Raw genomic sequence first — 115,343 nt, 5'->3', positions numbered from 1 at the left:
TCACTCGGGCAACTGTGTCCTCAAGCATCCCACTGTATTTGAATCCAAAGAAAAACCGTGGATTAAAATTGAAGATTCTTCGACAGAAAAAATTATCGATACGGCAAAGAAATGTCCTTCGCGGGCGTCAACGTAGTCCGAGAATAAATAATAAATCTTATTTTGAAAGAAAAGCGTTATGTATATACTTAACGCTTTTCTCGTTTCTCGAAATCCTATAGTTCCTTTTTAGCCCTGATGGAAGCGAAAATCCTCGCAGAGATTGCAGCGTACAGCAGGAGCAATATTGATAAGAACAACAATTGTTGCTGCTCCTAAAAAAAATACTATTTTTGTCCAGACAAATTTAAACCAACAACAATGAAAGCATACGTATTTCCAGGTCAAGGCGCACAATTCACCGGAATGGGCAAAGACTTATATGAGAACTCCCCATTAGCAAAGGAATTATTCGAAAAAGCGAACGAAATATTAGGTTTCCGCATCACAGATATCATGTTTGAAGGTACAGCCGAGGAATTGAAAGAGACCAAAGTTACGCAACCAGCGGTTTTCTTACATTCAATTATTTTGGCTAAAACTTTGCAAGATTTCAAACCAGAAATGGTGGCGGGACATTCATTGGGCGAATTTTCAGCATTGGTAGCAAATGGCACTTTATCCTTTGAAGACGGACTGCAATTGGTTTCCCAACGCGCTTTGGCGATGCAAAAAGCCTGCGAAATAAAACCTTCGACTATGGCTGCCGTCTTAGGATTAGCGGACAACATCGTAGAAGAAGTTTGCGCTTCGATTGACGGAATCGTAGTCGCTGCAAATTATAACTGCCCAGGACAATTAGTAATTTCAGGAGAAACAATTGCAGTAGAAAAAGCCTGTGAAGCGATGAAATCTGCTGGAGCAAAACGTGCTTTATTATTACCTGTTGGAGGTGCTTTTCATTCTCCAATGATGGAGCCGGCAAGAGAAGAACTGGCCGCTGCGATAGAAGCAACGACTTTCTCTACTCCTATTTGCCCCGTTTATCAAAACGTAACGGCAAGCGCGGTTTCAGATCCTAATGAAATCAAGAAAAACCTAATCATACAATTAACAGCTCCAGTAAAATGGACACAATCCGTACAACAAATGATTGCTGATGGTGCTACTTTGTTTACCGAAGTGGGGCCTGGAAAAGTATTAGCCGGATTGATTGGAAAAATTGATCGAGAAGCTGTTACTGCTAACGCATAGTAACAAAATTGACAAATAATTAATCTTCATATCCAATCGTTTATGGGGATTTTTTTTATCTTTATAATAGGAGTTTATCTCAAATTATTAATTTATCAAAATGAAAAAAATGAAAAAAGCACTTTTAGGATTAGCACTTATCGCAACTTTAATGACTTCTTGTAAAAAAGAAACAAAAGACGAAGTAAAAGAGGCCACTGAAGCAGTTGGGAATGAAATGGGAGAAGCAATGGATACAGTTGCTGTAAAAGTTGATGCCGCAGTTGATTCTACTAAGGTTAAAGCAGGAGAAACTCTTGAAAAAGGAGCTAAAAAGATGGATGAAGCAGCTGAAAAATTGAAAGAAGCAGGAAAAAAATAATTCCAAAAAAAAAGCTGTCAATGACAGCTTTTTTTATTTTCTAATTTTTTGTTCCCATTTCCAAGCACTTGCCAAAGCTTGTTCCAAGGTAGATTTTGCTTTCCAGCCTAGAACAGTGTTTGCTTTATCAGTATTGGCGTAAGCCGAGGTAATATCACCTTCTCTACGATCTACAATTTTATATGGTAACTTTTTACCGCTTACTTTTTCGAAAGTATGAATGACTTCTAATACAGAACTTCCTGTGCCTGTCCCCAAATTAAAGGTTTCCACTTTAGCCAGGTTCTTTTTGTTTAATAGCCGTTGTAAAGCAATTACATGCGCTTTTGCCAGATCAACTACGTGTATATAATCCCGTACAGCCGTACCATCTGGAGTAGGATAATCATCCCCATATACAGATAATTCAGTACGCAATCCTAAACCGGTTTGTGTAATAAAAGGCACTAAATTTTGTGGTACGCCAATAGGCAATTCTCCAATTTCAGCAGATGGATGCGCTCCAATAGGATTGAAATAGCGCAATAGAATTGCATTGATATTAGATACTTTGACAACATCGATAATGATTTCTTCTCCTATTTGCTTTGTGTTACCATAAGGCGACATGGCTGTTTGAATTGATGCATCTTCAGTAATTGGCATTTTTTCGGCTTGACCATAAACGGTACAAGAGGAGCTAAAAATAAAACTGGCTTCATTTTTTTTCTCTAATCCCTGCAAAACATATACCAACGCATTGATATTGTTTTCATAATACAACAAAGGATTTTCGACGCTTTCGCCAACTGCTTTTGAAGCTGCAAAATGGATTACCCCAGAAATATCATTATGTCTTTTGAAAAAATCCTGCACTTTATCTTTATCACGTAAATCTAGCTTTTCGAATGCTGGAATTTTTCCGGTAATCACCTCAATTCCCTCTAATACACTCAAAGAAGTATTAGAAAGATTATCTACAACTAGCACCTCAAAACCTTCATTTTGTAATTCAACTACGGTATGGGACCCTATAAAACCTAAACCTCCTGTTACTAGTACTTTCATATTTTATTAATTCAAAAATTCTAAAACACTATCCGTGATAAATTTAATTTGTTCGTTATCCAGTTCTGTATGCATTGGCAACGAAATTACTTCTTTGACCAACCGATTTGTCACAGGAAAATCTTCTTCTTTATATCTTGTGTCTAAATATGCTTTTTGCGAATGTAAAGGAATTGGGTAATAAATGGCACAAGGAATGCCTTTATCCAGCAAATGTTGCATTAATCCATCTCTATCGGCATCAATGATTCTCAATGTATATTGATGAAAAACATGGCAGTCACAAATGTCACATATACTGGGCGCTACAATATTTTTATGGCCTTCAAAAGCTGCGGAATATTTTCTGGCTGCATCTTGTCTTGCTTTACTATATTGATCCAAAAATGGTAATTTTGCGTTTAAAACTGCCGCTTGAATACTATCCAGCCGAGAGTTAACTCCTACTACATCATGATGATAGCGTTCGTACATTCCGTGATTTACAATCCCACGAAGTTTGTGAGCCAGAGTATCATCATTTGTAAAAATGGCTCCGCCATCACCATAACATCCTAAATTTTTAGAAGGAAAAAAAGAGGTAGACCCTACATGACCAATTGTTCCTGCTTTCTTTTTTGTTCCATCAGAAAACTTACAATTGGCTCCAATAGCTTGTGCGTTATCTTCTATAACATATAGATTGTGTGCGGTCGCCAAAGCCATTATCGCTTCCATATTGGCCGCGCGTCCAAATAAATGCACAGGAACAATCGCTTTTGTTTTTGGTGTAATAGCGCGTTTTATTCCCTCAATAGAAATATTCATATTATGCAAATCTACATCAACCAAAACCGGCGTAAGTTGCAACAAAGCAATCACCTCCACAGTTGCGGCAAAGGTAAAATCCGCAGTAATAACTTCATCTCCAGGCTTTAAATCCAATCCCATCATAGCGATTTGCAACGCATCCGTTCCGTTTGCACATGGAATGACATGTTTTATGTCTAAATAATTTTCTAAAGATTTTTGGAACCGATGAACTTGAGGTCCATTAATATAAGTATTAGTATCTAAAACTTCTTGAATAGCCGTATTTACCGTATCTTTTATTTTATCATATTGACTTTTTAAGTCAACCATTTGAATTTTTTTCATTGAGATTTTGTTTAAAATTTATCCTTCAGCTGACCTAAGGACGATACTCGTTTATGGTTTGAAGTCGCTAAACGGCATAAAACATTTTATAAAACGAAAACAAAAATAGTTATTTAATGACTTATTACAATGAAAATTATTTAAAGTGATGTAATTTAGCACACAAATTTTTAACGATGCTTTTCCTTTATAATTTATTTGTGATTTTTGCTTCACAAGCCTTAAAACTAGTCGCTGTTTTTACTCCAAAAATCAAACTTTTTGTAGAAGGCCGCAAAGTTATTTTTCCAACTTTGGAACAAAAAATAAAACCTTCGGACAGAACGATTTGGTTTCATGCTGCTTCTTTAGGCGAATATGAACAAGGACTTCCTGTAATCGAAAAAATTAAAGAGAAATTTCCTTCCCATAAAATTATAGTCACTTTTTTTTCGCCTTCAGGCTATGAAGTCCGCAAAAACAATACAGTTGCGGATGTCACGGTTTATTTGCCTTTGGATACCCAGAAAAACGCTAAACAATTTTTATCACTCATACATCCGGAACTGGTTTTTTTCATTAAATACGAATACTGGTTAAATTATTTAAGCGAACTAAAGGATCTAAAAACGCCAACTTATCTGATTTCAGGTATTTTTCGGGAAAATCAAATGTTCTTTAAATGGTACGGTGGATTTTATAGAAAAGCACTGGATACTTTTACTTATTTTTTTGTGCAAAACGAGAATTCAAAAAAACTTTTAAGACAATTAGGCAAAGCCAATGTTGCAGTTTCAGGAGACACCCGTTTTGACCGAGTTGCAGCAATTTTAGAAAAAGACAATTCTTTGGATTTTATTTCGGAGTTCAAAAACAACACATTAACCATAGTCGCAGGGAGCTCATGGCCAAAAGATGAAAGTTTATTAGTTGATTTTATCAATTCCAACAACTACAATGTCAAGTTTATAATTGCACCGCATAACATCAAAGAAGAACAAATTCAACAACTAAAAAATAGTATTAGCAAAAAAACCGTTTTATTCAGCGAAAGAAATGACAAAAATCTTGCTGATTACGATGTTTTTATAATTGACACGATTGGTATTTTGACAAAAATTTACAGTTATGCTGACATTGCTTATGTGGGTGGTGGTTTTGGAAATCCTGGCGTACATAATATCTTGGAACCCGCTACTTATGGCGTTCCAATAGTGATTGGCCCAAACTATTCTCATTTTACGGAGGCGATTGCTTTAGTAAACCTTGAAGGCTGTATTTCTATTTCCAAAAAAAAGGAACTGGAAAACACTTTAACGAACTTAATCCTTATCGTGGTTGAAAGAGACGAAAAAGGCCATATATGTGAAACATTTGTACAAATGAATAAAGGTGCTACCAGTGTTATAATGAAAACTATTTCGAATTTTGAATTGCTCTAATTTTCTAAAAAAAAATCAGGATATAAAAACAGTCACTGCTATTTAGGTACGATCGCACATTCCTTGTCATTGGATTATAAAAAAAGCGCCACAAAGTTTCTTTTACTAATTTAACGGTTCATATTTCATAAAATTAGCGCTCTGGCATAATAGTTGCTGTAAATGAGAATGTTGGCGAAAAATATTATTTTTTAAAAAAAAAATAAAAAAATATTTTACATATTAAAAAATTTATATCTTTGCCACGAATTAATAATTAACCTTTTATAATAAAGTAAGATGAAAAAAGTATTTTTAAGTTTAGCTGTTGTTGCTGTTTTGACTGTTGTATCATGTAAAAAAGCTGACGCTCCTGCTGAAGACGCTGCTGCTGTAGTTGATTCTGCTGCTGTTGTTGTTGACTCTGCTGCTGCAACTGCTACTGACGCTGCTGCAACTGCTACTAAAGCTGCTGCAACTGCAACTGAAGCTGCAAAAAAATAATTAGAATTCAATTCTAAAAATTTTAAAGCCATCCGCGTAAGCGAGATGGCTTTTTTAATTATTTGTACTGACGCTTTTAGGGCACATATATGGATATAAAAAAGAGAGCAATGGTTAGTTACCCATTGCTCTCTTTTTTATTAACGTACTGCTTCGTAATAAACCTTAATCTTCAAAAATAAAATCATTTGCGGAAAAATCTAAAATTTCGGCTACGGATCCATATTTAACAATTTCATCTATTCCTTTTTGAAGTCTCAAAGAAGTCGTGTATTTCCTACTGGTAGCAAGATACCCACCATTTAGCATCAATTTAAAGTAATACTTGCCATTTGAAGACTTAAACTTTAAAAAATCCACTGATTCGCTATTCTCTTTTAATTTTTCAATATCTTCCTCACACTCAAACTTCAGTTCATAGCTCAAACTAGTAAAAATAATTTTTCCTTTTCTGGAAGTAAAAACAAATTTATACTCCTCATTAAATCTTTTACTAATTACAAAAGCCCCCATAGTTTAGTTTATCTTGAATAAATTAAAATTGATGCAGATACTAAAAGAACTATACTTTCAAGCACTTGCAATTAAAATTGTAAAATCTAAATGGATTTATTATAAAATAAAAAAAGCTCCAAACATAGTTTGAAGCTTTTTTAGTACTCAGAGCGGGACTTGAACCCGCACGAACATTGCTGTTCACTGGATTTTAAGTCCAGCGTGTCTACCAATTTCACCATCCGAGCATTATGTGGTGTGGAGCGAAAAACGGGGCTCGAACCCGCGACCTCGACCTTGGCAAGGTCGCGCTCTACCAACTGAGCTATTTTCGCATTTTCAATTCTTAAAAAGAACTACAATACTTGTTCTGTATTGCGGATGCAAATTTAGGACATTTATTGAATTACACAAGCCTTTTTTATAAAAAATTTATAGATTAAAGTTAACATTCTGATAACGTAAACTTTAAAACCCAATAAATTATTTTCTGGTTAACATTCTTTTTATTTCATTGAGTTTCATCAAAGCTTCCATTGGAGTTATGGTATTTATATCCAAATTTAAGATCTCTTCTTTGATTTCTTCTAATAAAGGGTCATCAAGATTAAAGAAACTCATTTGCATTTCATCTTTCGCCTCTTTAATTCCGTTTAGAGCATCGCTTGAATGGTTCTTCTCCAGTTTTTTTAATAACTTTTGAGCCTTCAAAATCACTATCTGTGGCATTCCTGCCATTTTTGCCACATGTATTCCAAAACTATGTGCGCTACCTCCCTTTACCAACTTTCGAATAAAAAGCACAGTATCTTTTAATTCTTTCACCGAAACATTATAATTCTGGATCCTAGGTAATGACTCACTCATTTCATTCAGCTCATGGTAATGGGTCGCGAACAAGGTCTTAGGCTTTGACGGATGTTCGTGCAAAAACTCCGCAATCGCCCAAGCGATAGAAATCCCATCGTACGTGCTCGTTCCTCTCCCAATTTCGTCTAATAATACCAAACTTCTATCGGAAATATTATTCAAGATGGAAGCCGTTTCGTTCATTTCAACCATAAAAGTAGATTCTCCCATTGAAATATTGTCACTTGCTCCTACTCTGGTGAATATTTTGTCGATAATCCCCATTCTTACGCTATCAGCAGGAACAAAACTTCCCATTTGAGCTAGTAAGACAATCAGAGCTGTTTGACGCAAAATAGCCGACTTACCAGACATATTCGGTCCCGTAATCATAATCAATTGTTGCGTCTCTCTGTCTAAGAAAACATCATTGGCAATATAAGGCATCCCAACTGGCAATTGTTTCTCGATAACAGGATGTCTTCCGTTTTTAATTTCGAGTTCGAATGTTTCGTCTAAATCCGGACAAACATATTTATTTTCAATCGCTAATTGCGTAAAAGAACACAAACAATCCAGTTGCGCGACCAAATTAGCATTCATTTGAACCGGTTTTATGTAAGTTGCAATCCAACTTACTAATTGCTCGAACAATTCCACTTCAATTTTGTAAATTTTCTCTTCGGCACCAAGAATCTTGGTTTCGTATTCTTTTAATTCTTCGGTAATGTAACGTTCTGCATTAACCAACGTTTGTTTACGAATCCATTCAGACGGAACTTTGTCTTTATGTAAATTTCTGACTTCAATATAATATCCAAAAACATTGTTAAAGGAAATCTTCAAAGAAGAAATTCCCGTTGATTGTGATTCTCGCTTTTCAATTCCTTCTAAAAATTCTTTTCCGGAAGTTGAAATCGCTCTCAAATCATCTAACTCGGCACTGATCCCTTTTGCGATAGCATTCCCTTTAGAAACAGCGACAGGTGCATCTTGATTTAAAGTATTTTTTATTTTTTCTCGAAGTAAATCACAGCTGTGCAAACTATCTCCAATCACTTTTACTGCTTCTTGCGGACTTTGCAACGCCAAAGTCTTTATTGGAATAATAGCATCCAAGGATTCTTTCAAATAAACTACTTCGCGAGGTGACACTTTCCCAGTAGCAATTTTGGAAATCAAACGCTCCAAATCTGAAATCTGCTTGATTTGATGTTGAATGTTTTTCAAAACGTCCTGATTTTCTTTTAAATAAGAAACCACTTCATGACGACTTCGTATTTTATTACTGTCTTTCAACGGCAGGGCCAGCCATCGTTTTAATAAACGACCACCCATTGGCGAAAGCGTTTTATCAATAACATCAAGAAGCGTAACGGCATTTGGATTATAACTATGATATAACTCAAGATTGCGTATCGTAAACCGGTCCATCCAAACGTAAGCATCTTCGGCAATACGTTGAATGGCAGTGATATGCTGCACTTTGTTGTGTTGTGTTTCGGACAGATAATATAAAATTGCACCCGAAGCAATAATTCCCTCTTTTAATTCTTCGATTCCAAAACCTTTCAGCGATACTGTTTGAAAATGTTTGGTAAGGACTTCAAAAGCGTAATCTTCTTTGTAAATCCAATCTTCAAGATAAAAACTGTGATAATCATCCCCAAAAATCTCCCTAAAATGATTTTTATTGTTTTTAGGAATCAGTACTTCGCTTGGATTGAAATTCTGCAATAACTTATCAATATATTCTGCATTTCCTTGCGCCGTAAGAAACTCCCCTGTCGAAACGTCTAAAAATGAAATTCCAATTGATTTATTTGCAAAATATATGGATGCTAAAAAATTATTGGTTTTAGACTGTAAAACCTCATCATTCATGGAAACACCTGGTGTCACCAATTCAGTAACTCCCCGTTTTACAATGGTTTTAGTCATTTTTGGATCTTCAAGTTGATCACAAATAGCCACTCTAAGACCGGCTTTTACTAATTTTGGTAAATATGTATTGATAGAATGGTGCGGAAATCCCGCTAAGGCCGTTTCTGTTTCAGAACCTGCACCACGTTTTGTCAAGGTTATACCAAGAATCTTAGATGCACGAACCGCATCTTCACCAAAAGTTTCATAAAAATCTCCTACTCGAAACAATAAACACGCATCAGGATATTTCCTTTTGATCTCGTTATACTGTTTCATTAATGGCGTTTCCTTAACCGTTTTATCTTTAGATGCCAAGTTATTTTATATTTAAAAAAATGAAAAAAAATGATCAGCGAATTTATATATTTTAAAACGAAATATAGTGGACTACAAAAAAATTAATATTTTTAAGAAAAAATTAAACCATTGGCATGATTTTTTCTCTAAATTTGTTTAATTAATTAAAAAAAACAAGACAATGAAAAAAATAGTTACACTAGCGTTATTATTAGTATTAGGAGTTACTGCTTCTAATGCCCAAGAAACATCAAAAGTTACTAAAAAAATAAAGGCTTCAACTGCTAAAATTTCAACTCCAAAAGTTGACGGTGCAGGAATGGTTTTTGTAACTGAGACTATCGATTATGGTACTGTTGCCCATAATGCAGACGGAAAACGTGAATTCGTTTTTACTAATAATGGAAACAAACCACTAATTATAACTAATACTCAAGGTTCATGTGGATGTACAGTGCCTACAACTCCAAAAGAACCAATTGCTCCTGGTGCAAAAGGTATTATTGGTGTAAAATATGCAACTGACAGAGTAGGTCCTTTCACGAAAACAGTGACCGTAACCTCAAATGCAGCTGGACAAGCAACAAAAACGCTGACAATAAAAGGAATAGTTTTAGCCGACGATGCACCAAAAAGCTAATTTCTAATACAATTTACATTAAAAAGCTTCCCTAATTTCGGAAGCTTTTTTCATGAAGACAAACCCTGAAAAATATGAGAAAGCTTGAAAACAGCGAATTGGAAAGGAAATCAATCGAAGCTTTTAAAGAATCTAAAAAGACACCCATTATCTTAGTTTTAGATGATATTCGAAGTTTACATAATATTGGTTCTGTGTTCCGGACTGCTGACGCCTTTTTGATTGAAAAAATATACTTGTGTGGTATTACGGCAACTCCTCCAAATAAGGAAATTCATAAAACTGCGCTTGGAGCAACAGAAACGGTAACTTGGGAACACAATAACGATGTCCTGACAGTACTTAAAAATTTAAAAAAAGACAACATAACCACTCTGGCAATCGAACAAGTGGAAAGTGCTGTTTTTCTTCAGGATTTCAAAATTGAAAAAGACAAAAAATATGCATTAGTTTTTGGGAATGAGGTCTATGGCGTTTCACAAGAAGCAGTCGCTTTATGTGATGGTTCAATTGAGATTCCGCAATTAGGAACCAAACATTCTTTGAACATTTCAGTAAGTGCAGGAATTGTAGTTTGGGAACTTTTCAAGCAATTTAACAATTAGCATCTATTTTGTTTTATTAACTTCTTAACTAGTTTCTTTTTAGTTAAAATTTATAGCCAAACACCGATATATTGATAAAATTTATATTTTTATAAAATGAAAAATAATTTTTTTTTTAAAGTAATTTTGGCAATATTTTTTTTAATCAATAATATAACCTACGCTACTAAAGTTGTTTATCCTTTAAAAAAAAGAAACGTCACCACTCTAAGACAAAACATCAACCCTGCTATTAATAATTCTAAAATAAATTTAGTAGCAAATATTGCTCCTATAATTAAAGCCACAGGCAATCAAATCTATTGCCCTCAAACCAATATAAAAATTGTAACTGATGTTACAATAACTGATCCTGATGACACCAGTACGGATGCCATTTATATTCAAATTTCATCAGGTTATATAAACGGACAAGACCAATTAACACTTAGTGGTTCACATCCTACAATTATCACAAGTTGGGATATTACTGCCGGAAAATTAAAATTATACAGTCCTAATGGAATACCAATATCTTATACGGACTTTATATCAGCAATTAAAGATGTAGAATTTTACAATTCATCGTCTTCACCTTCAGGAATTCGAAATTTTTCCATTACCATAGGTCAAGCCAATTATCTTTCCTCTACACAACATTATTATCAATTTATACCTAATCTAGGAATTACTTGGACAGCAGCAAAAACGGCAGCAGAAACGAGCACATATTATGGAATTCAAGGCTATTTAGCAACAGTAGGCGCTTTAGATGAAGCGCTACTTATTGGGGAACAAGCTTCAGGCACAGGATGGATTGGAGGCAGCGACGCTGCAACTGAAGGGGTTTGGAAATGGGTAACCGGTCCTGAAAACGGCACAATATTTTGGAATGGCCTTGCTAATGGATCATCTCCAAATTTTGCCTTTTGGAACACAAATGAACCCAATCAAACTGGTGATGAAGATTATGCTCATATTACAGAACCAGGTGTCGGAATCAAAGGCTCCTGGAATGATCTATCTGATACGGGTGCTATCAGCGGATCTTATCAACCAAAAGGTTATGTAGTAGAATATGGCGGAATGCCGGGCGATCCAACGCTACAAATAGCAACAAGTACTACAATTACAATCGCAAAAATTACAACGACAACACCAAGCCCTATTTGTGCTTCAGCGACATGTACACTTCAAGCAAGTTCTACAACTGGAACTATAAACTGGTATGATGCTGCAACAAATGGAGTTTCTCTTGGTACTAGCAATAGTTTTACGACTCCTCCCCTTTATACCACCACAACCTATTATATTGATAACGGCTGTACTCTGAGAACTCCACTTATAGTAACTGTAAATCCATTGCCGGTTGCAAATCCGGTAATAATTCCTAGACAATGTGATGACAATCAAGATGGAATATTCACTTTTAATACTGCTGTTCTTGAGACAACTTTATTAGAAAATCAAACAAACATAACCGTCACTTATTTTGACCAAAATAATAATCCGCTAAAAGATTCAAACGGAAATTTGGTAACTAGTCCCTTTCCCGCTAGTTTCACAACAACATCACAAACCATAAAAGCTGTTTTGACAAACAATTATTCTTTACACTGTTCTAACGAAACAACTATTAAATTTATCGCAGACGATTTACCCGAAGCTTTTGCCGTTCCTGCATACTTAACCACAACTTGTGATGACGAACCAAATCCATTAAATCAAGATGGTAAATTTGCTTTTGACACGGCTACATTCGAAGCTTTCATTCTAAAAGGACAAACCGGAATGATAGTTAAATATTTTGATAAAAATGGATATCCATTATCAAGTCCACTCCCAAATCCATTTGTAACTGCAACTCAAAATGTTTTAGTAACAGTAACAAATACAGCAAACACAAACTGCACTGCAACTACAACTTTGAATTTTGTTGTAAATCCTTTGCCAATTGTCTACGATGTAACAATTGTTCAATGCGATACTGATTTGATTTCAGACGGGAAAACTCTTTTTAATTTGACAGTAAATAACAATCTAATTTCCGCAAATTATACCAATGAAAACTTTACCTATTATACTTCACAATCAGGAGCTAATAATGGTCTTACAACCGATTTAATTTCAAATGATTTGGCATTCGAAAACACAACAGCATCGACAATGAATGTTTGGGTGAGAGTTGCCAATAAAATTAGCGGTTGTTATAGTATTGCCAAATTAACATTAAAAGTTCCTGCTACCAATCTTCTTTCAACTTATAAAATCAAAGTTCCTCCTGTTTGCGATGATTTTTTAGACGCTATTAACAATAATAGAGACGGAATCGCAACTTTTGATTTCTCTTGGACAAAAGCCACTATACAAACTCAATTACCAACAAACCAAGCTTATACTATAAACTATTTCAGAAACCAAGCTGATGCCTTAGCCGAACTCAATGTGATTGCGGATATTTCAAATTACAGGAATATTGGTTATCGCGATTCTCAAGATATTTGGGTCCGGGTTGAAAGTAGTCTAGATAACGCTTGCGTTGGTTTAGGGCCTTATATTACTCTAAAAGTCGAGGCTTTACCTATTGCTACTTCAGTTATAATTCCAAGACAATGTGATGACAATCAAGATGGAATATTCATTTTTGACACTAGTACCCTTGAATCGAAATTATTGAATGGACAACTACTTGCCAATGTTACTGTTACATATTTTGACCAAAACAATAAACCGTTACCAAGTCCGTTTCCGAATACTTTCATTACCGCTTCTCAAACCATAAAAGCCGTTTTAACTAATAAAACATCTTTAAAATGTTATGATGAAACAAGCATTCCTTTTATTGTAGATATTTTACCTAAGGCATTTGCAGTCTCCCCCGTCTTAACTACAGTTTGCGATGATGAAGCAGATCCTTTGAATCAAGACGGAAAATTTGCATTCGACACTTCAACATTCGAAGCCATTATTCTAGGCCGACAAACCGGAATGACGGTGACTTATTCTTTACAAAACGGAACTGTACTTTCAAATTTTTCACCCACTTTTATAACAGGGACTCAAAATATTACAGCAACAGTAATAAATCCACTAAACACTTCTTGTACTACCACCACAACTTTAAATTTTGTTGTTAATCCAATACCGAAAATTAACTTGAATGCCAATGGTAGTGAAAATGAATTGGTTTGTTCTAATCTTCCCAGTTTTTTTGTAACACTTGATGCTGGAATCCAGGACGGGTCTCCCACAAGTAATTACACCTACATTTGGTCAAAAGACGAAACTATCTTGATTGGCGAAATAGCTCCAATTCTTTCAGTAAACGCCGAAGGAAATTATGCTGTCGAAGTAACAAATAGTTCAGGTTGCAGTAGAATTCGAGCCATAAAAGTTACCGCTTCTGATTTGGCACATATCAAAAGTATTGATATTGTAGATTTGACCGATATAAATACAGTAACCGTAGAAGTAACAGGAAAAGGAATATATGAATATAGTTTAGACGAACCTAGTGGATTTTGGCAAGACTCTAATTTTTTTGATAAAGTACCCCCAGGAATTCACGAAATTTTTATCAATGACAAAAATGGCTGCGGCGTAATTAGCAAAACTATTGCCGTTATAGGCGCACCCAAATTCTTTACGCCAAACAATGACGGTTATAATGATTATTGGAGTGTAAAAGGAGTGAATGAAACTTTCAACACCAAATCAATAATCTACATTTTTGACCGTTACGGAAAACTCGTCAAACAATGGGTTCCCAATTTAAACGAAGGTTGGGATGGTACTTTTAATGGTAATCCTTTACCCGCAGATGATTATTGGTTTACCTTAAAATTAGAAGATGGAAGAGAAGCGAAAGGTCATTTTTCGTTAAAAAGGTAACTATTTCTAATTTCTCTTAACTGATTTTCTGCTGAATTTGATCTAAAATATAAAGATAATCTTCTTGGTTTTTTACAAAGTCCCGATTAGACACATCAATAATCAAAACATTTAGTTCCGTTTGTGATTTAATATAATCCAGATATCCGTTATTAATTTTATCCAAATATTCTGCTGGAATTTTCTGTTCGTAGCTTCTGCCTCTCTTTTTAATATTTTGTAAAAGGCGCTCTGAATTTTGATACAAATAAATATACAAATCTGGTTTTGGCATTTCTCTGTAAATGATATCAAAAAGGTTCCGATACAAACGGTATTCATCTTCAGCCAGTGTTATTTTGGCAAAAATCAACGATTTAAAAATATGATAATCGGCTACTATGAAATCTTTAAATAGATCAAATTGCGCTAAATCATCTGATAATTGCTGGTACCTGTCGGCGAGAAATGACATTTCAAGCGGAAAAGCGTATCGATTTTGATCTTTGTAAAATTTGGGTAAAAATGGATTATCAGCAAAACGTTCTAATACTGTTTTTGCATTAAAATCCTCGGCAATTTTCATAGCCAATGTTGTCTTTCCTGCTCCAATATTCCCTTCAAAAGCCACATAATTAAATTGTTCCAACGAAATACTTTGCAAAGGGCTTTTTAAATCCTGGATTATTTTGCAAACACTTTGATCTGGCGAGGATTCTAATAGCTCCGAAATTGTTTTTTTGAGAACAGGATGTTTCCAATCCAAATTTAGATCTTGGATAGGCAACAAAACAAATTTCCTGTTTTGCATTAACGGATGTGGAATCTGGAGTTTATCAGAATCAATAATCTCCTCATCAAAAGAGATTAAATCTACATCAATGCTTCGAGATTGATATCCTAGTTTGTTACTTCGAACCCGGCCTAATTTTTTTTCAATTTTTAGAACTTGATTTAAAACTTTCTGCGCAGAGTTCGTCGTATGAATAACTGCAACACAATTATAAAAAGCATCACTCTCAAAACCCCATGCCGGAGACTCATATAATCTGGAAACTTTTATTACTGTTCCCACTTCCTGATGTATAAATTGCAAACAATTCTCGATATTTTCCAATCGATTTCCTTGATTACTTCCTAGAGATAAAACGACTTGATGTTGTGATTTCATATTAAGCGCAAATTAAGTAAAAGAATTTTAGAATAGAAGTATCTTTGCAGAGAGTGTTGATAACTAATTTTAGAATTTCCGGACCCAAAGCTGTAACAAATTGACCTCTTTTGAGACTTATTAAAAAAATATAAATATGAAATTTTTAGGAAATGTACTGGCTACCGTCATAGGTATTTTTGTTTTTTGCATGCTGTTCTTTTTCGGGATACTGCTTATTGGAGCCATTTTTGGAGGAGAATCTGAGGGCGTTAAAGTCAAAAGCAATTCTGTGATCGAACTGAATTTAGAAGACATAAAAAATGATTATGCAGGAAAATATAAAGATCCATGGATGACTATTTTTTCAGAAAACAAAAAAGTAGGTTTGACGGATATTGTAAATGCTGTTGAGGAAGCAAAAACTGATGACGACATCAAAGGGATATCAATTTTAAATAACAATTCTTCTTTAGGCATGGCCCAAAGCAAGGCCTTGAGAGACGCACTGGAAGATTTTAAAAAATCCGGGAAATTTATAATGGCTTATGCCAATTCTTATTCTCAAAAAGAGTACTATTTAAACTCTGTTGCCAATAGCGTTTATTTGAATCCTGTAGGTGATATGGATTTCAAAGGTCTTTCTGCTGAACTTATGTTTTTTAAAGATTTACAAGAAAAATCAGGTTTAAAAATGGAAGTGATACGCCATGGTAAATACAAAAGTGCCGTAGAACCTTTCCTTGAAAATAAAATGAGTGATGCCAACAGGGAACAAGTTACTGCCTTATTAAACTCCGTTTGGACTTCAATCGTAACTGATATTTCCAAAAGCAGAAATATATCGGTGGCCAAATTAAATGAAATTGCAAACGGGCTTTTAGCGAGAACGCCTCAAATGGCAAAAGCAGCGAAATTAGTAGATGTTATTGCTTACGAAGATGTCTATCACAACGCCATTAAAAACATTTTGAAAGTAGACAAAGAAGAAGATTATAACAAAGTTACTATTTTGGATTATGCCAAAAATGTAGCCACAACTTCAAAAATGAGCGATGTAAAGGATCAAATTGCAATTATTTACGCCCAAGGCGAAATCATGAGCGGTGAAGGTGATGTAAATACAATCGGTGAAGGTTCCATGCGTCGTTCGTTACAAGAGGCACGAAAAAACAAAGACGTTAAAGCAATTGTACTTAGAATCAACAGCCCAGGAGGAAGCGCTTTGACTTCTGATTTGATCTGGCGAGAAATTGAACTGACTAAGAAAGTTAAGCCTGTAGTTGTTTCCATGGGGAATTATGCAGCTTCAGGAGGCTATTATATTGCCTGTAATGCCAATACTATTTTTGCAGAAAACAACACTATTACCGGTTCAATTGGCGTTTTTGGAATATTACCAAATTTCACTCAGTTGGCTACAAAAATAGGAATCAATACAGAACAAGTAAAAACCCATGAAAACGCCGCAAATTATAGTCCTTTTTTGCCTTTAGACGAAAAATTCAAAGCCGTTACTCTTGAAGGTGTCGAACGTATTTACAAAACATTTGTAACTCACGTGGCGCAGGGACGAAAAATGACATTTGCCCAAGTGGATGCTATTGCTCAAGGAAGAGTTTGGTCTGGTTCTGAAGCTATAAAAAATGGACTTGTAGATAAAATTGGAGGTTTAGATGATGCAATTCATGAAGCTGCAAGAATATCAAAAACAAAAAATTACAGTACACAAAACTATCCGGAATACGAGAAAAACTTCAATGATCTTTTAGAAAGTTTACCATTTTCTAACTCTAAAGCAGCCTTTATTAAAGAAGAAATAGGAGAAGAAAACTATAAAATTATGGAGCAAATAAAAAGATTGCAAACACAAAAAGGAGTCCAAGCCATGATGCCATTTGAAATCAACATCCAATAGTTTTTTTTCAAATTAAATTAAAAATGATCCGTTTAAGTAATTGCTTAAACGGATTTGTTTTTTTGTAACAAACTATTATTTAGGATAATATTAGAAAGTTCTAAATCTTAAACTATTATTTTTGTAGGAAGTCATGCAGATTTTTTTTGCTAAACTTTGTAATCTAAAGAAAGAACATCATGATAAAGAAAATTCTAAAAATCCTTTTAATTATAATTCTCCTATTTGCAGTTTCGCTGTTTGCTGTACCCTATTTTTTTAAAGACCAAATAAAAGTTAAAATTACCCAAGCTATCAATGACAAAGTAGATGCCAAGATTTCCTTTGCGGATGCGGATTTGAGTTTGTTCAAAAATTTCCCCAATGCTAACGTAACATTATACAAATTAGTCATTATAAACAAAGCTCCTTTTAAAGGAGATACATTAATTTCATTGGGCGAATTGAATTTAAAAATGTCAATCAAAGAACTTTTTAAAGGCAAAAACGAAGCGACAACCATAGACGGAATAACTTCAAAAAACGGGTTAATCAATATCATATTCAATAAAGACGGAATCGCAAATTACGATATCGCTTTAAAGGATAACAAATCCAAAAATGATGGAAAAAGCAATCCTTTGTCATTAAATATTCAGAATTATAAAATCGAAAATTTCAAGTTTAAATATTTTGACGAAAGTTCAAAAATTAAAATGGTAATTGATAGTCTGAACCATGAGGGAACCGGAAATTTTGCGGCTCAAAAATTAGATTTGGTTACTAAATCTACGGCAAAAATCTCGTTAGACATGGACATAGTCAATTATATGAAAAATATTTCCTTGACATTGGATGCCGTTTTAGGAATTGATTTAGACAAAAGTCAGTACACTTTCAAAGAAAACAAAGCGTTAATCAATCAATTGCCACTAGAATTTGATGGATTTATTCAAATGGTCGAAGCTGGTCAGGAATATAATTTAAAACTCAAAACGCCAACTTCCTCCTTCAAAAATTTCTTAGGAGTTATTCCTGCGGCATATGCGGCAAGTTTGAATCATGTAAAAACCACTGGGGATTTTACAGTTGTGGGTTATGCACAAGGATTGTATTCAGGCACCACCGTTCCAAAATTCAAAATTGAAATTGCTTCCAACAATGCTTCATTTCAGTATCCTAATTTACCGAAATCCGTTCAAAACATCGTAATTGACACTAAAATTATTAATGAAACAGGTATTCTGAATGATACGTATATCAACGTTGACAAACTTTCTTTCAAAATAGATCAGGATGTTTTCAATGCCGAAGCAAATATTCGAAACATCACGAAAAATCCTATAGTCGATGCCTCGTTAAAAGGAACCATCAACTTGGCTAACCTTACTAAAGCCTATCCTGTAAAATTAGACAAACCTTTATCCGGTATTTTAAATGCGGATGTGACTACTAAATTTGATATGGAATCCATTAAGAAAAGTCAATATCAAAACATTAACAATGCAGGAACGATGAGTTTGTCTGGTTTCAATTATGTGGATCAAAACGGAAAAACAATGAACATCAGCGATGCCTTAGTGCAGTTTAATCCAAGTCAGGTCGATTTGAAACAATTCAATGCAACAACAGGTAAAAGTGACATTAGCGTCACGGGAATTTTAGAGAATTTTTACGGTTTTATATTTAGAAACCAAGAATTGAAAGGAAATTTCAAAATGAATTCAAAGCAATTAGCAGTAAGTGATTTTATTACAACTGCCGACAAAACAAAAGGTGCCACGAGGGGTCAGGATAAAAAAGCGGAAGCGATGAAAATACCAGCTTTCTTAAATTGTACGCTTACTGCAAAAGCGACTACAGTTCTATATGATAATTTAACCTTGAAAGATGTTTCGGGGAAATTGATTGTGAAAAATGAAAAAGTTACTTTAGAAAATGTAAAAACATCTATTTTTGGGGGAACTATTGCGGTGAATGGAGCTGTTTCCACCAAAGGAAAAACGCCCGTCTTTAACATGGATTTGAATTTAAATCAAGTCGATATTGCACAATCATTCACCCAATTGAATATGCTAAAAAAAATAGCACCAATAGCCGGAATTATTAACGGAAAGTTGAATTCGACCATCAAATTAAATGGAAATCTTGATGCAAAAGAAATGACGCCTGATTTAAAAACATTGACCGGAGATTTATTGGGACAACTGCTTTCGACCACCGTAAATTCAACCAATTCAACGTTGTTGACAGCATTAGGTTCTAATTTGAAATTTATAGATGTAAGTAAGATTAATTTGAATGATCTGAAAGCAGCGATTACATTCAAAGATGGAAAAGTGAATGTAAAGCCATTTAATATCAAGTATAAAGACATTAAAGCGACTATTGGAGGGACTCACGGTTTTGATCAAAGCATGAATTATAATCTAAAATTTGATGTTCCTGCAAAATATCTTGGCTCAGAAGCCAATGCACTCATTGCAAAACTATCAGCGGCCGATGCTGCTAAATTAGAAAGTTTCCCAATAAATGCGGTATTAGCAGGTAATTTTACCAATCCAAAAATTACAACTGACATTAATAGTGCGGTGACTAAATTGACTACTCAATTAGTGAACCAACAAAAAGACAGATTGGTAAAACAAGGAACTTCGGCTTTAACTGATTATATCAATAAAAATAAGAAACCAAGTGACACCACAAAAACGGCTACTCCCGCAACTAAAGAAGAGGTAAAAGCTAAGGCTACAGAGTTACTAAATGGATTGTTTAATAAAAAGAAAAAAGTGGAAGAGCCTAAAGTGGAGCCTAAAGTTCAATAAGATAATTTGATTGAAAATAGTCGTTTTTCATCATTCTAAAAAGCAGGAATTTCAATAATTGTTTGAAATTCCTGCTTTTTTTATAAATTTATTACACGTTAATCGTTACCACATATCCTTCAGAACCACGGATATTGAAAACTGTTCCACCTTCAAAAATAAGATATTGTCCTTTTATGCCTGTGAGTTTTCCTTGAAACTGAGGCGTTTTATCTAAACTTAAACTGTTTACTTTATTTGGATATTCTAAAACGGGGTAGTGCATTTCATATAAATCATTCTTCTGCGAATAAAAATATTCTTGTACTTCCGTAGGGATTAAATGTTCCACTTTCAATCTTTCGGCAATCAAATCAACCTGTTCAAAAGTATTTGTCAGCATTTTACGCCAATTTGTTTTATCGGCATAATGACTCTTCAAGGCAACTTCGGTAATTCCTGCCAAGTATCTATTGGGAACTTCAACAATCGAAATCGCTTGATTTGCACCTTGGTCAATCCAACGGGTCGGCATTTGCGTTTTTCTGGTCACTCCTACTTTGACTTCGCTGGACAAAGCCAGATACACAATATGCGGTTGCAATTGTACTTTTTCTTCATACGCCAAATCCCTATCCTGAATTCCAAGATGCGCAGTACTCAACTCCGGTTTCATAATCCAATCACCAACAGCCGCGCTGGAATAGAAGCAATCATAACAAAATCCTTGTCGGAATATTTTTTTCTTCTTTCCGCAATTCAAACATTGGAATCCTCCAAAATTAATTTCGATTTCTTTATTCAGTAATTGATTTACATTCAAAAAACTATTTTCAAAAACCAAGTAATATTGAATTGGGTTTCCAAATTCAGTCTGCATTTTTGTAAGTACACCTTCGTAAGTCATTGTGATTAAAGTTTCCCGTTTAACGCTACTAGTTAAACAAATTTTGTTATTTTTGGTAAAGTTATAACTCACAATTCATAATTCATAATTTAAAAATGCCTTTAACCATAATCAATTCATTTGCTTCTTGGGTTCTCAAACAACGAATCCATCAGATCGAACTTTTCTTGAAATATCCTAATGAAGTTCAGGAAGAATTGCTTATGAATTTAATTCAGTCTTCAAAAAATACGGTTTTAGGCAAAAAATATGAATATTCGTCGATACATTCCTACGCCACTTTTGCCGAAAGAATTCCAGTTTCTACTTACGAAGAATTACAGCCGCTCATTGAAAGAACCCGCAAAGGAGAACAAAATGTTTTTTGGGAAACACCTATAAAATGGTTTGCCAAATCAAGCGGAACAACCAATGCCAAAAGTAAATTTATTCCGGTAAGCAATGAAGCCTTGGAAGATTGTCATTATAAAGGCAGTAAGGATTTGTTGTGCTTGTATTTAAATAACAACGAAGATTCAGAACTGTTTCTTGGAAAAAGTCTGCGTCTTGGTGGAAGTTCGCAAATCTATGAAGACAACAATACGTTTTTTGGGGATTTATCAGCCATATTGATTGAAAACATGCCCATTTGGGCAGAGTTTAGCAGTACGCCAAGCAACAAGATTTCTCTGATGAGCGAATGGGAAACCAAAATTGCCGCAATTATCAACGAAACAAAAAACGAAAATGTAACCAGTTTTGCCGGAGTTCCTTCCTGGATGTTAGTTTTAATGAATAAAATGCTGGAAGAAACCGGAAAGGGAAATTTATTTGAACTTTGGCCTAACCTGGAAGTCTACTTTCACGGCGGCGTTAATTTTGAACCGTACCGAGACCAATACAAAAAAATACTACCTAAAAAAGAGTTTAAATATTACGAAATATACAATGCCTCCGAAGGATTTTTTGCCATTCAAGACCTCAATAATTCCAGCGATTTATTATTAATGTTGGATTACGGAATTTTTTACGAATTTATTCCGATGGATACTTTTGGGACATCCGATCAAAAAGTGATTCGCTTAGCTGATGTGGAATTGTTCAAAAATTATGCTGTGGTCATTACCACCAATTCCGGTTTGTGGCGTTATTTGATAGGCGATACTGTTCGTTTTACTTCATTAGACCCCTATAGAATTAGGGTCACGGGCAGAACAAAACATCACATTAATGTTTTTGGCGAAGAGTTAATGGTCGAAAATACGGATCAGGCTATCGCCAAAGCGTGCAAAATGACTAAAATGGAAGTTGTTGATTACACGGTTGCACCTATCTTCATGGAAGGCAAAGAAAAAGGCGCCCATGAATGGATGATTGAATTTAAAGAGAATCCAGCTGATGTATCTCAATTCCAGAAAGCATTGGATGAATCAATCCAGTCACTAAATTCAGATTACGAAGCGAAACGCTACAATAACATGACGTTGAATCCGCTAATAATAAATGTAGCGCGAAAAAATTTGTTTTATGATTGGTTAAAGGGAAAAAACAAACTGGGCGGACAACATAAAATTCCAAGATTATCAAATCAAAGAGATTATTTGGAACAATTGAAAAGCATGCAGTTTCAAACCGTATAAAAAGTAAAGATGAAAAATACCTTCTACATCTTGATAACACTGGTTTTTCTTTATTCCTGCGGACCGCACAGAATGCGTTGTGGAGCCAAAGGAATTTGTAAATCTCCCGAAAAAAAAACATTGGAAATACCTGAAAAAACACCTACCATCAAGGCATAAAAAAGGCTGTCAAAAATTACTTTTTGAGATAGCCTCTTTTAGCATTATCATTTGCAGCCTAATCCTCATCCATCATATCAATATGCCTGTCGTGGTAGCCTAACAGGTATAAAACACCGTCGAGACCTAAGCTAGAGATTGAAGTAGCTGCATTTTCTTTAACTGTTGGTTTGGCATGAAAAGCGATTCCTAACCCTGCCAGGTTCAACATCGGTAAATCATTTGCACCGTCACCCACAGCAATGGTTTGATTGATATTTATTCCTTCTTTATCCGCAATAGCTTTCAGATATTCGGCTTTCTTTTGTCCATCAACAATTTCACCCAAATATTTTCCCGTCAATTTACCGTCTATAATCTCCAATTCATTGGCATGAACGTAATCAATTCCTAATTCCTTTTGCAAATAATGTCCAAAGTAGGTGAATCCGCCCGATAAAATTGCGGTTTTATATCCGTAATATTTTAAGGCCTTCATCAAGCGATGCGCTCCTTTTGTTATGGGCAAATTTTCAGCAACTGTTTGTAGCACATCTTCACTTAGGCCTTCTAACAAAGCCATACGTTGTTTAAAACTTTCACTAAAATCAATTTCGCCATTCATAGCCGATTCAGTAATGGCTCTAACTTCTTCGCCAACACCTGCTAATTCTGCTAATTCATCAATTACTTCCGTTTGAATTAAGGTAGAATCCATATCAAAACACACCAAACGTCTGTTTCTTCGATACATATTGTCTTCTTGGAAAGAGATATCCACATCTAGAGTTCTGGAAATTTCCATAAAACTAGCTGTCATTGACGTTTTATCAACAATATTACCCGTTACAGATAATTGTACACAAGAACGAGGATATTCTTCTTTTTCAACTACAGAAATTCTTCCGGTTAATCTTATAATAGAATCAATATTTAAATTTTGGTCTGACATTATTTTGGTCACAGCCGCCAATTGTACAGCTGTTAATGTTTCTCCCAAAACATTGATGATGTAGCGTTGTTTGCGTTGTGCTTTTACCCAAATTTCGTAATCCGGAATAGAAATTGGAATAAAGTTAACCTTGATCCCCAATTCATAGGCTTTGAACAATAAATCTTTCAAAACAGGCGCCGAATTAGACCCTGCTTGTATTTCAAATAAAATACCCAAAGAGAGCGTATCATGGATATCGGCTTGACCAATATCTAAAATAATGGCATCATAAGTCGCTAATATGGATGTTAAACCAGCTGTTACTCCTGGTTTATCCTGACCAGAAACTTTTAACAAAATAATCTCTTTATCTTCTATTGCCATTTTTATTACTATTGATTTACAAGGCGCAAAAATCGACAATCTATTGCTTATAAAAAAGAATATCCCGTATTTTTTCACAAAGAGAAAAAGGAAGTTTGAATTCCTCATCCCAACCCTCTCCAAAGGAGCCGGAGCCGAAACTGGGATAAAGTACTCATTAATGATCTTGCTTTATCAGCAAGACTCTAGATTAGAATAACCATATTGCCCACAAAAAACCTGTTCAAATAAATGAACAGGTTTATATTTATGAGAAAAACACAATTCACGAGTACACCAGAATTTGTTTTTAATGCTAATTATTTTTCGTTTTCATCAAAATTCATCATCCAATTGATTCCAAATTTATCTACAAACATTCCAAAATAAGCACCCCAAAAGGTTTGATTCATTGGCATCGTTACCGTTCCTTCTGTCGAAAGTCCGTTAAACAATTTATCAGCCTCTTCTTTACTCTTAGCATTGATTGAAAGTGAAACGTTTTGTCCAAAAGCAACTTCCCCACTTGCTGAATTACTGTCGCTTCCCATTAATACGGATCCATAACCTATTGGCAATGTAACATGCATGATTTTATTTCCATCAGCTTCAGAAAGCACGGGATTCCCTTCTGCCGGCGGCATATCTTTAAACTTTCCAAGATAAGGGAATTCACCACCAAATACAGATTGATAGAATAGGAATGCTTCTTCGCAATTTCCATTAAAAATTAAATACGGGTTAATTGACGCCATAATAGTATTTTAAGATTAATATATTATTTTACTTCTGAAAGTTTCTTTACCAAATCTAACGCTTTTGGTAAGGTAGTTTTGAAATAATCGACATATTTTTCAACTGAATCCATTTTAGCTTCTAAAACAGTCAGACCATTATTTTCTATCAAACGATAGGTTTCCATAGCACCAGACCATTCTTGAGTCGCATCATCAACAGGCATTTCCTTAAAATTTTTGATTTCACCTAAATGTTTAAAAGCGATGTATTCCTTATCAATTTTCTTGTAAATAATGCTATTCATTCCATCCCCATTTGGAGATAAAAAATGAATTTTACTACCTTCTTTCCAATCGCTTATCGCATAACTCCCTTCACAAAAAACGGATACCCATTGTTTGTATGTTTCTTCATTCCATAAAACGTCCCAAACCTTTTCTTTCGGAGCATTGATCTCGATTTTAAATTCCAATGTTGTCATTTTGTGTCTTTTTAGATTAACTTAAAACTATTATTTTGGTACTTTACTAAAATCCATATATAACATATTCCAGCGATGTCCGTCTCGATCCGCAAAGCCACAACCATACATCCAACCTAGGTTTTCGGCTGGCTTGGCGAAAACAGTCCCTCCGGCTTCTTCCACTTTCTTTGCGAATTCATCAACTTCTTCTTTACTTTCTGCATCAATAGAAATTAGAATCTCTGAGCTTACCGTAGCATCTGTAACCTTATTTTGAATACAGCTTGCAAATTGAGTTTCTTCAAAAAGCATAACCACAAAATTAGTTTCTCCGACTAACAGACATGTTGAGTGCGACGTATCGTACTGCTCATTAAACGAAAAACCAATCTCAAAAAAGAATTTTTTTGAGATTTCAATATTTTTAACGGCTAGATTAAGCCAAACTTTTTTTATCATCTTTCTCTATATTTAGAACTATTTTTTAAAGTTATCCAAAATTGCCTACCAACCTTAATTTGCAATGCTTCAGAATTTTCTATTTCGGAGCCAAAATTTTTAACTATAAATTTACAAATTATTTAAACTTCGTTTTGATTTTATAATCAAAAAAAATAGGACTTTGAAGAAGTAGCAGAAAAAATAATTCATAAAAAAAACCTGCTCAAATGAATGAACAGGTTTAGTATTTATGAGAAAAATAGAATCTTTATGATGCAATCTCCAAACGTTTCAATAAATTTTTATTCAACGTTTCTTTTGCATAATCTACGTCAATTTCTAATATTTTTTCATCAGAACTTGGCAATTCATACATCGCGTCAGTTAAGATAGCTTCGCATAAAGAACGCAATCCACGAGCTCCTAATTTGTATTCTAGTGCTTTATCAACAATAAAATCCAATGCTGCATTTGTAATGGTAAATTCAACATCGTCCATTAAAAACAACTTCTCGTATTGCTTGATTAACGCATTTTTAGGTTGTGTTAATATTGCACGCAAAGTTTCTCTGTCTAAAGGATCCATGTGTGTCAAAACTGGCAAACGACCAATAATCTCCGGAATCAATCCAAAATCTTTGATATCCTTTGGAATAATGTATTGCAACAAATTGTCTTTGTCAATATTGTCCACATTTTTAGAAGTAGAATAACCTACGGCTTGGCGGTTCAATCGTTTCGAAATAATTCGTTCGATTCCATCAAAAGCACCACCGGCGATAAACAAAATGTTTTGTGTATTTACCTCTACAAATTTTTGGTCCGGATGCTTGCGTCCTCCTTTTGGTGGCACATTCACAACGGTTCCTTCCAATAATTTCAATAATGCTTGCTGCACACCTTCCCCAGAAACGTCACGCGTAATAGACGGATTGTCACTTTTACGTGCAATTTTATCTATTTCGTCAATGAATACAATTCCACGTTCGGCTTTGGCTACATCATAATCAGCAGCTTGTAAAAGACGCGTCAAAATACTTTCGACATCTTCCCCAACATAACCTGCTTCTGTTAAAACGGTCGCATCAACAATAGCCAAAGGCACATCCAACATTTTTGCAATGGTTTTAGCAACCAATGTTTTTCCTGTTCCTGTTTGTCCCACCATGATGATGTTACTTTTTTCAATCTCAACCTCATCGTCCAATTGCTGTTGCATCAAACGTTTGTAGTGATTGTAAACCGCAACCGACATTACTTTTTTAGTTTGGTCCTGTCCAATAACATATTGATCCAAGAACGCTCTGATTTCTTTTGGTTTCTTCAAAATCAAATCTCCAACCAGTTTTGAACTTCCGCTGGATTTTATTTCTTCAAGGACAATACCGTGCGCTTGTTCAATACATTTATCACAGATATGTGCATTGATACCAGCAATCAATAATTGGGTTTCTGGCTTCTTTCTTCCACAAAACGAACATTCTAATACTACTTTTGCCATTTTTATCGTCTAATGTCATACAGTCAAAAGTCGTAATGTCTGAGCAATGCTTTTGACTTTCCGACTTTTGACTTTCGACTAATAATTTATCCTCTTACTAAAACTTCATCAATCATTCCGTATGCTTTTGCTTCTTCGGCAATCATCCAATAATCACGCTCGCTATCTGTATGAACCTTATCGAAAGTTTGTCCGGAGTGGTGAGAGATAATTTTGTACAACTCATCTTTCAGTTTCAACATTTCACGTAAGTTGATTTCCATATCGGTAGCAACTCCTTGCGCTCCACCTGATGGTTGGTGAATCATTACTCGTGAATGTGGCAATGCCGAACGTTTTCCTGCAGCACCTGCACACAACAGCACTGCTCCCATAGAAGCTGCCATTCCGGTACAAATTGTCGCTACATCTGGTTTGATGTATTGCATCGTGTCATAAATTCCCAATCCTGCGTAAACGCTTCCTCCTGGAGAATTCAAATAAATTTGAATATCCTTAGAAGCATCAGCACTTTCAAGGAACAATAACTGTGCCTGAACGATGTTTGCGATTTGGTCATCTATTCCTGTTCCCAAGAATATAATTCTGTCCATCATCAATCTGGAAAATACGTCTAATTGTGAAATATTCAATTGACGTTCTTCAATGATATAGGGAGTCATGTTTTTAGGAGTCATTGCACCTACGATTTTATCGTAATACATGGAGTTTACGCCGTGGTCCTTTGTAGCAAACTTTTTAAATTCTTTACCGTAGTTCATATTTTTTTGTTCTAAGTTTTAAGTAATATCTTGTGATTCGGTTTAATGCAAAGGTCATACCTCTTTACAAATGATGTCAATATGTCTTATTTTTTAGCCCAGATAAAAGTAAAAAGCTTTTTGAATTCCGTTTTTTAGTTTTTTTATGCTTGCAAAGCGACTGGAAGAAGCTCTTGTAGCATAAAAAAAACTTAAACGGAAGAAAAAACTTGCAACGGATAGCTGGATTAGCTCCTGAAATTAATTCAAATAAAAGAGCGCCAAAAAAATTATTCTTTTGACGCTCAAATATACTTATTTTTTTAGAAATTATTCTCCGTATGAAGCGGCAATAAATTCGTCGTAAGTTACTTCTTTAGTAGTAGGATTTGCTTTCTCTTTGAACAATTCCAATAATTTCTCAGCAACAACTTGGTCCGAAAGTCTTTTTACTTCGTCTTGATTTGACAAAACTCTTGCAACAATTGCTTGAACTTCTTCGTCAGTAGGATTTGTTTGCCCGAATTGCGCCATTTGTTGTTTGATTGATTTTGTAGTGAATGTTTTCAAGTCTTCAAAAGTTATTTTGATGTCGCTTGAAGCCATTGCTCTACCTTCGATTAACTGAAAACGCAATCCTCTTTCTGATCTTGTATATTCTACTTCAGCTTCTTCAGGAGACAATTTTTTCTCTCCAACCGTTTGCAACCATTTTTTCAAGAATTCAGATGGCAAGTCGAATTTTGTATTTTCGATCAAGAAATCCTGAACATCAGCCAATAATTTTTGGTCAGCTTGTTGTGCAAATTGAGTCTCAGCGTCTTCTTTGATTTTTGCTTTCAATTCTTCAAGTGAAGCAACAGTTCCTGCTCCAAAAAGTTTGTCAAACAATTCTTGGTTCAATTCAGCCAATTCAGCTGTATTGATCGCTTCGATTGTGAAATCTACATTAACTTCTAATCCGTGAACGTCATCATGACTTACTTTCATAACATCCATCAATTGATGATCGTCTTCAAATAAACCTTTAGTATTTACAGTCACTACATCACCTACTTTTTTACCAATGAATAAATCAAAAGTAGCTTTGTCTTTGAAAAGATCAGCAGCAATAGTAGTAGCGTTGTTAATTCCTTTTTCTTCGTTTGTGAAAGTTCCAGTAATATCAGAATCTGCAGCAACAACTTCTTGAGGAATTGCAGTTCCAAATTGTTTTTGGATTCTTTCCACTTGACCGTCAACTAATTTAGCATCAGCTGAAACTACATATTTCACAATGTCGTTTGTAGCTTCTAAATCCAATACGAAGTTTGGCACTAAACCAATTTCATATTCGAAAACCAATTCTTCAGCATCCCAAGAAAAATGCTCATCTACTTTAGGAAGTGGCGTTCCAAGAAGATTTAATCTTTCTGATTGTACGAAACGCTCTAAAGCCAAATCAACCACTTTTTGAACTTCTTCTTGTTTGATTGCTTTACCGTATTGTTTTTCAACAAGATCTTTAGGCACCGCTCCTTTTCTAAATCCCTTAACTGTTGCCAAAGGCATTTTTTCGTTTATTCTTTTTGCTACTTGTCCTTTGTAATCCATGTGAACAACAGTCATTACAATTGTTTCATTCACAGCGTCTATTGCTACTCTTTTGATATCCATCTTCTTCTTTAATTTACATAATAAAATTGGATTGCAAAATTATAAAATTTTTCCAACCCAAACAAGCATTTTACCATTTTGAATTTTAGGCAGTTATTTGACAAAATTACAGGCCAGAAAAGGAAAATAATTTGGGCGTGTCCCTCCGTAAAAACTGCGGGTCAGGCTGAACGTTCCCGCTTTTTATCGCCTGCAAAAAAAAAGGCAGCCTATAAAAGAGCTCCACTGCCATCCTTCACGCGGCTTGAGGTATGCGACAATAAAATCTCTTTGATAATTTGTAATAATTTATTTATATATTTGAAATTAAATAAACATTGACGCTTATCAGACAAAGCAACCCAATTTAGGGTAGATAAGTCGGACGCTATCAGACCAATATACAAGTTGCCATCAATACATAAAACCAAAATGAAACATATGAAACAACTATTTACATTTTTAGCATGTGCAATTTTTACAACTTCTTTCGGACAAACCGCAGACGAATATCTAAAAAGTGGAATTGAGAAACATAACTCAAAAGACTATGAAGGTGCAATTAAAGAATATAGTAAAGCGATCAAAGCGGATAAAGATTTAAAAGTTGGGTATTATAATCGTGGAGTTTGCGAACTTGGATTAAAAGATTTTAAGTCGGCAAAGAAAGACTTTGACAAAACAATTGATCTTGACCCGACTTTTATAAAAGCATTTTATAGTAGAGCGAGCGTTTATGTAAGTCAAGAAAAATATAAAGAAGCCTTGCCTGACCTTGACAAAACAATAGAAATTGACCAAAAATTTCCAAATGCTTTAACTTTACGTGGACAAATTAGAGCCCAAATAGGAAACAAAAATGGTGCTTGTTCAGATTTTAATAAAGCAAAAGAAATTGGAGATAAACAAGCTGATAGATATTTAAGTCAGTTTTGTGGTAATGAACAACAAGATGGTGAATCTTTATCTCTTCATTGGCCAGAAAGCGAAAACTGGAAAATTGGAAGCAACCAAGAAAACGATGAGATGACAATGCTTGAATTAATCCCTTCAAATGAAACCTTTGATAATTGGACAGAAATTGGAACCATGATATCTATAAAAGGCGCAAAAAATATACCGATGGATAAAGCAATGGCAATGCAATTTGAAAGGTTAAAAGAAAGCTCTCCAAAAGCTAAATTAACATTTATTGAAAAAGATGAAAGTGTAGAATATCCTTGGATAATTTTCACAATCGAAAGTCCTAAATCTAAAGACTACAAAAATCCCGAATCTCAACTTTGGTACATAACGCAAGGCAAAACATCATTATACATAAATTTTAGAGCGGTTAAAGAATCTACAGTGCCCGCAAACTTAAAAGACAAATGGATTAATTTTTTTAAGACTACAAAAATCATATATCAATAGTATAAATTATACTGCTGGCTACTACAACGGATTTGATCAATTGGCTTAATTTAGGACTAAACCACTTTAGCATGAGAACGTTGACAGAATATAAAAGCCACTAAACTACTCAAAATAAATTTCATAAAATTGCTATAAACGCTGAATCTGAACTAAAATTATGAAAAAAAATACTTTACTGATTGCACTTTTTTTACTGACGGGAATCACTTACGGACAAACTGCTCAATGGGCGAGGGCAACCGGTGGTCCAGACCAATTAGACATTGGTTCCAATATTCTGGCTGATACAAACGGAAATACCTATGCTTCGGGAATTTTCAGACAAACGACCAATTTCGATTCCGGAAATACAAATATTACTGAGGTAGCGATGCAATATGGTGACGTATATGTTCAAAAATTGAGTCCTACAGGAAGCTTGCTTTGGGTTAAAGTTTTCAAGAACGAAATGCGCATGGAGTCATCGTATTTAACACTTGATGGCAGCAATAATCTGTACCTGACTTCACAATTTACAGGTTCCATTGACCTTAATCCGGGTAACGGAACCGATATCCATACGGTTGTTTCTCCCTATCCAAGTGCCTATGTTGTAAAATTAAGCAGCAGCGGCGAATACATCTGGGGCAAACATTTTCAATTTGGCTCGATAATTAATTCAGGAATAGAAACTACAGGAATAGAGATTGATAACGAAAACAACATCTTGCTCACAGGAGAATTTCAGAACAGTATAGATTTTGATTTTGGAAATACCATGCAAGTCAGTACAGCGACAGGACGCAACAATTTTATCATAAAAATAGATAAAGAAGGTGGCTTCATCTGGAATAAAATTTTCGCCTCAAACTTATACGGGCGATATAGAATTAATGACATTGCTACAGATTCTCAAAACAATATTATTTTGGCCGGTGGCACTTATGGAAATGTTTATCTCAATCCGCCGTCAGGAAATTATATTCAGTCTGATGTGAATTACCCTGATTTAGCTATTGTGAAGCTTGGCAGTAACGGCGATTTTATCTGGGCAAAAACTGCTCAAGGAACAATGGTTGGCAACAATAATTCAGCCGAACAAGCCAATGCAATTGCAATTGATGCGAATAATAATATTTATTTTTCAGGAAACTTCACCAACCATATCAATCTCGAACCTTCTAATACAACTTTTGTTCTGGATAGCGGTAGCAATGACAGCAGTCAATCGACACCATTTTTTGGGAAAATGAATTCAGAAAGTAATCTATTGTGGGCAAAAAAACTCGACGGAGGCATTTCTACCAATTCCAGTGGAAGAACAGCCTCAATTATTGATATCAATGATGACGGTCGTGTGTTCGTTGGTATGAATTATTTAGGAACATTCACTTATACCGTAAATGGCCTTGCAGGCAGTAACACTACTTATAATGACCCATCTCGGGGACAGCAAATGGGAATGTCATTGGCGGAAATCAGTCCATCAAACGGAAATTACCTCAATATGTATCACCTAAAAAACATATGGCATATTTGGTTTCATGGGTTAGATATTAGGAACAACTCGGCTTATATTTCAGGAAGGTTTAGCGCTACTTTGGATTTTGGAAATTCAGTCAGTATTACAACTGCAACTGGTGGTTATACCGGGCAAGATGATGCCTTTGCTGCTCAGATTTCATACAACACGTTAGGCATTGCTGAAAACGTGCAACTTTCTAATACAATTCTATTATTTCCAAATCCAGTACACAATCAATTGAATATTAATACAGATCATCAGAAAATCAAAAAAATAACACTTATTGATTTGACAGGAAAAAAATTAGGAAATATCCTGCCTTCTTTAAATGAAAGTATATATAATATAGATGTTTCACAATTAGCCTCGGGAACTTACTTTCTGACAATCTATACAGAAAAAGAAATCATTTCAAAGAAATTTTTGAAATTATAAGTTTTAAATTATTGGCTAAATTCGTAGTAAATGAAAACTAAAACCTCCCCAACTCCGCAAAGTGTTCATTCAAAGAATAATGTTGTCGTAAATGCTGCGAACGTATCTGACTATTATCTCATCTACAATAAGAACAGCTAAAACCGCTACTAAAAAAGCCTCAAAAAATAATTTTCGAGGCTTTTTAAGATTGTGTTTATGAATTGTAGCCCGTAGCGGAATCGAACCGCTCTTACATGGATGAAAACCATGCGTCCTAACCGATAGACGAACGGGCCTTATTTTTTTTATTCAGGTGCAAAAATAATACTATTTTTGAGACACACAAAGCCAAAACCAAAAACCTTCAAATAAAAACAGTCTCTATTGAACTCATAAATTGTAATCAATTCAGAACTAACAACTACCACAAATAAGTTTTTTTAAACATGTTCATTTTTCATGAAAAAAAGCTAAAGTCTAATGCGAATGTGTCGCTTGTGAAGACAAAGAATAAAAAAATAATCCTTAATTCACAGTTACTTTTATACTTTTGAAATTATAATTCAAACTAAATAGATTGACAGAGTGTTTAAAATATTTAATTTCACTCTTTCTGGCTTTTGGCCTGATGGTAAATGATGGTGCTTTAGATCCTCGAACGTAATTCTCAGAAGAGAATTAAACTATAAGGATTCGAAATCATATGTTTTCAATCAGACAAATTCGGCTGGAGAAACTTCATTCTTATTTCAATTAGCCTTCCACCAACTTCAAGATATTTATAGTCTTCAAATTCCGGTACTTCTAAAATTACAAACGCTGCTTTATCAAAAAGTAAGTTCATTTGCATCTCAATACATTTTTATAAATGAGACAATTACTTCAAGAAATTCCTATAAAAGTTTATACATAGCTTAGAAAATTCTTTCTACGTATTTATGCAATTCCATGCATAAAGAAAATACTAAATGTCTAATCATTTATCATTTGCAAAATGTGTAAACACAAAAATAAAATACGTTTAGAGCGATCTAAACGCACTATTCTTTGGGTTAAAAAAAATTATGCTAATTATTACTGCATTTACGATCGGAATGTCAAACGGAATGAACGTGCGGGATCATATGATTAACGGAAATCAAAATCACACAGAACAACATAAAAAAGATTGATTTAATTGTGTCTTACTGTTGTAGAATAGTAAGACACATTACAAAATTTTAGGATAATTTTTCCAGTTACTACACCCACACTTTCAGCCAAATCATTATGGCTGTTTTTTATTTTTAAGTTGAAAATCTATTTCAAATTAATTAAGAAGTCCCGTTCAAAATCATTTTCTTTTTCTATACTTATGAGCTGCCACTAATAATGCCAGCCCTAAAACGATTATTGAAAACCACCAAAAAATATGCATCCCCATAAACATGTAGGATCCCATGTGCATTTCTCCATTATCGTTATTCAACATAATTTTTTGTTTTAAAGGTTAAATGGAATCTTAATGACTCCACAGGGTGGATTTATAATTTACTCCGAATCAGTGAGGCACGATATAAACGTTTCACACTGTGAATTTAATAATTCACATTCAACCCAAAACCAAATCCCATATCGCTGTCATAATGCGTGGTAATTCCAAAATTTCTTTTAACAATATACCGCAACCCTGCCATGTATTCTCTATCCGTATTCCACATTAAATTCATTCTCAATCTTTTTGAAACCGGAATATCCATGCGTTCGAATTGAAATCTGACTTTTCCATCACTAAAAACTTCTGTTTGAAATTTCACTAGCATAGGCAGTGTGTATTCAACTCCTAAACTTGCAACCGCTCGTTTGTCTTTGGTACTTTCTTGACCAAAAAGATTTTTCTCCATCTCTCCATCTTTCATTTTTCGATACCTCCAATCAAAACCTACGAACGGCATCAGCCATTGCATTTTCCCGATGTATCTTCCAATATGCGTTTCAGTTTCATAACCATGATGGTCATTATACCCCAATCTCCATTCGGTGCCAATACTCCAACGTGTGTTTTGAATCATCAGCATTCCGTCATTTCCATTGGTCGCAAAATCATTTTCGGCCATTATATGAAAGGCTCTGTCATCAGCGAATAATTTACGCTGTGCTAACTTTGGATCTGGAATCAAAGGATTTGGCTCTTGATTTTCATAACTTAAAACCCTTCCCATTCCCGCCATCATGTGATAGAGGATATGGCAATGAAAAAACCAATCGCCTTTCACATTCGCATTAAACTCAATTGTATCGGTTTCCATTGGCATAATATCGATGATGTTTTTCAGTGGTGCGTATTCTTCTTGACCGTTCAGCACTCTGAAATCATGTCCGTGCAAGTGCATGGGATGGCGCATCATTGAGCCGTTGAAGAGCACAATTCGGACATTCTCTCCTTTTTTAATTAAAATTTTATCGGCTTCAGAAACTACTTTATTGTCCAGACTCCAAACATAGCGATTCATGTTTCCGGATAATTCAAATCGCAATTCTTTTACCGGTGCGTCTTTTGGCAAGGTTGTTTTAGTAGGTGATTTCAGCATTGCATAATTCAAGGTCGTAATATCTGAAAGTTCATTGCTGTTATAATCGGCTTCGGTCATTTTCATGTTGTCCTTTTTTACGGAAGAATCATCCATTTTCATTTTTCCCATATCGTGCGAAGAATGATCCATTTGAACTTCTTTTTGAGTTCCTTTTTTATCGTTTAAAGGTCCCGTAATTTCAGGATACATCACCACATTCATATCCATTTGATTCAATGACATTTTCATGCCCATATCGTCTAAATCTCCATTCATCTTCATCATTCCATTCATCATTTTCATTCCTTCAAAATACTTTAATTTAGGCATCGGTGTAATCAATTGCTTGATCCCATTCCCTAAATACAAGGAAGCAGATTTTGTTCGGTCCTCTGATGTCACTAAAAATTCAAACGCCGTTTTTTCAGCAGGAATAGTTACAACAACATCATACGTTTCAGAAACCGCAACAAGCAATCGATCGACTTCAACAGGCTCAACATCATTACCATCACTGGCCACCACCATAATTTTCCCTCCGGCATAGTTCAGCCAAAAATAAGTTGAAGCGCCACCATTGGCAATCCGCAGCCTCACTTTATCACCCGCTTTAAACTGCGAAAGTTGGCTTTCATTTTTGCCGTTGATCAGGAATTTATTGTAATACACGTCACTTACGTCCATGGCGTTCATTCTTTTCCATTCGTTGGTGACTTTTGTTTTGAAATGTCTTGCTTTTAGGGCTTCGGCATAGCTCTGGGTAGTTCCTTTTTGAATTGCGAACCAATCCGTGGCATTGTGCAACATCCGATGTACATTTTCCGGTTTCATATCTGTCCATTCACTCAAAATGATTGGAACTGTCGGTAAATCATCAATTCCTTCCCTAAAGGTTGTGTCTTCGTTTCTTTTGTTCATGATAAACAAACCATACATCCCAATTTGTTCCTGCAAACCGGTATGACTGTGATACCAGTGCGTTCCGTGCTGAATAATTGGAAACGTATATTTATGCGTGGTATGCGGTTTGATTGGCATTTGGGTCAAATTAGGCACGCCGTCTTCCTTATTTGGCAAAAATAATCCATGCCAATGCAACGAAGTTTCTTCATTTAATTCGTTATGCACATAAATTTCGGCAATATCGCCTTCGGTAAACGTAAGTGTCGGCATTGGGATTTGTCCGTTTACGGCAATCGCTCTTTTCGGTTTATCGCCAAAAGTTACCATTGTATCCCGAACGTATAAATCGTAACGAACGGTTCTTGGTGGCGCATTTTTAGCAGATCTTTTAACCGGTTCCGCTTTCATTTTAGTGTCATCTGCGGAAACATTTGTATGATTTTGATGTAAATCATTATTTACTGCTTTTGTTTGAATAGGATTTGCTTCTACAGGAGCTACTTTTGAAGCCTGGTATTTTTTAACGGTTTTTTTTAACGGTTTTGCTTTTTCCTTAATCAAATCCATACCGCATTTGGGGCATTTCCCCGGTTTAGTGGCATGAATTTCAGGATGCATTATACAGGTGTAGGTTTCAGGCTGCGTCTGCAAAATCTCTAGTCTCCTAGAAATATTTCCCTCAACCTTATTTTCTGCCTGCATAAAGGAGTAAAAAGTCAGGATGAAAGCTATCAGTGTTATTTTTTTCATTTTTATGGTTCTAAATTTTGAATTAATTATTTTCTTTTTCTAAATCGGTTCAACAGTACCAACATAAAAAGAAGCAGTACGATTATTAAAATTAACCAAAATGGATGCATTCCCATGAAAGAATATTCCCCCATATGCATTTCTCCGTTACCGTTATTCAACATGATTCTTTAGGATTATGGTTAAATTAAATATTAATGATGTGCTTTATGATCTTCTTTCTTTTCTGGTTTTTTATCCATCCCTTTCATTTTACTATTGTCCATTTTTTCTTTTTTCATTTTGTCCATCATTTTCATCATTTGTTCACTTCCCATCATCTCCTTACACATTCCAGCCATCATAGCATCATCCCCTTTTGATGACTCCATCAACTTTGACATCATACTTTTCATCATTTCGGGGTCATCCTTCATTCCTTTCATCATCTCAGACATCATAGCTTTCATCATTTCCGGATTTTCTTTCATCATTGCCATCATTCTAGCATGATTCTCTTTCATCATTTCTGGATTATTCTTCATCATTTCTGACATCATACTTTTCATCATTTCTGGATTTTCCTTCATCATTGTCATCATTTTTGCATGACTATCCTTCATCATTTCCTTTTCCTTCTCCTGCATCATCATCATACCACTTTTGCTATTCATAAGTATCCCCATCATCTCTTTAGACATACTTTCATTATTAGCAATCTCATTCATAATTTCCATTCTCTTATCTGATTTTGAGAGAACCTGATTAGTTGACTGGCAAGAATATAGAAGACCAATTAACCCAATCGATAATGCAATTTTTTGTGCTGTTTTCATGATATTGAATTTATTTGTTAAACCTACTAACCTTATAAAGATCCGCGCTTTAAAGCGAAATAAACTTGTTAAATTTTGAAAAAAATTATATAATTACTCTCTTTTGTTATTCGATAATAAAAGGCTAGCCAACTAACCGAATTTCATTCTTTCTTTATTTAATAGAAAATCACTTGCACTTTTTCTATTACGTTACGGTTACACCTTCATTTTGTTTTTTTACGAACAATTTCAACAGAACATTTTGCATGAAGTGCAACCGACTGTGAAACCGATCCTAATAAAAGACGCTCAACAAGACCATAACCATGTGACCCAAGAACGATTAAATCAGCACCAAACTTTTCGGCCTCATCAACAATAACAGTTTTAGGAACGCCCTCTATTGCCTGCGTTAAAACGGCAAGTTCAGGATTTTTATTTCTAATTATTTCCGCTGCTTCAGCTACAGACTTCTCTGCAAACTTCAAAGAATTCATATTAGCATTGTCGTAATATTCCGTTAAAACACCCATTGGAGCTACGTTCATGAGCCTATCTGCTTCATAAACGGAGATGATTTTTACTTTTGTATTTATGGGTAAAGGTCTACCGGCAAACTCTTTTACCATTGCCAGACTAAAAGGAGATCCATCTGTTGCTAAAATTATTTTCATTTGAGTATACTATTTATTGATAATCCGTAATTTGAAAAATACAATCCATTAAAATCGTACTATAAATTTAAGACAATTTCTACACATTCAGATGTGATTTTCTATATTTAAAACAACCAAAGCCTAATTTGCAACCAAGTATAATACAAGTTGTAATTCCAAAAAAAAATGCAACAACTTCTTTATTTAAAGCTTTAAACTTCGTAATCTTAATGCATTTGCAATGACAGAAACCGAACTAAAACTCATTGCCAAAGCGGCGATCATTGGCGAAAGTAAAACTCCAAAAAACGGATATAAAGCACCCGCAGCAATTGGAATTCCCAGCACATTATAAAAGAAAGCAAAAAATAAATTTTGCTTAATATTTTTCATCACGGCATGACTAAGTTTTTTGGCTTTTACTATACCTTGCAAATCGCCTTTTACCAACGTAATTTTAGCACTTTCGATGGCAACATCCGTTCCCGTTCCCATTGCAATTCCTATATCGGCTTGCGCCAAAGCCGGAGCATCGTTTATACCATCGCCTGCCATCGCAACAATTTTTCCTTCTCCTTGCAGTCGCTTAATTTCCTTAAGTTTGTCTTCCGGTAAACAGCCCGCTTTATAAGAGCTTAAATGCAACTCTTCAGCAACTGCTTTTGCCGTATTTTCATTGTCGCCGGTCAACATGATTACCTCAACTCCTTGACGTATCAACTCTTTGAGGGCTTCTACACTTGTTGCTTTTATAGCATCACTAATCGACACAAACCCCACTGCAATTCCGTCAACTGATATATAGGAAACAGTTTTACCTAATTTTTGCTCTGCGATAATCTGATTTTCCAGGTCTTCCGAAACCATAGCACTCACCTGTTCCATTAATTTTTTATTCCCAAGAGCTACTTTTTTGTTGGTTACCGTACCTGTAACCCCTTTCCCGGAAACTGCTTCAAAATCCTTTACTTCGATTAAAGCAACTCCTTTTGCTTTCGCAAAATTGACTACCGCTTGCGCCAAAGGATGTTCGCTGTACTGATTTAAAGAAGCGATGCTTTGCAATAAAGAATCATCATCATTATTAGTAGCGAAGATTTTTTCAACAGATGGTTTTCCTTCCGTAATTGTTCCTGTTTTATCCGTAATCAGAACATTTACTTTGTTCATATTTTCCAGTGCTTCCGCGTTTTTTATCAAAACACCAGATTGTGCTCCTTTCCCAACACCAACCATTACTGACATGGGGGTGGCTAATCCCAAAGCACAAGGACACGCAATAATTAATACCGCAATGGCATTGATAAATCCATAAACCATCGCTGGTTCCGGTCCAAATTTTGCCCAAACAAAAAAAGTTACTACAGAAACTACAACTACAATTGGGACAAAATATTTAGCGATACTATCCGCTAGCTTTTGAATGGGAGCTCTGGAACGACTGGCCTCATTTACCATCTTAACGATTTGCGAAAGCAAAGTTTCTGAACCTACTTTTTCGGCAATCATGACAAAGGACTTATTCCCGTTTATGGTTCCCGCTACAACATAATCATCGATTTTTTTATCAACGGGAATGGGTTCTCCAGAAATCATCGATTCATCAATCGTACTTTCTCCATCGGTAATTTTTCCATCAACCGGAATTTTATCTCCTGGTTTTACACGCAACAAATCTCCTTTTTTGATATCGTGAATGGAGATTACTTTATCAGCTCCATCGACTACCAAAGTGGCTTCGGTTGGTGCTAACTTCAATAATTCTTTTATCGCTCCACTGGTTTGACTGTGTGCTATGGCTTCTAAAAGTTGTCCTAACAAAACCAACGTTAAAATTACTGTTGTTGCTTCAAAATACAGCGAAACAGTTCCGTTATGTGTTTTGAATTCATCGGGAAAAACATCGGGAAAAAACATCCCAACTAAACTAAATAAAAATGCCACTCCCGTACCAATTCCGATAAGGGTAAACATATTGAGATTCCATGTAATAATAGATTTATAAGCTCGAATAAAAAACATCCAACACGCATAAAAAACTACCGGAAGCGATAAAATTAGTTGTACCCAATTCCATTTTGAAGCATCCATTATTTTCATTAATGGGTTATTTGGAATCATATCTGACATGGCAACAATAAAAATAGGAACCGTAAAAACTACAGCGATTTTCATTTTACGCACTAAGTCATCATAAACCTTATTTTCTTCAGCATCGGTCGGCTCCATTGGTACTAAATCCATTCCACAAATGGGACAAGAACCAGGACCTTCTTTGACAATTTCAGGATGCATCGGACAAGTGTACATCGTTTTACTACTTACTATCGTTGCTTCTTTAACCAAATCCATTCCGCAAACGGGACAATCTCCCGGTTTATCATAAACTTTCTCCCCCTCACAATGCATCGGGCAATAATATTTGCCTGGCACATTGCTGGGTAACGTTTCTAAAGATTTTTCTTGGGGCTTATTCGAACTGCAACACGATTTTTCTATTGATTTCTCCGTCGTTAAATGAGAATCAACCCCATTATTCATTTCTATTGTATATTTTCCAGCAGCTGTCAATGTCTCTTGTAATTGAGCAGTGGCAATATGTTTTTTCATTGTGATGGTTGCTAAAGGAGGATCTAAAGTAACTGTCGCTTGAACCCGATCAACAGCATTCAATGTTTTTTCAACTTTGGAACGACAACCGTCGCATGACATTCCAGTAACAGTATAAGTATGTATCATAAGATTATTTTGTGCGGGTGAATCAACTATTGTACAATTGTCATCTAATTTTGTGATGAAATACTATCTCTAGTTTGTTCTATCCAATTAATCAACACCTTTTTATTCTCCTGAGTAAGTATGGCATTTTTATGTATCAGTGTGTAAGACGCTAATGGCATTTCATCAGATTTAATTTGCTTAACAATTCGTTCTAATTTGTTTCCCTGCTTGCGTGGAGAATAATCGCCAAACGTACTGAAATTCAAGTTTTCTTTTCCTTCTTTAATATGACTATCCAAAAACATTCTCGCAGGTTGAATGTACGAGTACCACGGATATTCTGTGTTGTTACTGTGACAATCGTAACAAGAAGTTCGCAAAATAGTTTTTACATCAGCCGGAACAGCGTAAATTCTGGTGAAATGGCTGGGCAAAACCTGCCCGTAATCTAAATTGCGAGTAGGTTGATAAAATTGTATCAGCAAAAAAATAATAAAACCTAAAACGAATATTTTTTTGATACTAATTTTCATTTAGAATGTTTTTCTTACTGATCCGCAGGTAAGCATTTGGGAACCATAATATGGATTTTTAATTTCCTTAGTTTCACTTATCCAATACCCGCTTTTCCCTTCGTCATACATTGGACAATAATCCTGATACAATTTTTGGGTAGTCCCAAAAGTCTTTATCAAATCGTTTACGTCCTTGCTCAACATAGCAAAATGTTCTCTTTGATGCTCAATTTTTCCTGCATTGCTACCAATATGTTCCGCATGCTCTTTGGCATCATCGGCAATATCAATGTATTCCTTTTTCAATTTCGCATCCAGTGATTTTGAATCTAAAGTATTTAGCGTCACATATAAAGCTTTGCCGGCGTTTGCCGCTCCTTTCGAATCATCTTTCACAAATGCATTTTTCAGTTTTAGATAATTAGCGACGATTTCATTGATCGAAAAAGAAGATTGGGAAGCAGTTACTGCTGTTGTTTCTAGCTTAGTTTCAACAACCGTATTTGGGATAGTTTTTGTCGCTTGACTAACAGGCTCTGTCAATTCCATTCCACACTTAGAGCATGCCGCTCCTTTTTTTCCTGTAACTTCAGGATGCATGGAACAAGCGTATAAATCTGAGGAATTCGTTGTTTTTTCTATTTTTGTTTCTTCAGAAAGTTTTGTTTTTTGATTGCAAGCCGACATAGTTAATGCTATGATTAGGGATGATAAGAATACTTTTTTCATTTTAATATTTTTAGATTTATTTTTAATAGTAGCTTTATTTTTGTATTCAAAGTTCTTAAAATAATCCTTGTATGTTGTTGTATAATTTTGGATGAAAATTGTAAAATTTATAATTTATCAATTTGAAATCGCATGTTTTCTTTATTTTTTTTGAATTGACTTGGAGTAAAGCCTGTAATTTTTTTGAACTGATTGCTTAAATGTGCCACATCACTATAATTCAATTGAATTGCAATTTCACTTAGTGTTAACTCATTATACATTATTAGCTCCTTTACTTTTTCAATCTTTTGAGCAATAAAATAATGTTCTATAGTCTTACCCTCAACTTCGGAAAACGAGTTACTCAATACGTTATAATCTTGTCCTAATTGTTTCGATAAATAGTACGATAAATTGGTTTTTAGTTCAATGTCTTTACGATGCACCAAATCAACGATCAGATTCTTTATCCGCTCAATGGTGATCCTAATTTTATCTTCTAATAATTCGAAACCAAGTGCGCGTAACCTTTTTATAAGTATCTCTTTTTCATCATCTTTAAAATCGTCCAAAAATTCGACTTCTCCGAGTTGAACCGAAATAGCGTGAAGTCCAATTTTTTCAAGTTCAGACTTCACGACAATATTACAGCGATTGCATACCATATTTTTGATATAAATCTTCATTTTTATTTAATGGTTTCAACTGTCTTACCACAAGACAACATTTGTGAACCATAATATGGATTTTTAATTCCATTGTCTTTGCTCAACCAATTAGCACCTTTTCCTCCATTTGCCATTGGACAAAATTGATAAAAAACCGGCGTTTCATACTTAGCCACTTTGATCAAATCATACATGTTTTTTGATAATGACATAAAAACCATTCTTTGTTTTTTGATATCCTGTGTTTCAGAAACACTTTTAGTATCAGCGGTTAAATCTTTCATCACTTTCATCCAAACCATGTGAACATCCATAGCCAGCTTGTCCATTTTTACCCCATTTAAGGAAGTCAATAAATCTTTTGCCACTGAAGAAGCTACTTTTCCATCCGTTTTAACCAAGGCATCTTTTAATAAAAAGTAATTCTCAAAAACTGGTTTTAATTGATTTTCTGCTACTTGATCCTTTTTAGGTGTTTCTGCATGATTTTCATGATTTTCCATTCCTGCCATTTTTTTGGCCTGTTCGCGATCGCTCTCCTTTGTTTTCGCAAATCCTGTCACCGATACTTTAGCTTCACGCTCGTATTGGCAACAACCGGCAAGGCTGTTATAGGCAGCATCAGGAGCAAGGAATTTCTCGCTATCATAACCTGCCAAGGCAATACGTTTTAAGATTTCGTCCTGATTCGTTTTTGCTGAATCATAAGTCAAAGTAGCCATTTTGGTGTCTTTATCCCAATCTACCTGAGCTACTTTTTTTATATTTCCTGCTTTCTCTATGGTTGTTTCACACATTCCGCAATTCCCGTAAATTTTTACTGTTTCGGTTTTAGCATTTTTTATTTGTGCGTTCGCAATTGTCATTGAAAGCAATAGTGTAATTGCCATCAATATTTTTTTTATTGATTTCATTGTTTTAAATAATTTTGAAGTGAATGAGCCCCAATCAATATTGAAAAACTAGCATATTGCTACAATTCAAATTGAATCAGACTATAAATTTAATGATTTTAAAGGAGTTATGCTTTGAATTAGACCCAATAATGGCTGTCTAAATAGAAATTTAGCTTATTTTAGGTGGAAGCCAAATGGAACGGAAATCTGAAGAAATGAAGATTTCTGAATAATAATAATTTTGTTTCTCGGGTGAGAAACTAAAGAGTTGACTATTAAGTTCAACATAAGAAAGAGAAGACAAGGCCAAATTAACGACAGAACTGGTGCAAGAAACATGTTTGCATCCGCCGTTACAACCTTTATGACTTTTTGAACTTTTTTCCTTAGTACAGCAAGCCGATTTCTCGCTTTGCGAAGCAGCTTCTTTTTTACAACACGCTTTCTCTGGTTTTGTTCCACATGCAAAAGCTACGCTTGGCATCACAAAGAAACCAAGCATAACAAGTAGCATTATGTAAAACTTTTTTGTCATGATCTAACTTTTGCAAAAAACAAAGGTATTAAATAAACGGCTGTTGTTAATTTATTAACTCCTAATTACTTGTTAAAAAACCAATTACTTTCCTTCCCCCAATATCCCATTCATTATCGATTGTAACAACGACAATATAATACTAAAGATTAATGCTGTCCAAAAGGAATCAACATGAAAACCACCAACAATATGAGTGCACAATAATATAATCAATGCATTAATGACCAGCAAAAACAATCCCAGTGTCAGAATCGTCACTGGCAGCGTTAGTATTACCAATATTGGTTTGATAAATATGTTAAGTAAACCAAGAACTATAGCTACAACTAAAGCTGTAGTAAAACTAGCCACATGAACGCCCGGCATAAAGTGAGCAATAAGTAGTACCAAACCTGCTGTAATAAGGATTCTGAATAATAAATTCATACTTTTTGTTTTAAAATTTAAATAAATGTAAGAAAAATTTAAATCTGATTAATTTATTTTAAGAAAGAACTCGATATTTGATAAAAAAGGACTGGATTTTCCGCATGAAGCCAATGCCCTGCATTAGGAATCGTTTCAATAGTAAAATTAGGGAAATGCTGTTTTATGCCTTCAAAATCAGAGTCTAAAACATAATTTGAATTTTCACCACGGATGAATAATGTTGGTTTCTCAAAAACAGCATTTGGTGGCAACGGAACTCCTATTTCGTCCATTTTTTTATTGAAAACTTCCAAATTGAATCGGAAAGCGAGCTGCCCCGGTTCTTGCCAATATAAACTTTTCATTAGGAATTGTCTCGTTCCAAAATCAGGAATATATTGAGACATAATTTCCTCGACTTCGTTTCGAGTTGGTTTTTTGGAGAAATCAACCGCATTCAATCCCGCCAAAATATCCTGATGGTGCTGCGGATAAAATTTTGGTCCAATATCGGCAACAATCAATTTGTTTACTAATTCCGGATGCGTTGTCGCCACAAACATGGCTACTTTTCCACCCATGGAATGCCCGATTATATTTATGTTTTCTAAATTATTGGCATGGCAATACTCGAAAATATCCTGAACCATCATTTCATAACTAAATTCCTCCGAATGCAAGCTTCGGCCATGATTGCGCAAATCGATCATGTGAACTTGAAAACCTTCGGTTCCAAACTGAGTTCCTAGTGTTTTCCAATTATCCGACATTCCCAAAAAGCCGTGGAGAATTAAAAGTGGTTTGCCTGAACCTTCTATTTTTGAGTAGAGCATTTTGATTTTAGATTTTAGATTGCAGAATTACGTGCGTGAGGGATAGCAGTGGAAATCCTTTTTTAACATGAAACGATAGTGGAATGAAAAAAAGATTGCAACGGATAGCCCGACCACGCTGCAACGCTAGTGAAAGCGTGGTCACGCCCCAATTATTTTATTTTAATTTTTGCAAATACATGTTGATCACATTATCCAATCCCAGATAAAGAGCTTCGGAAATTAAAGCGTGACCAATGGAAACTTCCAGCAATCCCGGTATATTTTCCTTGAAAAACTGAATATTGTCTAAACTCAAATCGTGACCTGCATTGATTCCCAAACCGATTTGATTGGCCAGAATTGCTGATTCCATAAACGGCTGTATACCTCTTTTGTTACCCAAACCGTATTCGTGTGCGAATGCCTCGGTATACAATTCGATTCTTTCAGTTCCAATTTTTTTTGCGCCTTCAATCATTTCTAGAACCGGATCCACAAAAATAGAAGTTCGGATTCCGTTGCGTTGAAATTCTTGCACAATTTCGGTTAAATATTCGGCATGTTTTATGGTATTCCAACCTGCATTGGAAGTTATCGCATCGACAGCATCTGGAACTAAAGTAACTTGGGTAGGTTTGATTTCGAGAACAAGATCGATAAATGTTTTCTCTGGATTTCCCTCAATATTATATTCGGTGTAAACAATGGATTTCAAATCTCTGGCATCTTGATAACGGATGTGACGCTCATCTGGACGCGGATGAATGGTGATTCCTTCTGCCCCGAACTTTTGAATATCAGTTGCTACCTTTAATAAATCGGGAACATTTCCTCCACGCGCATTTCGTAAAGTAGCTATTTTATTGATGTTTACGCTTAATTTTGTCATTGGAACACTTTTTGATTATGAAAAATAGTATTTGTTGTGACAAAAATACAAAGTAAAACCTAGGAGTTTTTGCTTATTTTTGATTATTTTGCATGAAATATTGAGATTGATTTATGACAGAAATTACAGAATATATTACTAATGATTTTAAACCGATTGACAGCCAAGATACTATTGCGGATGTTCAAGACTTTTTTAATGATGTGCACTTTTCACATTTTCCTGTAATTGAGGAGGAAGTTTATATTGGCAGTATGGCCGCAGATGATATTGTAACTTTTGAAAACAAGAAAAAAATAGCAGATTACAGATTTACTCTCGAAGGATTTTTCGTTAGAACAAATACAATCTGGCTGGACGTATTAGAAATTTTCGCAAAGAATCATACTAACTTAGTACCTGTTTTGGACGAAAACAATAAATATGTTGGCTATTATGAAATCGAAGACATCATGCGATTTTTTCATGAAACTCCCTTTTTGAAAGAGCCTGGGGGAATTATTATTGTCAAAAAAGGAGTGTTAGATTACTCAATGGGGCAAATTACTCAAATAGTTGAAAGTAATAACGGAAAACTTTTAGGCTTGTTCATCTCTGAAGCAGACGTAGAAAGTGTACAAGTTACGATGAAAATAACGTTGGGAGCCATAAATGAAATCATTCAAACTTTCAGAAGGTATAATTATGAAATCATTTCCGAACATCAAGAAGACAATTACATTAACAGTTTAAAAGAACGTTCTGATTATTTAGATAAATACCTTAATATCTAATAAAAAACAAATTGGAAAATGACAAAATTAGCAGTTTAATTATCTGATTTACACATTATCTAATTATCTAATTTAAATAAATGAAAGTAGCTATATACGGACAATATTATCAGAACAGCACCGAACCGATAATTAAAGACATCTTCGTTTTTTTTAATACCAATAAGGTAGAGATGGTTATTGATTTGGCCTTTTTGAAAATACTTTACGAAAAAAAGATTGTTCAAAAAGAATACAAAACGTTTGAATCTCATACCGAATTAGATGCTAGTTTTGATATGCTGATAAGCATTGGTGGGGACGGAACAATTTTAAGAGCTGCAACCTTAGTGCGAGATTCAGAAGTACCTATATTGGGTATTAATGCGGGCCGTTTAGGTTTTTTAGCAACCGTTCAAAAAGAAAATATTGCCGCGTTTATGCAATTTGTAATTGAAAAAAAATATACCCTTTCAAAAAGAACATTATTAAGTTTATCATGTTCTCCAAACAATGAATCTATTCAGGACATTAACTTTGCCATGAATGAAATCACTGTTAGTAGAAAAGATACTACCTCGATGATTACCATAGACACATATCTTAATGATGAATTTTTAAATTCCTATTGGGCAGATGGATTGATTATTTCCACCCCTACGGGTTCAACGGGATATTCTTTGAGTTGCGGAGGACCCATACTCACCCCCGATGTAAAAAGTTTAGTTATCACACCTATCGCTCCTCATAACCTGAACGCGAGACCACTGGTTGTTCCAGACGAAACCGAAATCCGATTAAAAATTTCTGGCAGAGAGGAAAATTATCTCGTTTCCTTAGATTCCAGAATTACTTCTGTAAAAAACGAATCGATTCTGACGATTAAAAAAACGCCCTTTCAAATAAACATGGTAGAAATTCCTGAAGAAACATTTTTAAAAACGCTTCGCACTAAATTACTTTGGGGAGAAGACAAAAGGAATTAAAGCATTTATAGCGAATACTATACGATTCAACCTCTTTTTTACGTTTTCATAAACAAATACCGAATTATACTTGTTTTTAGAAAAAACATACAATTAACTAAATAGGTGTCGAATTATATCGATAATTATTATATTTGCACGCAATTTTTAAGTAAATGAACCGTATTCTAAACTTTTTTATATTCCTATTCCCTTTCATGGCAATACAAGCTCAAATTCATGAGATTGGAGTTTTTGTTGGTGGTAGTAACTTCATAGGCGATGTAGGTTCAACAACTTACATATCCCCTAATGAACCTGCTATTGGAATACTTTATAAATGGAATAAAAGTCCAAGACATTCCTATCGGTTTTCATATACACAATCGAAAATTACTGCAAACGATCTAAATTCTGAAGAAGCTAGTAGAAATCAAAGAGGATATCGTTTTGAAAACAGCGTTAAAGAATTCTCTGCTGGGCTCGAATTTAATTTTTTTGATTTTAATCTGCACGAATTAAGAACCAAAATTACGCCTTATGTATACTCTGGTTTAAGCTATGTACAATATGAAGGTCTATTTTTTGTAGATGGGAAAACTAGATCAGATTCTAACCACGGAACCATAGCAGTACCAATGATTTTAGGTGTGAAATCAAATATTACACCTAATTTTGTTTTAGGAATAGAAGTTGGAGCCAGATATACCTTTGCCGATGATATTGATGGAAGCAACCCAAAGAATGAAAATCTAAAAATTTTACAATTTGGCAACATAAATAATAACGATTGGTATGTTTTCTGCGGACTAACCTTAACGTATACTTTTGGTAACAAACCTTGCTATTGTGCAGATTAAAGAAATGGAAATATTAAATAGAATTGACGCAACTAACTTACCCAAACATTTAGCCATCATCATGGATGGCAATGGACGTTGGGCAAAACAACAAGGACTTTTGAGATCTTTGGGACATCAAAGCGGAACAAAATCAGTCAAAGTAATAATTGAAGCCAGTGCTAGATTAGGAATTGAATTTCTTACGCTATACGCTTTTTCGTCAGAAAACTGGAACAGACCAAAACTAGAGGTCGAAACATTAATGAAAGTTCTAATTAATTCATTAAAAAAAGAACTTGTAACACTGCAAAAAAATAACATCAAACTGAATGCTATTGGTAATTTGGAAAAATTACCAAAATCGGCTCAAAAGGAACTTCTTGATGTAATAAATAAAACAAAAGACAACACTAAAATGACTCTAACGCTAGCTTTAAGCTACGGTTCTAGGGAAGAATTAGTCAGTGCTGTAAAAAACATTTGTAGTAAAGTTAAAAATAATATAATTTCAATAGACAGTATTGATGATTCAATTATAAATGAGCATCTTTACACGCAAAATTTACCAGATGTAGATTTATTAATACGAACAAGCGGAGAACATAGAATAAGTAATTTTTTGCTATGGCAAATTGCCTATGCAGAATTGTATTTTACTGATATATTGTGGCCAGACTTTAAAGAACAAGATTTATATGAGGCTATTGTTAGTTATCAAAAAAGAGAACGTAGATTTGGAAAAACAAGTGAACAAATTAAATAATTTTTTAGTGTTAAATCAGAAAATAGGAATAGCCCTTACCTTATTAATTTTTGGAAGTTTTACCCAAATTAAAGCTCAAGATCGAGTACCCTTTGACCAAGGAAAGAAATATATTCTAGCAGATGTTACCGTTGTTGGCAAAATAAGTTTTAATAATCAAACAGTAGTAACTTTTGCAGGACTTCAAAAAGGACAAGAAATAACAATTCCAGGCGAAGAAATAAGTGGAGCTATTAAAAAACTTGGAAAATTAGGTCTTTTTGATGAAATTTCGTTTTATGTGAATAAAATACAAAATGATAGTATTTATCTTGATTTAAACCTAGTAGAATTGCCTAAGTTAAACGAGGTGAAATTTGTAGGAATTAAGAAAAATAAAACTGAAGGTCTAATTAAAGACAACGGTCTTACTAGAGGCAAAGTAGTAAATGAAAATTTAATTACTACCACAAAAAACTACATCGAAAGTAAATACAAAAAAGAAGGTTATTACAATACTAAAGTAAATATTACCACCCCAAAAGACACATCAACTGTAAATCAAGTAAATATGCTTGTTACAATTGATAAAGGAGATAAAGTAAAAATACAAAGTATTGATTTTGTTGGGAACGACAAATTATCTGATAAGAATTTGCGAAATGCAATGAAAGATACAAAACAAAAAAACCCGCTACGTATTTTAAAAGCATCCAAATTTATACAGGCAAAATACAAAACAGACTTAGAAAAAGTAATAGCCGCTTATAAAGAAAAAGGATATCGTGATGCAAGAATACTTTCGGATTCGGTTACTTATAATAAGAATAAAAATGCATTAGCGATTAAAATAAATGTTGAAGAGGGAAATAAATACTATTTTGGAAATATTAAATTTCTAGGAAATACGGTATATTCTGATCAGTTGTTAAGTAGAATACTGGGCGTTAAAAAAGGAGAAACCTATAACGGAGTCTTACTTGAGAAACGTATTGCGGATAAATCAAAACCAGACAGTGAAGACATTACCAATTTATATCAAAACAATGGGTATTTGTTTTCTAATATAAATGCAGTAGAGGTAAAAACGGCCAACGACACTATCGATTTTGAAATTAGAGTTACTGAAGGTCCATTAGCTTATTTTAATAAAATTACGGTTGTAGGAAATGACAAAACAAATGACCGTGTCATTTACAGAGAATTAAGAACTAAGCCAGGAGACAAATACAGTAAAGAAGAATTGGTAAGAACCATCCGTGAGATCGGACAATTAGGATTCTTTGACCCGGAAGCAATTGATCCAAAATTCAAAAACGTAGACTCGGGCGCAGGAACAGTTGACATTGAATATAATCTTATAGAAAAGGGATCTAGCCAGATAGAACTTCAAGGAGGTTATGGTGGTGGAGGTTTCATAGGTACCCTAGGGCTGTCATTTAATAACTTCTCCGCACGGAACCTTTTAAATAAAGAAGCATACAAACCATTACCTATGGGTGACGGACAAAAAGTTTCCTTGCGATTACAAGGGAGTACTTATTTCCAGACGTACAGTGTGTCCTTCTCTGAACCTTGGTTCGGACAAAAAAAGCCCGTACAATTCAGCACCTCACTATCTTATAGCAAACAGTTTTTAAATAATTACATTACACGCAGAGTTGATAAAACTAAAAGTTTTAATATTTTAACCTTATCCGTAGGCTTAGCAAAAAGACTGACTGTGCCAGATGATTTCTTTGTTTTATCACAATCTGTAAGCTACCAACAATATGATTTGCATAATTATAATACAGGCTTATTTACTTTTGGTAATGGAACATCCCGAAACTTAGCTTATACAATAGGCTTAACAAGAAGTAATAAAGGAACTAACCCAATTTTCCCTATGTACGGATCGGAATTTAGCATTTCTGCAAAAGTGACGCCTCCATATTCTTTGATGAACGGAATTGATTATGCCAGATTAGGAGATAAAGAAGAATTCAAATTAAAAAACACGGTTGACAGGTCAAATACACCAGATGCAAATGGGCATACCGTTAAAATAGGAGATTACATTGATGCCGCCGGAAATAAAGTTTTCAGCTATGAAGATGCTGCTGCTGACCCTGCATTAGTAGATCAAAAGAAATTTAATTGGTTAGAATATTACAAAATAAAGTTCAAAGCCGATTGGTACACCAAAATTTATGGTAAATTAGTGCTGCGAACATTAACTGAGTTTGGATTTCTTGGAGCATATAACCAAAATAGAGGGGCTATACCATTTGAACGATTCTATGTAGGTGGTGATGGGTTAGCGAATTACTCGATGGATGGTAGAGAAACGATACAGTTAAGAGGTTACCCAAACAACTCGTTGACACCAGTAAATACTAAGGGAGAACAAATTGGAGCAACTGTTTACAATAAATTTTCATTAGAAATGCGGTATCCTATAACATTGAAATCATCTGCATCTATTTATGCATTGACTTTCTTAGAAGCAGGTTCGTCTTATAAGGATTTTAAAACTTACAATCCGTTTGCGTTAAGTCGTTCCGCTGGAGCTGGATTACGTGTATTTATGCCAGCGTTTGGACTATTAGGCATTGATTTTGGATATGGCTTTGATGCTTTACCAGGAACATCAAAACCTAACGGATGGGAAACACACTTTATCATTGGACAACAATTTTAAAAAAATGACATAAAATTTTCTAATACTATACCGTAATGAGAAAACAATTTTTATTTCCATTTTTAGCATTTATCGTACTAGGTACGATGAATGGGCAAACGAGAGGCACTAAAATAGGCTACATTGACATGGAGTACATTTTACAAAATGTTACCAACTATACAGAAGCCAAGAGTCAATTAGATCAAAAAGCCCAAAAATGGAAACAGGATATTGAGGTAAAAAAAATAGAGGTCAATAAACTTAAGGATGCTTTAAAGGCAGAAAAAGCCTTATTGACAAAAGAACTCATTGACGAAAGGGAAATTGAAATCAAGTTTCTTGAAAATGAAATGATAGATTATCAGCAGAAAAGATTTGGGCCAAATGGTGATTTAATTCAACAAAAAATAGTTTTGGCAAAGCCAATACAAGATCAAGTGTTTACTGCCATTCAAGACATTGCAGAAAGATTGAAATATGATTTTATCTTTGATAAATCTTCTGATTTGACAATGCTATTTACGGCCAAAAGGTTTGACATTAGCGAACAGGTTTTACGCGTACTGAATCGTACAGAAAAAAGAGAACAGTTATCAAAGAAACAGCTTAAAGTTGAAGAAGCTAAAGAAAACAAAGAAGATGCAGTAGATGAAAATCCAGTTTTAGCCGATAGGAAAAAAGCTTTAGATGAGAAAAAAGTGGCAAGAGATCAGGTTATAGCGGATAGAAAATTACTTCAAGAACAGAAGAAAAAAGAATTTGACGAAAGAAGAAAACAGCTGTTATCTGAAAGAGAATCTAAAAAAAATGGCACGGTTTCTGCCTCAGCTAAAACAGAGGAAACAAAAACAACAGCAGCCGTAAACGATTCCTCTAAATTAGCTTCAAAAAAAATGGTTGAGGATACCAAAATTAAACAAGCTGAAGAAAGAGCAACGATATTAGAACAGCGAAAAAAAGTAATTGAAGATCGTAAAAAGGCTTTGGAAGAAAAAAAGAAAAAAATACTGGAAGATAGAGAAGCGATAAGAAAAGCAAACGCTGAAAAATTAAAAGAAAATACAAACAAAAATTAATATTAAATATTTTAAAAACGATGAAACAAATTAAAACTTTACTAATTGCTGCTATATTATTATTTGGCGCAAATCAAACAATTAATGCACAAGCAAAAACGGCACATGTTGATGTGAGCGAAATTATGGCAAAAATGCCAGCTATGATAGATGCTCAAAAACAATTGGAAAAATTGAGTGCTACTTATGATGCGAATTACAAAAAAATGGTTGAAGAATACCAAACAAAATTAAAAAAATACGATTCAGAATCAGCAACAGTAACTGAAGTAGTAAATGGAGAACGCTCAAAAGAAGTTCAAGATATGCAAAAAAGAATTGTTGATTTTAGAGACAATGCTCAAAAAGAATTGCAACAAAAAGAATCTGATATTGTTAAACCATTGATGGACAAAGTAAGGACTTCTATCCAAAAAGTAGGCAAAGCAAAAGGATTTCAATACGTATTAGATGGTTCTACACTTTTATTAGCTGACGGTCCAAACTTGACTGCTGATGTAAAAAAAGATTTAGGATTTTAAAAATCACATCATTTAGATTATAAAAACTGCTCACCCTATTTTTGGGATTGAGCAGTTTTTTTTTGAAAATAATTTTTAGGATATTTACATTCTAGCCCTTAACTTTGTTTCTATGCACAACAATCAACCTATAGGAATTTTCGACTCCGGCATTGGCGGAACCTCCATTTGGAAAGAGATACATCAATTACTTCCAAATGAGAAAACAATCTATTTAGCTGATAGCAAGAACGCTCCCTACGGTCAAAAATCGAAGGAAGAGATTGTTTCCCTAAGCGTAAAAAATACGGACCTCCTACTTACTATGAACTGCAAATTGATTGTAGTAGCTTGCAACACCGCAACTACTAATGCAATTCGTGAATTACGCGAAAAGTACAATGTTCCTTTCATAGGCATTGAACCGGCCATAAAACCTGCCGTTACTCATTCCAAGACACAAATAATAGGCATACTCGCTACACAAGGAACACTGAACAGCGAGCTTTTTAATAAAACTACAGAGAAATATCAAGACACTAAAATAATTGAACAAGTAGGTCATGGATTAGTACAGTTGATTGAAAATGGCGATATCAATTCGTCAGAAATGACCCAATTACTTACGTCCTATCTCACACCTATGATTGAGGCTAACATCGATTATCTCGTGTTGGGATGCAGTCATTATCCTTATTTGATTCCTCAAATAAAAAAGATACTTCCAGGACATATTCACATCATTGATTCTGGGGAAGCTGTTGCAAAACAAGCTCAAAAAATATTAAAAGAAAAAATAGGTCTTTCTTCAGCCGAAAAAAGTAAACAAATTTTCTATATCAATAGCAATCCTACGGTTTTAAATGAAATTTTAGAAAACAAATTTACTGTTGAACAATTAGATTTTTGATTCAAAATTTAATTGTTATTTTTTAAAACAAGCTTAAATAAAGATTTTTTTGCGCAGAAATTTTAATAAAAAATCATTCTTCCAAAAGTCAATTAATAATTTGTTAAGAATAATTATTTTATGATATTCAACGTTACCAACATAAGTATAATAAAACGCAAAAAAAGGCTGACAAGAAAAATTATATCCGTTATTTTTTTTAGACGAAATTTTGCATTTTTCATTTGACGCATATAAAAGAAGAATACTGCTTATTATATATATGACGATAGATACCGCAATGAGTTTATCAATTATTGTCATTTCGCTCGAATTGTTTGAGTGTAAAAACGTCAGAACAATTAAACAAAATCCGAGTAAAATTGCCCATGATTTAAATGTATGCTAATCCATATCTTTTCTTTTGCCCATTCTTATAATTATTGAAAAGTGAAATTAACTATTTTTCTTCCTTAAACCAACTGGAATACATCACGTAATTGTTAGAAATACGTTCAATTTCCCCTGAAAAATCAGATTGGTCAATATCTTTTACCTTTTTGGCAGGAACACCAGCCCAAATCGATCCAGAACCCACAACAGTATTTTGGGTAATAACAGCTCCGGCTGCCACAATAGAGTTACTTTCGATAACACAATTATCCATAATGATCGCTCCCATTCCAATCAATACATTGTCATGCACGGTACAACCATGCACAATAGCATTGTGACCAATTGAAACATTATTCCCTATAATTGTAGGATGTTTTTTATAGGTACAATGAATAATCGCACCATCCTGGATATTAACTTTATTGCCTATTTTGATAAAGTTCACGTCGCCTCTTATTACGGCGTTAAACCAAACACTACAAGAAGAACCAAAACTAACTTCCCCTACAATAGTAGCATTTTCGGCTACATAACAATCCTCCGGTATGGAAGGAGATTTTCCGTTTACAGACTTAATTAACATGGATATAAAGTAAAATTAATTTATTGCAGGACAATTGCATTCGTATTTTTCAGGTTTGCAAAACAAATTGATTCCCAAAGTAATTTGGTGATAGCCACCATTATCAAATTTCATAGCTCCTGATACATGCGAATAAGTGTAGGCGAACATGAAATTATTGAAATTGACCCCAACAATTGGAGTGAAATATTGAAGTCTCTGCTTAGAAACTCCAGAACCATTGGTATATTCAGCGCTATCGAAACTTCTACGATATGACAAACCTCCCCATAGTTTTCCAAAATCAAAATCTTTGTATGCTTTCATATTAAGGTCTATTGATTTCTCTTTAGTCTTGTCTACCAGTTGAAATAAAATTGATGGTTCCCACAATATTCTATCCTTATCTCCAAAAACATAACCCGAACTCAACAAGTATTTTCTCAAATTATCACTTTCATATTCCGTGTAAATATCTCTTCTTGTTTCAATAGCATTTTTAACCGTACCATGAACATAAAAATCTAAATAGTTATAGGAAGCGCCAAAATCAATGTTGAAATAAGAATCTTTTTGTACAATTGTGCCATCAATAATGGGATCAAAATCACCAGACTGTCTAAACTCCGTTTCGTCTAATTGGCTTTGGATTAAACCTCCGCTAATCCCAAAAGACAACTGATTCAAATCAATTTCATCTCTAGAAAACATAAGATGATAGGCATATGTAAACTTTACCCCTTTCTGGGAATGGTACCCATTTTTATCATTAAATAGAATAATTCCAGCCCCTGCCTTTTCCCCTACTCTTCCATTAAAACTCAGTGTTTGAAGTTCTGGAGCATCTTCCTGACCAAACCATTGTTTACGTGCAGTAAGTCTAATTTTAGCACAATTTGCAGCACCAGCCATTGAAGGATGAATCAAATAATAATTATCTGATAAATAATCCGAATAAACGGCAACTCCCTCTTGTGCAAAGGAACAGTGAGATATAAAAAAAAGAAAGGCTATGAGTCTAATTTTGTTATACATTGTAATACAATTATATAATATGAGTGTGAAACCAAAAAAATTACAATAACCAGTTAGATAACTAAATTTTTGTTAATTTATTTTATTAATATTCAAATATAGCGATTCGTGGAAAATATCTTTACTAAATTTGTAGAAATTTACAAAGATCATGACAAAAATTAGTATAAAAGAAACACAAAACCCAACCATACTCAAATTTGAATTCCCAGATTTTATAACTCAGAACGAGAGTTTTGAATTCAAAAACATAGATGAAGCTAAAGCTTCTCCCCTTGCACAACAATTATTTTATCTGCCATTTGTAAAAACAATTTACATCTCGGGGAATTTTATGGCAATCGAGAAATACAGCATTGTAGAATGGGACGACGTTAAGGATGCCGTTGCAGAACAAATAGAGACATTTGTAAGCAATGGTGGCACAATCATCAATGTTGACGAAAATAAAACAAAAAAACAACCCGTAACTGTTTACGGAGAAACAACTCCCAATCCGGCAGCTTTAAAATTTGTGGTTAGCAAAATGTTAACAAAAAACGCTATTGAATTTAAGAATATTGATCAAACTGGCCCTTCGCCATTGGCAAAAGAACTATTCAAATTTCCTTACGTGAAAGAAGTTTTTATAGACGAAAACTATATCTCGGTCACAAAATATGAAATCAATGAATGGCAAGAAATAACCTTAGAATTAAGAAGTTTCATCAAACAATATATTGAAAATGGCGGAACTGTTTTAGATGAAAATTTTATTCAAACAGTTACAGCAAAAGAAGATACCAAAGCAAAAGAATTTGATAATCTGGATGTGACTTCACAACAAATTATCAACATATTAGAAGAGTATGTAAAACCTGCCGTACAAGCTGACGGTGGAAATATCGCATTCGATTCCTATAACGAAACCGACAAAACCGTAAAAGTTATTTTACAAGGTGCATGTAGCGGCTGCCCTTCATCCACATTTACCTTAAAAAGTGGAATTGAAAACATGCTAAAAAGCATGCTTAACGACGATAACATAAAGGTTGAAGCAATTAACGCATAAAAACACAATATGCTGATTACGTTAATATTACATTAAAAAATACCTAATTTTAAATTAAAAATTTAAAATTTTTGGTATATTTAGTATCTAATTTAACACCTAGAAATCATGTCAGTATTAAAAGTAATTGAAGTACTTGCCAATTCAGAAATTAGTTGGGAAGACGCAGCTCGAAAAGGAGTTGCCAAAGCGGCCACATCGTTAAAGAATATACGATCCGCTTATATTAAAGATCACAGTGCAACTGTAAAAGATGGCAAGATTACAGAGTATAGAGTAAATTTGAAATTAACATTCGAACTCGAATAAATTAATTTTAATGAAAAATTTAGGCGTTTCATTTGAAACGCTTTTTTTTTAATTTTTTTAGAAGCAGTTTCCGCGTTCGCAATCATTATAACCATGTTTTAGGACTGCAAGAACCCAAACAACACCATGAACTTCGCTTTCATTGCAACATCCCAAAAACGCCATTCATCGGAAAGATCGTCATATTAACTCATTGGCATAAGGTCAAAAAAATATTAAGCAAAAAAAAACAAATAGCTAATATATCAGGGGCTTTGGACACGGGTCCAAAAAAGCAAATGTCTCTTTTTTAGCAGTGCGTAGTAAAGAGGTGTAAACATTATTCTACTTATGTTAAAACAGATTCTCTTTAGCATCAATTACTAATTATCAGCAAATTATTAACTATATATTAAAACAATCTTAGAAATAATTGCTTAATATTGTAAGACTAATCAAATAAATATATCATGGGAGTATTATCATTTTTAAAGAATTTATTTGGCTCAGCCAAAGAATCAGCGGCTGATTTGGTTGACAAAGCCGAAACAACTTTTGAAGAGGCAAAAGAAAAAGTAGCACCTTATCTTGACAAAGCAGAGTCTTTTACTGAAGAGACAATTGAAAAAGCAAAAGAGGCGGCCACCCCTTATTTTGATAAAGCGGAATCGTTTGCTCATGACGCAATAGAGAAAGTAAAAGAGACAGCGGCACCGATAATAGATAATGCTGAAGTATATGCTGAGAAAGCGAAGGAAGTGGTAAGTGAATATTCTGATAAAGCGGCAGATGCTTTTGCAAAAGTTACGGAAAACACAAAAGAAAATGTTACTGTCCCAGCAGATAAAATCGAATCCATAGCCGATGAATCTAAAACAATTACCTCGGACACTACTAACGTTGCAAAAAACAAAGTCGAAGAAATAGTGGATGAAGCTAAAGCTATTGCCTCAGAAACCGCGGAAACTATTTCTGAAAAAACAACCGAATTTGTAAATGATGCGGACTCCGAAGCTACAGAAATAGCCAAAAAAAACATAAATAAAATAGAAGAAGACGCAGATTAGATTTTAAAAAATAATTAATTTGTATTTTCGCCATTCAAACTTAACCTTCTCTTATGAGAAGGTTTTTTATTATTAAAAAAATGAACTTAGACCCTAATCAACTTACTGATTACGCCAGTACTTTCGCCAAAGTATTGATAGATTATTCCCCAAAATTGATATCTGCTTTCCTAATTCTATTTGCAGGACTTTATACCATTAGGCTTATCAACCGATTTATTAGGAGCATGATGATAAAAAGGGATTTAGACCCTACCCTGACTAAGTTTCTTTCAGATATTTTACTTTGGGTTCTAAGGGTATTATTATTTATTACTTTCATCTCAAATCTGGGGATAGAAACCTCTTCTTTTGTAGCTATTCTTGGAGCAATGGGACTTGCCGTAGGACTATCACTTCAGGGCTCCTTATCTAATTTTGCGGGTGGAATGTTGATTATTTTGTTTAAACCATTTAAAGTTGGCCATACAATAGAAGCGCAAGGAGTTGTTGGAACAGTAAGTGAAATCCAAATATTTGTGACCAAATTAATTAATGCCAATAACCAAACTATTTTTGTTCCAAATGGATCTTTATCAAACGGCACTATCATTAATTACTCCTTGCAAGGATTTAGAAGAGCTGATTTGACAATCGCCATTTCCTATGATACGGACATTAAAAAAGCAAAAAATATCATTACCGAAGTTTTAAACAACAATCCAAAGATACTTAAAACACCAATTGCTGAAGTTTCCGTAAAAAACTTAACGGATAATGCAATTCAACTTGCGGTAAGACCTTGGGCAAATAACGAAGATTTTGGTGCTGTTTTTTCTGAGACTTTAGAAAGCTGCAAAGTAGCATTTGATCAAGCTGGGATTGTTATTCAACCTTATGTAAGAGAATCTTCCAAGGCTAATCTTTAATTTAAATATTTATTTCTTTGAAGTGGTAATCATAAAATCTTTTAAATAGTACGGTTCAAAATAGGCGACGTCTACAGTGTCACCTATTTTGTATTTTTCAAAACTCAACATGTCCATTTCTTTTGCAGATGGATATTTTATTTCCTCTAAAAAAACATAGTTTTCTTTAGTAAGAACCGCTTTGCATTTCTCTGAACAATCACCCACAAAGTAAATCGTTTCCTCTATGTCATTAAAGGAATCTTTCGTAATTATTTCCGCCAAAATTGCTCTTTTCTTCTCTAAATTAGGAGTGAATATGGCGCTGTATACTTCCATTCTTCTGGCATCAATCATTGGGATAATTAAACCATTCGAAACACTTACTTGCGAAGCTAAAGTTTTCAGTGTATCAACAGCAATTAATGGAATGTTTAAAGCATAGCTGAGTCCCTTGGCTGCAGAAACGCCTATGCGCAATCCAGTGTAAGAACCTGGACCTTGGCTTACTGCAATAGCCACTAAATCATTGACCGTGATCCCGGCCTCTATCAGGATTTCTTCAATAAAAACATGCAAGCGTTCGGCATGGGAATACCCCTCTTCAGCAATTTCTTTGCATAGAATTGTTTTTCCTTCTATTGCGAGAGCTACAGAACAGTTTTTAGTTGCGGTTTCGATGTTTAGAATATATTCCACTTTTATTTTACATTTAGGATTAGTAAATCATAATTATTTTATTTCTAATTTTCCCAAAAGTTGTCCTTTCGACGAAGGAGAAATCAGATAATGAGATTCCTCCTTCATCGGAAGTACAAAACTTGAGTGACTAATTTATTGATAAAACACAATCACAGTACAAATCTCGTTATAAAACTTGGAATTTTAGATTTGCTTTTGAAATTTTAAAAAAATTATTTCTTCTCTTTTTCTTTACCTGTTTTGAGGGTCACTCTATCTCCAGAATTCAGATCCTTTGACACCGTTGTATAAGGACCCGTTATAACGACATCCCCTTTTTTAAGACCGGTTAAAACTTCAATATTCGTATCGTCTTGAATCCCCGTTTTTATAATTCTGATTTTAGCTTTACCTCCTACTTTTACAAAAACACATTCAAATTTTTTATCACTTTTAGGAGCTGCTTCTTTAACCTCTATTTTAGAATCTGGCATCTTACCAACAACCACAGCCGTAGTATCTGACTTTACAACCACGGAACTAATAGGCACGGACAAAACATTATTTTTTGTTTTGGTAATTATATCAACAGTCGCCGTCATTCCAGGTCTAAAAGGAGAATACGCTGCAGGTCTTTCTTCTAGTAAATCTTGGTATGATTCTTTAAGTATTCTAACTTTTACTTTGAAATTAGTCACTTGATCGGCCGTTAAAGAAGAACTTGCCGAATTAGAAATACTCGTAACAACACCTTTAAACTGTTTTTTTAAATAAGCATCAACTTCAACTTTCGCCTTGTCACCTACTTTTATTTTCACAATATCATTTTCATTCACATCTACTTCAACTTCCATATTGTTCAAGTTGGCAACTCTCATTATTTCAGTTCCGGCCATTTGTTGCGTTCCCAAAACACGTTCTCCTAACTCCACATTAAGCATCGAAATTGTACCATCTGCCGGAGCATAAATAATGGTACGGCCAAGATTGTCTTTGGCTTCATTTACTGAAGCAGACGCACTTTGAACATTATAATAAGCCGTTTGCTTTGTTGCTTTTGCTACTTCAAAAGAAGCGACTGCTTTGTCCCAATCTGATTTAGATATAATTCCCTTTTCAAATAACGTTTTGTTTCTGTCGTAACTTGATTTAGCTTCTTTAAAAGAGGCGTCCGCCTGACTTAATCCAGCTTTTGTACCTGATAAATTGGCAACCGTTCTATTTAAACCGGAGGTATATAAATCTGGATTGATTTTTACTAGTAGATCTCCTTTTTTAACTACTTGTCCTTCTTTTACAGGCAATGCAATAACTTCTCCAGAAACCATTGAAGATATTTTTACTTCTATTTCAGGTTGAATTTTCCCAGTGGCAGAAACAGTTTCTATGATTGTGGATGCATTTACTGTAGTTATCTCTACTTCTTTTCCTTTATCTTTGTTACCAATAACTCCCCTTTTTGAAAGTATTACCAATAAAGCTATAATTGCTACTACGCTACCAATTAAGATATAAATTGTTTTTTTTGACATGTTAAATTAGTTTTTGATAATTGGAATCCCAAAATAGAATTCCAGTATTTTAATTTTAAAAATATAATCGTATTTGGTTCTAATAACTTCAGATTGTGCATTTGACAATAAGGTTTGCGATTGGTTAAAATCAAATGAATTCATCAAACCTACAGCATATTTTTCTTTGGCATAATTATAGGCTTCTTGTCTTGATTCTAATGCTACAATAGAAGATTCATGTGCGTTTAAAGCGCCTTTTGCATCTGTAAATGCAGTAAAAACGTTTCTTTGCAAATCTAAATCCTGTTGTTCTAATGCGATTTTTGATTTTTCTAAACTTACTTTTGAACGTTCTACATTATTTCTTACTGAAAACCCATTAAAAATTGGAACGGACAATTGTGCTCCGAATGACTGTCCTTTATTATTGCCAAATTGAGTCCAGAAAAGTGGAGCAGCACTCGTTATGACAACACCATTTGAAATAGAAATTACATCTGCGTAAGAAACCCTTGTATTAAAATTATAAAACCCTTGAAGAGTCGGCTGAAAACCTCCTTTTGCAATTGCGACATTTTTTTCGGCAATTTGTAAATTAGTTTGGGCAATTTTCAATTCCGTCCTACTTTGCTTTGCCTTATCATATATAGCTGTAGGAGTTTGAGCCAAAATATTATTTTCGTCTTTTATTGAAGTATTATCAATTACATCAAAATTCTCGAAGTCCTTTAATTGCAATAATTGAGCTAAACTTAATTTAGAAATCAACAGCGCATTATCCGCAGCAATGACAGCTTGGTTATTAGACGCGACTGTAGCTTTTATATCCAGTAAGTCTCCACGAGGAATTGATCCTGCTTTTACTAATTCCCCCGAACGGGTGTACTGTTTTTCGTTGAACGCCTTTTGCTCCTGTTGTACTTTTAGGTTTTCTTTATTGAAAAGGATTTGCAAAAAAGCATTCGCAACATTTAACGCAACATCTTCTTTCATTTTCAATAACTGATATTTGGCAGCAACGATGGAGAGATTAGTTTTTCGCAACGTATTTTGGTTTTGCAGTCCCTTATAAATATCAATACCCACACTTACTCCTGCTGAAGTAAACTGTGAAGTTTGATTTCTTAAAAGTCCTGTTGTAATATCCTGATTCAAACCAATATTCCAAGAGTGAGATGCATTAGCATTAACAGAAGGCAAAAAATTTCCAACAGCTCCTTTTTTATCAATCATTGCTGTTTTAGAATCTAATTCGGTTTGCTTGATGGAAATGTTATTTTGCACCGCATAATTTACACATTCTTCCAAGGTCCACTTTTTAGATTGCGCCTGAACTGATAGCCCAAACAGAACAATAAAAACGAAACTTATACAACTCTTTTTTTTCATATTCATTTGATAAAAACACAGCAAAAACACTGTGCAAATTTAACATTTTTAAAAACTATTTGTTTTATCAAGCTCCGATTAATCGATTACTTCGATAGACAATAATTTTTAACTTTTATTTAAAAAAACGATAATTTAATTTTCAAATTTAATACTAATGCTGCTAATTATTCAAAATTAGCAAAATGAATTCTACTACTAAAAATGCTAGTTTTCCTGATAATATACCAATAAGACATAATAGCTATCAAAATGTTACAGTTTAACTTTAAAATATAATTGTTTTCTTAATTTTGTTCCTTCAAACAAAAACAAAATGCTAAAATTCTTTTCGATCTTACTTGTCATTCTATTTATTGTATCTATTTCTGGCTGTTCAACTTCCCAAAAGATAGCGACTCTAAAACCGGAACCTGATGACGCTATTCCTTTGGTTTATGAAAATGTCCCATCTTTTATTAATTTACCCATTAGTGTAAAATTGAAGGATATTGAGAACCAAACTAACGCATTATTAACTGGTTTGATTTACGAAGACAACACTATTGAAGACGATGATATTGAAATGAAAATTTGGAAACTGGCACCGATTACGATCGTCAACGATCATGGGATTTCCGGAGAAAGAATAAAAACAATTTTACCATTAAAAGCTATCGTAAAATATAGAATTGGCACAAAAAAACTTGGCATTTCACTTTATGATACCAGAGAATTCAATCTAAACGGAGTAGTGACTTTGCTGAGCGATGTTAGTTTAACCAATTGGAAACTAAACACTATAACAGAATTAAAATCATTAGAATGGAATGAAAGCCCTACGATGACCGTTTTTGGTAAAAATGCACCAGTAACTTATCTAATTAATCCAGCCGTTAAACTTTTTAAATCAAAAATTGAAAAGAAGATTGATAGTGCGATTGAAAAATCAATGGATTTTAAACCTAATGTCCTGGCAGCTTTGGAAAAAATTTGCACCCCTTTTCAAATGAGTGACGTTTATCAAAGTTGGCTTCGAATTGTTCCACTCGAAATTTACGCTACAAACGCCAAACTGAAAAACGATACTTTCCTGTTGGACATGGGAATGAAATGCAATATGGAAACTTTGATAGGAAGTAAACCTGAATCTAAATTTGATGCAGTAAAAATCATTTTGAAATCAGTAGTTAAAATCCCTCAGGAAATAACCGCTAATATTGTGGCCGTTTCAACCTATCAGGAAGCTTCAAAAATAATGACCAAGAATTTTTCTGGACAGGAATTTGGCTCTGGCAGCAATAAAATAAAAATTCAAAATGTAGCCATTTGGCAAAAAAAAGGTAAAATAATAATTGCTTTAGATGTTACGGGATCTGTAAACGGAACCATTTATTTAGCAGGTTTCCCACAATATAATGAAAAAACCAAAGAAGTATTTTTTGATCAATTGGATTACGCTCTTGACACTAAAAACAAATTAATGCGCACTGCCAACTGGCTCACTCAAGGATTAGTTTTAAGAAAAATTCAACAGACCTGCCGCTATTCTATAAAACCAAATTTAGAAGAAGGCCAACAAAGCATGAAGAATTATCTACAAAATTATTCTCCCATGCAAGGTGTTAATGTAAACGGAAAAATGGAAGACATTCAATTCCAAAAAATCGAATTAACCAACCAAGCTATCATCGCCTTTATAAAAGTAAAAGGAACTGTAAATGTATCCGTAAATGGATTAAAGTAGATGAAGATTACTAATAATTAACTTTAACCCAAAGAAGGTTATTTTTTATTCTTTCTCATTCGATAAACCGCATAACCAATACCGCCAACAAGTAAGTAAGGAATTACCATTAGATAAACAATTCCGTCATTCACAGCAGCCGCTTTCGTTTTATTTCCCTCACTGTTTAATGCAGCACGACACATGGCACATTGAGCTTGTGAATTTATAGGAAAAAGGAAAGAGACAAGAAGAAAGAATAATACAACCTTTTTTCTTATAAAAAAATTTCCTTGTGTCTTGTGCATTGTTTTTGTATTAAGCATAATAAGGGGAAATCATTAAATAGACTACTACACCGGTAACGGCGACATACAACCATATTGGAAACGTAATTTTGGCAATCTTTTTATGCTTGTCAAATTTAGTCGCCAAAGCACGTACATAGGTTACTAAAACTAGCGGAATAATCGCAATTGATAAAATTATATGTGTGATTAAAATTAAAAAATAAACTAATCTTAAGTTTCCCACATTCAATTTTTCAGCTACATCTAATTCGCCATTGTGATTTACATCTCCAAATATAGTGGAGTCGGCTGTCATATGATACGCAACATACAACACTAAAAAAGCAATAGAGCAACCAATTGCTGCTTTCATTAAATTCTCATGAAGCTTTCGTTTTCCATTTTTGATAGCTACCACCGCCGAAACTAATAATACAGCAGTAACACCATTAATAGTAGCATATATGGAAGGTAAAAAATGTAAAGGGGTAACATGAATACCAAAATCTTTAAGTTTCACTTTAAAAAGTATAGCAACTGCTACAGGAATTACTACAGAGAGGATAATGATCCATTTATTATATTTTTGTTCAATCGAATTCTCTTCCATCTTAATCTGTTAATAAAATATTAATGTCTTGTTGAATATCTCTAACTCCTTTTTTATCTAAACCGTCATAATACAAAATTGGATTCCCAAAATCATCTTTTCTACAACGAATATCTCCGTTTTTATCTACTAACGCAAACAAACCAGAATGCTCAAAACCACCATTTACCTTACTGTTCTCACCTGCATAAAGATTAAAACCCTTGTTCGCTAAATTAAAGATATAAGTTCTGTCGCCTGTCAAGAAATTCCAATTAGATGATTTAACCCCAAGTAATTTTGCATGCGCTTTCAAAACTTCTGGAGTGTCATGCGAAGGATCTATAGTAATAGAAACAATTCCGAAATTAGGATTACCGAAAAATTTATTTTCAATAGCCAACATGCTCAGATTCATTTTTGGACAAATTGAAGGGCAAGTTGTAAAGAAAAATTCAAGAACATATACTTTACCTTTGTACGTTTCATTACTGATTTTCTTATTGTCTTGATTCATCAACTCAAATTTTGGAGCCGGACCAATTTTTACCAATTTTTGATCATTCTTGGACACAGAACCAATCTTATCCAAACGATCTCCCTTTACAACATCGTTATTTTGAATTCTGTTGACTATTCTTGGAACAGCATATATTCCAAAAAGTAGGATGATAAATGAAATCCCTATATATGATTTGTTTTTAAGCATCGTTTCTATGAATTAAAGTTCTTTAGCGGCATTATGATTTTTTTTAAGCGCAGCACGATATTCATATAAAATAACTTTAAAATCATCTAACATTTCATTACTCAACTCAGCTAAATGGAATGTATTGTATCCTTCTTTGTAATCTTTCTTTTCTTTCCTCCCTCTAAGATTTCTTTCTTTATCCAATATATACACATTTGGAGTTCCAAAGTTTTTATCCAATTTCCCGACTAATTGCAACTGGTTATAATAAGCAGTAATTTCCTGAGGCGAAGTAAAAAGAAAATGCCATTGCGAAACATCAGTAAAATCATCTAAAGCATCTATGATTTTTCTTGCTTCATTTTCCGTTCCTAAAGGACAAATAACAACAAATTGTAAGTCTGCAAAATCATGATATCTTTGATAAATTTTTTCGTTTAAATTAAAAAAATTACCCCTATTTTTTAAAAGCTCGGTCCCAGAAAATCCTAAAATAGTTATTTTCTTATTCAAGCTGACTTTCTCTCCATTTAGAGATTTCCATTGTCCGAAATCAGCAACTTTAGGAGTAATTACAGGTAACTTCGTAAAACTATTTATTCCTGACGCGAAAAAAAGATAAGCTACAATAGGCAAAATAAAAAGCACAAAAAGAACGATATTTTTTTTCATTTTTTTGAAAATATTTAAAGTACAAAAATAAAAAAAGGCACGCAATGCGTACCCTTTTATTGAATTAATATCTTGTTAAAAATTCCATTTAATAGTAGAATTCTTAAAAACCTCATAAATATAATTCCCTTCAGTCAAAAGAATGAAAAGCAAATATAATACTAGAAAAATTACTGGTAAAACAACCGCGTTTTTTAAGGTACTTTTTTCCCCTTCCATGTGCATAAAGGCCCATACAATAAAATATGCTTTTACAAGTGTTAAGATTATAAACAACCAGTTTAGCAAACTCATTGCCATAAAACTATTCATGTGAAGAAAGTCTGGCTTAATAATTCCAAAAATTACCTCTACAATCGTTATTACAGACAAAAGAGCAAAAACGGTCCAAATTCTTTTTGTATTAGAAACATGTTCGTGTGACATAATGATAAATCTAAAATTAAACTAAGTAGAAAAATGTAAATACAAATACCCAAACTAAATCGACAAAGTGCCAGTATAAACCAACTTTCTCAACCATTTCGTAACTTCTTCTTTTTTCATACGTACCTACAAGTACATTAAAAAATATTATAATATTTATAATAATCCCCGAGAATACGTGAAAACCGTGAAATCCAGTGATAAAGAAAAAGAAGTCAGCAAATAGTTTACTTCCATATTCATTGTGTGTTAAATTAGCCCCTTCAACAACTAAACTGGCTTGAGTTAACCTCAATTCAGAATCTTTTCTGGAAAGAATTGTTTTATGCTTTTCTTTAGTGATTACCTCTGTTCTTATCAAAAGATCAGGGTGTGCTTTAAATCCCGCTTGAACTTCGGCAACAGAATAAGAAGGCAAAGATGATTCTGACATGAACCATTTTCCTTTACTTCTTGTCAACTGCTCTCTTTCCTCAGGCAATGTTGCAGCAAAATCAGCAAGAGCTACTCGATGCCCTTCTTTATCCACAAACTGAAGTAAACTCCCCCCTTTTGTTTCGATTGCACCATATTCCCCTTTTATAAAATTTTTCCATTCCCAGGCTTGAGATCCAACGAAAATCATACCTCCAATAATGGTTAAAAACATATAAATAACAACTTTATCTTTTTTCATTTGATGACCAGCATCAACGGCTAAAACCATTGTTACTGATGAAAAAATCAAAATAAAAGTCATCAATGCCACATAATACATCGGAGCAGATACTCCATGCATAAATGGAAAGTGTGTAAACACTTCATCGGCCAATGGCCAAGTTTCGATAAATTTGAATCTAGAAAATCCGTAAGCCGCTAGAAATCCAGAAAACGTTAAGGCATCTGATACGATAAAAAACCACATCATTAATTTACCATAACTTGCTTTCATTGGCTCATTGCCGCCTCCCCAAGTTTTCTCTTCACTATTTGCAGTAGTAACTGTCGCTTCCATAAAAGTTATTCGTTAAAAAGTTCCCAAATTTACGTTTTTTTCTTATTTAAAGAAATATAAAAACAAAAACAAATAAACCCATAATAAATCAAGAAAGTGCCAGTACATTGCACCCAGTTCAATTCCAAGGGTTTGAGATGAATTATATTTTTGTTTAAAATGATTATAAATTATAATAAGGAGAGAAATTACCCCACCAGCAAGGTGAATCAAGTGTACAACGGTAACAACATATAAAAAAGTTGTCGTTATTGAACTTTCACTTCCGGTAAAATAATACCCGTTTTCCACTATTTGTTCGAAACCTACAAACTGTAAAATAACAAACAATATTCCCAATACTAAAGTAGACAAAAGAAACTTAGTAGTGGCACTTTGGTTGTCTTTTTGAATCGCTTTTTTTGCCAAATGAAAAGTAACACTGCAGCCAATAATTACTAATGTGCTAAAATAAAACGCTGTCGGTAACTGAAAGTCCTTCAGCCAATCGGTTCTTGATTTACTAACTACATAAGCACTTGTAAGCCCTGCAAACATCATTATCATGCTCACCATAGCAAAAAGCAACAGTAACTTGTACGATCTTGCCGTTCTAGATTTGTGGTCTTCTTCGGTTGTCATTGTGATTTCCATAACTATCTTAAAAATTTATCAAATATATAAACTAACTGTAACAACGTAATATACGAAACACTTACCAGCATCAAAGTTCTTGCCGCTTTAGCAGTTCGTTTTTTATACAACTGCACGCCATAATAAAGCATCCAAAGACCCAATAAAAACACCAAACCTGCAGCTAACGGCGTAATAAACAACTGACCAGTGTAACCCAAAGCTGGCAAAAGCGAAGCTATTATAAGCCAAACCGTATATAAAATAATCTGCAAAGCCGTTGATTTATCCTTTTTCCCGGTTGGCAACATAAAGAAACCCGCTTTTTCATAATCCTCATACAAAAACCATCCGATGGCCCAAAAATGCGGGAATTGCCAGAAAAACTGAATCAAAAATAAAGTCCCTGCTTCTATACCAAATTCTCCTGTTGCCGCAACCCATCCCAACATAAAAGGAATTGCTCCGGGAAAAGCTCCTACGAAAACTGACAATGAAGTCATTGTCTTCAGAGGCGTATATACACTTGTGTATAGAAATATGGAAATCGCACCAAACATGGCAGTTTTAGAATTGATAGTATACAACAAAATAATCCCAATAATAGTGAGAAGAGTTGCAATAATCAATGCCGTGTTAGATGACATTCTGCCAGCTGGAACCGGCCGATTTTTTGTTCGATCCATCAAAGCATCTAAATCCTTTTCAATAACCTGATTAAAAGCATTAGAAGCACCTACCATACAATACCCCCCTACGGCAAGTTTCAACAACACCATCCAACTGAAAGAATGAATATCATTGATCCCAAGCATAAATCCTGCAATTGACGAAAACACTACGCTAACAGCGAGACGCGCCTTAGTTATCTCGCGGAAATCAATGTAAACAGACTTTAATAAAAGGGTATTTTGTGTTGCGTTCAATACTAGTGGTTATTTGCTTTATAAAAACTTTTGCAAAAGTAGTTCATCAAAAGGGATTTGACAAAAAACAATTCATAAAAAAGATTTTTTAGAAATAATATTATAGCTAGTAATCAAAATACCAATTAAAAACATCAGAACGTACTCCCAAAGCAAACCAATTAGTGCTTTGATTAAAAGTTGTTGCTGTATTCATATTTGGATCAAAACTTCTGTAAATATAACTTCCAAAAAGCTTCAGGTTAGTAGATGGATTTATCAAATATCCTCCTTGAATATCAGCGATAAAAATAGCAGTTTTATTCCCCTGCCCAACTTTTACACCTGAATCAAAAGGTCTATTTTCATCATAATCCTTATAAATATTTCCTCCATAATTATAACTATCAGTAATCGTATCAAAATCTAACCCTCGAGTTCCTATTGTAAATTTGGCATCACCATAATATCTTCCTTTATGATAACGGGCAATTGCTAAAAATTCTTTAAAATTCCCGCCCCATTGATGCCCTATACTTTGATTATTGTGCGCATAATTTGTAATAGGATTGCTATGAGAATAAACATAAGGACGGACATGATTATACTCTAACTGCAATACTAAATTATCAACTTTAAATGCATTGTAATATTTAACCCCCAATTGGTACCCAAATTTATTTTTCCAGCTGCTGTTTCCTTTTTTAACCTCACCAAGAGAAAATTCATCCAGTAGAAATTGCCCATAGGTGTTAATCTGATTGTTTACTTTATATTTATAAGTCAATCCTAAAAGTGCATTTCCCGTTCTAGCCGAAGAGGCAAATTCAACAGAACGATAAAATATAATTGGATTTACAAAACTCATATCAAAACCTCTATTGTTAGTATTGGTCCACACTACAGACTCAAATAAACCGATGTTAAATTTATTTGACACATTCCAGCTCAAATAATGGTTTGCCATAAATTTCGTTGAATAGGTTCGCTCAATAGTTGCCGCTGGTCTAACATCCTTGAGCCACATATAGGTGTTGGTATATTTTATTTTCCAAAAATTAGTGTTAATTTTCACATACGGATACGGACTTGCACCATCACTTTCTAATAAAGAACGATAGCCATCTCCAATAAAATTTCTGCCATACCCTAATTGTAAATCAATGTATTTATTGGGCGCAAAAGTTAAATTGGCTTCTGCCAAGGGAAAATCATATCCGTCAGTTTTAAATCTTTTGGCAATTCCCATACCCGGTATAATAGCCGGATCACCTCCTGCTGGCTTGATTGATTCCGCGTACCGGTTAAAATAACCAGCAAATCTACCTTGGCTTTCAAAAACAGTTGCAGTAAAATTAATATCTTTCCCCAATCCTCCGCGAAAGTTTAGTCCACGTGTATTTATATAAGTTCTTGAAACCGCACTATGAGTAGCTGTACCCGCCTGTAAATCAAGAATAGGATTTAATGTAAACCAATAACCCTCCCCTTGAATTTCTACCATACTTTCGTTCCATAATTTTCTAGACCACCAGCCAGAAGTATTTTTTTTTAGCTTTTCATTAACTGCCTTAAGATCATAATATTTTGAAACCTCCACATAAGTATACGGCTTAGATGCAGTATGATTATTGCTGCCCACTCGATTTAAAGAAGCATCAAACTGAGAATAATAACTATGAGAAAAAGGAACGTTCAGATGGCTTTCAAACTCAGGGCTTCTAAATTTTTTATAAACGATACTATCTAATTCTGTCAATTGTTTTGTCTCGTTTTTCATAACTTCTGCGCGAACAAGTGCTTCAGAAGCCAACTGTTCCGGACTTTTTAAGGGTACTGCAATTGTAACAGTATATTTAGAGTAAGTAGCCTTACCGTTATATGTTGACGGCTTAATTTTGGGAAACTTCGCAAAAACTCTTTTCGTTTCATTTATTAAACTTTCATCGACAGCATCCGTATAAATTACTTTAAAAGAGCCATTACTGTCTACTTCAAAAAGAACCTTGACATTGCCTTGATAGTTGGCTTGTTTTAAATTTTCCGGGACTTCAAAATTTTGAAAAATAAAATCCAATACTTTATTGTAAAAACAGTTTTTTAATTCCGTGGATTGCAAATTTTCGCAATTTGAAAAAACAGGAAAACGCTCTGCAGAAGGATCTGATTGTAACGAACTATTATTTACTTCTTGTGAATAAATAAAAAACGAGTAAAATAATAAAAATACAGTTGACAAACCTTTTTTCATGTTGACTTTTTTTTTGAATTCAGTATTCCGAGCTAGAATTTTGTCCATTAGCAATTAATTTCGCACCGGAGGTGCCTATTCTTTTTACACCCAGTCGAATCATTTCAACCGCCTCCTCATATGTCCTTACTCCGCCTGCTGCCTTAACAGGTAATGGCGAGGCATTTTCAAGCATCATAATAATAGAAGGAATTGTGGCGCCATTAGGCAAATTGTTTTCTGTTTTATAAAAGCCGGTCGATGATTTTACAAAAACATTTGGAAATGATTCTTGTTTAAAATTTGAAACAACGATGCTTTTAATAAAAGCTGACAATTGTATAATTTGTTTATCATCAAGTGCAGCCACTTCTATAATCCATTTTACGACTTTCCCATTATCTAAACCAAATTGTGTACATTTTAAAATTTCATCCTTCACCAAATCTAATTCACCAAGTTTGAATGCTTCGTAATTACAAACAAAATCTAGATCATCGGCTCCATCTTGAATTGCTTGGACCGCTTCTTTTAGTTTTTCTTCTGTGCTAGACTTTCCTTCTGGAAAATCAATCACAGTTCCAATTTGCAAATTTGAATTGGCATCAGCAATCATTTTTTTGGCCAATGAAACCATATCCGGACGAATCATTATGAGTTTAAATTGTTCCTCAATAGCTTCCTGAATATTATTTTTGACTACAATAGCATTCTCAACCTCACTAAGCCCAGCTTGAGTTGCCGTTTTTAAATAGGTTGCGTCCAGATATTGTTTAATATTCATTGTTCTTTTGGTTTTATAATGATATAAGGTCTAATGAGCAAAAATACATTTTAAATTCCCATATTTTTAATATAAATATTTACTTTTTGAACTTACAAATCCTTTTAACACATCCATTATTAACAACGAAATGTTGAGATATAAAAAATCCCACCGAAGTGGGATTATACTATCTGCTAAATTTTATCAAAACTACGATACTTATTAAATATTAAAACGATGCAAACTGCCAAAGTTGCTCCTACCATATTTGCCAGAACATCAATAAAATCTGCTCTTCTAGTTATCGTACAACATCCTTGCAATATTTCTATTCCTATTCCAAAAAAAACAGAAAAAACAAATGAAATACCTAAAGGCTTAATACCGTTTGAACCTAACTGTTTTTTAAAAAACAAAAACCAAAATGCGGTCAATACAAAATGAAAGCTTGCATGTACAAATTTATCTAAATAGGGTATACTTACACTTGGAAGATTACTTGAAGGCGTTAAGCAAAAATAGGCTATAACTCCTGTCCAAGATAAAGCTATCCAAAAGTACAGTAATTTAGGCACCAATAAGTTCTTTGTATGATTCACTTGAAAGCAATGAATCAACTTCATCCATGTTAGCAACTTTAATCTTTATCATCCACCCGGCACCATAAGGATCTGAATTAACAACTTCCGGCGTACTTTCTAATGAGCCATTAAAAGCAATAATTTCTCCTGATAAAGGAAGAAACAAATCAGAAACCGTCTTAACCGCTTCAACTGTACCAAAAACCTCATCTTTTTCAAAAGTTTGGTCTAAAGTCTCTACCTCAACATATACGATATCCCCTAATTCTTTTTGCGCAAAATGAGTAATTCCTACTGTTGCAATATCACCTTCTAAACTAACCCATTCGTGATCTTTTGTGTACTTTAAATTTGCTGGTATATTCATAAAAATATTTATTGATAATTACTGTTTAATAATTGGAATTTTATGTGACAAATGTAACGATCTCAATTCAAATCTACTTTAGATTTTAAGAAAATTAATTACCAAAATTATATCGCATCGTAAATCCAGATCGAATATTAGTTAATGGAAAAGAAGTTGATATTACGGCTTTCGAAAAGGAATGGTCATAGTAGAAAATTGCAGTCAAGTTTTTACTGAAAGCATAATCAGCAGTAAATTTTACTGACCAAATGTTTTGCCCCCCGGCTAATTGATTATTATCATAATCCAAATAACGAACAATTGTTTGATTATTACGGTATGACAAATCCCCTTTTATGTTAATATCACTTTTTATTATCCCTGTAGGATTATCAGCCAACCTAGAAGAAAAAATTACATCCTTAAATCGATACCCTACTCCAACAACGTATTCTATTCCTTTTACCTCGGTCAATAAATTATTATCAAAACTCATCGATAACGCTCTGTCTTTCTTTATTTCAGTAAGTATTTTTAATGAATTTTTTAATTCAAAATCCATTCTGATAAGCGGACTGAATTGCTCCACTAAATTGATATTAGACATAATTGTTTTATTGTAAAAATTTCCGCTTGCATCCACTCCATTCGGGTTTTTATCATATTCAAAATTAGATCTAAACGCATTAATTGTATAGGAAGCTCGGTAACTATGCTGCATAGAAAAACGCTTGAAATTTTCTTTGAAAAAACGATAACGCATCAATCCATTATATTTCACAGCCCAGTTTGGTATTGGAAAACTTCTGAAAATCCCAAGAGAAACATCTGAAGCATTAGAGCCGGAATAAGAGGCTAAAAAAGCCGGTAATAGTACTGCCTGATTATTTTTACCATACCCTAGTGGATAACCTTCAGCATCAAGATTAGCAGGGCTATTTAGGTCTATTCCTCGTTGAGAAGCTAATCGATTTGCAACGGCAAGTCTGTTCTTTCTAAAATCATCAAATGCGGCAGATCCATTTTCATCACTTACTGAAAACGATGTTTTTATTAAAACGGTAGATATCGAAAAAAGGCCGTAACTGTAGGGTGATTGTGGGTTATAGGTCAGAACACCACTACTATCTAAAACGCTATATTGTTCCGAAAAATTTTCTGAATACGCTCTGTCTAAGGACAAATCAATTTTTAAATCAGGAAACAAATCCACATTTGCAGTAGCTTTAAACAATTTATTGGTAACTCGAGTATAGTTTTGATTAAATTCCTGATAACTGGTTAACCAACCATTTTTCGCAGCTTCATATCTAACATCGTCTTGGCTTCCAAAAATAAATCCTAACGAAGGTCTTGACGATCCTAAAAACCCAACACTTGGCGTATATCCCGGTAATATAGTCCCACTGTTGTGCGTATAATTCATTTGAACATTTTTAACACTGGTCAAAACCCCAATCAAGCCATCCACAAATTCATTATTTTTAGCAGGTTGTTGGGCGTTTGTATTCACCACTTTTTCACCAGGCTTCGGAACTGCGGCTTTTGGTTTAGCGATTGACTTATTTGTATTTTTTGACAATCCTAAATACTTATACAATAAATCCATGTTGAACGCCGCATTTAAATTATTTGAACTTGCGTTTTGAATCGTATTTCCTAAATTATAATTATTTCCGTCAATTTCTATTTGAGACAAAGCGTTAGAAGCACGCTGCCAACTATAGTCACCCGTGTAGGAATAATTAGCTTTTATAAAACTAAACAACGGAATTTTATTAATTGGCAGTTCATAGTTCAACACTAATTGTTGCATATGTTGGTTTGGATCTCCAATATCCCAGTAACTATCCCAAATTGTAAAAGAATCAATAGGTTCATTGTTCTCATTCAAATAATTTTTGACAATATTACTGGATGAAGCGGTATAATTTAATTTTAAAGATTTTGTCAAATTAAAATTAAACCCATATTGATAATTGAACGCAAAATTTCTTCGGTACAAAGGATCAAGTCCTATTCCCTCCACATCAACTTGTCTAAATTGCTGGCGGTTGTATTGTCTGTTGATATTAGAGTTAAAGGAAATATTAGACGGCAAATAATTAAAATTAAAATCACTTAACAATTTCCAATAACCACTTTTTTTCATGAAAGCGGTTTTCTTAAAAGGCTCAACTGGTTTAGGCTGAAAACTAAAGCCGTAATCAACTGATGAGCTTACATGTTGTTCGATATAATCTTCGATTTCAAAATCATGTCGCTCCACTTCATTAATAGATTGCGAAAAGGTGAAGTTTTCTACATCATATACATGTTGTTTTTGCTCTGGCCTTCTTTCTTTTCGAACTCCTATAAAATTAATACTTGTTCGTTTTGTATAATCCGTTGCTCTGCTTTTAATATTATCTCTTTCTGCTTGATTATCAGTATTATCTAACAACTGTTTTAGTTTAATATCTTGATTAAAGGGATCATATTCTGGGGTAATCATTTCTTCGCCAACAGCATAATTAAAAGGTAAATTCACGCCCCATTTTATTGGTAATAATTTTCCAAGATTTAAATTTGTAACGATGTTGTATTGCTTTGTATCTTCACGGCTTCTTTCATTTGGCCCTTGTTCTAACGCCCCAAAACCAATTGTACTCATTTTACCTGTGGCAGAAACTGTGGCAAAATCTGCAAGATTTGAATCTACATTTAGCACCGCGGCCATACCGCCTTGATTATCCATATCGGCGATACGCAATTCATTGAACCAAACCTCCCCTTTAATATCCTGATGCGTTTCATTACTCTTAACACCAACCATTAAAGTTCTAACTTGACCAAAATTAGGGTTCCCTTTTATCCCTAATCTCAATTTATTAGGTTTATTGGATAATGATGGATCCAGTTTATCATCATCTTCATATTTATAATAAATTCCGTCTAATGGCAAATCATTTGGATTTACACTCATCGCCAAAATCTTCAATTTGGTCAATAAAGCCAAAGACAAATCAATTTCATTATCCGCTGGCCAAACCGCGTCGGCACTTAAAGCAGAGCAATCAGAAGTTGACGAAGAAGAAGGCTTCGTTATTTTTAAGGGAATTTCTATTTGGTAGAAATTTTGCGTAAAGTCATTTCCAAAACGTATAAAACCTACCATTTGATCATCCTGAAGTGCAATTTCATTTGGCAAAGATTCCGCATGCAAGAACATTTTCAGTTTTTTGAACTGACGCATGTCGATACTCACATTTTTAAAAACAGCTCTCGAATCTTCTGGCTCCAATCCGTCACCCGATACTCGTAAAGATAATGACTGTTCATTTTGATTAATAACCGTATTATTATTGTATAGCTGCTCTCTTACTACTCCTGGAGGAGTAATATAATTAATTGGACATCTTTCATTATTTTCTTGAATATTAACTGCCAATACATCTAGATCAGTTTTATCATCCGTTACGTTAATATCATTAAAATCAAGGGTTTTTGTATATCGTCTCCATTCGCCCCTTACTAAATCTAAAGCTCCAAAACGAACTGTCACCTGATCATTAAAACCAGTCATAAACATTCTCATGAAACGTATCGATCTAAAATCGGAAATATTTCCAATCGTATTTTCAGGTTGTGAAACTGGTACTTTAAACTGAATCCATCTTGCATCAGTTACGGAACCATTTGCCATAGTGACTTGGGTATTTCTAATATCAGTAATGTAATTTTGTCCTATACTCATATTTGGCTTGACATCAATACTATATTCATAATACGCATTGATAGTATTCATGGTATTGTCTCTGTTAATATCCTCCACATCTGGAACTGTGGAGGCACCTCTGTTAGGGTCATTAATATCAACGGCGGAGTTTCCATCTACTCCATTATAATTTTTATATCGGTTTGAAACATTTCCAGAGGCATTCAAGTAATACGTATAATCATCCGCTGCAGGATCCGGCTCTGATGCGAAATTATTGTAAACAGTAGCTTCCTTGACATTTGCCAAACCATCTAAACCGACATCCTGATTTTTTCTATTATCAGCATTGGTATCAAACGCATAAATTAAAGATTGCGAAGCAGGGACATCCCCCCAGACAGATGGCGGATTTGATAAAATTTGATCTGGACCAAGACCATTTTCATATTGTTTTCTTCCGTCTTTAAGAACATCTTCAGAGACCTCTCCTAAATTGAAATAAATTTTACCTGTATTAGTTTGAGGAATTTGCCCACTTCCAACATACGGATCTAATACCCAAAATTGAATATATTCTACATTTCCTTGTTCGAAATTAGTTGAATTCAATGATCTCACAATCCCCCCAAAATTTGATGTTGGGTTTGTATTATAATTCGAACTATTATTATAAGGTCCTCTTTCAGAAGGATAATAACTTAAATCTAATGTATTGACAACTTGTGATTGACCTTGTGCAATATCCGTCAAAGGATACAACTCCTCACTGTAAATTCTTCTGGTAGTATTGAAAGACAAATCTTCATTTGAGATTCCAGCTGGTTTTTGAGTGTAAAATACAGGGTCAATTGAATACCAAGCTAATTTTGCTCTTTTAAAGCCATAGCTCAAATCATTAGAATTGGCATTAAAATCATAGGTACTTCTGGCATTTCTTTCCGGTGTAGATGATAAACTCCATGCATACGGGGATCGCATATCAATTGTTGACTGAGAACCTTCAAAATCATCAACATAAATAGTAGATTCTCCTTGAAAACGATCCGCTTTTGGTGAATCCGGTTTCAAAAATGCAATTTCGCCTCTTATGGAAAGATTCGAAGGAACATCTGTATCAATATTTGGTAACTTATTTACTAATCTGGTTAAAAAAGGAACCTCTGTGGAAAAATTAGAATTGAATCCGAAAATCGTGTTATTCACTGATTCTTGGCCGAAGCTTGATTTTTGTGTAAATGGTCTTTCGGACATTTTTAAAAATGTAGCACCCACTAAAAAATTATCCGAAATTTTATGTTCCACATTAACGCCCATAAACCTTCTAGTTTGTTGGCCAAAAATTGAATTATTCTCCAAAGAAACATTTATTGGCGTATTCGATGCTTGAAGAGATGGATCCAGAATTTGAACTCGTCCCAATTGATAATTGACACTATAATCTATCCCCTCAACTAAAATCCTTCCTCCTGCAGTCACAACAACTGATCCTCTAGGAACATTAAAAGCCCCAATGGGAATTCCGTCACCACCAGTAGATTTGTACTTACCTCTTAATAAAAACTTGTTTTTATCACTGTCTTGTAAGGCCCCCGATTGCGTGTTTCGATACATGCTTTTAAACACGTATTTCTTTTGATTCGCGTTATAACTACTTTCATTGTTATAATTTTCTGCTGAACCAGTGTTCGATAATTTAGAAAATAATAATTCTCCAAATGGCTCTTTAGTTGTAAAAATAATTCTCCCGTTTTGAGCATCGATAGTTAAGCCTTGCATGAAATCAAAAAAACCATCTCCTCCTGTTTGTGGATCATTATTGTAATTCAGTTTATCTAAATTGAACACTTTAAGTAAAGGGGTTTCAGCTACTTTATTTTCTTCATTTTCCTTTGGTGTTTTTAATGGATCTGGCCCAGGAAATGGAACTGGATTTCCGGCCGCATCTTTTGCTTCTGTAATATAATTTAAAGCCGAAGGATCAGTATAAAGAATATTAAATCTGAAATCTTCTTGTTTTACTTGATATGCACCCGGAATTTGATAGATATTTTTCATCATCAGGTTCCAAACCGGATTTTTGACATTGGTCAAATTACTTTTCAGCATTTTCAATATCAAACTCTGTGTTATAATTGCCTGATTTGATTGATTAGTACCTGTTACAACGGTCGCATCTACCCCGTCGCTTCCAAACTCCCCTACTTGGTAAACTTTGTCACCAATCGTATATTGATAAGCAACAGCTAAAACCTCATCATTGGCTAATCGTTGTTGTAACGAAATATATCCTAATTGAGCATTAAATGTATATTCATTAGGATTCAACTTTCTGGCATTTTCGAGCTTAGAATAATCCTGTCCTTCACTTACCGAAGCATTAAAACCTGAACTTGAGGTTACTATTTCGCGAATGTTATTGTTTAACAAACCACTTCCGGCTGCTATTTGCGCAGGATCAAAATCATTATTTGAATTGTCTGAAGGAGAATCGATTGGATTATTAAAAATTCCGGTGGAAGGGTCTAACACCACTACCTCATTATCCGCCAAACCCGATAATTGCCCTTCCCCTAAATCCTGAAGCGCAATAATATTTCTTAAATTGTTATTAGTAGTAGTAACTCTGTTTTGTTTATTGGTAACCCAAATTTCTAATCTTGAAATTTGAACTCTACTATCAATAAAAGGGTAATTTTTTAAGGATGCGTCGTATTTATTTCTGAAATACTGCGACAAGAAAAAGTGTCTGTCGTTATCATAATCTAAGGCATAAATATCAAAATCCTGAATTGTTCCGCCTCCTTGGGCAACGATGCTTTTGGTTTGCGATTTCTGTTCCGAAAATACACCTGTTACTGTCGTTTTACCAAATTGCAATTGTGTTTTCACACCAAATAAACTTTGAGCACCTCTAATCAAGGAACTGTTTAGTGGCATACTTACGTTTCCAACCTCAATTTTTTGAATAATATCATCTTGAGAAGGGGCGTATTCTAACTTTATTAAATTTTGAAAGGCAAAAGTAGACTGCGTGTCATAGTTAGCATTTACATTAAGTCGTGTCCCTACTTTTCCCATCAAACTCATACTTATCCTTTGATTGAAATCAAAAGAAAGATTGGATCTGTTTCTTGGTGAAAAGGAAGGATTGTCTTGCTTTGTGTAACGCATCCCTAAATCCATTTCTACAGATCCCGTTGGTTTCACATCAATGGTATTGCTTCCGAAAATGGATTCAAAAAGACCAGATTTTACGTAATATCTTGGCAGTAAATCTTTTTTAGCGGCTTCACTCCCCTCTTTTTTCCCATCTATCGCATCCACTTTTTTCCGGAAATAATCCCGCATGGATTCTTTCAAAACCAAGTTTTCATATTCTTTTGGCGTTAATATTATAGGATAGTCAATAGAAAACCCGTCGACAGAATTAGTATAAATATATCGATCTGTGACAGGATCATAGGAATAAGCCGAAAGAATACTTTGAGGATTTTTAAGTTGGACTTTCCCTGTAGAAAAACCAGTTTTAATTGTATCCTGAGCAATTGGTGTAACTTGGGCTTTCGATACAAAACCACAAAATATGACTAGCAAAAAAATACAAATTTTATGCATATAATCCGTTTTTTGAGTCTCTTTTATAAGTTTTTTAAAGCTTTTTTAATAATCGATTCAACAGAAGCCTCTGGATCCTCTTTTACAATTTTTTCTACGATTCGTTCTGAAGTTTTTCGAACAAAACCTAACACCTCCAAAGCAGATAACGCTTCATCTCGATTTGTATTGTTGTTTGATAAAGAAATTTCATCTAAATCATACAATTTCAATACTTTTTCTTTCAAATCAAGTATCACTCTTTGGGCCGTTTTACTACCAATTCCTTTTATGGATTGAATTGTAACTACATCTCCTGATGCAATTGCATTCGTAATTTGTTTGGGATCTAAGGAAGACAACATCGTTCTGGCAATGCTAGCCCCAATACCAGAAACTGATAATAATAATTTAAAAATCTCTCTTTCAGATTTTTCTACAAAACCAAATAAAGTATGCGCATCTTCTTTTATTTGAAGATGCGTATACAATTTTATAAAGTCAGTATTAGGAAGCAATGAGTAGGTATGCAAAGAAATATTTACATCGTACCCAACACCTCCGCAATCAATAACTACCTGTGTTGGTGATTTTTCTACTAATTTTCCTTGTAAATGTGCTATCATCGTTATTATTATATACCTCCAAATATAACAAAATTAGCAAATTATCTTACTAAATTTATCTTTACAACTATTTTTATTACCAAAAAACAACTTATTATAGTTGTTTTTTCTTTTGCTTTTCTTGGGCGTCAATCACAGCAATAGCTGCCATATTTACCATTTCTTCTACGCTTGCACCTAATTGAAATATATGAACAGGTTTCCCCATTCCTAACATAATCGGTCCTATTGAGTCCACTTTATTTAATTCTTTCAATAGTTTATAAGTAATATTAGCCGATTCAAGATTTGGAAAAATTAAAGTATTCACTTTTTTACCTGCTAGTTTAGAAAATGGAAACTTTGCTTTTAACATTTCTGGATTTAAAGCAAAATCAGCTTGAAGTTCGCCATCAATAACCATCTCTGGATGATTTTTATGCAGATAAGCCACTGCGTCTCTAACTTTTGAAGCACTTTCATTCGTTGAAGATCCAAAATTAGAATAAGAAATCATCGCTATAACCGGCTCTACACCAAACATTCTGGCCGTTTTAGCAGTCATTATGGCAATTTTTGCTAAATCGTCTGCTGAAGGATTAATGTTTATAGCAGTATCAGATAAGAACATTGGCCCACGAGTCGTCATCATCATATTTGTCGTGGCAACTAGTGACGCTCCATGCGCTTTATCGATAAGTTGTAACATTGGTTTTACCACAGAAGGATAACTTCTGGAATGTCCTGTAACTAATGCGTCGGCTTCTCCCTCATTGACCATCATAGCAGCAAAATAGTTTCTTTCGCGCATTAATTTTTGAGCATCCAATAATGATATACCGCGTCTTTGTCTGGAAGACCAATAGGTGCTCGCAAACTTATTTCTTCTAAATTCCTCCACTTTTTCTTTTGGATCAATAATCGGAACATCAGCATCGAAACCTAGCTCTTCTTTTAATTCCAAAATAATTTCTTTATTTCCAAGCAAAATGGGGAAACCGATTCCTTCTTCTAATACAATTTGCGCCGCTTTGAGAACATCTAAATGATCTGCTTCCGCAAAAACGATTCGTTTTGGATCCATTTTGGCTCTATTGGTAATCAATCGAACCATTTTGTTGTCATTCCCCAATCGATCTAAAAGTTCTTCCTCATATCTTTTCCAGTCTAATATTGGATTCAACGCAACTCCTGACTCCATGGCTGCTTTAGCAACAGCTGGGGCAACAATTGTAATCAATCTCGGATCAAATGGTTTTGGAATAATATAATCTCTTCCAAAAATTAACTTAGTTGCTCCGTAAGCAACATTCACTTGCTCCGGAACGGATTCTTTAGCCAATAATGCAAGTGCTCGTACCGCTGCCATTTTCATAGCCTCATTTATTTTGGTAGCTCTAACATCTAGTGCACCTCTAAAGATATATGGAAATCCAAGAACATTATTTACCTGATTAGGATGATCAGAACGACCAGTTGCCATAATAACATCTTTACGAGTTGCAATAGCGAGGTTATAATCGATTTCAGGATCTGGATTTGCCATCGCAAAAACGATCGGATTTTCTGCCATCCCTAATAACATTTGAGCCGTCATAATATCTCCTGTTGATAATCCTAAGAAAACATCAGCTCCAACTAATGCTTCTTCCAGACTCATTGGCTCAACATCCTTTGCATATTTTTGCTGCAAATCAGAAAGAGATTTATTGCCTTTTGTCAAGACTCCTTTACTGTTAAACATTAGTATGTTTTCTATTTTCACTCCAAGTAAAACATATAAATCAGCACAAGCAAGAGCTGCTGAGCCTGCTCCCGAAACTACCAATTTTACCTCTCCTGATTTTTTATTCGCCAATTCCAACGCATTCAATAAAGCTGCAGATGATATAATTGCAGTACCATGCTGATCATCATGCATCACCGGAATATTTAATTCTTCTACCAGTCGTCTTTCTATTTCAAAAGATTCAGGAGCTTTGATATCTTCCAGATTTATCCCACCAAAAGTTGGTGCAATATTTTTGACAGTTTGAATAAATTCTTCAATATCTTTAGTCCCTATTTCAATATCAAATACATCTATATCTGCAAAAATTTTAAACAATAAACCTTTACCTTCCATTACCGGTTTTGATGCTTCCGGACCAATATCACCAAGTCCTAAAACGGCAGTTCCGTTTGTAATCACAGCAACAAGATTTCCTTTTGCTGTATATTTATATACATTATTTATATCTTTTGCAATTTCCAAACAAGGTTCTGCTACACCTGGCGAATAGGCCAAAGACAAATCTCTTTGGGTTGCATATTTCTTAGTTGGAACTACTTGAATTTTACCTGGAGTAGGCTTTGCGTGGTATAATAATGCCTCTCTTCTTTTGCTGTTTTTGTCCATTTTTTAGATTTTATCCTAGTTTACAAAGATATACCACTCTTCCTAAAAAGTAAGCTATTATCGTGTTCTTTTACAAAAAAGAGCCTAAGTCATTATGTATAAATTAAAATAGCTGCAAAAATTTGCAGCTATTTTAATTTATAATTTGACCCTATTATATCTTGCTTCCGCTGATATAAGAATCTAAATGTTGGATTGTGTTTTTTTGAACTTCGATAATCGCTTTTACAACGTCTCCCATCGAAATAATCCCTATTGTTTGATCATTTTCGATAACCGGTAAATGCCGTATTCTTTTTGTACTCATCAATTCCATACAGTAGTCTAGATTGTCAGATGGCTTTACTGTAAAAAATTCCTTTTCCATTATTTCATTCACATGAGTTTTTTTTGAAGATTTGTCTTTAAGAACAATTTTCCTAGCATAATCTCTTTCAGATAAAACGCCCTTTAATACATTATCTTCAATTATCAATACTGCTCCAATATTCCTTTCTCCCATTACCTTTAAAGCTTCATATACAGTAATAGTAGAGACGATTGAATATACTTCGTTTCCTTTTGTGCTTAATATTTGATTTACAGTCATTTTGAATAAATTTATTGAATTATAAAGTTAGAAAAAATAACATACAAATGACAAAAAAAATTATTTTTATTTTTAAAACAGTTCGTCCGGAACAGTCAACTTGTTCAGTTCCTGTTTCAAATTATCATTCAATATTCGCAAACCATATTGATAGGAAGCATTTACCCACCCAAATCCTTCTTTTGCGATGTAATCAAATTCAGTTCCTACATTACCATACTCCGCAAAAACTTTATGAGAACTAATTTCTAAATCAAACTTTTCAGGAATGGTTCCGTTATACTCGACCGCATTTTTTGTGATTAGCCACAGCCAGCGATAAACCATCTCTTGTGCTTTATCCAGATAGTTATAATTAATTAATCCTTCCCATAATAACATTTGATGTGGCGCCCAACCAAATGGATAATCCCATTGTCGCTGTGGCACGTCTTTTGGAAAATTAGCAATACTAGCTTGCGTACTTCCTGTAATTCCACCGCTCATTACAAATTGTGGCAATGCAATTTCTACTAATTTTTTAGCTTGCTCCTCACTGCATAGTTTAGACCATAAAGGAAAAAAAGTTGCAGCTGCTTCAAATGGGAATTGTTTATTATTTACAAAATCATAATCAAAATACATACTTGATTCTTCATTCCAGCATAATTCATTGATTTTATCTTTTCTAAAAAGGGCCTTCAGTTCCCATTCTTCTGCCGTATAAATGACTTCTTCTATCTCAAAAGAAGCATTAAAATACTCTTTTATCAGGTAAGCAATATCTTTCTCATATTTATAAAGAAAACTATTTACATCTATTGAATTCAAATTGGCACAAGTATTTATAAACCTATTCGTTGTATCATGCCCACTTTCTCTCATGCTACGATCATGTACAAAATACAAATCGAGCTCCGCATCAACCAATGTTCTTTCCAAATATTTTTTCTCAAATTCTCGAATGGGCAACTTGTATTTTTTAGCGTAAGGTTCAAAAACATCATCAAAATGCCCCGGTTCCACTTCAAAAGGCATACCGACACCATCTGCTTTATACCGATTTAAACCCGTTTCAGTCAATCGATTTCCATGCACCATCCAAACCGTGTTGTATTCCAGGATTACGATTTCAAGATGACTTCGTAACCAATCTAAACTTGGCTCTTTATATTTAACTATATCAATCAATAGCGACGAATATAAAGGAGGCTGCGTTCTGGTTAAGTAATAACTTCGATTTGCATTTAGTATTTTTCCATAATGTATGATCTGATACTTAAAGTTTTCAGCAATAGCCATGGCTTTTTCCAGTTGATTATCAATTAACAAACCAACTCCAATGAAATAACTGTCCCAACCATACATTTCATTAAACCTTCCTCCTGGCACTACAAAAGGAACACCTTGCAGACTATATAACTTTTGTTCTAACGCCAAGGCAAGAATTCCTGGTTTTGTATTTAAAGTATCAACATATTCAACCGAATAATTTTCAGGTAAGATTTCGAGTTTAAAATTTCTAAGCTCTTTTTCTAATTCTTTAAAATAAACTACCCCTTGCTTATCTTTCGCAGAAACATATAGCGTAGGCATTTTATTGGAAGTCTTTTCGTCTTCCATGATTTGAGTAAGTCCCTTTTTATCAATTGTACGCGTAAGTTCGTCCCAATAATCTTCTTTGATTTTTCTCGAAATACGTTCTACAGGATTTTCTTGAATCCGATTTAAATCTACCTCTCCAACTTGAATATTACTTTCTTTCAGCTTCGCCAATTCCTGAAGTAAATTAGATAAATGATACGTTCCCTCAATTACTTGTCGCTGCTTTGTTTTTTCATCACTTAAAACAAATTTCTTAGGACCCTCATCGTCTTTGGTGATTTTTTTGTCATTATCTGTATCTTCCTGAAGCAGCAGCTCTTGGAATACCTTGTCTATGTTAAGTAAGAATTTCATTTTTTTTTGAAGTAAGTTTTTTTAATATAAAGAAAGAAGCTAGCAATAAAGACATTGGAATTAAAGTATAATAGAATGCATTTTCAGGACCTTCATTTTTGAATAAATATCCAATAGTTCTAGAGCCAAGAGTACCTCCGAGTGCCGAGAAAACGACAATTAATCCAGTCATCGAGCTGTGCAATTTTTTAGGCAACGCACTTAAAACGACCGAATTTAAAAGAGGATAAATTGGTGCAATAAAAAGCCCGACCAACGGAAATGCGAAACCAATTAATGGAATATCGCTTAGCGAATTAATCTGTTTTACATCTAATCCAACGGTTTTTGGAAGTACAAAAACGACTATTAACATCGCTATTACAATACAGGAACTGAGTACCCAAATCCAATTTACTTTTTTAGTTATCACACCGGCCAAAAGTCTACCAACTGCTAATGAAATTGCCAAAATACTCGCCATCATAATGCTGATATTCTCTGGTAGATGTAATACTTTACTATTAAAAGTAGGCAACCAGGACATTATTCCTTGTTCAATCATCACAAACAAAAAAGCACTTATTACAAAAACAATTGTTAATAGTTTTGCAAATAATTTAAACATTTGTTTAAAATCATCGGCTAAATTAACTCCCGGTATTTCAGTTCCATTTTCAAATTTGGCAAAAAACAAAAATCCAAAAGACACTAATGAAATTGCTGCTAATAACCAATATACATTTAACCAGGCGTCCGGATTCACTTCAGAATTAAAAGCGGGAAATAAAAAATAAGCTACAGCAATCCCAATCATAAAAACGCCTTCAATACTACTCATCAAGCTATTATGTTCCTGTTGATTATCCGTAACGGTTCCAATAAGAGAATAAACTGACACTTTTATTAATGCAAAAGAAACACCCACCGTAGCAAAAAGCAATTTTGCGGTGCCAAACGAATTTCCAAAATACATATTTACACAGGCAACAGAAACTAATGCCAATCCAATAAGCATAGCTCGTTTATATCCAATTCTTGGCAAAAAAGAACCGATTAAAAAAGAAACTATTGCTATAGGCAAATCCTTAAAAGCCTCAAGAATACTCGCCTGTAATTCATCGACACCATAATTCTTTTGCGCTTTTAATATTACTATTCCAACACTATTTAGCAGTATAGCAAACACAAAATAATTCAAATACATTGCAATTTTTATCGTACTTTTTCTCATTTAATATATATTTGGTTTTGGTTTAAAACAAATTACGATTCGATATTCAAATAGTCTTTAAAATTTATTCCTTCCGGTAACCTCCCCACGTTTTGAAGTTTTAGCACTGCTAATCTCTGAGCTATTGTAATGGATACTTCCAGATTTTTATTTTCTAATTGTGCATATAAAAAACCTGTCCAAAAAGCATCACCCGCACCGGTAGTGTCTTTTATATCTTCTATTGGCAAAGCCTTTTGATGAAACATACCATAATCAATATTTGACAATACAACTCCATCTTTTCCTTTTGTCAAACAAATAGTTGAAGCACCTAATCCATGAAAATATTCAAAAATAAAGTCTTCCGTTTTAGATTCGGCGAAGAGTCTATAACAGTCGTCCTCACTAAGTTTTACTAGAGGATTAGTCGATAAATATTCTTTTAAGACAACTTTTGCTTCTTCTCGATCAGGCCAGATTCTTTCCGAAAAATTAATGTCGATGCTCGTTAATAATCCTAATTTCTTTGCTCTTTTAGCACCCTCTAAAATAGTAGTTCGCGCCGGATCTTTGCTCAATGCAAAGCAAGTGGTATGAAATATTTTTGCACTTTCTAGCAGTTCATCTGTAATCTGATTTTGTTCAATCTGATAATCCGCCTCACGGTATGGAATAAAATCTGGTGTTCCCGAGGATTTTGAAACAAGAATGATTGAGGTAGGAACCCCTTCCAATTTCTTTACCTGAGTAGTACTAACATTATTCTCCTTTAATTTACGAACGATATATTCTCCCAAACCATCCTGTCCACAAGTAGCTATTAAAGCCGATTTTAAACCCAATCTTGAAGCATTTACCGCTACATTAGTTGGCGATCCGCCAAGAAAACGGTGGTAATCCTTTGTTCTATTGATAGAAGTATTTACTTCATGTCCAATAAAATCAATTAGCACTTCACCTACACATATTATATCTATTATTTTTTCCACTTTACACTAAAAATTTAAAATTAGTACTTATACTTTGATGCAACATCACCGTTGCTGCTGCACTCCAGGCACAAAAAGGAACTCCATTTGGCACTTTAGTAACACTATTGAAATTTTCATAAAAACTAAAATCCTCCACGGCATTCATTTCATTTACCGAATCTAAAAGCTGGCTTGCCTCCAATCGTTTTTCTTTGCCTAATAAAGCCAAACCATAAAATCCGTTCACCATCGACCAAGTCCCCCCGTTATGAAACTCATTAGGGTTATTCCTAAATTCGTATTTACAATTATTTTTAAGCAAGTTCCAGTCTAAATCACTCTCTTTTATTGCAGGCCAAAAAGCGGGTAATAATTGTAAAGACATTTCATTTTTTATTTCTAATGAGTACTCTAAAATACTATTTTGAAAATCTATGGAACCAATATTTAGAAACAGCGCCAACGAATTTCCGAAGGCATCAAATTGCATTTTGTATCCTGCTGGAGAAAAAGAACAAGGCATATATCTTTGAAAATTTACTTCATTATATGCACGCTCATGGTATTTCTCACCAACCGAATTTGGAGTAAAATTAATTTCGATTTGCTCCGTAATTTTTTGAATTTTATTGGTAATCGAGCTGTCTTTTGCAAAGTGATTGTAACTTCTTAATGCCCATATTCGAAGCAATTGATCGGATAAAACATAACCATCTGTAATGTATTCATCAGCCCAGTTACCTGAAAGCGGTACATATAATAAATGCTTATTATTAAACTCCCAAGCTTCCAAAAGCTGTAAACACTTTTGAATATTACTTTCGTATTTTTCTACGAAAGCGGAATCATTTGCATAAAATGAATATTGACAAATACCTATAATAAACCAAGTCACTGCATCAACTCTTCCCGCCAAACCTCCGTAACTCACTTCAATGAAATCCTCATTGGTCATTACATTTGAAGGAATTGTCCCATTATGGTGTTGATTACTGGCTAATGTTTCTAATGTTCTTCGAAAAATTTCAATCAATTCTTCATTTCCTGAAGCCAATGCCGCCAATCCACAGATTACACCATCTCTCGCCCATACTCTTTTATAATTAGAAACATCTTGAGCACTAGCTAAAAAACCTTCGCTTGAGGAAGCACGCTGTAGCAATTCAATTGCTTTACTGTAATTTAAATCATTCACTTAATTCTACTTTCTTAGTTTTAATAAATAAGGTGCATACTGCGCCAATTATCAATAGTACTCCCGCAAAAGTTATTGCTAATCTAGGGTCATTATTCAAAAAATGTTTTAAAATATAACCAAAAGTTATCGTTTGAATAAACATCGGAATTACAATCATCATATTGATAATTCCCATATAAACTCCATAGCGTTCTTTAGGTATGTCATTTACGACCATCAAATAAGGTATTCCCATCATACTAGCCCATCCAATTCCAAAACCAGTTATGGCTGGAAATAATAAATATTTGTTTTCTACATGAGGGAAAATTAAAAAGCCAATTGCTGCCAACATCAAACAAGTAAAATGAACAAATTTTGCCGAATACTTTTTAGCAAAATACACTAATGAAAACGCACATAAAAAAGTAACAATATTATACCATCCATTTACTAATCCTGTCCATCCTACCGCTTCGGAATATAATTTCATGTCTTTTTGAGGTGTTGTATGCCAAACCGAGAGAGCAACACTTTTCGATGAATTTTGCCAATAACAAAACAAAGCGTACCATTGAAATAGATATACCAAAGCCAGTTGCCACATTACCTTAGGCATATGTTTTACGGCATTAAAAATATCAATAAATGGTGTAGATATATTTAAAGGTTCTTCCCGTATTTTTTGCAGCTCTTCCTCTGTAGGCGGAATTTCTTTTGTCGTGTGCGAACTCCATAAAACGGAAGCTATTGAACATACTGCCCCGAGAAAAAAAGAGGCATATACCCAAGTGGGTAATTTTCCAGTTGTACCAATAAATATCATGGGAAATATAAACAACGATATATTTGCCAATGTTTGTCCAAAACCGGTGAAGAAACTCTGAGCCTGAAAACCGACAGGTTGTTGCGATACATCTAATTTGTCTGCGATAAAGGCCCGATATGGTTCCATTGCGGTATTATTCCCTGCATCTAAAATCCATAATAATCCCGCTGCCATCCAAAGCGAACTACTAAACGGAAATAAGAATAATGCAACACTGCAAACTAACGCCCCTATTAGAAAGAAAGGTTTTCTTCTTCCTCCAAATTTTGGCGACCATGTTTTATCACTTAATGCTCCAATTATTGGTTGAATCAATAATCCCGTCAATGGTCCGGCTAGATTAAGTAATGGCAACTGGTCAGGACTGGCACCAAGAAAATCATAAATCGGATTTACTGCACTTTGCTGTAAACCAAAACTATATTGAATACCCAGAAAACCAACATTCATATTGATAATCTGCCAAAAACTTAATTTTATTTTAATTCCCATTCTTTAGTATGTTAATTTTTTTTAAATTTAATTTTAAAATTTCCAATTAAATAAAGAAATAAAACAAAAACGTTTTCGGAATAACCGAAAACGTTTTCGAAGTAGTAAAATAACTGAAGAATATGTTTTTTATTTTTTGGCAAATGGAATAATAATTTTAGTCTCCCATTCCAATTCACTTCCTCCATTAAAAGGATTTGCTAGGAAATGCTCCAAAGGTTTATTTTCTATTTTAATATCATTCTTCTTTGCATAATCAAGCAATGTAAACCAAGCTCTATCTGAAGTTCTATAATTTCCAAAATAAGTCGCCTGAATTCCCTTCAAGGCCGGTATAATTTTGAATTTGACATTACTGTCTGGAATATATTTTGTGTCTTTGGGAATTGGAAAACAATAATTAAAATTAACAATTTCTTTATCTTCATCCCAACCTGTAATTTCTAAATAGGGACGATAACCTATTATTTTTATTTTGTTTTTATCTAAATAGCCTATAATTTTAGGATCATACTCAAGCATAGTTTGGGCTTTTTCCTGTAAAACACTTTTTAAAGAAATATAAGCTACATACATTTCTTTAGACGAGCCTTCACCATCAATTCTAATTTTAAAATCGCCAATATGATCTTCAAGTCCCAATTTAAACGATTTTATTTTCTCTATTTGTTCCGTTCTAAACTTGGTTGAAATAAAAGGAGCCGTTAACCTATTATAAAAGGAATGATTCAAATCTTTTATTCCAATGGTAACTTTGGTCATTGAATCATTAATTGATTTCATATCCCAAGTGTATTCCAATTCTTCATTTCCTTTTTTCATCTGTTGTTTGATGAAATCAAAATTTCTTTTTTCTAAAATAGAATACGTTTCATTTTGTTTTTTAGACTGAGTTGCCGACCATTCTACAATTCCTTGAGAAATAGTTCCTGTTGCAGCATTAACTTTAAAAGTAATAGTATAATCCGATTGCTTTAATAAAAAATACCATCCTAAAAAAGAAAGTAAAATGACAGCTAATAACCCCTTTAACTTATTATTCATTATATGAATTTGATTTATTTAGATTTAAAAAATTTGATTTTACTATTAATATACGTCCCTAGATTTGTACCTTGAACTACCCCATTCTCAATTGAGGCTCTATAATGAATACCTCCATACAACCTGCTAATAGAAGCTTCTGCTGCAGCTTGCTTGAACGATTTAAAAGGTCTTTTTGGTAACCCAAAAGAAACTTCAGAATCATCAATGTAGCTGAAATTATCTCCAAAAATAGAAGTTAAAATTAGTGATGAGCAAGAAGAAATCACGGAATGTCCACTTGTATATTCCGGAAAAGGAGGTGTTTGCAATTGCGGTCTCCAATTTTCATCAATATTTTGATTAATGTAAGTTTCAGGTCTAACTACATTAGTTCTAAATTTTCCATTCCAGCAACTGATAATACTTTCAAAAACTCCGATTGAAGTTTTAGTGTAGGCAAAAACAGTAGTTTCAAAATCAGATTTATTTTTTTTCAAAGCAATTTTAGTAATATTCATCCAATGTGCATCGGGTGAGTTTTTCTTTTTGGCAAACATCATGTGTCCCTGCGTTACTGTAGCATATGGATTGCAATCCCAAAAAGTGGCAATAGCGGATTCCTCCGGAATTACATTCTTTTTACTTTTTTCCATAACTATTAATTTTTCGGAAATCATATTTCCTACGTCATAAGTTTCCTTGGCTTCTTTGTAAAAAGAAGAATTTTTATCAATAGAAAAAGGGTAGGGTGCAATTGCTTTAAATTGAGAAGCTGAATCCATAACTAAAGTTCTTATTTCCCCCCAATGCGGTTCAACGGCATCCATGTATGCTGGTGGTGTAGGCTGCCACCTTCCGGGTTGATCAGCATGAACAGAAAATTTAGAAAAAGTTCTAGTTTGTTTATAGTTGTCTTTTCCCATCCATTTTTTAATTTGATCGGCTACTTTTAAGCCATACTCTTTTGAAACCAGAAATTCCTTAGCGTTCTCATCTTCCCATTTTTGGTACAAACTGTCTCTATATTTCCCTAGCGCTTCTTCGGAAAAAATTAATTGTTTACTCACCTCAATATGGGCAATAAGTGCCGCTAAATTTTTATTAACTCCACTTTTTGGATCTAGTTTAGGAATAGAATCTAATCCTTTTAATTGTCCTTGGAGACTTTTATATTTAGGGCTGTTTTGAGCCATAATTTCATACGCTGCAATATTCGGATAAACATAAATTCTACTAGCTACTGGAGGAGAGAAAATATCATGAACCATAATCCCTGTTACTGTATCAATGGCTGAGCAATAATCACTGGTAGTAATAACAATGGCTTTTTCTTTTTTGCACGAAGCAAAAAGAAGCGCCATAATTCCTACAAGATAAATTTTAGTTTTCATTTTTTATTGTTTTAATTCTTATTCATCGGCAGTTCATAGACTTCCGCTTTTTTATTATTTATGGTTACCAATAAATATTTTTTCCCATTAAACGGAATAATATCCAAGTGACGCACTGCTTTTTGCGTCAAATCAATTCCTAATTGATTCCCTAAATAAATTGTTTTTTGATTTTTAATTAACGCTCCAGAAAAGCCATCAAATCGGCTATGATATGGAGTCACCCCAAAATAATTTCCCGCAGCAAAAACTTCGTCTTGCCCATCACCATCAAAATCAGCTTTTGCAAAACTTGTAATTGGGCTAACTTGCATTTTATTGGAAAATGGAACAAAAGTGAATTTACCCTTGTCATTTCTTAAATATCCTGATTTTAAATTATGGACTTCATACAATTTTGCTTTGTCTAACATTTTGGGATCAAAAACTTCCTCCAGTGTTTTTCCAGCAAAGGATTTATAGGTGTTAAATTTCTTTTTCAACATTCCACTGAATTCTTCTGCTAATTCATCTAACCCCAATGTAGTGTAGTATTTTCCGTTTTTTTCGATCGCAACAATTGTTTCAAAAGTGTCGTTGGTATCAAAATCATCGTAATACATTTTCATAGGAAATTCCGTAGAGGCTTTGAATTTTGAATTCATTCCCCAATTGCCCACTAAATAATCTTGATCTCCATCATGGTCGATATCAAATGCACAAATAGACTGCCATAACCCATTCTGATTTCCTGGTAAAAGACTTTCTGTAACCTCTTTAAAACTTCCTTTTATATTGGCAAAAAATTTAGGTTTCATCCATTCACCCACTACAATCAAATCTAGGTTTCCATCATTATTAAAATCCGTAACCACCGCATCTGTAACCATTCCGATTCCCGCAAAAATTTTACTTTGAACTATTGAAAACACACCTTTATTATTATTTAACAAATAACAATCTGGCATTAGCCCAAAACTATTATACTTAGAATTATTTCCGATAAACAAATCCAAATCGCCGTCCTTATCATAATCAATTGTTTTAATGACAGAAGCATTCATTGCCTTTGTATCTGGAAAAGCACTTTTAATTAGTGCATTTCCTAAATACAATCGATGAATCAGGTCCGCAGCATATTGTCCACTTCCAGAAGCAACTACTAAATCATTTTGCTTATCACCATTGAAATCACCAATCACCGCCGAGGCATCTTCATAAATGGAATCTAAGTAAATTGAATTGAATGCTTTTTTTGAAAATCCTTTTCCCTTTTGAAGGTAAATTGCGGCTAACTTTCCTTGTGAACCTCCAAAGAAAACATCTTCTTTACCATCATTATTCAAGTCTCCAACAACAGTTGCCGGTCCACGATCAGAACGTTGATAGGGCATTAATTTTTGAGCTGTAAAATCAACAAAGTCGTTTTCTTGATGTGTAAAATCGATTCCTAAATTGGTTTCTGTTTTTTTAAAAATAGGCAAAATAGCTGGATGTAATTTTGCATAATTAAATACTTTACGCCCAGGATTAGGTTGGATTGTAAGCGTCTGATTCGTTTTTACATTTTTCAGGGTTTGGACCGTTTTATCTGGCCAAATCACCTGAATAGAATCTACTTGCTTTATTTTTCCGTAACCAAAATGAATTATGGGTTCTGAACTGGATTGAAAACCACGAGTAGTTTGAATTTCTTTAAATTGTTTTTTGCCTTTTACATACGAAATTACTTTACTTCCTATCCCGAAAGTATTCTTTCCTCCAAAACGTAATTTTAATTTTAAATAATTGGCTTTATTATTAGTCCTGTTAATATAAATAGAAGCCACACTATTCAAATTATTGGTCACAACATCCAAATCACCATCATTATCTAAATCTGCATAAGCACCACCATTTGAAATAATGGAATCATTTTCTATCCATTCATTAGATTTGTTTTTAAATTGTAAATCTTTAGCTCCTTGAAACACATAATTGGTTACATTGCCTTTAGGCATTTTCTTTAGCGCCTGTTTATCCAATAATTTAGTTGTATTAAGTTTGGTTTTTACATGGTCATTTGAAAAATACTTTATGTAATCCAAATCATTTGGCCGTTTCGGAATTCCATTACAAATAAAAATATCTTGTTCTCCATCTTGATCATAATCCGCAAATAAGGAGCTCCAACTCCAATCTGTTGCCGCTACCCCACTCAACAAAGCTGTTTCTGTAAAATGTTTCCCTCCCTGATTAATTTGCAACATATTTCTGGTATATTGATAATGATACCCTAATTTTTCTGTTCTAACCTTCAACATTTGAGGATTATCGTCACCTGATGAAGATTTTAAAACTTTTTCATCCTCAGGCAACATATCCAATGTCATTATGTCCGGAAAACCATCGTGATTGATATCAGCGACATCTACTCCCATCGAAAATCTACTAATATGACCAAAGTAATTCTTCATACTTTCTGTAAATGTCCCATCCCCATTATTTAAGTAGTAATAATCATCTTCATGAAAATCGTTACAAACATAAATGTCTAGATTGCCATCCAAATTAAAATCAGAAACCGCTATTCCTAAACCATAGCCATTAGCACCGCCAAAAATTCCCGCTTGCGCGCTTACATCAACAAATTTGTCATCATCATTTCTAAATAGTTTATCTCCACTTTCATAATTTCTTTTATTTCGAATATCGGCTTTACCATAAGAAGCTTCCGAATGAATCGCATGATTTAACAAATACATGTCTAAATCACCATCGCCGTCGTAATCAAAAAACGCTGCCGAAGAACTGTAATTATCAAGATCTAATCCGTATTCTGAAGCACTTTCAGTAAAGGTATTATTTTTATTATTAATAAATAATTCATTATGACCTTCAAATCCATTGATTCCTACCACTGCACAAACATAGATATCTAAATACCCATCGCCATTAACATCGACCATAATAGAACCCGTTTTCCAATCACTTCCCCCCTCTATGCCAGCTTTTACAGAAATGTCCTCAAATTTATTGCCGCCCTTATTGAGATATAACTTGTTTTTTCCTTGATTGGACGTGAAATAAATATCTACTAAACCATCATTATTAATATCACCCAGAGCGACTCCGCCTCCATTATAATAATAGAGATAATCTAAAATCGAAATATTCTTTGATTGATCTAATTGATTGTTAAACTTTACATTACTTTCTTCGGGCGATAGTTTTTCAAATAATAGATTTTCATTCTTTGAACAACTTATAAATAGCAATGACGCTAGACCTATTTTAAAAAAATTATTCATTACTTATAAATAGTTTTGGAGTATTATTATTGAGTACTGCTAAAATAGCTATCGTATTATTTTTGCTTTTAACTGTTTTAATTTTTTGCACTTCTCCAGTTAAAAAGAAACCAGAATTAGCATAAGGAAGCCAAGTAAAATTACCTTTTTTGCTCCCTAACAAAACACTTCCATGATTGGCATCCAATCGCCCAAATTGCGGTTTGAATTCATATTGATTTCCCCCAAGTATGAGGTCTAAAATTCCATCCTCATTAACATCCACCACACAAGTCGTATTTACGGATGAAAACTGCACTTCTTTTGGTAATATTTTTATTTCAAACTGACCATTACCCTTATTAATAGCCACGACACTTTCCTGAATCACAGCCTTTTTTTGTAAAGAATTGCCGACTACATCTTGAGCAAATATTTCTTGAACTGATTTGTTCGCATAATCAGCATAACTTAAATTTTTCTTTTTAATAGCTGGAATTTGTTTTGCCAATTCTTGTTTTAAATGAATTGGCATATCTTTACCTCCAATAGTACGAGTAGTAATTTGTTCAATAGTTCCATTACTGTCAAAATCATTGACAAATAATTTCATAGGATTTTTAGCAGAAGCTTTATAAGTTGTATTAGTTCCTTTATTCCCAAAAATAAAATCTTTTTTACCGTCATTATTCAAATCCACACAATTTATCGAATTCCAAAAACCTGAATAACCAGTCAAATTTGATTTAAAAATAGCCAAACGTCTTCCTGTATTTTTAAAGATTTGTGGAGCCATCCAATCGCCTACTACAATCAAATCTTTCTTAGAATCATTATCAATGTCTTCCCAAACCGCATCAGTAATCATTCCAGTCGAGTTAAGTTTAAAGGCTTTTTTATCGATAATATTTGTAAAATTTCCTTTGCCATCATTTTCTAATAATAAATGTTTTGGGTCAATACCATAGACTCCTGGAACACTTCTACTCCCCACAAAAACATCTACATCCCCATCATTATCAAAATCACATGGTGCAATAACCGATACATTATTATTAGTTGTTGGAATGGTAGTTTTGCTTTTTATAAAAATCCCTTTGCCATTATTCAAATACAAACGGTTTTTATAATTAGCTTGATCCGATTTCTCATTTCCTCCTGAACCTACAAATAAATCAAGGTGCCCATCATTATCCGCATCAAAGAAGCTAGCGGCTGTATCTTCAAAATCAGCATCTACATCCAAATCTTTTTGAACTGTGACGCCAAAACTATTGTTTCCTTTGTTCATATAAATTTTTCCTGCTTGTCCTTTGGCACCTCCAATAAACACATCATCATTCCCATCACCATTAATATCTCCTACGGCAAGTGAAGGTCCTTCTTGTGAGAGCATTTTAGAGATTAATCCTTCATAATCAAAATCGATATAGTCATTTTCTTTATGAGTAATGAAGGTTGATTTCACCTCTTTAAACAAAGCTTTTGGCTGTGTTTTTTTAAAGACATACTCTTTTTTAGCATCACCAATTGATAAATTGATAGTTGAATTGAGAATTACTTTTTTTATCGTTTGCGATTTTCCATTTGGCCAAATTACCTGTAATGAATCTATTTTTTTAGTTCCAATACCAAACGTCATTACATAATCAATAGAAGATTGAAAACCTCTTGAAGGAATTAACTCTTGTCTTATAATTTCCTTACCTGAATATAATTCAACTACACTCCCGACAGCAAATTTATTTTGATTATCTCCTTTCAATTTTACCTTTACAAAATGATTTGCTTTGTTTTTCTCTGAATTATTTCTGTAAACAAAGGATTCCATATTTACATTATTAACTACTAAATCTAAATCACCATCATTATCTAAATCACCATAAGCCGCACCATTAGAGAAACTTGGCATATCCAAACCCCAATTTATCGCATTATTTGTAAAAGTCAGATTATGATTATTTTTATAAGCGTAATTTGAGATAGGCGTGCTTGGCATCTTGGCTATAATGGTTTCAATATCTTCTTTTTTACCAGTAACTACCATTTTCTGCAAAAATTCATTTGCAAAAAAGTCCATAAAATCTTGATTCGTCAAGTCATGATAAATCCCATTACAAACATAAATATCTTTATACCCATCATTATCCATGTCAAACAACAAGGCTCCCCAACTCCAATCCGTTTTAGCCACGCCTGCATAATTAGCTACTTCAATAAATTTATTATTGCCGTCATTAATCTGTAAAGTATTGGACATATATTGATTAAAGAAATCTAAATTCAATTTTCTAGTCAATAAATCGTAGTTATCAAAACTAGTTGTTGTTTTTAAACGCGCATCTCCTTCTGGCAACATATCAGTTGTAAAAACATCAGATTTACCATCATTATTAACATCCGCTAAATCCGCCCCCATAGAAGATTGACTTATATGAGTTGCCCAACCTTGAATTTGTTCGGTAAATGTTCCGTTTTTATTATTGATGTATAAATAATCTCTTTCATAAAAATCATTTGAGATATAAATGTCTGGATATAAATCACCGTTAACATCCCCCACAGTTACTCCTAAACCAAAACCAATCAAACTACTAAAAATACCCGCTGATTCGCTAACATCAACAAATTTTCCATTGTCATTACGCATCAATTTATCACCACCACCCTTAAGGATTTCAGCAACATCCCAGTCTTTATCTCTTAATTCTCTTTTATTAGAATAATTTAAGGTCCCCACCGGAATAAAGCTGTTATTCAAAATATAACAATCTAAATCCCCATCCTTGTCATAGTCAAAAAAGGCAGCATGGGTTGTAATTCCAGTATTCGCAAGATTGTATTCAGCCGCTTTTTCTGTGAAAGTAGTATTCCCGTTATTTATATACAACTGACTTTTTCTTATAGCATCAATATTACTTCCTGCATCACAAACATAAATATCTAGCAAACCATCACCGTTGACATCCACCATCACCACACCTGTAGACCACGCTTTTTTACCTTCAATCCCTGATTTTGTTGAAATATCTTCAAATTTAAAATTGCCTTTATTCAAATACAACTTATTTGTGCCTTGATTAGAAGTAAAAAAGACATCCGCCAAACCATCATTATTGATATCACCAATTGCTACACCGCCACCGTTATAGAAATTACGATATTTGAAGATATTCATATTCTTACCGTTTTTCACCTCATTCTTAAAACTGATACCCGTTTCAGAAGCATCTAATTTAGTAAACAAGGAATCCGAATTTCCTTTAGAACAACTTATAAAAATTATAGATAGAAAAAAACTCGCAATACACTTCAACATCTTAAAAATGAATTAATTTAAATAAATATAAGGTCGCAATTTATGTTTTTTTCAGTTTATAAAAAAATTAAAAAGAGCCAAAAATAGTATAAAATAAAACAAAAAAAGAGCTTCATAGGAAGCTCTCAATTATAAAAAAAATTAAGAGGGCAATAAATCACCCTCTTAATAACTAACTCCAAATATAATTAACAGTAAACAATACTTTTAGTATCCAGGATTTTGTTTAATATTAGGATTCAACAAAGCTGTCGTTGGTACGGGTAACAATACTCTATACGCATCAGTATTCTTCATTGTAGCTCTAGCAGTAGTATAAGTTCCAAAACGAATCATATCATTTCTTCTCCAACCTTCTTCCCACAATTCTGTAGCCCTAGCTTTATCAATGTTAGCCAAAGTCGACAAATTAATTATAGTGGTAATTCCTTGACGAGCTTGTAATTGAGCAGCAATAGAAACAACAGTACTTGTGCTTGAACCACCTCTTGTTATAGCCTCCGCTTTCATCAATAAAGCATCCGCGTAACGGAATAACACATAGTCATTTTCCGGTTTATCCATATTAGACACATCTGGAATGTATTTTTGTGGACGAATACCCCATCTTTCTAACCAGCTTTGAGAAATGATTTTACCATCTGCTGGCAAATTTGCCAAATCACTTTGAAAATCTAAAGGTAATGAACCATTTTGAGCTCTTGTTGTTAGAGGAGTAACTCCTCCTTTGTCATATTGCTGTCCTTTACGCAATCCTAGAGGACTACCGAAAGCAGTAATAATAGCCGGATCACTATTTTTAATACGTCTATCTGACGGATCAAATTTGTCGTAATACTCTTGCAGTACAGAAAATCCGTTCCAACCACTTGGAACTTGATTGTAATGGTTTCCCATATACCACCTTGTTCTTATACCACCCATATCCACACCATTAATATTTTTGGCAGTAAAAATTAACTCCGGACTAGTATGATTTGCTGGTTTAAAGTTATCCCAGTAATCCGAAGCTAAAGTAGTAGCGCTAGAAATAGCATCAACGTATTGAACTACTTTATTCATATTAGCCACATTGTTCGCATTAAATCCGGTATGACTTGGAGAATCAAATACCGCTTTATTCAAATAAATTTTAGCTAACAAAAAGTTTGCTGCATCTTTACTTGCAATTGAAGGATCAGAAGTATCTTTTGAAGGCAAATTAGGCAATGCTTCTTCAAGCAGTGCAATAATTTTAACTGTCGCTTCAGGAGAAGTCCAAACTTTAGGAAAATCGTCTGGAGAACTACCTGCTTCTCTGTAAGGCACTTGACCAAACATATCAATTGCATTGTAGTAGTAATAGGCTTTCAAAAATTGAGCTTGTGCCTTCTTACTAGCTGGAATTCCTTGTATCCCTAATGCCAAATCACAATTATAAACACTTGATAGCATTTGTCTCCAAGCAGTATTAATTTCTCTACTGTTTGAATCCCATGTGTGAAAATGATCTTGCAGCCAAGCACCACCATCACCCCAGTCACCTGCACGTGTTGGTACAATAACGAAATCTGTAGAAACCTCTTGCACGGCAAATATTCCGTCTTGGCCCTCAAATTGACGTAATCCATTGTAAGCTGAAGTCAAAACTGCATCAGGATCTGCCTTTGAAGTTTCAGTTGCATCAAGGATTTTTTCATCTAAATTAGTACAACTAACTCCAAGAACTAACGCTCCTGCAAAGATACCGTACTTTATAAAATTATTTTTTTTCATTTTTACTCTAATTAAAATGTTACGTTAAGACCTACTGAAAAAGTTCTAGCTTTTGGATAAGACAAATAATCTATACCTGCTGAAGGGATACCATTTAAAGATTTATTAGTATCAACTTCCGGATCAAAACCTGAATATTTAGTAATTACAAATAAATTAGAACCGTTTACATAAAAACGAGCTGATTTTACTTTAAAACGCTCTAAAACATCTCCTTTAACAGTATAACCGAAGGTTAAATTACCCATTCTAATAAAGTCTCCTTTTTCAAGGTATTTAGTAGATGGTGTATTAGCATCAGATTTTGATTGAACTGAATTTGCAACTTCTGGAGTCACGTTTTTACCTCCCAATTGATTTTGGTAGAAAAGAGCGACATTAGTATTGTTAAATAAATAATTTCCGAAATTTCCATATAATGATGTTGAGAAATCAAAACCTTTATAGGCCAAACTTGTTGAGAAGCCTGCAGTCATTTTAGGTAACGGCTGTTTATCTAACAATTTTACAGCGCCTCCATCTGCATATTGAGAAACCCCATTTGCATCATATCCTGTAAATGTTGGAAGATAATAGGTATACAACGGATATCCATCTTGAATTCTTTGAACATAAGCATCACTCAGACCTTGCCCGTGAATAGCCCCAACGTTGTACACGTTTGCCTCACCCAAATTTTTAATAGTATTTGACAAAAATGCCACGTTACCAGAAATGTCCCAAGTTAAATCATCTGTATCAATTACTTTGTAAGATAATGAAACCTCAACTCCTTTGTTTATTAAGTTGGCCGGTAAATTAGCATATTTTATACCTTGAGGAGATGGTTGTCCTGAAGTTGAAGGGATACCAACAATTAAGTCAGTAGTGTTTTTGTTAAAATAATCAACAGATCCTGTTAACTTATTATTAAGTAAAGCAAAGTCTGTCCCTACTCCATAAGAAGTTGTAGTCTCCCAAGTTAATTGAGAATTCGAATTGTTTACAACATTAAATTGATTCGGACCATTGTATTCAATTATACCTACAGAAGAGTTTCTTGGGAATTCAGTATTACCTGTTTTACCAATATTCCCTCTTAATTTCAACTCGTTAACTAACCCGTCTTTTCCATCAACTAGTTTGTAAGCCAAACCTAAAGAAGGGAAATTTCCGTATTTATTACCAGCTGCTGTTTTAGAAGAACCATCACGTCTTACCGTTAAATCTAGATTCAATTTATTATAGAATGCTAATGATGCTCTGGCAAAAACAGATTGCATTTCAACTAATCCTTTGTAAGAACCAGTTCTTGTTTCTGTTGGGATTCCACCTTCCATATTTTCTAATAAATTACTTTGTGTAGCAGCAAAACCTTTTGCAGATACGTAAGTACCATTGGACGCATAGTTATAATAGGAATATCCAACAATTGCATTCAAGTTAATATCTTTTGTAATATCTTTTGTGAATGTTAAATTGTGTTCAATAGTTTTGTTTACTCTTTGATCATTAGAAACTGTCGCTTGTCCTCTGTACGTTTTCAAATCCGCAGGATTAGTAGCCGTTGCAAAATCTTGAATATTTAAATCTGGGGAAGCTTGTTGCTTTACAGAAGAATTAGACGTTTCAATACCAACAACCATGTTGTATTTCAAACTATTAGTTAATTTAACAGTAGTGGTTAGACTACCTAATAATTTAGACAAATCACCATTATTAGAGAACGAATTCATCAAATGAACAGGATTAAGATAATCACCACTTACTCTTGTGTAACCGCCCGGCTGTGCTGGGTCATAAACTGAACGCGTTGGGTTCCAATACAATGCAGCACTTAATAAGTTACCAATATATCCTGTGTCATTCGTAATCAAACCTCTACGATCTTTGATATTAGAATAAGCTATACGAGTTTCTAATTTCACTTTACCATCAAAGAAATCATTTGAGTTGTAAAAACTTGCAGTAATTTTATCTAACCCAGTATTTCTTACAATACCATCCGTATTAGCCATACCCAAAGAAACTCTAGTATTAGAATTGTCTGTTCCACTTGAGAAAGACAAATCATGATTTACAGTACTACCTGTTTGTAATACTTGTTTTTTCCAATCGAATGCTCCACCAAAATGATTTGCTGTCTGACCTGGAGTTGCCGCAATAAATTCATCAGTAGATAAAACATCGAATTTTGAAGCATAAGAAGAAGTCGTGTAAGAAGTAGAATAAGTTAATTCTGGCACTTTAGACTTTCCTTTCTTAGTTGTAATAATAATTACCCCATTAGCCCCTCTAGCTCCATAAATCGCCGTCGAAGAAGCATCTTTCAAAATTGACATACTTTCAATATCATTTTGATTAATGAAGCTCAATGGATCTTTGGCGCTCATAGAACCTAAATTCATATTAGCACCACCTGCAGATACGTCACCTCCGGCTAAAGGCACCCCATCAACAACAATAAGCGGTCCGTTACCCCCACGTAAAGTACCATTACCACGAATTCTTATTGAATTTGCAGCACCTGGCTCTCCACTTGAAGAAGTAATTTGAACACCTGCAACTTTACCTCTCAAAAGTTCAGCTGGGTTAGTAGCAGCAACATTATCAAATTTCTTTGAACTTAATTGATCAACTGCACCAGTTGCATCTTTCTTTTTAACAGAACCGTAGCCAATAACTACTACTTCTTTTAATTCAGCTGAGTCTTCTTTTAAAGTTACTTTCACTGAGCTTTTTCCTGCTACACTTACTTCCTGAGCTTTAAGACCAATGTAACTGAAAACCAAGACTGCGTTTGACCCAACGTTCCTGATAGTAAATTTTCCATCGAGATCTGTTTGTGCTCCGTTTGTTGTTCCTTTAACTAATATAGAAGCCCCTGGAAGCGGACCGCTAGAATCAGATACTGTACCAGACACATCTTGAGAATATGTCAAACTTGTACAAAGCATCGTTAGAAACACCATCAAGCCTTTTAATAGACTATTTTTCATACGTAATAAATAAGTTGGTTAATAAATTGTTTAATTGGTTTGTTTTAATATTGAGCCAAACTTAGTTATAAATTTATGACAATTTTATGAATATTATTAACTATAACGTTTTCGTTATGTCGAAAACGTTTTCGATTTTAAAAACAAATACCTCAACATATTAATACTAAAGTTATAAATAACATAAAAAATATCAATAAAAAATATTTATTCTTCATTTCCGCACTACATATCACAATGCAATATTTGAATATTTATTAAAAAAAATAAGATATGACAAAAACCATTGCAGAATATTCAATTTAAAGACCATATCAGTAAACATACAATAATAATTCTAAATTATCAAAATTACTTTACAATCTAATTGTTTATCAAATAACTGAGAATAAGCCTTGAAAAACATTTCAATACAAAAAAGTTATAATTCCAAACTTTTGGAGTATTAAGCCAATAATCCACCTATATCAATCCTCTCCATCAGACAAAAAAGTACAATCGTGGCAGTATATATTGTTTTACACGAGTATATCACTGTAATTTCTTCACTACCTAATTCGAAAAGAAGTTCTTTTTTTAAAAAAAACTCCCTTATTACCAATACAAGATCGATTTTCTCTATACCACCAAACAATAAATAGACGTTTGCAGTATTGCATCCGTTCTAATACTAAAGAAGAATTTTTATTATTTACTGATTCAGAAAATATATTTATAGTAGGGAGTCAGTAATAATTAAATTAATAATGGAAAAATTCTTTCTGCGCTAAATAAAAAAATATATAATGCCAAAAAGGGGCTTAACTTTAATTAAAAAGTCAAACCTTTATTTTAAACTTATACTTTTATAATAGTAATGCGAATCAAGGGTTAAAAAATTAAGTTTATAAAGGCAGCTGCAATCTTGCCAAAAAGTTGTTTTAATAATCCTTTAGTGGATCTAACTTTACATGCGCTTTGAATATTTGTTTTTTCAATCAACCAATTAAAAAGAGATTCTATAGGCTGTCTAACTCTAGACACTGCTATTGAATACAAGTCGTTTGAACCTTTATCTCTATTTCTAATTTGTTGACATTCTACTTTTAAAATCAAGCTAATTACTAACTCCTTGAAAGTTTCTGACAAACGGTTCAAGCGGCTAGAAAACGCAGAGTAAGGTCGAGTTTTGGAAACCACGAATGCAAATATTCGCTAGCGAATCGATGAATTTGCTTTACGGTAATTCGCTGTTCCTCTTCTAATGCAAATAAGCAAATTGTCATAATTTCTTGATCTGTTAAATCTTGATTGTCGTTATTGCTGAATCGCTGACATGTATATTTTAAATATTTTTCAAACTGTTCGCAAATTGTTGAATAAATTTGCACTTATTTTTATGGCTTTAGTCTGAATAATCACATGTTTAAAAGTGCTACGAATACATTTTAAATATACTAGTTTCAGACTTTGAAACAAATAATTTAAAAGATATTTCTTCTTATTTTTATTATTAGTAATCGCTTTTCAGCCCTTGATTCGCATGATTCAGAAAATACGTTAAAAAGTAAGGAATCAATCACTAATAAGTAATGGGGAAGTTTCTTCCTTCGTCGAATGAAAAAATATTAAACAACAAAAAAGGGTTCGACTTTAATTAAAAAGTCAAACCCAATATTTCAAAACTTATACTTTTAGAATAGTGTTTATTTAACCTAAATACTTATTGGACTTCACTTATCTCAAGTAATACACTCGTTCTTTTCAAAGTAACATTAGGATTAATTCCTACCTTCATCAAGAAATCACCCGTGTAAACTTTGTCAGAAGCAATTGATGAAGTAACACCTGGATACAAATTAATTTCTTTTACGGTATATTTTTTCTTTGGATTTAATCCATTTAACACAACTGGTCGCTTCGTTGCAGTTATATTAAATCTATTATTCGCTAAGTAATTAAAAACGATTGCTTTGGTTTTATCTAGATTCACGTACATCAATGCTGCAATATCATTTTCATGAGGATTGACCAAACGAAACATATCGCCATGCCACACTATCTCTTTAAATGAATTGTAATTTGTTATGGCTTGTTTGCAGAATAATTTGTCATCCGCATTTAATTTGCTTGCAACAATATCAAAACCTAGTTTACCCATACTCGCCACATCAACTCTAAATTTCAATGGTTGTTTCCCCCAGTCAGTAACATGGTTGTCAGTAGCAATAGACGGGAAGAAATAAGAGTAATCCCATTGGACAAAAATTCTCTCCAAAGGTTCGGTATCATCAGTTGGCCAAAATTCTGTAAAATATTTAAGTAATTCATAATCACCACGACCACCACCTCCAGAACACAGCATCATTGGAACTTCTGGATATTTCGCACGAATTCGTTGAAGTACTTTATACAATCCTTTAGTATAATCTACATACAAATTAGATTGCGATATTCCTTTTTTGTTAAGATAAACGGAATATGCATTATAAATAACCGCATTACAATCCCATTTTATAAACGCCAATTCCGGATTTTTTACAAATAGATTATCCACAATTCCAAACACAAAATCTTGCACTTCCGGATTCGACAAATCCAATACCAGTTGATTTCTATAATAAATTTCAGGTCTTTCCGGTTGTTTTATAACCCAATCAAGGTGTTTTTCGTACAACTCACTTTTTGGGTTTACCATTTCAGGCTCTATCCAAATACCAAATTTTACACCTTCTTTTTTAGCTTCTTTTACCAAATAACCCAAGCCACTTGGTAGTTTCTTTTTATTTTCTTGCCAATCACCTAGTCCTGCATCATCATTATTTCTTGGGTATTTATTACCAAACCAACCATCGTCCAACAAGAACATATCAACACCCAAATCTTTTGCGTCTTTGAATAATCCTTTTATCTTGTTTTCATCAAAATCAAAAAAAGTAGCTTCCCAATTGTTCAACAAAGTAAGTCGTTCACCTTGACCATCAAGAAGCCTGTATTTTCTAGCCCAATCGTGCAAATTTCTGCTGGCTTCGCCTGTACCATGATTTGATAAAGCATATATTAAAGAAGGTGTTTTGAAGATTTCGTTTGGAGCCAGTGAATATTCCGAAGCAAACGGATTGATTCCTGCAATTAGCCGAAGATTTTTATTAGAGTCGATTTCAAAATCAAGTTTAAAATTGCTACTCCAAGCCAACTGACCTATCATAACAGTTCCTTCATTTTCTAAAGCGGGCTTACCAAAAGAAATCATAAAATTAGGTGTTTGCAAAAGCATCGCTCTTGTTCCCAATTTAGAATCTACCGTTCTTATACCTTGTGAAAGCTTTGTTTCAATAGGCTGCATTTCTTTTAGATATTCACCTTGAAAACTCGTTAGGTAAAAATCTTTACCGGCAAAATATAAATTAGCAGACGCATATTTTTGCAATAAAATCGGTTTTTTCTCCTTGTGTATTATTTCTGTCCATTGCTCTATTATATTTTCTTTTATCCAAACTTTGTAGAACAACGTAACCTCAAACGGATAAATTGGATCTTTCAAAAGAATACTTGTAAGAGACGTATTAGCGTCTATTTTTTCAACTTTATGACTTACATATTTTAGTTCCAAAGAAGGATTCCCGTCTGCGTGTTTGACTTGAATGGCAGGTTCGGATAGATTCCAAGTACCTGCAGGCGTGTAGGACGAATTGTAAATACCCGCATTGGCTTCATCATAATTATAATTCGCAGAAACAGCCGCATATTCACTTTCATTGTCAAGGGGTTTCCCAAAATAAATGGTCCTTAATCTATTGCTAGTATCGGTTTGCAGCAATAACACATTATTGTCAGTAGCAATAGGAATTGTTACTGTTTGTGCCGATAAATTGATTATTACAAAAATAAAACTAAAAAGGGATACATTTTTTTTATTGAGACGAGACATTCGTTTTTCTTTCATAATTTATTTTATTCCTGCCTCTGTTTTTAGCAGTAAAATTATCTTTTATTACTCTATTGTAATTGTTTTATTATCGACACCAATACCGATAATTTTTAAAGACTTCCATTTTTTTGGCAAAAGCCCTTTATTGTATTTCAGTCCGTGATCCGTTTGTTCAACTCCACCAAAACCATAAATGACTGCTTGAAGCATTGCACCAGCACCTGTTGCAAAATACGGATTGTTACTATTAGCCGATTCTGAAAACACACCAAATGGCGCACGACTATTAGGCAAATAGGATTTTACAAAATAATTATATGCTTTTTCTTTATCACCCAATCGGGCATATAAAACAGACAAAACTCCTGAGGCCATTGCCGGGCCATCTTTTTTATCAATTTTTTCCACATAATATTCCAAATCCTTTTCGATTTGTGCTTTATCAGTAATAACATGTAAAGGATACGCCAATAAATTCACATCGGCTTGTTTTATAGTTTGTCCTTTATATCCTTTATAATTCTGTGTAATTCCATTTTCAGTATGAATTACTAATTTATCTGAAACGGCTGCCCATTTTGGATTAATTGGTTCATTTAGAATTATAGCCGCCTTAATCGTATTTTTTAAAGATTCAATAGCAGAAGCATTTGTAAACGCATTATCATCTACATGTTGTGCATATTCATCGGCACCCACAACATTCAATATAGAATAAGTTCCATCTTGATTTTTAACAACGCGGCTTACCCAAAAATCAGCAGTCTCTTTCAAAACAGCCCATTCTTTTTGCAGCCATGCTTTGTCTTGAGTTAGTGCGTAATAATTCCAAAACGCAATAGAAACATCAGCAGTAATATGTTGTTCAAAAATTCCGGTTAATGCCCATGTTGGCGTAGCTTCCTCACCTGTATCATCTGATTCCCAAGGATACATTGCTCCCTTATATCCATATATAGTAGCTTTTTGTTTTGCTTTTTGCAAACGGTCAGAACGATAATCCAAGCAGGATTTTGCCATATCCGGTTGTAAAGCCAAAAGCGTTGGAAACATCCAAAGTTCGCTATCCCAAAAAATATGACCATTATACCCTTGCGAAGACAATCCCATTGGCGCGATACTCTGTCTTGTTTCAGGACGAATAAAAGAATATAAATTATACAACGCAAAACGAACCCTTTGTTGTGCGTCTAAATCACCTTCAATTTGAATATCCCCAGTATTCCATAATTCAGCCCAAGCTTGCTTATGTCTATTTAATAAATTATCGATTCCTTGTTGTAAGGCATATATTGGTTGCCTTTCAGATTCATTCAAAGGATCAGTTATATCTTTGGATGTACAAATTCCGCCCGCAATAGCAAATCTGTATTTTCTACCTTTTACGAGTTTTTTTGAAAAACCAACTTCATTCCCCGTTTGTTTTAATACTTCGCTTTGCCCGTCAAAAAGAAAAGTTGTGGATGCGGAGATCGTATACTTACCTGTTAATGTTTTGGCAATTGTTCCAAAAACTGGCATCAAGTATTGATTGTCTTTCAAAACTCGAAACTGACTCTTTGCCTCTTTCAATTCGTCCGGAACCGTCATATAATTGTTAGCATTTATTTCGATATCCTTATTAGGAGTAATTTCGACTATTGCCATCGCCGAATAAGGGACTGCCCTATTGGCTAAAATCGTGTAATTAATACTTGCAAAATCTTTAAACGAAAATGACGTCGTACTTGTTCCTTCTTTCATGGAAACGACCTGACTCCAATTATCGATATTGTCGGATTTTATTTCCTGATTATTTATAGACAAATGGAGATTAAGGAATTCAATCCCTCGCACAATTCTACTGATACCATTTTCAGGAGAACCATCATATACGCCGTTTAATATTATCTCCTTTGTTTTTAGAGGTGTATCATCTGTAACTATTCCTATTTGACCATTCGCCATAGCAACCCCATAATAATTTTCTCTGGAGTTTGCATACAAATGCCATTCGTCTGATTTTGTTTGACCAAAAACAATTGGACTCACGAAAAGTAGGAATATCAAGCTTTTAAAATTTGAAATCATAATTGCAATTTTTTAATAATATTTTCAAACTTATATAATTAATTTGTTAAAATATTAAATAATCTCGTATTGTAGGTTGATTACAAATCGAAAACGTTTTCGACTTACCGAAAACGTTTTTGATTAGACCAGATTGAACAATCTAAAAAAAAAATTCTATTTTTATAGGGGTAATATAAAAATAAATCCTTTTTTAAATGAAGTTCTCAAATATTATTTTATTTTTCTTCGGAACTGTTTTATCCATTTTTTCTTGTAAAAAAGAAGATAGCAATATTACCTTTATTATAAATCCACCCGAAAAAATAGAAATTGATCCTTCAAAAAATTACAAGGAAATTTTTCGCCCACAATTTCATTTTTCTCCAGAAAAAAATTGGATGAATGATCCTAATGGAATGGTGTTTTACAAAGGCATTTATCATTTGTTCTACCAATATTATCCAAATGACATCGTGTGGGGACCGATGCACTGGGGTCACGCAACAAGTACTGATTTAATCCATTGGACGCCAAAAAAAATTGCATTATTTCCTGATAAACTAGGGCTTATATTTTCTGGAAGTGCCGTTGTAGATTTAAAAAACACATCTGGATTGGGGACTAAAGAGAATCCAGCTATGGTTGCTATTTTTACTTATCATAATATGGATGGCGAAAAAGCAGGAAAAACAAATTTTCAAACGCAAGGACTCGCTTATAGTCTAGACGAAGGCAATACTTGGTTAAAATATAAAGGAAACCCAATTATAGGAAATACCGATTTGAAAGACTTTAGAGACCCGAAGGTTTTTTGGAACTCTGACACCAAGCTTTGGAATTTAGTTTTAGTTGCGGGAGACCATGCTAAATTTTATACTTCCAAAAATCTAATTAATTGGGAACTTAAAAGTGAATTTGGAAAAAAAAATGGGGCACATGGCGGCGTTTGGGAATGTCCTGATATTTTTAAAATTAAAGTCAAAAATTCAAATGAAGAAAAATGGATTTTACTCATAAGCATCAATCCTGGCGGGCCTAATGGCGGCTCATCAACACAGTATTTCATAGGTGATTTTGATGGGAATAGTTTTAAAACTACTCAAAAAAAGATTAAATGGGTTGATTATGGAACAGATAATTATGCGGGAGTTACTTATAATGATGCCCCAGATAACAAACGAATCTTTATTGGTTGGATGAGTAATTGGCAATATGCCCGAAATACCCCAACAAAAAACTGGAGAAGCGCGATGACAATTCCTAGAGAGCTTACTTTAGAAAAAATCAACAATGATTATGTTCTGAAAAACACTCCTGTAACGCAACTTAAAAAACAACTAAAAGTTGAATTTTCCAGAGAGACTTTGAGTTTAACGCCTAATCATCCTACAACTATAAATTACGACAACTTAAACCAATCCCAAATAAGATTTACAGCACCGGCAAAGAACCTAAAATTGATCTTTTCTAATATAGTAAATGATTCTTTGGTACTTGATTATAACGCTAAAGAAAAAACGTTCTCGATTGATAGACGTCATTCGGGAATTGTAGATTTTGAAGAGAATTTTTCTAAAGAAATCCACAGAAATTTAACTCCCAATTTAATTCCAAAAACGCTGGACTACCAAATAATCATTGATTGGTCTTCGATAGAAATTTTCATAAATGGCGGCATTTACAGCTTTACAGAGCAAATTTTCCCTAAAAAACCATATACAAAATTAAGCCTACAATCTGGAGAAAACCTTGAACTAAAAAATTTAAACCTAAGCAAAATAAGGCGAATCTGGAAAAATTAAGTCCCGCTTAAAAAAATACAAAACCAAAATTAATAACCAAAAAATAAAATAAAAATGAATAATGTTCGAAACTGGTCCCTTACTGTCGCTGTTGCAGGTTTCCTATTTGGCTTTGATACGGTAGTTATATCGGGAGCTAATTTACCTATCAAAGAACTGTGGCACACAACTCCGTTATTTCATGGTATTTTTATAATGTCGATGGCATTGTGGGGAACAGTATTAGGCTCTTTATTAGGAGGTATTCCCTGCGATAAATGGGGTAGAAAGAAAACATTATTTTGGATTGGAATCTTGTTTTTAGTTTCCGCATTAGGTTCGGCATTAGCGCCAAATCCCTATGTATTTTCTTTTTTCCGTTTTATTGGTGGTATAGGGGTTGGTGCATCATCTGTAGCAGCTCCAATTTATATTTCAGAAATTTCTACTCCTGAGAATAGGGGAAAACTGGGAACGCTTTTTCAATTTAATATTGTTTTTGGTATCCTAATTGCCTTCTTCTCTAATTATTTATTCCAAGGCTTTGCTGGCGATAATGATTGGCGATGGATGATAGGTATTGTAGCTTTACCCGCTTTGATTTATAGCATTATTGTATTACAAATTCCGGATAGCCCCCGCTGGTTAATTTTAAAAAAGAGAGATGATGCTGCTGGCAGAAAAGTCCTTGAAATGATCTACAATAAAGAAGAAGCACTAGAAAATTTTCACGAAATTAAAAAAGATTTAGTTGACTCGACTGTCAAAGAAACCATTTTTTCAAACAAATACAAATTGCCTGTAATCTTAGCTTTTTTATTGGCTTTTTTCAACCAATTGTCAGGAATAAATTTTATTTTATATTACGCCCCCGAAATATTAGAAATGGCTGGTTTAGGATCTAAAGAATCGCTGATGAATTCTATATTAATTGGAGCTACAAACCTAATTTTCACCATTGCTGGCATGCGACTAATCGATGTTTTAGGAAGAAAGCAACTAATGCTTATTGGGTCAATTGGATATATTGTCAGTTTAACTATGGTCGCTTTAGCATTTTACAACAATCTAGGATCTATTATTTTAATGGCCTCTATAATGCTATTTATTGCATCGCACGCTATAGGACAAGGCGCTGTAATTTGGGTCTTTATTTCAGAAATATTTCCAAATAATGTTAGAGCCAACGGGCAATCCTTTGGCACAGGAATTCATTGGATTTTTGCTGCTCTGATCACTTTAGCAGGACCTGTAGTGATTAATCTATTCAAAGAAAATCCTTGGCCAATATTTGCCTTCTTTGCCTTTATGATGGTTTTGCAATTGATTTTTGTTTTATTTATGATGCCAGAAACCAAAGGATTAACACTTGAAGAAGTAGAACATAAAATGCTAAAAAATGAATAATCTAAAAAATGAAATAAGCGTTATCTGTTTTGGCGAAGTATTGTTTGA

General features: G+C 33.9%; 90 protein-coding genes and 3 tRNA genes (2 of these 93 cut by a window edge). 30 read left to right on the top strand and 63 right to left on the bottom strand.

Annotated elements, in window-relative coordinates; genetic code table 11:
• The 3 genes from ACFX5D_RS00990 to ACFX5D_RS00980 form a co-directional block, all read left to right on the top strand.
• Positions 1-136, top strand: partial view of a (4Fe-4S)-binding protein gene (locus ACFX5D_RS00990; RefSeq protein WP_379856753.1) — the 3' portion only. It extends 59 nt beyond the left edge of the window; only the last 136 of its 195 coding nucleotides appear in the window; its start codon lies beyond the left edge, outside the window; the stop codon is at positions 134-136.
• Positions 137-360: 224 nt separating this feature from the next.
• On the top strand, positions 361-1,233 hold the full coding sequence (fabD, locus tag ACFX5D_RS00985) for an ACP S-malonyltransferase (protein ID WP_379856415.1): 873 nt from the start codon (positions 361-363) through the stop codon (positions 1,231-1,233).
• Positions 1,234-1,342: 109 nt separating this feature from the next.
• Positions 1,343-1,594 carry a hypothetical protein gene (locus ACFX5D_RS00980; RefSeq protein ID WP_379856414.1) on the top strand — a complete coding sequence of 84 codons (252 nt, stop codon included), beginning with the start codon at positions 1,343-1,345 and terminating at the stop codon, positions 1,592-1,594.
• A 33-nt stretch (positions 1,595-1,627) separates the two neighbouring features.
• Here the strand turns inward: ACFX5D_RS00980 and galE are convergent, their stop codons facing one another.
• Together galE and ACFX5D_RS00970 are read right to left on the bottom strand one after the other, a co-directional pair.
• Entirely contained in the window at positions 1,628-2,641 is a 1,014-nt protein-coding gene (gene galE / locus ACFX5D_RS00975) for a UDP-glucose 4-epimerase GalE (RefSeq protein ID WP_379856413.1), read from the bottom strand.
• A 6-nt stretch (positions 2,642-2,647) separates the two neighbouring features.
• Positions 2,648-3,778: a DegT/DnrJ/EryC1/StrS family aminotransferase gene (locus tag ACFX5D_RS00970; RefSeq protein ID WP_379856412.1), complete on the bottom strand. Its 1,131-nt coding sequence runs from the start codon at positions 3,776-3,778 to the stop codon at positions 2,648-2,650.
• Between the two features lie 176 nt (positions 3,779-3,954).
• Here ACFX5D_RS00970 and ACFX5D_RS00965 point away from each other — a divergent pair, with 176 nt between their 5' ends.
• Both ACFX5D_RS00965 and ACFX5D_RS00960 read left to right on the top strand, forming a co-directional pair.
• On the top strand, positions 3,955-5,199 hold the full coding sequence (locus tag ACFX5D_RS00965; protein ID WP_379856411.1) for a 3-deoxy-D-manno-octulosonic acid transferase: 1,245 nt from the start codon (positions 3,955-3,957) through the stop codon (positions 5,197-5,199).
• 279 nt (positions 5,200-5,478) lie between these two features.
• Positions 5,479-5,682, top strand: a complete 204-nt coding sequence (locus tag ACFX5D_RS00960) for a hypothetical protein (protein ID WP_379856410.1) — start codon at positions 5,479-5,481, stop codon at positions 5,680-5,682.
• A 165-nt stretch (positions 5,683-5,847) separates the two neighbouring features.
• On the opposite strand, the gene ACFX5D_RS00955 is transcribed toward ACFX5D_RS00960, so the two are convergent.
• The 4 genes from ACFX5D_RS00955 to mutS all read right to left on the bottom strand — a co-directional run bounded on the left by ACFX5D_RS00955 (position 5,848) and on the right by mutS (position 9,267).
• The gene (locus ACFX5D_RS00955) at positions 5,848-6,195 is read right to left on the bottom strand and encodes a DUF1508 domain-containing protein (protein ID WP_379856409.1); all 348 of its coding nucleotides are present in this window, start codon (positions 6,193-6,195) and stop codon (positions 5,848-5,850) included.
• Positions 6,196-6,339: 144 nt separating this feature from the next.
• Positions 6,340-6,425, bottom strand: a tRNA-Leu gene (locus ACFX5D_RS00950).
• An 11-nt stretch (positions 6,426-6,436) separates the two neighbouring features.
• Positions 6,437-6,512: transfer RNA gene (locus ACFX5D_RS00945), tRNA-Gly, on the bottom strand.
• 148 nt (positions 6,513-6,660) lie between these two features.
• Positions 6,661-9,267: a DNA mismatch repair protein MutS gene (gene mutS / locus ACFX5D_RS00940; protein ID WP_379856408.1), complete on the bottom strand. Its 2,607-nt coding sequence runs from the start codon at positions 9,265-9,267 to the stop codon at positions 6,661-6,663.
• 163 nt (positions 9,268-9,430) lie between these two features.
• Here mutS and ACFX5D_RS00935 point away from each other — a divergent pair, with 163 nt between their 5' ends.
• The 3 genes from ACFX5D_RS00935 to ACFX5D_RS00925 all read left to right on the top strand — a co-directional run bounded on the left by ACFX5D_RS00935 (position 9,431) and on the right by ACFX5D_RS00925 (position 14,364).
• Entirely contained in the window at positions 9,431-9,889 is a 459-nt protein-coding gene (locus tag ACFX5D_RS00935) for a DUF1573 domain-containing protein (protein ID WP_379856407.1), read from the top strand.
• 74 nt (positions 9,890-9,963) lie between these two features.
• Positions 9,964-10,494 carry an RNA methyltransferase gene (locus tag ACFX5D_RS00930; RefSeq protein ID WP_379856406.1) on the top strand — a complete coding sequence of 177 codons (531 nt, stop codon included), beginning with the start codon at positions 9,964-9,966 and terminating at the stop codon, positions 10,492-10,494.
• A gap of 96 nt (positions 10,495-10,590) precedes the next feature.
• Positions 10,591-14,364, top strand: coding sequence for a T9SS type B sorting domain-containing protein (locus ACFX5D_RS00925; protein WP_379856405.1), 3,774 nt, complete (start codon positions 10,591-10,593; stop codon positions 14,362-14,364).
• Between the two features lie 16 nt (positions 14,365-14,380).
• Here ACFX5D_RS00925 and folK read toward each other — a convergent pair whose 3' ends face one another.
• The gene (gene folK, locus ACFX5D_RS00920) at positions 14,381-15,514 is read right to left on the bottom strand and encodes a 2-amino-4-hydroxy-6-hydroxymethyldihydropteridine diphosphokinase (RefSeq protein WP_379856404.1); all 1,134 of its coding nucleotides are present in this window, start codon (positions 15,512-15,514) and stop codon (positions 14,381-14,383) included.
• A gap of 136 nt (positions 15,515-15,650) precedes the next feature.
• On the opposite strand from folK, the gene sppA reads away from it, so the two are divergent.
• Together sppA and ACFX5D_RS00910 are read left to right on the top strand one after the other, a co-directional pair.
• On the top strand, positions 15,651-17,411 hold the full coding sequence (gene sppA, locus ACFX5D_RS00915; protein WP_379856403.1) for a signal peptide peptidase SppA: 1,761 nt from the start codon (positions 15,651-15,653) through the stop codon (positions 17,409-17,411).
• A gap of 179 nt (positions 17,412-17,590) precedes the next feature.
• Positions 17,591-20,215, top strand: a complete 2,625-nt coding sequence (locus tag ACFX5D_RS00910; protein ID WP_379856402.1) for an AsmA-like C-terminal region-containing protein — start codon at positions 17,591-17,593, stop codon at positions 20,213-20,215.
• 91 nt (positions 20,216-20,306) lie between these two features.
• Here the strand turns inward: ACFX5D_RS00910 and ACFX5D_RS00905 are convergent, their stop codons facing one another.
• Complete coding sequence (locus tag ACFX5D_RS00905; RefSeq protein WP_379856401.1) at positions 20,307-21,101, bottom strand: DUF2797 domain-containing protein; 795 nt, start codon at positions 21,099-21,101, stop codon at positions 20,307-20,309.
• A 95-nt stretch (positions 21,102-21,196) separates the two neighbouring features.
• On the opposite strand from ACFX5D_RS00905, the gene ACFX5D_RS00900 reads away from it, so the two are divergent.
• Together ACFX5D_RS00900 and ACFX5D_RS00895 are read left to right on the top strand one after the other, a co-directional pair.
• Entirely contained in the window at positions 21,197-22,720 is a 1,524-nt protein-coding gene (locus ACFX5D_RS00900) for a GH3 auxin-responsive promoter family protein (protein WP_379856400.1), read from the top strand.
• Between the two features lie 9 nt (positions 22,721-22,729).
• Positions 22,730-22,879 (top strand): hypothetical protein, encoded by a 150-nt coding sequence (locus tag ACFX5D_RS00895; RefSeq protein WP_379856399.1) that lies wholly within the window; start codon positions 22,730-22,732, stop codon positions 22,877-22,879.
• Between the two features lie 58 nt (positions 22,880-22,937).
• Here ACFX5D_RS00895 and serB read toward each other — a convergent pair whose 3' ends face one another.
• The 7 genes from serB to ACFX5D_RS00860 form a co-directional block, all read right to left on the bottom strand.
• On the bottom strand, positions 22,938-24,176 hold the full coding sequence (gene serB, locus ACFX5D_RS00890) for a phosphoserine phosphatase SerB (protein ID WP_379856398.1): 1,239 nt from the start codon (positions 24,174-24,176) through the stop codon (positions 22,938-22,940).
• Between the two features lie 299 nt (positions 24,177-24,475).
• Positions 24,476-24,910 carry a VOC family protein gene (locus tag ACFX5D_RS00885; protein WP_379856397.1) on the bottom strand — a complete coding sequence of 145 codons (435 nt, stop codon included), beginning with the start codon at positions 24,908-24,910 and terminating at the stop codon, positions 24,476-24,478.
• A 23-nt stretch (positions 24,911-24,933) separates the two neighbouring features.
• On the bottom strand, positions 24,934-25,374 hold the full coding sequence (locus ACFX5D_RS00880; protein ID WP_379856396.1) for an SRPBCC family protein: 441 nt from the start codon (positions 25,372-25,374) through the stop codon (positions 24,934-24,936).
• Between the two features lie 30 nt (positions 25,375-25,404).
• Entirely contained in the window at positions 25,405-25,815 is a 411-nt protein-coding gene (locus ACFX5D_RS00875; RefSeq protein WP_379856395.1) for a VOC family protein, read from the bottom strand.
• Between the two features lie 250 nt (positions 25,816-26,065).
• A complete protein-coding gene (gene clpX / locus ACFX5D_RS00870) occupies positions 26,066-27,298 on the bottom strand; it encodes an ATP-dependent Clp protease ATP-binding subunit ClpX (RefSeq protein ID WP_379856394.1) in 1,233 nt (410 codons plus the stop codon).
• Positions 27,299-27,384: 86 nt separating this feature from the next.
• The gene (gene clpP, locus ACFX5D_RS00865; RefSeq protein ID WP_126458632.1) at positions 27,385-28,059 is read right to left on the bottom strand and encodes an ATP-dependent Clp endopeptidase proteolytic subunit ClpP; all 675 of its coding nucleotides are present in this window, start codon (positions 28,057-28,059) and stop codon (positions 27,385-27,387) included.
• A gap of 309 nt (positions 28,060-28,368) precedes the next feature.
• Positions 28,369-29,694 carry a trigger factor gene (locus ACFX5D_RS00860; protein WP_379856393.1) on the bottom strand — a complete coding sequence of 442 codons (1,326 nt, stop codon included), beginning with the start codon at positions 29,692-29,694 and terminating at the stop codon, positions 28,369-28,371.
• A gap of 420 nt (positions 29,695-30,114) precedes the next feature.
• On the opposite strand from ACFX5D_RS00860, the gene ACFX5D_RS00855 reads away from it, so the two are divergent.
• Together ACFX5D_RS00855 and ACFX5D_RS00850 are read left to right on the top strand one after the other, a co-directional pair.
• Positions 30,115-31,086, top strand: a complete 972-nt coding sequence (locus ACFX5D_RS00855) for a tetratricopeptide repeat protein (RefSeq protein WP_379856392.1) — start codon at positions 30,115-30,117, stop codon at positions 31,084-31,086.
• A 160-nt stretch (positions 31,087-31,246) separates the two neighbouring features.
• Positions 31,247-33,028 carry a T9SS type A sorting domain-containing protein gene (locus tag ACFX5D_RS00850; RefSeq protein WP_379856391.1) on the top strand — a complete coding sequence of 594 codons (1,782 nt, stop codon included), beginning with the start codon at positions 31,247-31,249 and terminating at the stop codon, positions 33,026-33,028.
• 206 nt (positions 33,029-33,234) lie between these two features.
• On the opposite strand, the gene ACFX5D_RS00845 is transcribed toward ACFX5D_RS00850, so the two are convergent.
• The 14 genes from ACFX5D_RS00845 to ACFX5D_RS00780 all read right to left on the bottom strand — a co-directional run bounded on the left by ACFX5D_RS00845 (position 33,235) and on the right by ACFX5D_RS00780 (position 46,829).
• Positions 33,235-33,306, bottom strand: a tRNA-Glu gene (locus tag ACFX5D_RS00845).
• A gap of 1,037 nt (positions 33,307-34,343) precedes the next feature.
• On the bottom strand, positions 34,344-34,481 hold the full coding sequence (locus ACFX5D_RS00840) for a hypothetical protein (RefSeq protein ID WP_379856390.1): 138 nt from the start codon (positions 34,479-34,481) through the stop codon (positions 34,344-34,346).
• A 106-nt stretch (positions 34,482-34,587) separates the two neighbouring features.
• A complete protein-coding gene (locus tag ACFX5D_RS00835; RefSeq protein WP_379856389.1) occupies positions 34,588-37,215 on the bottom strand; it encodes a multicopper oxidase domain-containing protein in 2,628 nt (875 codons plus the stop codon).
• Positions 37,216-37,409: 194 nt separating this feature from the next.
• A complete protein-coding gene (locus ACFX5D_RS00830; RefSeq protein ID WP_379856388.1) occupies positions 37,410-37,931 on the bottom strand; it encodes a membrane or secreted protein in 522 nt (173 codons plus the stop codon).
• Positions 37,932-38,236: 305 nt separating this feature from the next.
• Positions 38,237-38,686 (bottom strand): universal stress protein, encoded by a 450-nt coding sequence (locus tag ACFX5D_RS00825; RefSeq protein WP_379856387.1) that lies wholly within the window; start codon positions 38,684-38,686, stop codon positions 38,237-38,239.
• A 186-nt stretch (positions 38,687-38,872) separates the two neighbouring features.
• Positions 38,873-41,407, bottom strand: coding sequence for a heavy metal translocating P-type ATPase (locus tag ACFX5D_RS00820; protein ID WP_379856386.1), 2,535 nt, complete (start codon positions 41,405-41,407; stop codon positions 38,873-38,875).
• 44 nt (positions 41,408-41,451) lie between these two features.
• On the bottom strand, positions 41,452-41,922 hold the full coding sequence (locus ACFX5D_RS00815; RefSeq protein ID WP_379856385.1) for a heme-binding domain-containing protein: 471 nt from the start codon (positions 41,920-41,922) through the stop codon (positions 41,452-41,454).
• Positions 41,923-42,633: a DUF3347 domain-containing protein gene (locus ACFX5D_RS00810; RefSeq protein WP_379856384.1), complete on the bottom strand. Its 711-nt coding sequence runs from the start codon at positions 42,631-42,633 to the stop codon at positions 41,923-41,925. It lies immediately after the preceding gene.
• Positions 42,634-42,740: 107 nt separating this feature from the next.
• Positions 42,741-43,301 (bottom strand): helix-turn-helix domain-containing protein, encoded by a 561-nt coding sequence (locus ACFX5D_RS00805; protein ID WP_379856383.1) that lies wholly within the window; start codon positions 43,299-43,301, stop codon positions 42,741-42,743.
• A gap of 2 nt (positions 43,302-43,303) precedes the next feature.
• Entirely contained in the window at positions 43,304-44,197 is an 894-nt protein-coding gene (locus tag ACFX5D_RS00800; protein ID WP_379856382.1) for a DUF3347 domain-containing protein, read from the bottom strand.
• A gap of 151 nt (positions 44,198-44,348) precedes the next feature.
• On the bottom strand, positions 44,349-44,714 hold the full coding sequence (locus ACFX5D_RS00795; protein ID WP_379856381.1) for a hypothetical protein: 366 nt from the start codon (positions 44,712-44,714) through the stop codon (positions 44,349-44,351).
• Between the two features lie 84 nt (positions 44,715-44,798).
• Complete coding sequence (locus ACFX5D_RS00790) at positions 44,799-45,143, bottom strand: phage holin family protein (RefSeq protein WP_379856380.1); 345 nt, start codon at positions 45,141-45,143, stop codon at positions 44,799-44,801.
• Positions 45,144-45,196: 53 nt separating this feature from the next.
• Positions 45,197-45,958 carry an alpha/beta fold hydrolase gene (locus tag ACFX5D_RS00785; RefSeq protein WP_379856379.1) on the bottom strand — a complete coding sequence of 254 codons (762 nt, stop codon included), beginning with the start codon at positions 45,956-45,958 and terminating at the stop codon, positions 45,197-45,199.
• A 157-nt stretch (positions 45,959-46,115) separates the two neighbouring features.
• Positions 46,116-46,829 carry a pyridoxine 5'-phosphate synthase gene (locus ACFX5D_RS00780; RefSeq protein ID WP_379856378.1) on the bottom strand — a complete coding sequence of 238 codons (714 nt, stop codon included), beginning with the start codon at positions 46,827-46,829 and terminating at the stop codon, positions 46,116-46,118.
• 113 nt (positions 46,830-46,942) lie between these two features.
• Here ACFX5D_RS00780 and ACFX5D_RS00775 point away from each other — a divergent pair, with 113 nt between their 5' ends.
• From ACFX5D_RS00775 to murI, 8 genes are all read left to right on the top strand, one after another.
• Positions 46,943-47,602, top strand: a complete 660-nt coding sequence (locus tag ACFX5D_RS00775) for a CBS domain-containing protein (RefSeq protein WP_379849322.1) — start codon at positions 46,943-46,945, stop codon at positions 47,600-47,602.
• Positions 47,603-47,682: 80 nt separating this feature from the next.
• The gene (locus ACFX5D_RS00770) at positions 47,683-48,567 is read left to right on the top strand and encodes an NAD kinase (RefSeq protein WP_379856377.1); all 885 of its coding nucleotides are present in this window, start codon (positions 47,683-47,685) and stop codon (positions 48,565-48,567) included.
• 155 nt (positions 48,568-48,722) lie between these two features.
• Positions 48,723-49,406, top strand: coding sequence for a type IX secretion system protein PorG (gene porG, locus ACFX5D_RS00765; protein WP_379856376.1), 684 nt, complete (start codon positions 48,723-48,725; stop codon positions 49,404-49,406).
• 4 nt (positions 49,407-49,410) lie between these two features.
• Positions 49,411-50,151 carry an isoprenyl transferase gene (locus ACFX5D_RS00760; protein WP_379856375.1) on the top strand — a complete coding sequence of 247 codons (741 nt, stop codon included), beginning with the start codon at positions 49,411-49,413 and terminating at the stop codon, positions 50,149-50,151.
• Positions 50,084-52,813 (top strand): BamA/OMP85 family outer membrane protein, encoded by a 2,730-nt coding sequence (locus ACFX5D_RS00755; protein WP_379856374.1) that lies wholly within the window; start codon positions 50,084-50,086, stop codon positions 52,811-52,813. The genes ACFX5D_RS00760 and ACFX5D_RS00755 overlap by 68 nt, the downstream gene beginning before the upstream one ends.
• 35 nt (positions 52,814-52,848) lie before the next feature.
• Complete coding sequence (locus tag ACFX5D_RS00750; RefSeq protein ID WP_379856373.1) at positions 52,849-53,871, top strand: OmpH family outer membrane protein; 1,023 nt, start codon at positions 52,849-52,851, stop codon at positions 53,869-53,871.
• A 20-nt stretch (positions 53,872-53,891) separates the two neighbouring features.
• Entirely contained in the window at positions 53,892-54,392 is a 501-nt protein-coding gene (locus ACFX5D_RS00745) for an OmpH/Skp family outer membrane protein (protein ID WP_379856372.1), read from the top strand.
• A 112-nt stretch (positions 54,393-54,504) separates the two neighbouring features.
• The gene (murI, locus tag ACFX5D_RS00740) at positions 54,505-55,281 is read left to right on the top strand and encodes a glutamate racemase (protein WP_379856371.1); all 777 of its coding nucleotides are present in this window, start codon (positions 54,505-54,507) and stop codon (positions 55,279-55,281) included.
• Between the two features lie 439 nt (positions 55,282-55,720).
• Here the strand turns inward: murI and ACFX5D_RS00735 are convergent, their stop codons facing one another.
• Positions 55,721-56,239, bottom strand: a complete 519-nt coding sequence (locus tag ACFX5D_RS00735; protein ID WP_379856370.1) for a gamma carbonic anhydrase family protein — start codon at positions 56,237-56,239, stop codon at positions 55,721-55,723.
• Between the two features lie 15 nt (positions 56,240-56,254).
• Entirely contained in the window at positions 56,255-57,253 is a 999-nt protein-coding gene (locus ACFX5D_RS00730) for a PorP/SprF family type IX secretion system membrane protein (RefSeq protein WP_379856369.1), read from the bottom strand.
• A gap of 151 nt (positions 57,254-57,404) precedes the next feature.
• On the opposite strand from ACFX5D_RS00730, the gene ACFX5D_RS00725 reads away from it, so the two are divergent.
• The 4 genes from ACFX5D_RS00725 (at position 57,405) to ACFX5D_RS00710 (ending at position 60,567) form a co-directional block, all read left to right on the top strand.
• Positions 57,405-58,304, top strand: a complete 900-nt coding sequence (locus tag ACFX5D_RS00725; protein WP_379856368.1) for a NifU family protein — start codon at positions 57,405-57,407, stop codon at positions 58,302-58,304.
• A gap of 108 nt (positions 58,305-58,412) precedes the next feature.
• Positions 58,413-58,613, top strand: coding sequence for a dodecin family protein (locus ACFX5D_RS00720; protein ID WP_379856367.1), 201 nt, complete (start codon positions 58,413-58,415; stop codon positions 58,611-58,613).
• A gap of 449 nt (positions 58,614-59,062) precedes the next feature.
• Complete coding sequence (locus ACFX5D_RS00715) at positions 59,063-59,659, top strand: hypothetical protein (RefSeq protein ID WP_379856366.1); 597 nt, start codon at positions 59,063-59,065, stop codon at positions 59,657-59,659.
• Positions 59,660-59,739: 80 nt separating this feature from the next.
• Positions 59,740-60,567 (top strand): mechanosensitive ion channel family protein, encoded by an 828-nt coding sequence (locus ACFX5D_RS00710; RefSeq protein ID WP_379856365.1) that lies wholly within the window; start codon positions 59,740-59,742, stop codon positions 60,565-60,567.
• Positions 60,568-60,576: 9 nt separating this feature from the next.
• On the opposite strand, the gene tsaB is transcribed toward ACFX5D_RS00710, so the two are convergent.
• The 3 genes from tsaB to ACFX5D_RS00695 all read right to left on the bottom strand — a co-directional run bounded on the left by tsaB (position 60,577) and on the right by ACFX5D_RS00695 (position 64,130).
• On the bottom strand, positions 60,577-61,245 hold the full coding sequence (gene tsaB, locus ACFX5D_RS00705; protein WP_379856364.1) for a tRNA (adenosine(37)-N6)-threonylcarbamoyltransferase complex dimerization subunit type 1 TsaB: 669 nt from the start codon (positions 61,243-61,245) through the stop codon (positions 60,577-60,579).
• Between the two features lie 215 nt (positions 61,246-61,460).
• Positions 61,461-62,759 carry an efflux RND transporter periplasmic adaptor subunit gene (locus ACFX5D_RS00700; RefSeq protein WP_379856363.1) on the bottom strand — a complete coding sequence of 433 codons (1,299 nt, stop codon included), beginning with the start codon at positions 62,757-62,759 and terminating at the stop codon, positions 61,461-61,463.
• A 6-nt stretch (positions 62,760-62,765) separates the two neighbouring features.
• Positions 62,766-64,130 (bottom strand): TolC family protein, encoded by a 1,365-nt coding sequence (locus tag ACFX5D_RS00695; protein WP_379856362.1) that lies wholly within the window; start codon positions 64,128-64,130, stop codon positions 62,766-62,768.
• 316 nt (positions 64,131-64,446) lie between these two features.
• On the opposite strand from ACFX5D_RS00695, the gene ACFX5D_RS00690 reads away from it, so the two are divergent.
• Positions 64,447-65,856: a DUF4403 family protein gene (locus tag ACFX5D_RS00690; protein WP_379856361.1), complete on the top strand. Its 1,410-nt coding sequence runs from the start codon at positions 64,447-64,449 to the stop codon at positions 65,854-65,856.
• Positions 65,857-65,894: 38 nt separating this feature from the next.
• Here ACFX5D_RS00690 and ACFX5D_RS00685 read toward each other — a convergent pair whose 3' ends face one another.
• From ACFX5D_RS00685 to ACFX5D_RS00545, 29 genes are all read right to left on the bottom strand, one after another.
• Positions 65,895-66,143, bottom strand: coding sequence for a hypothetical protein (locus tag ACFX5D_RS00685; RefSeq protein ID WP_379856360.1), 249 nt, complete (start codon positions 66,141-66,143; stop codon positions 65,895-65,897).
• 10 nt (positions 66,144-66,153) lie between these two features.
• Positions 66,154-66,735 carry a DUF420 domain-containing protein gene (locus tag ACFX5D_RS00680; RefSeq protein ID WP_379856359.1) on the bottom strand — a complete coding sequence of 194 codons (582 nt, stop codon included), beginning with the start codon at positions 66,733-66,735 and terminating at the stop codon, positions 66,154-66,156.
• A 1-nt stretch (position 66,736) separates the two neighbouring features.
• Positions 66,737-67,423, bottom strand: a complete 687-nt coding sequence (locus ACFX5D_RS00675; RefSeq protein WP_379856358.1) for an SCO family protein — start codon at positions 67,421-67,423, stop codon at positions 66,737-66,739.
• Positions 67,424-67,435: 12 nt separating this feature from the next.
• A complete protein-coding gene (locus ACFX5D_RS00670; RefSeq protein WP_379856357.1) occupies positions 67,436-68,077 on the bottom strand; it encodes a hypothetical protein in 642 nt (213 codons plus the stop codon).
• Positions 68,078-68,152: 75 nt separating this feature from the next.
• Complete coding sequence (locus ACFX5D_RS00665) at positions 68,153-68,503, bottom strand: cytochrome C oxidase subunit IV family protein (protein WP_379849280.1); 351 nt, start codon at positions 68,501-68,503, stop codon at positions 68,153-68,155.
• A 16-nt stretch (positions 68,504-68,519) separates the two neighbouring features.
• A complete protein-coding gene (locus ACFX5D_RS00660) occupies positions 68,520-69,497 on the bottom strand; it encodes a cytochrome c oxidase subunit 3 (protein WP_073204349.1) in 978 nt (325 codons plus the stop codon).
• Between the two features lie 42 nt (positions 69,498-69,539).
• Complete coding sequence (locus ACFX5D_RS00655) at positions 69,540-70,130, bottom strand: cytochrome c oxidase subunit 3 (RefSeq protein ID WP_379856356.1); 591 nt, start codon at positions 70,128-70,130, stop codon at positions 69,540-69,542.
• 2 nt (positions 70,131-70,132) lie between these two features.
• The gene (gene cyoE / locus ACFX5D_RS00650) at positions 70,133-71,035 is read right to left on the bottom strand and encodes a heme o synthase (RefSeq protein WP_379856355.1); all 903 of its coding nucleotides are present in this window, start codon (positions 71,033-71,035) and stop codon (positions 70,133-70,135) included.
• A gap of 106 nt (positions 71,036-71,141) precedes the next feature.
• Complete coding sequence (locus tag ACFX5D_RS00645; protein ID WP_379856752.1) at positions 71,142-73,265, bottom strand: energy transducer TonB; 2,124 nt, start codon at positions 73,263-73,265, stop codon at positions 71,142-71,144.
• Positions 73,266-73,284: 19 nt separating this feature from the next.
• Positions 73,285-74,028 (bottom strand): deoxyribose-phosphate aldolase, encoded by a 744-nt coding sequence (gene deoC / locus ACFX5D_RS00640; protein WP_379856354.1) that lies wholly within the window; start codon positions 74,026-74,028, stop codon positions 73,285-73,287.
• Between the two features lie 176 nt (positions 74,029-74,204).
• Positions 74,205-74,585 carry a VanZ family protein gene (locus ACFX5D_RS00635; RefSeq protein ID WP_379856353.1) on the bottom strand — a complete coding sequence of 127 codons (381 nt, stop codon included), beginning with the start codon at positions 74,583-74,585 and terminating at the stop codon, positions 74,205-74,207.
• Positions 74,578-74,958 (bottom strand): glycine cleavage system protein GcvH, encoded by a 381-nt coding sequence (gene gcvH / locus ACFX5D_RS00630; protein WP_379856352.1) that lies wholly within the window; start codon positions 74,956-74,958, stop codon positions 74,578-74,580. The genes ACFX5D_RS00635 and gcvH overlap by 8 nt, the downstream gene beginning before the upstream one ends.
• A 94-nt stretch (positions 74,959-75,052) precedes the next feature.
• Entirely contained in the window at positions 75,053-82,255 is a 7,203-nt protein-coding gene (gene sov / locus ACFX5D_RS00625; protein WP_379856351.1) for a T9SS outer membrane translocon Sov/SprA, read from the bottom strand.
• 23 nt (positions 82,256-82,278) lie between these two features.
• A complete protein-coding gene (ruvA, locus tag ACFX5D_RS00620) occupies positions 82,279-82,860 on the bottom strand; it encodes a Holliday junction branch migration protein RuvA (protein ID WP_379856350.1) in 582 nt (193 codons plus the stop codon).
• 94 nt (positions 82,861-82,954) lie between these two features.
• A complete protein-coding gene (locus ACFX5D_RS00615) occupies positions 82,955-85,237 on the bottom strand; it encodes an NADP-dependent malic enzyme (RefSeq protein ID WP_379856349.1) in 2,283 nt (760 codons plus the stop codon).
• Positions 85,238-85,391: 154 nt separating this feature from the next.
• The gene (locus ACFX5D_RS00610; RefSeq protein ID WP_379856348.1) at positions 85,392-85,826 is read right to left on the bottom strand and encodes a CBS domain-containing protein; all 435 of its coding nucleotides are present in this window, start codon (positions 85,824-85,826) and stop codon (positions 85,392-85,394) included.
• 72 nt (positions 85,827-85,898) lie between these two features.
• Positions 85,899-87,764, bottom strand: coding sequence for a trehalase family glycosidase (locus ACFX5D_RS00605; RefSeq protein ID WP_379856347.1), 1,866 nt, complete (start codon positions 87,762-87,764; stop codon positions 85,899-85,901).
• Positions 87,748-88,977 carry an MFS transporter gene (locus tag ACFX5D_RS00600; protein ID WP_379856346.1) on the bottom strand — a complete coding sequence of 410 codons (1,230 nt, stop codon included), beginning with the start codon at positions 88,975-88,977 and terminating at the stop codon, positions 87,748-87,750. Before ACFX5D_RS00600 ends, ACFX5D_RS00605 begins: the two co-directional genes overlap by 17 nt.
• 32 nt (positions 88,978-89,009) lie before the next feature.
• Positions 89,010-89,948 carry a carbohydrate kinase family protein gene (locus ACFX5D_RS00595; RefSeq protein ID WP_379856345.1) on the bottom strand — a complete coding sequence of 313 codons (939 nt, stop codon included), beginning with the start codon at positions 89,946-89,948 and terminating at the stop codon, positions 89,010-89,012.
• Between the two features lies 1 nt (position 89,949).
• Positions 89,950-91,125: a glycoside hydrolase 100 family protein gene (locus ACFX5D_RS00590; protein WP_379856344.1), complete on the bottom strand. Its 1,176-nt coding sequence runs from the start codon at positions 91,123-91,125 to the stop codon at positions 89,950-89,952.
• Entirely contained in the window at positions 91,118-92,428 is a 1,311-nt protein-coding gene (locus ACFX5D_RS00585; RefSeq protein ID WP_379856343.1) for an MFS transporter, read from the bottom strand. The genes ACFX5D_RS00590 and ACFX5D_RS00585 overlap by 8 nt, the downstream gene beginning before the upstream one ends.
• Before the next feature lie 129 nt (positions 92,429-92,557).
• Positions 92,558-93,472, bottom strand: coding sequence for a GyrI-like domain-containing protein (locus tag ACFX5D_RS00580; RefSeq protein WP_379856342.1), 915 nt, complete (start codon positions 93,470-93,472; stop codon positions 92,558-92,560).
• 14 nt (positions 93,473-93,486) lie between these two features.
• A complete protein-coding gene (locus ACFX5D_RS00575; protein ID WP_379856341.1) occupies positions 93,487-94,845 on the bottom strand; it encodes a vanadium-dependent haloperoxidase in 1,359 nt (452 codons plus the stop codon).
• 11 nt (positions 94,846-94,856) lie between these two features.
• Complete coding sequence (locus ACFX5D_RS00570) at positions 94,857-98,114, bottom strand: VCBS repeat-containing protein (protein WP_379856340.1); 3,258 nt, start codon at positions 98,112-98,114, stop codon at positions 94,857-94,859.
• Positions 98,107-101,412, bottom strand: a complete 3,306-nt coding sequence (locus ACFX5D_RS00565; protein ID WP_379856339.1) for a VCBS repeat-containing protein — start codon at positions 101,410-101,412, stop codon at positions 98,107-98,109. The genes ACFX5D_RS00570 and ACFX5D_RS00565 overlap by 8 nt, the downstream gene beginning before the upstream one ends.
• Before the next feature lie 207 nt (positions 101,413-101,619).
• Positions 101,620-103,167 (bottom strand): RagB/SusD family nutrient uptake outer membrane protein, encoded by a 1,548-nt coding sequence (locus ACFX5D_RS00560; RefSeq protein ID WP_379856338.1) that lies wholly within the window; start codon positions 103,165-103,167, stop codon positions 101,620-101,622.
• Positions 103,168-103,178: 11 nt separating this feature from the next.
• Entirely contained in the window at positions 103,179-106,145 is a 2,967-nt protein-coding gene (locus ACFX5D_RS00555) for a SusC/RagA family TonB-linked outer membrane protein (RefSeq protein WP_379856337.1), read from the bottom strand.
• Positions 106,146-107,847: 1,702 nt separating this feature from the next.
• Positions 107,848-110,070 (bottom strand): alpha-galactosidase, encoded by a 2,223-nt coding sequence (locus ACFX5D_RS00550; RefSeq protein WP_379856336.1) that lies wholly within the window; start codon positions 110,068-110,070, stop codon positions 107,848-107,850.
• A 48-nt stretch (positions 110,071-110,118) separates the two neighbouring features.
• The gene (locus tag ACFX5D_RS00545; RefSeq protein WP_379856335.1) at positions 110,119-112,125 is read right to left on the bottom strand and encodes a glycosyl hydrolase family 95 catalytic domain-containing protein; all 2,007 of its coding nucleotides are present in this window, start codon (positions 112,123-112,125) and stop codon (positions 110,119-110,121) included.
• Positions 112,126-112,322: 197 nt separating this feature from the next.
• On the opposite strand from ACFX5D_RS00545, the gene ACFX5D_RS00540 reads away from it, so the two are divergent.
• The 3 genes in view from ACFX5D_RS00540 to ACFX5D_RS00530 are tightly spaced (at most 54 nt apart) and all read left to right on the top strand, a layout consistent with a single transcriptional unit that may run on beyond the window.
• Positions 112,323-113,909, top strand: coding sequence for a glycoside hydrolase family 32 protein (locus ACFX5D_RS00540; RefSeq protein WP_379856334.1), 1,587 nt, complete (start codon positions 112,323-112,325; stop codon positions 113,907-113,909).
• Between the two features lie 54 nt (positions 113,910-113,963).
• Positions 113,964-115,295, top strand: coding sequence for a sugar porter family MFS transporter (locus tag ACFX5D_RS00535; RefSeq protein WP_379856333.1), 1,332 nt, complete (start codon positions 113,964-113,966; stop codon positions 115,293-115,295).
• Positions 115,288-115,343: the start of a carbohydrate kinase family protein gene (locus ACFX5D_RS00530; RefSeq protein WP_379856332.1), read on the top strand. 853 nt of this gene lie beyond the right edge of the window; the window shows 56 of its 909 coding nt (coding positions 1-56); the start codon lies at positions 115,288-115,290; the stop codon falls past the right edge of the window. The genes ACFX5D_RS00535 and ACFX5D_RS00530 overlap by 8 nt, the downstream gene beginning before the upstream one ends.

Origin of the sequence: Flavobacterium fructosi (assembly GCF_042787335.1) — a bacterium.
Taxonomy (GTDB): Bacteria; Bacteroidota; Bacteroidia; order Flavobacteriales; family Flavobacteriaceae; genus Flavobacterium; species Flavobacterium fructosi.
Note: the sequence above shows the minus strand (reverse complement) of the source record. Positions and strands in the feature narration are given on the sequence as shown.

Excerpts from the sequence above, each read along its gene's own strand:
- ACFX5D_RS00885 (WP_379856397.1), bottom strand. The coding sequence starts at position 24,910 with ATGGCGTCAATTAACCCGTATTTAATTTTTAATGGAAATTGCGAAGAA.
- ACFX5D_RS00795 (WP_379856381.1), bottom strand. The coding sequence starts at position 44,714 with ATGACAAAAAAGTTTTACATAATGCTACTTGTTATGCTTGGTTTCTTT.
- ACFX5D_RS00820 (WP_379856386.1), bottom strand. The coding sequence starts at position 41,407 with ATGATACATACTTATACTGTTACTGGAATGTCATGCGACGGTTGTCGT.
- ACFX5D_RS00690 (WP_379856361.1), top strand. The coding sequence starts at position 64,447 with ATGCTAAAATTCTTTTCGATCTTACTTGTCATTCTATTTATTGTATCT.
- ACFX5D_RS00570 (WP_379856340.1), bottom strand. The coding sequence starts at position 98,114 with ATGAATAATTTTTTTAAAATAGGTCTAGCGTCATTGCTATTTATAAGT.
- ACFX5D_RS00835 (WP_379856389.1), bottom strand. The coding sequence starts at position 37,215 with ATGAAAAAAATAACACTGATAGCTTTCATCCTGACTTTTTACTCCTTT.
- ACFX5D_RS00730 (WP_379856369.1), bottom strand. The coding sequence starts at position 57,253 with ATGTATAACAAAATTAGACTCATAGCCTTTCTTTTTTTTATATCTCAC.
- ACFX5D_RS00715 (WP_379856366.1), top strand. The coding sequence starts at position 59,063 with ATGGGAGTATTATCATTTTTAAAGAATTTATTTGGCTCAGCCAAAGAA.
- ACFX5D_RS00760 (WP_379856375.1), top strand. The coding sequence starts at position 49,411 with ATGGAAATATTAAATAGAATTGACGCAACTAACTTACCCAAACATTTA.
- ACFX5D_RS00560 (WP_379856338.1), bottom strand. The coding sequence starts at position 103,167 with ATGAAAAAAAATAATTTTATAAAGTACGGTATCTTTGCAGGAGCGTTA.
- ACFX5D_RS00565 (WP_379856339.1), bottom strand. The coding sequence starts at position 101,412 with ATGTTGAAGTGTATTGCGAGTTTTTTTCTATCTATAATTTTTATAAGT.
- ACFX5D_RS00535 (WP_379856333.1), top strand. The coding sequence starts at position 113,964 with ATGAATAATGTTCGAAACTGGTCCCTTACTGTCGCTGTTGCAGGTTTC.
- ACFX5D_RS00610 (WP_379856348.1), bottom strand. The coding sequence starts at position 85,826 with ATGACTGTAAATCAAATATTAAGCACAAAAGGAAACGAAGTATATTCA.
- ACFX5D_RS00660 (WP_073204349.1), bottom strand. The coding sequence starts at position 69,497 with ATGGAAGCGACAGTTACTACTGCAAATAGTGAAGAGAAAACTTGGGGA.
- ACFX5D_RS00800 (WP_379856382.1), bottom strand. The coding sequence starts at position 44,197 with ATGAAATCAATAAAAAAAATATTGATGGCAATTACACTATTGCTTTCA.
- porG (WP_379856376.1), top strand. The coding sequence starts at position 48,723 with ATGAACCGTATTCTAAACTTTTTTATATTCCTATTCCCTTTCATGGCA.
- ACFX5D_RS00580 (WP_379856342.1), bottom strand. The coding sequence starts at position 93,472 with ATGAATAATAAGTTAAAGGGGTTATTAGCTGTCATTTTACTTTCTTTT.
- ACFX5D_RS00970 (WP_379856412.1), bottom strand. The coding sequence starts at position 3,778 with ATGAAAAAAATTCAAATGGTTGACTTAAAAAGTCAATATGATAAAATA.
- ACFX5D_RS00880 (WP_379856396.1), bottom strand. The coding sequence starts at position 25,374 with ATGACAACATTGGAATTTAAAATCGAGATCAATGCTCCGAAAGAAAAG.
- ACFX5D_RS00725 (WP_379856368.1), top strand. The coding sequence starts at position 57,405 with ATGACAAAAATTAGTATAAAAGAAACACAAAACCCAACCATACTCAAA.
- gcvH (WP_379856352.1), bottom strand. The coding sequence starts at position 74,958 with ATGAATATACCAGCAAATTTAAAGTACACAAAAGATCACGAATGGGTT.
- ACFX5D_RS00545 (WP_379856335.1), bottom strand. The coding sequence starts at position 112,125 with ATGATTTCAAATTTTAAAAGCTTGATATTCCTACTTTTCGTGAGTCCA.
- ACFX5D_RS00755 (WP_379856374.1), top strand. The coding sequence starts at position 50,084 with ATGAGGCTATTGTTAGTTATCAAAAAAGAGAACGTAGATTTGGAAAAA.
- ACFX5D_RS00810 (WP_379856384.1), bottom strand. The coding sequence starts at position 42,633 with ATGAAAAAAGTATTCTTATCATCCCTAATCATAGCATTAACTATGTCG.
- ACFX5D_RS00860 (WP_379856393.1), bottom strand. The coding sequence starts at position 29,694 with ATGGATATCAAAAGAGTAGCAATAGACGCTGTGAATGAAACAATTGTA.
- ACFX5D_RS00550 (WP_379856336.1), bottom strand. The coding sequence starts at position 110,070 with ATGAAAGAAAAACGAATGTCTCGTCTCAATAAAAAAAATGTATCCCTT.
- ACFX5D_RS00805 (WP_379856383.1), bottom strand. The coding sequence starts at position 43,301 with ATGAAGATTTATATCAAAAATATGGTATGCAATCGCTGTAATATTGTC.
- clpP (WP_126458632.1), bottom strand. The coding sequence starts at position 28,059 with ATGAACTACGGTAAAGAATTTAAAAAGTTTGCTACAAAGGACCACGGC.
- ACFX5D_RS00840 (WP_379856390.1), bottom strand. The coding sequence starts at position 34,481 with ATGTTGAATAACGATAATGGAGAAATGCACATGGGATCCTACATGTTT.
- ACFX5D_RS00675 (WP_379856358.1), bottom strand. The coding sequence starts at position 67,423 with ATGCTTAAAAACAAATCATATATAGGGATTTCATTTATCATCCTACTT.
- ACFX5D_RS00665 (WP_379849280.1), bottom strand. The coding sequence starts at position 68,503 with ATGTCACACGAACATGTTTCTAATACAAAAAGAATTTGGACCGTTTTT.
- ACFX5D_RS00905 (WP_379856401.1), bottom strand. The coding sequence starts at position 21,101 with ATGACTTACGAAGGTGTACTTACAAAAATGCAGACTGAATTTGGAAAC.
- ACFX5D_RS00605 (WP_379856347.1), bottom strand. The coding sequence starts at position 87,764 with ATGAAATTCTTACTTAACATAGACAAGGTATTCCAAGAGCTGCTGCTT.
- ACFX5D_RS00855 (WP_379856392.1), top strand. The coding sequence starts at position 30,115 with ATGAAACAACTATTTACATTTTTAGCATGTGCAATTTTTACAACTTCT.
- ACFX5D_RS00615 (WP_379856349.1), bottom strand. The coding sequence starts at position 85,237 with ATGGACAAAAACAGCAAAAGAAGAGAGGCATTATTATACCACGCAAAG.
- ACFX5D_RS00645 (WP_379856752.1), bottom strand. The coding sequence starts at position 73,265 with ATGAAAAAAGGTTTGTCAACTGTATTTTTATTATTTTACTCGTTTTTT.
- ACFX5D_RS00585 (WP_379856343.1), bottom strand. The coding sequence starts at position 92,428 with ATGGGAATTAAAATAAAATTAAGTTTTTGGCAGATTATCAATATGAAT.
- ACFX5D_RS00790 (WP_379856380.1), bottom strand. The coding sequence starts at position 45,143 with ATGAATTTATTATTCAGAATCCTTATTACAGCAGGTTTGGTACTACTT.
- ACFX5D_RS00540 (WP_379856334.1), top strand. The coding sequence starts at position 112,323 with ATGAAGTTCTCAAATATTATTTTATTTTTCTTCGGAACTGTTTTATCC.
- ACFX5D_RS00685 (WP_379856360.1), bottom strand. The coding sequence starts at position 66,143 with ATGCACAAGACACAAGGAAATTTTTTTATAAGAAAAAAGGTTGTATTA.
- ACFX5D_RS00875 (WP_379856395.1), bottom strand. The coding sequence starts at position 25,815 with ATGATAAAAAAAGTTTGGCTTAATCTAGCCGTTAAAAATATTGAAATC.
- ACFX5D_RS00825 (WP_379856387.1), bottom strand. The coding sequence starts at position 38,686 with ATGAAAATAATTTTAGCAACAGATGGATCTCCTTTTAGTCTGGCAATG.
- ACFX5D_RS00895 (WP_379856399.1), top strand. The coding sequence starts at position 22,730 with ATGAAAAATACCTTCTACATCTTGATAACACTGGTTTTTCTTTATTCC.
- ACFX5D_RS00655 (WP_379856356.1), bottom strand. The coding sequence starts at position 70,130 with ATGGAAATCACAATGACAACCGAAGAAGACCACAAATCTAGAACGGCA.
- sov (WP_379856351.1), bottom strand. The coding sequence starts at position 82,255 with ATGCATAAAATTTGTATTTTTTTGCTAGTCATATTTTGTGGTTTTGTA.
- ACFX5D_RS00700 (WP_379856363.1), bottom strand. The coding sequence starts at position 62,759 with ATGTCAAAAAAAACAATTTATATCTTAATTGGTAGCGTAGTAGCAATT.
- ACFX5D_RS00830 (WP_379856388.1), bottom strand. The coding sequence starts at position 37,931 with ATGGAAATTATGAATGAGATTGCTAATAATGAAAGTATGTCTAAAGAG.
- ACFX5D_RS00850 (WP_379856391.1), top strand. The coding sequence starts at position 31,247 with ATGAAAAAAAATACTTTACTGATTGCACTTTTTTTACTGACGGGAATC.
- ACFX5D_RS00680 (WP_379856359.1), bottom strand. The coding sequence starts at position 66,735 with ATGGAAGAGAATTCGATTGAACAAAAATATAATAAATGGATCATTATC.
- ACFX5D_RS00955 (WP_379856409.1), bottom strand. The coding sequence starts at position 6,195 with ATGGGGGCTTTTGTAATTAGTAAAAGATTTAATGAGGAGTATAAATTT.
- folK (WP_379856404.1), bottom strand. The coding sequence starts at position 15,514 with ATGAAATCACAACATCAAGTCGTTTTATCTCTAGGAAGTAATCAAGGA.
- ACFX5D_RS00695 (WP_379856362.1), bottom strand. The coding sequence starts at position 64,130 with ATGAAAAAAAAGAGTTGTATAAGTTTCGTTTTTATTGTTCTGTTTGGG.
- clpX (WP_379856394.1), bottom strand. The coding sequence starts at position 27,298 with ATGGCAAAAGTAGTATTAGAATGTTCGTTTTGTGGAAGAAAGAAGCCA.
- ACFX5D_RS00965 (WP_379856411.1), top strand. The coding sequence starts at position 3,955 with ATGCTTTTCCTTTATAATTTATTTGTGATTTTTGCTTCACAAGCCTTA.
- ACFX5D_RS00775 (WP_379849322.1), top strand. The coding sequence starts at position 46,943 with ATGACAGAAATTACAGAATATATTACTAATGATTTTAAACCGATTGAC.
- ACFX5D_RS00555 (WP_379856337.1), bottom strand. The coding sequence starts at position 106,145 with ATGAAAAATAGTCTATTAAAAGGCTTGATGGTGTTTCTAACGATGCTT.
- ACFX5D_RS00770 (WP_379856377.1), top strand. The coding sequence starts at position 47,683 with ATGAAAGTAGCTATATACGGACAATATTATCAGAACAGCACCGAACCG.
- ACFX5D_RS00780 (WP_379856378.1), bottom strand. The coding sequence starts at position 46,829 with ATGACAAAATTAAGCGTAAACATCAATAAAATAGCTACTTTACGAAAT.
- ACFX5D_RS00900 (WP_379856400.1), top strand. The coding sequence starts at position 21,197 with ATGCCTTTAACCATAATCAATTCATTTGCTTCTTGGGTTCTCAAACAA.
- ACFX5D_RS00815 (WP_379856385.1), bottom strand. The coding sequence starts at position 41,922 with ATGAAAATTAGTATCAAAAAAATATTCGTTTTAGGTTTTATTATTTTT.
- ruvA (WP_379856350.1), bottom strand. The coding sequence starts at position 82,860 with ATGATAGCACATTTACAAGGAAAATTAGTAGAAAAATCACCAACACAG.
- ACFX5D_RS00980 (WP_379856414.1), top strand. The coding sequence starts at position 1,343 with ATGAAAAAAGCACTTTTAGGATTAGCACTTATCGCAACTTTAATGACT.
- ACFX5D_RS00785 (WP_379856379.1), bottom strand. The coding sequence starts at position 45,958 with ATGCTCTACTCAAAAATAGAAGGTTCAGGCAAACCACTTTTAATTCTC.
- ACFX5D_RS00935 (WP_379856407.1), top strand. The coding sequence starts at position 9,431 with ATGAAAAAAATAGTTACACTAGCGTTATTATTAGTATTAGGAGTTACT.
- ACFX5D_RS00745 (WP_379856372.1), top strand. The coding sequence starts at position 53,892 with ATGAAACAAATTAAAACTTTACTAATTGCTGCTATATTATTATTTGGC.
- fabD (WP_379856415.1), top strand. The coding sequence starts at position 361 with ATGAAAGCATACGTATTTCCAGGTCAAGGCGCACAATTCACCGGAATG.
- ACFX5D_RS00750 (WP_379856373.1), top strand. The coding sequence starts at position 52,849 with ATGAGAAAACAATTTTTATTTCCATTTTTAGCATTTATCGTACTAGGT.
- ACFX5D_RS00930 (WP_379856406.1), top strand. The coding sequence starts at position 9,964 with ATGAGAAAGCTTGAAAACAGCGAATTGGAAAGGAAATCAATCGAAGCT.
- ACFX5D_RS00960 (WP_379856410.1), top strand. The coding sequence starts at position 5,479 with ATGAAAAAAGTATTTTTAAGTTTAGCTGTTGTTGCTGTTTTGACTGTT.
- ACFX5D_RS00735 (WP_379856370.1), bottom strand. The coding sequence starts at position 56,239 with ATGTTAATTAAGTCTGTAAACGGAAAATCTCCTTCCATACCGGAGGAT.
- ACFX5D_RS00575 (WP_379856341.1), bottom strand. The coding sequence starts at position 94,845 with ATGAAAACTAAAATTTATCTTGTAGGAATTATGGCGCTTCTTTTTGCT.
- galE (WP_379856413.1), bottom strand. The coding sequence starts at position 2,641 with ATGAAAGTACTAGTAACAGGAGGTTTAGGTTTTATAGGGTCCCATACC.
- ACFX5D_RS00720 (WP_379856367.1), top strand. The coding sequence starts at position 58,413 with ATGTCAGTATTAAAAGTAATTGAAGTACTTGCCAATTCAGAAATTAGT.
- serB (WP_379856398.1), bottom strand. The coding sequence starts at position 24,176 with ATGGCAATAGAAGATAAAGAGATTATTTTGTTAAAAGTTTCTGGTCAG.
- murI (WP_379856371.1), top strand. The coding sequence starts at position 54,505 with ATGCACAACAATCAACCTATAGGAATTTTCGACTCCGGCATTGGCGGA.
- ACFX5D_RS00925 (WP_379856405.1), top strand. The coding sequence starts at position 10,591 with ATGAAAAATAATTTTTTTTTTAAAGTAATTTTGGCAATATTTTTTTTA.
- sppA (WP_379856403.1), top strand. The coding sequence starts at position 15,651 with ATGAAATTTTTAGGAAATGTACTGGCTACCGTCATAGGTATTTTTGTT.
- deoC (WP_379856354.1), bottom strand. The coding sequence starts at position 74,028 with ATGAATATTAAACAATATCTGGACGCAACCTATTTAAAAACGGCAACT.
- ACFX5D_RS00670 (WP_379856357.1), bottom strand. The coding sequence starts at position 68,077 with ATGAAAAAAAATATCGTTCTTTTTGTGCTTTTTATTTTGCCTATTGTA.
- ACFX5D_RS00600 (WP_379856346.1), bottom strand. The coding sequence starts at position 88,977 with ATGAGAAAAAGTACGATAAAAATTGCAATGTATTTGAATTATTTTGTG.
- ACFX5D_RS00910 (WP_379856402.1), top strand. The coding sequence starts at position 17,591 with ATGATAAAGAAAATTCTAAAAATCCTTTTAATTATAATTCTCCTATTT.
- ACFX5D_RS00710 (WP_379856365.1), top strand. The coding sequence starts at position 59,740 with ATGAACTTAGACCCTAATCAACTTACTGATTACGCCAGTACTTTCGCC.